Origin of the sequence: Faecalibacterium sp. Marseille-Q4164, assembly GCF_017377545.1 — a bacterium.
In the GTDB taxonomy this organism is placed as follows: Bacteria; Bacillota; Clostridia; order Oscillospirales; family Ruminococcaceae; genus Faecalibacterium; species Faecalibacterium duncaniae.
The window spans coordinates 171,204-286,546 of sequence record NZ_JAFREJ010000001.1; the positions used below are offsets into that span (position 1 = coordinate 171,204).

At 59.6% G+C, this 115,343-nt stretch carries 96 protein-coding genes and 2 tRNA genes (2 of these 98 cut by a window edge); 77 read left to right on the forward strand and 21 right to left on the reverse strand.

Annotated features, from left to right (window positions below; genetic code table 11):
• The 7 genes from J3352_RS00875 to J3352_RS00905 all read left to right on the forward strand — a co-directional run.
• Positions 1-1,113, forward strand: partial view of an RsmB/NOP family class I SAM-dependent RNA methyltransferase gene (locus tag J3352_RS00875; RefSeq protein ID WP_097772283.1) — the 3' portion only. Its footprint begins 432 nt before the window's first position; the window shows 1,113 of its 1,545 coding nt (coding positions 433-1,545); its start codon lies off the left edge, out of view; it ends in the stop codon at positions 1,111-1,113.
• 178 nt (positions 1,114-1,291) lie between these two features.
• On the forward strand, positions 1,292-2,029 hold the full coding sequence (locus J3352_RS00880; protein ID WP_005933929.1) for a YebC/PmpR family DNA-binding transcriptional regulator: 738 nt from the start codon (positions 1,292-1,294) through the stop codon (positions 2,027-2,029).
• A 216-nt stretch (positions 2,030-2,245) separates the two neighbouring features.
• Complete coding sequence (locus tag J3352_RS00885; RefSeq protein WP_154276333.1) at positions 2,246-2,512, forward strand: hypothetical protein; 267 nt, start codon at positions 2,246-2,248, stop codon at positions 2,510-2,512.
• Positions 2,505-2,783, forward strand: a complete 279-nt coding sequence (locus tag J3352_RS00890; protein WP_156066177.1) for a DUF4160 domain-containing protein — start codon at positions 2,505-2,507, stop codon at positions 2,781-2,783. Before J3352_RS00885 ends, J3352_RS00890 begins: the two co-directional genes overlap by 8 nt.
• Before the next feature lie 134 nt (positions 2,784-2,917).
• Entirely contained in the window at positions 2,918-4,642 is a 1,725-nt protein-coding gene (locus J3352_RS00895; protein WP_097772282.1) for a PASTA domain-containing protein, read from the forward strand.
• 108 nt (positions 4,643-4,750) lie between these two features.
• The gene (locus J3352_RS00900; protein ID WP_005933918.1) at positions 4,751-5,017 is read left to right on the forward strand and encodes a type II toxin-antitoxin system Phd/YefM family antitoxin; all 267 of its coding nucleotides are present in this window, start codon (positions 4,751-4,753) and stop codon (positions 5,015-5,017) included.
• Entirely contained in the window at positions 5,010-5,345 is a 336-nt protein-coding gene (locus J3352_RS00905) for a type II toxin-antitoxin system RelE/ParE family toxin (protein WP_005933915.1), read from the forward strand. The genes J3352_RS00900 and J3352_RS00905 overlap by 8 nt, the downstream gene beginning before the upstream one ends.
• A gap of 154 nt (positions 5,346-5,499) precedes the next feature.
• On the opposite strand, the gene J3352_RS00910 is transcribed toward J3352_RS00905, so the two are convergent.
• The 6 genes from J3352_RS00910 to J3352_RS00935 all read right to left on the reverse strand — a co-directional run bounded on the left by J3352_RS00910 (position 5,500) and on the right by J3352_RS00935 (position 16,194).
• Entirely contained in the window at positions 5,500-6,978 is a 1,479-nt protein-coding gene (locus tag J3352_RS00910; protein WP_097786419.1) for a glutamate synthase subunit beta, read from the reverse strand.
• Positions 6,979-6,991: 13 nt separating this feature from the next.
• A complete protein-coding gene (gltB, locus tag J3352_RS00915) occupies positions 6,992-11,527 on the reverse strand; it encodes a glutamate synthase large subunit (protein WP_156061380.1) in 4,536 nt (1,511 codons plus the stop codon).
• A gap of 237 nt (positions 11,528-11,764) precedes the next feature.
• Entirely contained in the window at positions 11,765-13,336 is a 1,572-nt protein-coding gene (hcp, locus tag J3352_RS00920) for a hydroxylamine reductase (protein WP_005933900.1), read from the reverse strand.
• A 190-nt stretch (positions 13,337-13,526) separates the two neighbouring features.
• On the reverse strand, positions 13,527-14,879 hold the full coding sequence (gene gdhA / locus J3352_RS00925; protein ID WP_005933898.1) for an NADP-specific glutamate dehydrogenase: 1,353 nt from the start codon (positions 14,877-14,879) through the stop codon (positions 13,527-13,529).
• A 152-nt stretch (positions 14,880-15,031) separates the two neighbouring features.
• Entirely contained in the window at positions 15,032-15,283 is a 252-nt protein-coding gene (locus J3352_RS00930) for a DUF1653 domain-containing protein (RefSeq protein ID WP_005933896.1), read from the reverse strand.
• A 77-nt stretch (positions 15,284-15,360) separates the two neighbouring features.
• Positions 15,361-16,194, reverse strand: coding sequence for an Mrp/NBP35 family ATP-binding protein (locus J3352_RS00935; protein WP_154276326.1), 834 nt, complete (start codon positions 16,192-16,194; stop codon positions 15,361-15,363).
• 177 nt (positions 16,195-16,371) lie between these two features.
• Here J3352_RS00935 and J3352_RS00940 point away from each other — a divergent pair, with 177 nt between their 5' ends.
• The 16 genes from J3352_RS00940 (at position 16,372) to J3352_RS01015 (ending at position 34,698) form a co-directional block, all read left to right on the forward strand.
• Positions 16,372-17,982: a polysaccharide biosynthesis C-terminal domain-containing protein gene (locus tag J3352_RS00940; protein ID WP_156066173.1), complete on the forward strand. Its 1,611-nt coding sequence runs from the start codon at positions 16,372-16,374 to the stop codon at positions 17,980-17,982.
• Between the two features lie 117 nt (positions 17,983-18,099).
• Complete coding sequence (locus tag J3352_RS00945; protein ID WP_005933885.1) at positions 18,100-19,998, forward strand: nucleoside-diphosphate sugar epimerase/dehydratase; 1,899 nt, start codon at positions 18,100-18,102, stop codon at positions 19,996-19,998.
• A 174-nt stretch (positions 19,999-20,172) separates the two neighbouring features.
• On the forward strand, positions 20,173-21,468 hold the full coding sequence (locus tag J3352_RS00950) for a diaminopimelate decarboxylase (protein WP_035394396.1): 1,296 nt from the start codon (positions 20,173-20,175) through the stop codon (positions 21,466-21,468).
• Between the two features lie 28 nt (positions 21,469-21,496).
• Positions 21,497-21,895 carry a hypothetical protein gene (locus tag J3352_RS00955; RefSeq protein ID WP_156064843.1) on the forward strand — a complete coding sequence of 133 codons (399 nt, stop codon included), beginning with the start codon at positions 21,497-21,499 and terminating at the stop codon, positions 21,893-21,895.
• 146 nt (positions 21,896-22,041) lie between these two features.
• Positions 22,042-22,383, forward strand: coding sequence for a hypothetical protein (locus tag J3352_RS00960; protein ID WP_005933882.1), 342 nt, complete (start codon positions 22,042-22,044; stop codon positions 22,381-22,383).
• Positions 22,384-22,435: 52 nt separating this feature from the next.
• Positions 22,436-22,510: transfer RNA gene (locus tag J3352_RS00965), tRNA-Gly, on the forward strand.
• Between the two features lie 138 nt (positions 22,511-22,648).
• Positions 22,649-23,008: a type II toxin-antitoxin system RelE/ParE family toxin gene (locus J3352_RS00970; protein WP_156057749.1), complete on the forward strand. Its 360-nt coding sequence runs from the start codon at positions 22,649-22,651 to the stop codon at positions 23,006-23,008.
• Entirely contained in the window at positions 23,005-23,286 is a 282-nt protein-coding gene (locus tag J3352_RS00975; protein ID WP_035394514.1) for a helix-turn-helix domain-containing protein, read from the forward strand. The genes J3352_RS00970 and J3352_RS00975 overlap by 4 nt, the downstream gene beginning before the upstream one ends.
• Positions 23,287-23,452: 166 nt before the next feature.
• Complete coding sequence (gene pyrH, locus J3352_RS00980) at positions 23,453-24,163, forward strand: UMP kinase (protein ID WP_005933880.1); 711 nt, start codon at positions 23,453-23,455, stop codon at positions 24,161-24,163.
• 87 nt (positions 24,164-24,250) lie between these two features.
• A complete protein-coding gene (gene frr, locus J3352_RS00985) occupies positions 24,251-24,805 on the forward strand; it encodes a ribosome recycling factor (RefSeq protein WP_005933879.1) in 555 nt (184 codons plus the stop codon).
• 112 nt (positions 24,806-24,917) lie between these two features.
• A complete protein-coding gene (gene uppS, locus J3352_RS00990) occupies positions 24,918-25,631 on the forward strand; it encodes a polyprenyl diphosphate synthase (protein WP_035394393.1) in 714 nt (237 codons plus the stop codon).
• Between the two features lie 30 nt (positions 25,632-25,661).
• On the forward strand, positions 25,662-26,522 hold the full coding sequence (locus J3352_RS00995) for a phosphatidate cytidylyltransferase (protein ID WP_156066171.1): 861 nt from the start codon (positions 25,662-25,664) through the stop codon (positions 26,520-26,522).
• A 16-nt stretch (positions 26,523-26,538) separates the two neighbouring features.
• A complete protein-coding gene (gene dxr / locus J3352_RS01000; RefSeq protein WP_156066169.1) occupies positions 26,539-27,690 on the forward strand; it encodes a 1-deoxy-D-xylulose-5-phosphate reductoisomerase in 1,152 nt (383 codons plus the stop codon).
• Positions 27,691-27,699: 9 nt separating this feature from the next.
• The gene (locus J3352_RS01005; RefSeq protein WP_156066167.1) at positions 27,700-28,848 is read left to right on the forward strand and encodes an RIP metalloprotease; all 1,149 of its coding nucleotides are present in this window, start codon (positions 27,700-27,702) and stop codon (positions 28,846-28,848) included.
• A 19-nt stretch (positions 28,849-28,867) separates the two neighbouring features.
• On the forward strand, positions 28,868-29,914 hold the full coding sequence (ispG, locus tag J3352_RS01010) for a flavodoxin-dependent (E)-4-hydroxy-3-methylbut-2-enyl-diphosphate synthase (protein WP_005933865.1): 1,047 nt from the start codon (positions 28,868-28,870) through the stop codon (positions 29,912-29,914).
• Positions 29,915-30,444: 530 nt separating this feature from the next.
• On the forward strand, positions 30,445-34,698 hold the full coding sequence (locus J3352_RS01015; RefSeq protein ID WP_156066283.1) for a PolC-type DNA polymerase III: 4,254 nt from the start codon (positions 30,445-30,447) through the stop codon (positions 34,696-34,698).
• Positions 34,699-35,146: 448 nt separating this feature from the next.
• Here J3352_RS01015 and J3352_RS01020 read toward each other — a convergent pair whose 3' ends face one another.
• Both J3352_RS01020 and J3352_RS14375 read right to left on the reverse strand, forming a co-directional pair.
• Complete coding sequence (locus J3352_RS01020; protein ID WP_156066165.1) at positions 35,147-36,931, reverse strand: Na/Pi cotransporter family protein; 1,785 nt, start codon at positions 36,929-36,931, stop codon at positions 35,147-35,149.
• A gap of 268 nt (positions 36,932-37,199) precedes the next feature.
• Positions 37,200-37,322, reverse strand: coding sequence for a hypothetical protein (locus J3352_RS14375; protein ID WP_255536694.1), 123 nt, complete (start codon positions 37,320-37,322; stop codon positions 37,200-37,202).
• Positions 37,323-37,505: 183 nt separating this feature from the next.
• Here J3352_RS14375 and J3352_RS01025 point away from each other — a divergent pair, with 183 nt between their 5' ends.
• From J3352_RS01025 to J3352_RS01035, 3 genes are all read left to right on the forward strand, one after another.
• Positions 37,506-37,763, forward strand: coding sequence for a type II toxin-antitoxin system HicA family toxin (locus tag J3352_RS01025; protein ID WP_097770738.1), 258 nt, complete (start codon positions 37,506-37,508; stop codon positions 37,761-37,763).
• Positions 37,747-38,109, forward strand: coding sequence for a type II toxin-antitoxin system HicB family antitoxin (locus J3352_RS01030; protein ID WP_035394391.1), 363 nt, complete (start codon positions 37,747-37,749; stop codon positions 38,107-38,109). The genes J3352_RS01025 and J3352_RS01030 overlap by 17 nt, the downstream gene beginning before the upstream one ends.
• Positions 38,110-38,288: 179 nt before the next feature.
• Positions 38,289-39,764, forward strand: a complete 1,476-nt coding sequence (locus J3352_RS01035) for an AAA family ATPase (protein ID WP_156066163.1) — start codon at positions 38,289-38,291, stop codon at positions 39,762-39,764.
• A gap of 574 nt (positions 39,765-40,338) precedes the next feature.
• On the opposite strand, the gene J3352_RS01040 is transcribed toward J3352_RS01035, so the two are convergent.
• Entirely contained in the window at positions 40,339-40,806 is a 468-nt protein-coding gene (locus tag J3352_RS01040) for a CBS domain-containing protein (protein ID WP_156066161.1), read from the reverse strand.
• Positions 40,807-41,178: 372 nt separating this feature from the next.
• On the opposite strand from J3352_RS01040, the gene J3352_RS01045 reads away from it, so the two are divergent.
• The 3 genes from J3352_RS01045 (at position 41,179) to J3352_RS01055 (ending at position 43,661) form a co-directional block, all read left to right on the forward strand.
• Positions 41,179-41,529, forward strand: coding sequence for an Asp23/Gls24 family envelope stress response protein (locus J3352_RS01045; protein WP_005933848.1), 351 nt, complete (start codon positions 41,179-41,181; stop codon positions 41,527-41,529).
• A 28-nt stretch (positions 41,530-41,557) separates the two neighbouring features.
• A complete protein-coding gene (locus J3352_RS01050; protein ID WP_005933847.1) occupies positions 41,558-43,252 on the forward strand; it encodes a DAK2 domain-containing protein in 1,695 nt (564 codons plus the stop codon).
• 271 nt (positions 43,253-43,523) lie between these two features.
• Complete coding sequence (locus tag J3352_RS01055; protein WP_005933846.1) at positions 43,524-43,661, forward strand: hypothetical protein; 138 nt, start codon at positions 43,524-43,526, stop codon at positions 43,659-43,661.
• A gap of 158 nt (positions 43,662-43,819) precedes the next feature.
• Here the strand turns inward: J3352_RS01055 and J3352_RS01060 are convergent, their stop codons facing one another.
• Positions 43,820-44,209, reverse strand: coding sequence for a hypothetical protein (locus J3352_RS01060; protein WP_156066159.1), 390 nt, complete (start codon positions 44,207-44,209; stop codon positions 43,820-43,822).
• A gap of 658 nt (positions 44,210-44,867) precedes the next feature.
• Here J3352_RS01060 and J3352_RS01065 point away from each other — a divergent pair.
• The 15 genes from J3352_RS01065 to J3352_RS01135 all read left to right on the forward strand — a co-directional run bounded on the left by J3352_RS01065 (position 44,868) and on the right by J3352_RS01135 (position 65,528).
• Complete coding sequence (locus tag J3352_RS01065) at positions 44,868-47,318, forward strand: transglycosylase domain-containing protein (RefSeq protein ID WP_156066157.1); 2,451 nt, start codon at positions 44,868-44,870, stop codon at positions 47,316-47,318.
• A gap of 593 nt (positions 47,319-47,911) precedes the next feature.
• The gene (locus J3352_RS01070; protein ID WP_035394385.1) at positions 47,912-48,352 is read left to right on the forward strand and encodes an ACT domain-containing protein; all 441 of its coding nucleotides are present in this window, start codon (positions 47,912-47,914) and stop codon (positions 48,350-48,352) included.
• Between the two features lie 41 nt (positions 48,353-48,393).
• The gene (locus J3352_RS01075; RefSeq protein ID WP_097772263.1) at positions 48,394-49,629 is read left to right on the forward strand and encodes a homoserine dehydrogenase; all 1,236 of its coding nucleotides are present in this window, start codon (positions 48,394-48,396) and stop codon (positions 49,627-49,629) included.
• Between the two features lie 16 nt (positions 49,630-49,645).
• Positions 49,646-50,551, forward strand: coding sequence for a homoserine kinase (gene thrB, locus J3352_RS01080; protein ID WP_156066155.1), 906 nt, complete (start codon positions 49,646-49,648; stop codon positions 50,549-50,551).
• A 36-nt stretch (positions 50,552-50,587) separates the two neighbouring features.
• Positions 50,588-51,787, forward strand: coding sequence for an aspartate kinase (locus J3352_RS01085; protein WP_156057782.1), 1,200 nt, complete (start codon positions 50,588-50,590; stop codon positions 51,785-51,787).
• Positions 51,788-52,000: 213 nt separating this feature from the next.
• Positions 52,001-54,277 carry a hydratase gene (locus tag J3352_RS01090; RefSeq protein ID WP_156066153.1) on the forward strand — a complete coding sequence of 759 codons (2,277 nt, stop codon included), beginning with the start codon at positions 52,001-52,003 and terminating at the stop codon, positions 54,275-54,277.
• Between the two features lie 270 nt (positions 54,278-54,547).
• The gene (locus J3352_RS01095) at positions 54,548-55,396 is read left to right on the forward strand and encodes a PHP domain-containing protein (protein WP_097770749.1); all 849 of its coding nucleotides are present in this window, start codon (positions 54,548-54,550) and stop codon (positions 55,394-55,396) included.
• 245 nt (positions 55,397-55,641) lie between these two features.
• Positions 55,642-55,902 carry a TIGR03905 family TSCPD domain-containing protein gene (locus J3352_RS01100; protein ID WP_035394508.1) on the forward strand — a complete coding sequence of 87 codons (261 nt, stop codon included), beginning with the start codon at positions 55,642-55,644 and terminating at the stop codon, positions 55,900-55,902.
• A 278-nt stretch (positions 55,903-56,180) separates the two neighbouring features.
• On the forward strand, positions 56,181-58,487 hold the full coding sequence (locus J3352_RS01105; RefSeq protein ID WP_156066151.1) for an ATP-dependent Clp protease ATP-binding subunit: 2,307 nt from the start codon (positions 56,181-56,183) through the stop codon (positions 58,485-58,487).
• 388 nt (positions 58,488-58,875) lie between these two features.
• Positions 58,876-59,865, forward strand: a complete 990-nt coding sequence (locus J3352_RS01110) for a diacylglycerol kinase family protein (protein WP_156066149.1) — start codon at positions 58,876-58,878, stop codon at positions 59,863-59,865.
• Between the two features lie 256 nt (positions 59,866-60,121).
• Positions 60,122-60,406, forward strand: a complete 285-nt coding sequence (groES, locus tag J3352_RS01115) for a co-chaperone GroES (protein ID WP_005932536.1) — start codon at positions 60,122-60,124, stop codon at positions 60,404-60,406.
• 48 nt (positions 60,407-60,454) lie between these two features.
• Complete coding sequence (groL, locus tag J3352_RS01120) at positions 60,455-62,095, forward strand: chaperonin GroEL (protein WP_098922586.1); 1,641 nt, start codon at positions 60,455-60,457, stop codon at positions 62,093-62,095.
• 311 nt (positions 62,096-62,406) lie between these two features.
• A complete protein-coding gene (locus J3352_RS01125; protein ID WP_005932542.1) occupies positions 62,407-62,793 on the forward strand; it encodes a hypothetical protein in 387 nt (128 codons plus the stop codon).
• Between the two features lie 27 nt (positions 62,794-62,820).
• Complete coding sequence (locus J3352_RS01130; protein WP_035394022.1) at positions 62,821-63,816, forward strand: type II toxin-antitoxin system antitoxin SocA domain-containing protein; 996 nt, start codon at positions 62,821-62,823, stop codon at positions 63,814-63,816.
• Between the two features lie 395 nt (positions 63,817-64,211).
• The gene (locus J3352_RS01135) at positions 64,212-65,528 is read left to right on the forward strand and encodes a reverse transcriptase/maturase family protein (RefSeq protein WP_005932547.1); all 1,317 of its coding nucleotides are present in this window, start codon (positions 64,212-64,214) and stop codon (positions 65,526-65,528) included.
• A gap of 58 nt (positions 65,529-65,586) precedes the next feature.
• Here J3352_RS01135 and J3352_RS01140 read toward each other — a convergent pair whose 3' ends face one another.
• On the reverse strand, positions 65,587-65,889 hold the full coding sequence (locus tag J3352_RS01140; RefSeq protein ID WP_005932550.1) for a helix-turn-helix domain-containing protein: 303 nt from the start codon (positions 65,887-65,889) through the stop codon (positions 65,587-65,589).
• Positions 65,890-66,062: 173 nt separating this feature from the next.
• On the opposite strand from J3352_RS01140, the gene J3352_RS14220 reads away from it, so the two are divergent.
• The 15 genes from J3352_RS14220 (at position 66,063) to J3352_RS01215 (ending at position 91,440) form a co-directional block, all read left to right on the forward strand.
• Entirely contained in the window at positions 66,063-68,099 is a 2,037-nt protein-coding gene (locus J3352_RS14220) for an Eco57I restriction-modification methylase domain-containing protein (protein ID WP_242699832.1), read from the forward strand.
• On the forward strand, positions 68,099-71,407 hold the full coding sequence (locus tag J3352_RS01150) for a DEAD/DEAH box helicase family protein (RefSeq protein WP_097772257.1): 3,309 nt from the start codon (positions 68,099-68,101) through the stop codon (positions 71,405-71,407). Before J3352_RS14220 ends, J3352_RS01150 begins: the two co-directional genes overlap by 1 nt.
• A 919-nt stretch (positions 71,408-72,326) precedes the next feature.
• Positions 72,327-73,556 (forward strand): hypothetical protein, encoded by a 1,230-nt coding sequence (locus J3352_RS01155; protein WP_050762784.1) that lies wholly within the window; start codon positions 72,327-72,329, stop codon positions 73,554-73,556.
• Between the two features lie 76 nt (positions 73,557-73,632).
• On the forward strand, positions 73,633-74,925 hold the full coding sequence (locus J3352_RS01160; RefSeq protein WP_156066281.1) for a virulence-associated E family protein: 1,293 nt from the start codon (positions 73,633-73,635) through the stop codon (positions 74,923-74,925).
• A 211-nt stretch (positions 74,926-75,136) separates the two neighbouring features.
• Complete coding sequence (locus tag J3352_RS01165) at positions 75,137-75,424, forward strand: excisionase (protein ID WP_097772255.1); 288 nt, start codon at positions 75,137-75,139, stop codon at positions 75,422-75,424.
• Positions 75,425-75,551: 127 nt separating this feature from the next.
• Positions 75,552-76,706: a site-specific integrase gene (locus J3352_RS01170; protein WP_097772254.1), complete on the forward strand. Its 1,155-nt coding sequence runs from the start codon at positions 75,552-75,554 to the stop codon at positions 76,704-76,706.
• 352 nt (positions 76,707-77,058) lie between these two features.
• Positions 77,059-78,006 (forward strand): MoxR family ATPase, encoded by a 948-nt coding sequence (locus J3352_RS01175; RefSeq protein WP_156066147.1) that lies wholly within the window; start codon positions 77,059-77,061, stop codon positions 78,004-78,006.
• On the forward strand, positions 78,003-79,118 hold the full coding sequence (locus tag J3352_RS01180) for a DUF58 domain-containing protein (protein ID WP_156066145.1): 1,116 nt from the start codon (positions 78,003-78,005) through the stop codon (positions 79,116-79,118). The genes J3352_RS01175 and J3352_RS01180 overlap by 4 nt, the downstream gene beginning before the upstream one ends.
• Entirely contained in the window at positions 79,115-80,323 is a 1,209-nt protein-coding gene (locus J3352_RS01185) for a hypothetical protein (protein ID WP_156066143.1), read from the forward strand. The genes J3352_RS01180 and J3352_RS01185 overlap by 4 nt, the downstream gene beginning before the upstream one ends.
• Positions 80,324-80,375: 52 nt before the next feature.
• Positions 80,376-81,968, forward strand: coding sequence for a penicillin-binding protein 2 (locus tag J3352_RS01190; RefSeq protein ID WP_156066141.1), 1,593 nt, complete (start codon positions 80,376-80,378; stop codon positions 81,966-81,968).
• A 99-nt stretch (positions 81,969-82,067) separates the two neighbouring features.
• Positions 82,068-82,316, forward strand: coding sequence for a preprotein translocase subunit SecG (secG, locus tag J3352_RS01195; protein ID WP_005932601.1), 249 nt, complete (start codon positions 82,068-82,070; stop codon positions 82,314-82,316).
• Positions 82,317-82,432: 116 nt separating this feature from the next.
• On the forward strand, positions 82,433-84,550 hold the full coding sequence (gene rnr, locus J3352_RS01200) for a ribonuclease R (RefSeq protein ID WP_156066139.1): 2,118 nt from the start codon (positions 82,433-82,435) through the stop codon (positions 84,548-84,550).
• A gap of 390 nt (positions 84,551-84,940) precedes the next feature.
• Complete coding sequence (locus tag J3352_RS01205) at positions 84,941-86,713, forward strand: oleate hydratase (protein WP_156066137.1); 1,773 nt, start codon at positions 84,941-84,943, stop codon at positions 86,711-86,713.
• Between the two features lie 327 nt (positions 86,714-87,040).
• The gene (locus J3352_RS01210; RefSeq protein ID WP_156066135.1) at positions 87,041-88,816 is read left to right on the forward strand and encodes a bifunctional UDP-sugar hydrolase/5'-nucleotidase; all 1,776 of its coding nucleotides are present in this window, start codon (positions 87,041-87,043) and stop codon (positions 88,814-88,816) included.
• Positions 88,817-89,085: 269 nt separating this feature from the next.
• On the forward strand, positions 89,086-91,440 hold the full coding sequence (locus J3352_RS01215) for a glycoside hydrolase family 3 protein (RefSeq protein ID WP_156066133.1): 2,355 nt from the start codon (positions 89,086-89,088) through the stop codon (positions 91,438-91,440).
• Between the two features lie 53 nt (positions 91,441-91,493).
• Here J3352_RS01215 and J3352_RS01220 read toward each other — a convergent pair whose 3' ends face one another.
• On the reverse strand, positions 91,494-92,603 hold the full coding sequence (locus J3352_RS01220) for an aldo/keto reductase (RefSeq protein ID WP_005932619.1): 1,110 nt from the start codon (positions 92,601-92,603) through the stop codon (positions 91,494-91,496).
• Between the two features lie 90 nt (positions 92,604-92,693).
• A tRNA-Gln gene (locus J3352_RS01225) sits at positions 92,694-92,767 on the reverse strand.
• A 223-nt stretch (positions 92,768-92,990) separates the two neighbouring features.
• On the opposite strand from J3352_RS01225, the gene J3352_RS01230 reads away from it, so the two are divergent.
• The 5 genes from J3352_RS01230 to J3352_RS01250 all read left to right on the forward strand — a co-directional run bounded on the left by J3352_RS01230 (position 92,991) and on the right by J3352_RS01250 (position 97,955).
• Entirely contained in the window at positions 92,991-93,272 is a 282-nt protein-coding gene (locus tag J3352_RS01230) for a DUF2508 family protein (RefSeq protein WP_005932624.1), read from the forward strand.
• A gap of 285 nt (positions 93,273-93,557) precedes the next feature.
• Complete coding sequence (gene scfA, locus J3352_RS01235) at positions 93,558-93,704, forward strand: six-cysteine ranthipeptide SCIFF (RefSeq protein WP_015563834.1); 147 nt, start codon at positions 93,558-93,560, stop codon at positions 93,702-93,704.
• A gap of 68 nt (positions 93,705-93,772) precedes the next feature.
• Positions 93,773-95,224, forward strand: a complete 1,452-nt coding sequence (gene scfB, locus J3352_RS01240; RefSeq protein WP_035394028.1) for a thioether cross-link-forming SCIFF peptide maturase — start codon at positions 93,773-93,775, stop codon at positions 95,222-95,224.
• Positions 95,225-96,652, forward strand: a complete 1,428-nt coding sequence (locus J3352_RS01245; RefSeq protein WP_005932630.1) for an Orn/Lys/Arg decarboxylase — start codon at positions 95,225-95,227, stop codon at positions 96,650-96,652.
• A 100-nt stretch (positions 96,653-96,752) separates the two neighbouring features.
• A complete protein-coding gene (locus tag J3352_RS01250) occupies positions 96,753-97,955 on the forward strand; it encodes a glycosyltransferase family 4 protein (RefSeq protein ID WP_156066131.1) in 1,203 nt (400 codons plus the stop codon).
• Positions 97,956-98,038: 83 nt separating this feature from the next.
• Here J3352_RS01250 and J3352_RS01255 read toward each other — a convergent pair whose 3' ends face one another.
• The 6 genes from J3352_RS01255 to rpmB all read right to left on the reverse strand — a co-directional run bounded on the left by J3352_RS01255 (position 98,039) and on the right by rpmB (position 103,261).
• On the reverse strand, positions 98,039-100,609 hold the full coding sequence (locus tag J3352_RS01255) for a heavy metal translocating P-type ATPase (protein ID WP_156066129.1): 2,571 nt from the start codon (positions 100,607-100,609) through the stop codon (positions 98,039-98,041).
• Positions 100,610-100,644: 35 nt separating this feature from the next.
• The gene (locus J3352_RS01260; RefSeq protein WP_097770768.1) at positions 100,645-101,025 is read right to left on the reverse strand and encodes a metal-sensing transcriptional repressor; all 381 of its coding nucleotides are present in this window, start codon (positions 101,023-101,025) and stop codon (positions 100,645-100,647) included.
• A 183-nt stretch (positions 101,026-101,208) separates the two neighbouring features.
• Entirely contained in the window at positions 101,209-102,045 is an 837-nt protein-coding gene (locus J3352_RS01265) for a sugar phosphate isomerase/epimerase (protein ID WP_005932640.1), read from the reverse strand.
• A 12-nt stretch (positions 102,046-102,057) separates the two neighbouring features.
• Positions 102,058-102,810, reverse strand: coding sequence for an esterase family protein (locus J3352_RS01270; protein ID WP_005932642.1), 753 nt, complete (start codon positions 102,808-102,810; stop codon positions 102,058-102,060).
• An 18-nt stretch (positions 102,811-102,828) separates the two neighbouring features.
• Positions 102,829-103,005, reverse strand: coding sequence for a DUF4250 domain-containing protein (locus J3352_RS01275; protein WP_005932644.1), 177 nt, complete (start codon positions 103,003-103,005; stop codon positions 102,829-102,831).
• A gap of 67 nt (positions 103,006-103,072) precedes the next feature.
• Positions 103,073-103,261, reverse strand: a complete 189-nt coding sequence (gene rpmB / locus J3352_RS01280; protein WP_005932647.1) for a 50S ribosomal protein L28 — start codon at positions 103,259-103,261, stop codon at positions 103,073-103,075.
• Between the two features lie 187 nt (positions 103,262-103,448).
• Between rpmB and J3352_RS01285 the strand changes: the two genes are divergently transcribed.
• From J3352_RS01285 to J3352_RS01325, 9 genes are all read left to right on the forward strand, one after another.
• Entirely contained in the window at positions 103,449-104,123 is a 675-nt protein-coding gene (locus J3352_RS01285) for a site-2 protease family protein (protein WP_005932654.1), read from the forward strand.
• Entirely contained in the window at positions 104,124-104,849 is a 726-nt protein-coding gene (locus J3352_RS01290) for a ScpA family protein (protein ID WP_156066127.1), read from the forward strand.
• Entirely contained in the window at positions 104,846-105,376 is a 531-nt protein-coding gene (gene scpB, locus J3352_RS01295) for an SMC-Scp complex subunit ScpB (protein WP_005932660.1), read from the forward strand. The genes J3352_RS01290 and scpB overlap by 4 nt, the downstream gene beginning before the upstream one ends.
• Positions 105,373-106,038 (forward strand): DUF2953 domain-containing protein, encoded by a 666-nt coding sequence (locus J3352_RS01300; protein WP_197036495.1) that lies wholly within the window; start codon positions 105,373-105,375, stop codon positions 106,036-106,038. Before scpB ends, J3352_RS01300 begins: the two co-directional genes overlap by 4 nt.
• Positions 106,039-106,153: 115 nt before the next feature.
• Positions 106,154-106,552 carry a GerW family sporulation protein gene (ytfJ, locus tag J3352_RS01305; RefSeq protein WP_005932665.1) on the forward strand — a complete coding sequence of 133 codons (399 nt, stop codon included), beginning with the start codon at positions 106,154-106,156 and terminating at the stop codon, positions 106,550-106,552.
• 220 nt (positions 106,553-106,772) lie between these two features.
• Entirely contained in the window at positions 106,773-107,606 is an 834-nt protein-coding gene (locus tag J3352_RS01310; RefSeq protein ID WP_156066125.1) for a pseudouridine synthase, read from the forward strand.
• 174 nt (positions 107,607-107,780) lie between these two features.
• On the forward strand, positions 107,781-109,100 hold the full coding sequence (locus J3352_RS01315; RefSeq protein ID WP_097770776.1) for a carboxyl transferase domain-containing protein: 1,320 nt from the start codon (positions 107,781-107,783) through the stop codon (positions 109,098-109,100).
• Between the two features lie 64 nt (positions 109,101-109,164).
• Positions 109,165-109,545 carry a biotin/lipoyl-containing protein gene (locus tag J3352_RS01320; RefSeq protein WP_005932671.1) on the forward strand — a complete coding sequence of 127 codons (381 nt, stop codon included), beginning with the start codon at positions 109,165-109,167 and terminating at the stop codon, positions 109,543-109,545.
• 23 nt (positions 109,546-109,568) lie between these two features.
• Positions 109,569-110,972 (forward strand): oxaloacetate decarboxylase subunit alpha, encoded by a 1,404-nt coding sequence (locus J3352_RS01325; protein WP_005932672.1) that lies wholly within the window; start codon positions 109,569-109,571, stop codon positions 110,970-110,972.
• An 80-nt stretch (positions 110,973-111,052) separates the two neighbouring features.
• Here the strand turns inward: J3352_RS01325 and J3352_RS01330 are convergent, their stop codons facing one another.
• Together J3352_RS01330 and J3352_RS01335 are read right to left on the reverse strand one after the other, a co-directional pair.
• Positions 111,053-111,727, reverse strand: a complete 675-nt coding sequence (locus tag J3352_RS01330) for a hypothetical protein (RefSeq protein WP_005932674.1) — start codon at positions 111,725-111,727, stop codon at positions 111,053-111,055.
• A 195-nt stretch (positions 111,728-111,922) separates the two neighbouring features.
• Positions 111,923-112,477 carry a TetR/AcrR family transcriptional regulator gene (locus tag J3352_RS01335; RefSeq protein ID WP_005932677.1) on the reverse strand — a complete coding sequence of 185 codons (555 nt, stop codon included), beginning with the start codon at positions 112,475-112,477 and terminating at the stop codon, positions 111,923-111,925.
• Between the two features lie 237 nt (positions 112,478-112,714).
• Here J3352_RS01335 and J3352_RS01340 point away from each other — a divergent pair, with 237 nt between their 5' ends.
• The 4 genes in view from J3352_RS01340 to priA are tightly spaced (at most 31 nt apart) and all read left to right on the forward strand, a layout consistent with a single transcriptional unit that may run on beyond the window.
• The gene (locus tag J3352_RS01340) at positions 112,715-113,593 is read left to right on the forward strand and encodes a YicC/YloC family endoribonuclease (protein WP_035394227.1); all 879 of its coding nucleotides are present in this window, start codon (positions 112,715-112,717) and stop codon (positions 113,591-113,593) included.
• A gap of 31 nt (positions 113,594-113,624) precedes the next feature.
• On the forward strand, positions 113,625-113,894 hold the full coding sequence (locus J3352_RS01345) for a DUF370 domain-containing protein (protein WP_005932684.1): 270 nt from the start codon (positions 113,625-113,627) through the stop codon (positions 113,892-113,894).
• Between the two features lie 4 nt (positions 113,895-113,898).
• Entirely contained in the window at positions 113,899-114,471 is a 573-nt protein-coding gene (gene gmk, locus J3352_RS01350; protein ID WP_005932687.1) for a guanylate kinase, read from the forward strand.
• A 23-nt stretch (positions 114,472-114,494) separates the two neighbouring features.
• A protein-coding gene (gene priA / locus J3352_RS01355; RefSeq protein WP_154276289.1) for a primosomal protein N' crosses the window boundary here: on the forward strand, positions 114,495-115,343 show its 5' portion. The gene runs 1,413 nt beyond the window's last position; 849 of the gene's 2,262 nt are visible here — the first part of the coding sequence; it begins with the start codon at positions 114,495-114,497; its stop codon lies beyond the right edge, outside the window.

The following is a 115,343-nucleotide window of genomic DNA, read 5'->3' on the forward strand; positions in this document are numbered from 1 at the left end:
AATCTGGAGCGGATGGGCGTGCCCAACGCCGTGGTGCTGAACGAGGACACCGGCCGCATTGCCGCTGCTCTGCCGGAGTTTTTTGACCGTGTTCTCGTGGATGCGCCCTGCTCCGGCGAGGGGATGTTCCGCAAGGAAGCCGTGGCTGTGACCCAGCATTGTGAAGCGCTGGTAAAGCAGTGCGCCGCACTGGGGGCACAGATCCTGGACAACGCAGCGGCCTGCCTGGCCCCCGGCGGCGAGATGATCTACTCCACCTGCACCTTTGCCCCGGAAGAGGACGAGGGACAGGTGGCGGCGTTTTTGCAGCGCCACCCGGAGTTCACGCTGGCCGATGTGTTCGGCAATGTGGATTACAGCTTTGGCAGCCCGGGTGAGGCAAACCGCACCGGCGGCCTGCCGCTGGATGTGAGCAAGGTGCGCCGGATCTGGCCCTGTCAGGGCGGCGAGGGGCATTTTATTGCCCGTCTGGTCAAGGCTGGCACGCCGCGGGCGCTGCCTGCCCCCGGAACCTATACGGCAGAGGAAGAGCTCTGGCTGGCTGCTGCCGCAGAGCAGAGCAAAAAGCAGAAGGGAAGCAAGGGCGGCAAGCCTGCCAAGGCCCCGGATGCCCGCAGTGCCCGCCGGGAGAGCAGCCGTGCCCTGCGGGAGGCGGTGCAGGGCCGCAGCGCCCGCAGCCGGGATGCCGGGACAGGGGAGGCCACCCCGGCCCAGAGCCTTGCTGCATGGCAGGAGTTTGCCCGGCAGTATTTCCCGGCGCTGGCGGACCGCCCTGCCGTGGTGCATGGCGGCAGCGTTCTGCTGCCCGTGCCCTTCCCGCAGACGGGACTGCATGTCCTGCGGGCGGGGGTGTTCGTGGGCAGCGTGCAGAAGGGCCGTTTTGTGCCGGAGCACCACCTGTTCACGGCATTCGGCGCGCTCTGCACCAACCGTGAAGCACTGACTCTTGCCGACCCGCGGGTAACGGAGTACCTTTCCGGCCGTGAGATCGCCGCGGACACTGCCGCCGATGGCTGGTGCTGCGTGACCGTGGATGGCTGCCCCATGGGCGGCGGCAAGGTGTCGGGCGGACGGGTCAAAAACCATTACCCCAAGGCCCTGCGGTTGCTGTAAACCGGCCTGAAAAGCCGGTTTTCCAACACGAACAAGCGAAAAACACGCCCGGAGCCCTTGAATGGGATTCGTGATTGTGCTACAATAATAGAGTTAGATTTTGTGTGCTGCCACAAGCGGGCGACCACAGCCCGTCTGCCCGCAGGCGGAGATTTCGATAAAACTTTAGGAGGTTCCCATGTCTGGACATAGCAAATGGAACAACATTAAGCGCAAGAAGGAAAAGACCGATGGCGCAAGAGCAAAGGTCTTTACCAAGATCGGCCGCGAGATCAGCGTTGCCGTCCGTGACGGCGGCCCCAACCCGGCTTCCAACAGCAAGCTGGCAGACCTGATCGCCAAGGCAAAGCGCATGAGCGTGCCCAACGATAATATCCAGCGCATCATCAAGAAGGCTGAGGGCGGCGACAAGACCGAGTTCGAGGCCATCACCTACGAGGGCTACGGCCCCGGCGGCGTTGCTGTCATGGTGGAGACCCTGACCGACAACCGCAACCGTACCGCTGCCGACCTGCGCCACTACTTCGACAAGAACGGCGGCAACCTGGGCGCTATGGGCTGTGTGGCCTTCCTGTTCAGCCAGAAGGGTGTCATTGACATCTCTCTGGAGGATAAGGATGCCGACGAGGCTATGATGGACGCTCTGGATGCCGGTGCTGAGGACTTTGATGCAGGCGAAGAGGCTGCTGAGATCACCACCGATCCCGAGAACTACTCCGCTGTGGTCAAGGCCATGGAAGAGAAGGGCTACGAGATCCTGAGCGACGACCTGGCCATGGTCCCCATGACCACTACCCGCCTGACCGACCCCGATCAGCTCAAGGCAATGGGCAAGCTGCTGGATGCCCTGGAGGACAACGACGATGTCCAGAACGTCTGGCACAGCCTCGAGAACGAAGAGGACCTGCCGGAATAATGCTCCGCAGGCCTGAATAAGGAACGTAATGAAGCCGCTTTTTGTGTTGTGATGCACAAAGAGCGGCTTTTTACATGGCGGAAAAGCATCAGCAGGCAACCACGATCATCTCCTCCGCCCTTAAGTGTTTAGAACCAGCCTCGGCGATGATATTTATCGATAATTGAAACTTTCTGGATTTCATGGTATACTTCTTTTAAGAAAGAGGGTGTTCGGATGCTTTATCCTTTTATGACCTTGAATGATGGGACGGAAATCGTTTATTCCTCGCCAATTCAGAATGGCAATCAGGAGCAGGTAAAGGTACAGATTGAAACACCTGTAGAAAACGGCTTTAAGTCGGCGACCTGTATTCTGCCGGGGTATTTGTGGACCAATAATGGCTATTCTGAAATGGAGATGGCGAGCCTGAAAGAGCTGGTCAAATCAACGGCACATCTTCTGATCCGCTTCTCGCATGAGGGGGGGATCGAAAGTGCCTAGTCTGTTCCGGCTGTTCGGTTATGTGATTTTCTTCTGGAGCAATGAAGGTGCACCGCTGGAACCGGTTCATGTCCATGTTGCAAAGGGTGTTCCGAATGCCAGTGCAACAAAGATCTGGATTACGGAAGCGGGAGGTTGTATTGTGGCCAACAATAACTCGAAGATTCCTGCCAGAACGTTGAACGCAATTGTAGATGTTCTGGAAAGCCGTTCAAGCTACATTGTGGCACAGTGGAATGATGTGTTTGGTGAATCGAAGTTCTACTGCTGATATTGGTGCGAATTGAGCGCTGCCCCCTGTGAAAAAACTCAGAGGGCGGCGCTTTTTTGCTTTGCCGATTGCGCGGCGGGGGCAAATATGGTACAATGATCTGAAACAGACCACGAAGAAACGAGGTGGCGCACATGGAAGCAAAACGCATCTGCCCGTACTGCATGGGTGAGCTGGAGAGCCGGGTGTCGGTGTGCCCGCACTGCGGCGGGGTACTGGCCGGGCGCAACCCGGCGGGCAGCCTGCCGGTGGGCACGCTGTTGGCCGGACGGTATACCGTGGGCGAGATGCAGAGCATCGACGGCGAGGGCATCCTGTACCGGGGCGTGGAGAACGTCGGGCGGTTCCGGGTGACCATCAAGGAGTATATGCCCCTGACGCTGTCGGCGGAGCGGGGCACGGACGCGCTGCTCCGGCCCAAGCTGGGCAGCGAGGTGCTGTTCAAGACCACCCGGATGGACTTTGCCGATCTCTACCGCTCCATCCAGCGCATCACCCCCGCAAACGGTCTGGAGGCTGTACTGGACGTGTTCGAGGAGAACAACACCGTCTACGCTGTGATGGAAAACCCCGGCGGCATCCCGCTGCAGCAGTGGCTGGATGAGCGCCCTAGCCCGGTTTCAGCGGAGACGGCCCGCAATATGCTGCAGCCTGTGTTTGACGGCGTGGCGGCCATGCATCAGGTGGGGCTGGTGCACCGGGGCATCTGCCCGGAAAACATCCGGGTGCTGGAAAACGGCCGGGCACGCCTGACGGGCTACGCCACCGTGGGGCTGCGCACGGCGGGCAGCGGCCTGCACGAGCAGCTGTACGAGGGCTACTCGGCACCGGAGCAGTATTCCACCACCGAATTCGAGGGCCGTTACACCGACGAATACAGCCTTGCCGCCGTGGTCTACCGGATGGTCTGCGGGCAGAGCCCTGTTCCTGCGGCACAGAGGCTGGTGTCGGACTCCAACCCCCGCGCCCGCACGCTGGAACGGGCGGTGCCGGAGTATGTTTCGGATGTGCTTTGGATGGGCTTGCAGCTCAGTCCTGCCGAGCGCATCCAGACTGTGCCCCAGCTGTTCCGGGCACTGAGCAGCCAGGAGTATACCACGGAGCTTACCCAGACTCTGCAGCAGGCCGCGCCGCGCCCTCAGTCCACCGAGGAGGAGGAACGGAAAAAGCATATCCTCAGCCTGCGCAACCTGCTGGCGGCCATCCTGATCCTGCTGGCCATCCTGACATTGCTCATCGTGTGGGGGCTGGTGAATCAGGGGCTGCACACCGCAAAGCCTGCTGAATCCACTCCGGCCTCCGAACCGGCCAGCTCGCTGGTGACAGAGCCGGTGAATCTGGCCCCTGACTTTGTGGGGATGGACTACGATTCGCAGGTGCGCAACAACAACAGCTATGCCGGGGATTACCTGTTCTATGTGACCATGGAATACAGTGATACTGTGGAAAAGGGCAAGATCATCCGTCAGACCCCCGAAGCCGGGGAGGTCATCGAAGAGGGCAGCACCATCGATCTGGTGGTCAGCCGCGGCCCGCAGATGGTGGAGATGCCCAACGTGGCAGGCTTTACCCGGGATGGCGCGGAGCAGCAGCTGGCGCAGGTGGGGCTGAATGCGAGCTTCTATCCCATTTATAACGATGGCTCCTATGTTTCGGGCTGTGTGGCCTATTGCAGTGAGGAGCCCGGTGCCATGGTGGAGGTCGGCTCGACCATCATCGTCTATATGGCGGCAGAGGTCGAGGCCGAGGTGCCCGCCACCCCGCCCGAGACCACGACTCCTTCTGCCGGTACCACACCGTCTGCCGCGCAGACGGAGCCGCCGACCGGTGGGGCCGGTACCGAATACGATACGGATTGACGCAAAGCGGCCTGCCGGAGAGGGCGGGCCGCTTTTTGATGAGAACGCTTGAAGAAAATGAATGATTCTGATAGAATTATATTAGAATCATTCAGGGGGGTGCGCACTATGATTATTAAGTCGTCTACGGCGCTTCGCAATGACTACGGTTCCATTTCAAATCTGGCGCACGGAGCGGGCGAGCCAATCTACATTACAAAAAATGGAGAGGGTGACCTTGTTGTGATGAGCATTGAAGCATTTGAACAGCGGGAAGAGGCGTTGAAACTCCGGGCAAAGCTGGAAGCAGCGGAACAGGGAAGGCTTGCTGGTGCTCCGGCTTACACGCTGGAGGATTCCAGAAAACGGCTGGAGGAGATCTATCGTCGTGGCTAAGATCGAAATTCTGGAGTCGGCACAGCGGGAACTGGAAGCAATCGCAGAGCTTCACATGAATCTGGTAGGGCCGAATTCTGCCCGAAAAATCACGGATCGAATCTTGGATTCTCTTTCGCGGTTGGAACGTTTCCCGCTGTCGGGTTCGCTTCCAAGAGATGCCGAACTGCTGAAAAGCGGCTATCGCTATGTGATCGCCGGGCAGTATCTCTGCGTCTATCGGCTGATTGTGGATACTGTGTTCGTCTACCATATCGTGCATGGTGCAAGTAATTACCCGGTTTTGTTCAAACGGCTGCTGCAAGAAGAATTGAAGAGAGAAGATTGAACGCAAAGCGGCCTGCCCTCTTCGGCAGGCCGCTTTTTTGATGCAGGTCGATATCCACAGGAAAAGCCAGAGCGGAAGCCCCATGGAGGAAGCTTCCGCTCTGGCTTGTTTAGGATAGGAAAGAGAATGGTTCAGTAATGGCCGGGATGCGGGCTTACAGGTTGGTGTAGCCCATGAGGTAGCGGTCTACCTCGGCGGCGCAGTCGCGGCCCTCGCGCAGGCCCCAGACGACAAGGCTCTGGCCCCGGCGCATATCGCCGCAGGCAAACACCTTGTCCACGTTGGTGCGGAAGTGGTCGGTGTCCACACAGCCGCGGCCGGTCAGGCTGACACCGAAGGCATCGGCCACATAGCTCTCACAGCCCACGAAACCGGCGGCAATGAAGGCCAGCTCACAGTTGTAGGTGAACTCCTCGCCGGTGGGCACCATGTTGGTGCGGCCGGTCTCGGGGTCACGCTCGGGCTTGAGGTAGGAGATGACGGCAGCGGTCAGGTTGCCTGCATCGTCCTTGAGGAATTCTTTGACCGTGGTCTGGTAGACACGGGGGTCCTTGCCGAACTTTGCCATGCACTCGGTCTGGCCGTAGTCCACCTTGAGCACCCGGGGCCACTCGGGCCAGGGGTTGCTGGCGGCACGCTCCTTGGGAGGCTGCGGCATCATTTCCAGAGCCACCAGATCAGTGCAGCCCTGCCGCAGGGCCGTGCCCTGGCAGTCGTTGCCGGTGTCGCCGCCGCCGATGACCAGAACGTTCTTGCCCTTGGCATCAATGGCCCTGCCGTCGGCAAATTTGCTGTCCAGCAGGCTCTTTGTCACGCTGGTGAGGTAATCCACGGCAAAATGCACGCCGTTGGCATCCCGGCCCGGAACGTTCAGGTCACGGGCCTTTTTGGCACCGCAGCAGAGCACCACGGCATCGTAGCTGTTCAGGATGCTCTCGGCATCCACGGCACCGCCCACATCCATGCTGGTGCGGAACTCCACGCCCTCGGCCTGCATGATCTTGATGCGGCGCTCGATGACGGATTTGTCCAGCTTCATGTTGGGGATGCCGTACATCAGCAGGCCGCCCACGCGGTCGGCGCGCTCAAACACGGTGACGGCGTGGCCCCGGATGTTCAGGTACTCGGCCACCGAAAGACCGGCCGGGCCGCTGCCGATGACGGCCACGCTCTTGCCGGTGCGGGCCGGGGGAGGGGCGGCGTGGAGCCAGCCCTTGGCGTAGCCCGTTTCCACGATGGCGTGCTCGTTCTCACGCACGGTCACGCTGCTGCCGGTCACATCACCGCAGGTGCAGGCGGCCTCGCACAGGGCGGGGCAGACCCGGCTGGTGAACTCCGGGAAGCGGTTAGTGGCGCGCAGGCGGTGGAGCGCCAGCTCCCACTTGCCCTGATAGACCAGGTCGTTCCACTCGGGGATCAGGTTGTTCAGCGGGCAGCCCGATGCCATGCCGCCGATCATCATGCCGGCCTGGCAGAAGGGCACGCCGCAGTCCATGCAGCGGGCGGCCTGGGTCTGCTGCTCCTCGCGGGAGAGCCAGACGTGAAACTCGTTGAAATTTTCAATGCGCTCCAGCGGCGGGACATCCGTGCTGGTCTTGCGCGTGTAATCCATAAATCCAGTGATCTTGCCCATGATCCAGCCCTCCTTACTTCTTCTTCTGCACAGCGTAGAATGCTTCGATCTGTGCCTGTTCGCCGTCCAGGCCGCGCTCCTCCATGGAAGCGATGACCCGGAGCATCCGGTCGTAATCGTAGGGGAGGACTTTCTTGAACTTGGGCAGGTACTCGCTGAAGTTGTCCAGGATCTCCTTGCCGCGGGGGGAGCCGGTGGCTTCCACATGCTCGCGGATGAGCTCCTTCAGGGCAGCAACATCGTACTTGTGCTCCACAGGCTCCAGGCTCACGGTCTCCTTGTTGACCCGCTGGTAGAAATCCCAGTTCTCGTCCAGAACGTAGGCCACGCCGCCGGTCATGCCGGCTGCGAAGTTCTTGCCGGTCTGGCCCAGAACCACGACAGTGCCGCCGGTCATGTACTCACAGCCGTGGTCTCCCACGCCCTCGACAACGGCGGTCGCGCCGCTGTTGCGGACGCAGAAGCGCTCACCGGCCACGCCGGAGACGAAGGCCTTGCCGCTGGTGGCACCGTAAAGGGCCACGTTGCCGGTGATGATGTTTTCCTCGGGCTTGTAGCCGATGCCCTCGGGCGGGCGGACGATGATCTTGCCGCCGGACAGGCCCTTGCCCATGTAGTCGTTGCAGTCGCCGGTCAGGCTGAGGGTCAGGCCCTTGGGGATGAACGCGCCAAAGCTCTGGCCGCCTGCGCCGATGCACTCGGCGGTGTAGACATCGTCGGGCAGGGAGCTGCCGTACTTGCGGGTGATCTCGCTGCCAAAGATGGCACCCAGGGCGCGGTCGGTGTTGGAGACCTCCAGCCGGACACTCTGGGGTGCCTTGCTGCCCAGCTTGAACTTCTTCATCAGCACCTTCATGTCGAGGGTGTTCTCAAGGTGGAAGTCATAGGTGTCGGCAGGCACAAAGTGGACATTGCTGTTTGCAATGGCCGGGTTGTGCAGGATGCAGTCCAGATTCATCTTGGCGGCACGGCTGCCGGCAGCACTGGGCTTGACATGGAGCAGGTCGGTGCGGCCCACCAGCTCATCGATGGTACGCACGCCCAGCTTGGCCATGTACTCCCGCAGCTCCTGAGCCACAAAGGTCAGGTAGTTGATGATATACTCGGGCTTGCCCTTGAACCGCTTGCGCAGCTCGGGGTTCTGGGTGCAGATGCCCATGGGGCAGGTGTCCAGGTTGCAGACACGCATCATCACGCAGCCCTCGCACATCAGCAGGGAGGTGCCGAAGCCGAACTCCTCAGCGCCCAGCATACAGCTGATGGCAACATCGCGGCCGGAGAGCAGCTTGGAATCGCTCTCAATGCGGACGCGGCTGCGCAGGCCGTTCAGGATCAGGGTCTGGTGGGTCTCGGCGATGCCCAGCTCCCAGGGCAGGCCTGCATTCTTGATGGAGGTGCGGGGGGCTGCACCGGTGCCGCCGTCGTAACCGGAGACAAGGATGACCTGTGCGCCGCCCTTGGCAACACCGGCGGCAATGGTGCCGACACCGGCCTCGCTGACCAGCTTTACGTTGATGTTGGCGTGGCGGTTGGCGTTCTTCAGGTCATAGATCAGCTCGGCCAGATCCTCGATGGAGTAGATGTCGTGGTGGGGCGGGGGAGAGATCAGGCCCACGCCGGTGGTACTGTGGCGGGTCTTGGCGATCCAGGGGTAGACCTTGGCACCGGGCAGGTTGCCGCCCTCGCCGGGCTTTGCACCCTGTGCCAGCTTGATCTGGATCTCTTCGGCGGAGACCAGATACTTGCTGGTCACACCAAAGCGGGCTGAGGCCACCTGCTTGATCTTGGAGTTGCTCTCGCTCTGGTAGCGCTCCTCGGGCTCACCGCCCTCACCGGTGTTGCTCCGGCCGCCCAGACGATTCAGGGCGATGGCGATGGTCTCGTGGGCCTCGCTGCTCAGGGCACCGTAGCTCATGGCAGCGGCTTTGAACCGCTTGACGATGGAGCTGACGGGCTCCACCTCCTCAAGGGGGATGCCGCCGTTGGGATCATAGCTGAAGTCCAGCAGACTGCGCAGGTGCATGCCCTCGGCACCCATGTTGTCCACGGTGCGGGTGAAGTCTTTGAAGGCCTTGTAGTCGCCCGTGAAGCAGGCTTTCTGGAACAGATGGATGGTCTGCGGGGTGAAGAGGTGTTCTTCCTTGCCGCTGCGGAACTTGTGGGCACCGCCGTCGGCCAGCTCCATGTTGATATCCAAACCCAGCGGGTCAAAGGCGGCGTTGTGGGCAGCTTCCACATCCGCCTGAATGTCCTCCAGACCGATGCCGCCCACACGGCTGACCGTGCCGGTGAAGTACTTGTCGATGACATCCTTGGAGATGCCGACCGCCTCAAAGATCTGGCTGCTCTGGTAGCTCTGGATGGTGGAGATGCCCATTTTGGAGGCGATCTTCACGATGCCGTTCAGCACAGCCTTGTTGTAGTCATCCACGGCGGCGTAGTAATCCTTGTCCAGCAGACCCTCGTCGATGAGCTGGGCAATGGTGTCGTGGGCCAGATAGGGGTTGACGGCGCAGGCACCGTAGCCCAGCAGGGTGGCAAAGTGGTGCACCTCGTGGGGCTCGGCGCTCTCAAGGATGAGGGCCATGGCCGTGCTCTTCTTGGTGCGGATGAGGTACTGGGACACGGCAGAAACGGCCAGCAGGCTGGGGATGGAAACATGGTACTCGTCGATGTCGCGGTCAGAGAGGATGATGATGTTGGCACCGTCCTTGTAGGCGCGGTCCACCTCCAGAAATACGCGGTCGATGGCTTTTTCCAGGCTGGTGTTCTTATAGTAATTGATGGACACCGTGGCGGTCTTGAAGCCGGGCACGTTCATGTGCTTGATCTTGAGCAGATCGGTGCTGGTCAGGATGGGGTTCTGCACCTTGAGCACCTTGCAGTTCTCGGGCTTGTCCTCCAGCAGGTTGCCGTGGGCACCCACATAGACGCTGGTGGAGGTGACCACCTTCTCACGGATGGCATCGATGGGCGGGTTGGTGACCTGTGCGAACCGCTGCTTGAAGTAGTTGAACAGCGGGGGGTGCTGGTCACTCAGGACAGCCAGCGGGGTGTCGGTGCCCATGGCTCCGGAAGGCTCGGCACCGGCCCGGGCCATGGGCAGGATCAGCTCCTTGATTTCCTCGTATTTGTAGCCAAAGACCTTCTGCAGGCGGGTCAGCTCCTCGCCGGTGTAGCTGGGGACTTTGATGTTGGGAATCTTCAGGTCCTTCAGCCGGACCAGATTCCGGTCGATCCACTCGCCGTAGGGCTCACGGCTGGCGTAGTATTCCTTCAGCTTCTCGTCATCCACGACCTCGCCCTTGACGGTATCCACCAGCAGCATTTTGCCGGGGCGCAGGCGGTCTTTCATCAGGATGTTGTCCGGGGCGCAGGGCAGCACGCCCACCTCGGAGGACAGGATCATCCGGCCATCCTTGGTGATATAGTAGCGGCTGGGGCGCAGACCGTTGCGGTCCAGCACCGCGCCCACCACGTCGCCGTCGGAGAAGAGGATGGCGGCGGGGCCGTCCCAGGGCTCCAGCATGGTGGCGTAATACTGGTAGAAATCGCGCTTTTTCTGGCTGATGTTCTTGTTGTTTTCCCAGGGCTCGGGGATGGTGATCATCACAGCCAGAGGCAGATCCATGCCGTTCATCACCATGAACTCCAGCGCGTTGTCCAGCATGGCGGAGTCCGAGCCGGAGGTGTTGATGATGGGCAGGATCTTGTTCATGTCGTCCTGCAGGATGGGGCTCTCGATGCTCTCCTCACGGGCCAGCATGGCATCGGTGTTGCCCTTGATGGTGTTGATCTCGCCGTTGTGCAGGATGAACCGGTTGGGGTGGGCACGCATCCAGCTGGGGTTGGTGTTGGTAGAAAAGCGGCTGTGCACCATGCCAATGGCGGACTCATAATCCTCGTCCTGCAGGTCAAGGTAGAACAGGCGCAGATCGTGCACCAGGAACATGCCCTTGTAGACGATGGTGCGGCTGGACAGGCTGGGCACATAGGTGCCGTTGCTGGCCTGCTCGAACACCCGGCGGATGATGTAGAGCCTGCGGTCAAAATCAATGCCCTTGCTCACACGGGCAGGCTTTTTGATGAAGCACTGCCAGATGGAGGGCATACAGTCCCGGGCTTTCTGGCCCACGGCATCGGGGTCTACCGGCACCCTGCGCCATGCCAGAAACTCAAGCCCCTCCTTGCGGGTGACCAGCTCAAACAGCTTCATGGCCTGTGCCCGCAGGTGCTCGTTCTGGGGGAAGAAGAACATGCCGACACCGTATTCCCGCTCGTTGCCCAGGCTGATGTTCAGCTCATCGGCCACCTTGGAGAAGAACTTGTGGCTGATCTGCAGCATGATGCCCACGCCGTCGCCGGTCTTGCCCTCGGCATCCTTACCGGCGCGGTGCTCCAGACGCTCCACGATGCTCAGGGCATCGCTGACCGTCTGATGGCTCTTGCGGCCCTTGATGTCCACCACAGCGCCGATGCCGCAGGCATCGTGCTCGAACTGAGGGTCATACAGGCCAAGAGGCGTGGCGTTTTCCGTAAATTGATCCATTGCCTTTCCCATCCTTATCTCTCAAAATATCCTCTGGGCCGCGGCACGATCCGCAGCCTCTTGCACAGAAAACAAAAAAAGCGCCCCAGAAGGGTAGACTTCACCCTTCTGGAACGCCTTTGTTCCGGTACCTATAATTATACTGAACGCTGAAAATTTTTCAAGCGACAGTTGCACCAAACGTGAAAGCACAATCGCAGCGCATCTTGTGCGGTTTGATGATGAGATGAAACGGATTCATCCTTCGCCCAAAATCGCTTTCAGGTCCTGCTCCGGTGTCGTGACGGCCATCAGATTGTACTTTTCCTGCAAAACGCGCACCACGCCCGGCGAGAGGAAGGCGGGCAGGGTAGGGCCGAGCCGGATGTTCTGGATGCCCAGCGCCAGCAGTGCGATGAGGATGCAGACGGCCTTCTGCTCGAACCAGCAGAGCACCAGCGAGAGCGGCAGGTCGTTGACGCCGCACTGGAACGCATCGGCCAGCGCCAGCGCAATCTGAATGGCGCTGTATGCGTCGTTGCACTGGCCCACATCGAGGATGCGGGGCAGGCCCGCCACGGTTCCGAGATCCAGGTCGTTCAGGCGGAATTTGCCGCAGGCCAGCGTCAGGATCACGGTGTCGGGCGGGGTGAGCTTGGCGAACTCGGTGTAGTAGCGGCGGGAAGGCCGGGTGCCGTCACAGCCGCCCACCAGGAAGAAATGGCGGATCTGCCCGCTTTTCACGGCCGCAACGATCTCATTGGCGTGGGAGAGCACAGCGCTCCGCGCAAAGCCGGTCACGACGCTGCGCCCGCCGTTGATGCCGGGCATGGCGGTGTCTTCCGGGTAGCCCCCTAGTTCCAGTGCTTTGGCAATGACGGGGGAGAAATCCCGCTCTGGCCCGATGTGCGGGACACCGGGATAGGACACCACCGAGGTGGTGAACACCCGGTCGGCGTAGCTCTCCCGCAGGGGCATGATGCAGTTGGTGGTGAAGAGGATCGGGGCCGGGATGTCCTCAAACTCCCGCTGCTGGTTCTGCCAGGCTGTACCGAAGTTGCCCTTCAGATGCGGGTACTTCTGCTTCAGCTCCGGGTAGCCGTGGGCGGGGAGCATTTCCGAGTGGGTGTAGACGTGGATGCCTTTGCCCGCCGTCTGCTCCAGCAGGCACTTCATGTCGTAGAGGTCGTGGCCGGAAATGACGATGAACGGCCCTTTCTCGATGACGAGCGGCACCTCCACCGGCTCCGGCTGGCCGAAGGCCCCGGTGTTAGCGGCGTCCAGCAGCTCCATGCAGCGGTAGCTGGCCTTGCCGGTCTTCTGTACCAGTGCCCAGAGGGCGTCGATGGAGCATTCGCTGCCAACGGCCTGCAATGCTTCGCAGAAGAAGCGGTCCAGCTCCGGGTCGATGCGGCCCAGCACCCGCGCATGGTAATTGTACGCTGCCATGCCGCGCAGGCTGAACAGGACGAACGATTTCAGACTGCGGATGTCCTCGTCCGGCTCGTGCCAGAGGTTTGCCATGTCGTAGTCGAACCCGATGCCGGGGCAGGCCGCATGGATGCTCTCGGTCAGCTGGTCCACGGTCTGCGGGTCGAAGTTCACGTTGGTGATGGTGGTGAACAGCCCTTCCATCAGCAGAAGTGCCTGTTCCGGGGCGGGGGCCCGCCCCTCGCCGATGAGCTGGCTGGCGTAGGAGATGAGTGCACCGGTCAGGCGGTCCTGCGCCGCTGCCGTGTCCGCGCTTTTGCCGCAGACACCGGCCTTACCGGTACAGGCAGTGCAGTGCGCCGCCTGCTCGCATTGAAAACAAAACATCTGTTCGTCCATTTCAGAACCCTCTCTTCGCTTGATGTGGTCAGTATGGACGGGTTGGCGGGGCTTTATACAGGCCGCACGAGGGGCAGTCATGGAATGTCCGTTGACCCGCCGGGAAAAGCTCCCGGAGATGCGGCCAGCGAATAGATACAAAAAGAGCCGCGCTCTTGCGAACGCAGCTCTTGAAAATGCTTTGGAACAATTAGTAGGTGATGCCCTGTGCCATCATGGCGGTGGCCACCTTCAGGAAACCGGCGCAGTTTGCACCGACCATCAGGTTGCCCTCGGAACCGGCGGCAACGGAAGCGTCATAGGAAGCGTGGAAGATGCCCTCCATGATGCCCTTCAGCTTGGCATCCACTTCCTCAAAGCTCCAGCTCAGACGCTCGGAGTTCTGGCTCATCTCCAGGCCGGAGGTGGCCACGCCGCCGGCGTTGGCAGCCTTTGCGGGTCCGTACAGGACACCGTTGGACAGGTAGACCTCGATGGCCTCGGGCGTGCTGGGCATGTTTGCGCCCTCGCAGACAACGGTGCAGCCGTTCTTGACCAGAGCCTCAGCGGACTCCTTGTTGATCTCGTTCTGGGTCGCGCAGGGCAGGGCGATGTCGCAGGGGACAGTCCAGACCTTGGAGCAGTCGGCAACGTAGGTTACACCGGCGTGGGTCTCGGCATACTCCTTGATGCGGCCGCGGCGGACTTCCTTCAGCTCCTTGACGTAAGCCAGATCAATGCCGTTGGGGTCGTAGACGTAGCCGTTGGAATCGGACATGGTAACGACCTTTGCGCCCAGAGACTGAGCCTTCTGGCAGGCATAGATGGCAACATTGCCGGAACCGGAGATGACCACGGTCTTGCCCTCAAAGCTGTCGTTGCGCATACACTTCAGAGCCTCGGCGGTGAAGTAGCACAGGCCGTAGCCGGTGGCCTCGGTACGGGCCAGAGAGCCGCCGAAGGTCAGGCCCTTGCCGGTGAGCATACCGCCCTGGAAGCTGTTGGTCAGGCGCTTGTACTGGCCGAACATGTAGCCAACCTCGCGGCCGCCGACACCGATATCACCGGCGGGGCAGTCCACGAACTGGCCGATGTGGCGGTACAGCTCGGTCATAAAGCTCTGGCAGAAACGCATGACTTCCATGTCGCTCTTGCCATGGGGGTCAAAGTCAGAGCCGCCCTTGCCGCCGCCCATGGGCAGGGTGGTCAGGCTGTTCTTGAAGGTCTGCTCAAAGCCCAGGAACTTCAGGATGCCCTGGTTGACAGAGGGATGGAAGCGCAGACCGCCCTTGTAGGGGCCGATGGCGCTGTTGAACTGGACGCGGTAGCCGCGGTTCACCTGGACCTTGCCCTGATCATCGACCCAGGGCACACGGAAGGTGATGATGCGCTCGGGCTCGACCAGACGCTCGATCAGGCCGGCCTTCTCGTACTCGGGATGCTTCTCCACCACGGGCTGGATGCTCTCCAGCACCTCGCGGACAGCCTGCAGGAACTCAGGCTCATTGGCATTGCGCTGTGCAAGGCCATCGTAAACGCGCTTCAGGTATTCATTCGTCAGCATAATAGAATACTCCTTTTCCCATAATTTACACTCGCTCTGCCCACTATCACAGAGCGCTTTATCATTATAAAGCTTTGTGCAGCGATTTACAATAGAGGAAATCGGAAAATGTTTCAGTGAAGCCAAAATAAAAATGAATCCGCTTCACAGCGTCAGTGCCCGGCGGCGCTGGGGATCTCCTGCAATTCAAAGCGATATTCCTGCGCGGCATCGGGGTATTTTGCCCTGTCCACGGGGCTGAGGAACATGGCAAGGGGCCGCAGCCAGAGCCCGCCGTCCCCGTAGAGCTTACGGTAGACCACAAAAGGCTCCCCCGTTTCGGAATCGTTGGCAACGGCCTCCACCAGATAAAAGTCGCCCTTGAAGTGCCGGTACACCCGGCCGATCTTGAGTTCGTTCGGCATTTGCGTTCTCCTTTCTGCAGGAATATTCAAAAAATCCCCCGCAGGCGGCTGGCGCTGGCGGGGGACAGGTACATGATTTACTTCTTCAGCAGCTTCTCGCAGGCATCGGCGGCACCCTCAAGGTACTGGCCGGGGTAGGCCTCGATCATGCCGGCATCGGAGCAGGCAGCCAGCTGGGGATCGATGGGGCACTTGGCCAGCACGGGCAGGCCGTGCTTTGCGGCCACCTCATCCACATGGCTCTCGCCGAACACGCTGATCTTCTTGCCGCAGTCGGGGCAGACGATGTAGCTCATGTTTTCCACGATGCCCAGCATGGGCACCTTCATCATCTCGGCCATGTTCACGGCCTTGGCCACGATCATGCTGACCAGCTCCTGGGGGCTGGCAACGACCACGATGCCGTCCACGGGCAGGCTCTGGAACACGGTCAGGGGCACGTCGCCGGTTCCCGGAGGCATGTCCACGAACAGGAAGTCCACGTCCTTCCAGACCACATCGGTCCAGAACTGCTTGACCGCACCGGCGATCACGGGGCCGCGCCACACAACGGGGTCCTCCTCGTTCTCGACCAGCAGGTTGATGCTCATCACATCAATGCCCATCCGGCTCTGGATGGGCCAGCAGCCTTTTTCATCGGCCATGGCACGGCCATGGATGCCGAACAGCTTGGGGATGGACGGGCCGGTGATGTCGGCATCCAGGATGCCGCAGTGGTAGCCACGGCGGGCCATGGCGCAGGCCAGCAGGGCACTGGTCATGCTCTTGCCGACACCGCCTTTGCCCGAAACAACGCCGATGACCTTTTTCACGCTGCTGTTGGGGTTGGGGGCATCGTGTTCAGGTGCGGCGGTGCGGGAAGAACATGCTGCCCCGCAGGTGGAACAGTCATGGGTACATTCTTCGCTCATACTCTAACCTTTTCTCCTTTATCTTAATTAGACAGATCGTCTTGACCAACCCATATCATACCATAAAACCGGGTGGGAAACAACCCACAGGGGCGCTCATCTTCACAAGAGTGCATATTGCTCGGGAAAGACCGCATACACTGAACCGAACGCCTGTGCGGGGGAAGGAGGAATACCATGGGGCAGAGCTACCTGAAAAACGCCGCCCTCCTGACCGGGGCGGATGTCCTGCTGCGGCTGGCCGGGATGGGCCTGCGCATCTATCTGGCCAACGCCCTGGGCGGCGAGGGGATGGGGCTGTACCAGCTGGTGCTGGCGGTCTACGCGCTCTTTGTCACGCTGGCAACGGCGGGGGTCTCGGTGGCGGCCACCCGGCTGATGGCTGAGGAACTGGCCCGGGGCCGGGCACAGGCGCGGGGGATGCTGGTGCGTCTGGCGGGCACGGGGCTGCTGCTGGGCGCGGCGGCCATGGCGGCGCAGTACGGGCTGGCCGGGGCCGCTGCCCGGTGGTGGCTGGGAGATGTGCGGGCGGCGGGCGCACTGCGGGTATCGGCCTTCGGGATGCCATGGATGGCCCTCTCGGCTGTGCTGCGGGGGTTCTTTATCGCCCGGCGGCGGGTGGAGCCCAACGTGCTGAGCCAGCTGGTGGAGCAGAGCGTGCGCATCGGGATCATCTGGTACGCGCTGGAATGGGGGAACGCGCCGGACGTGAGCGCCCGCTGCACGGCGGTGCTGGCCGCTACGGCGGTGAGCGAAGCGGTGTCGGCCTGCATCCTGCTGCTGTTTTACCGTGGGGAGGCGGTGCGTGCGTTCGGCGCAGAAAAGGCCCGACGGCCTGCCGACCCTGCCCGGCGGCTCTGGGAGATCCTGTGGCCGGTGGAGGGCGGGCGGTGCCTTGCCAGCGCCCTGCACACGGCGGAGAACATGCTGGTGCCCGCCTGCCTGACGGTCTGCCTGCTGGATGCCGGGGGCCGCAGTGCCGCGGTGGCCCAGTACGGCAGCCTGAAGGGGATGGCCCTGCCTCTGCTCACCTTTCCCTTCGGGCTGCTGGGGAGCCTTTCAGTGCTGCTGATGCCTGAGATCACCCAGGCCCACATCCGGGGCGAGCGCGCCCGGCTGGACTGCCTGCTGGACCGGATGCTCCGGCTGACGGGTTGCTTCTCGGCGCTGGCGGGGGCGCTGTTCTGGGTGTGGGGCGAGCCGCTGGCCCTGCTGCTCTACCACAGCCAGGAGGCCGGGTTCTATCTGCGGGTGCTGGGCCCGGCCATGCCGCTGATGTATCTGGAAAGCATGGTGGACGGTGCTATGAAGGGGATGGGGGAGCAGAAGGCCGTGTTCCGGTACAGCCTGTGGGACGCGGTGCTCCGCATTGCGGGGGTGCTGCTCCTCCTGCCCAGATGGGGGATGAAGGGCTTTTTGTGGGTGATCCTGCTGTCCAGCGCCTATACCTGCCAGATGAATACAGCCCGTCTGCTACACGTCAGCGGGCTGAAGCCCAGGCTCTGGCGGTGGCTGGGGGCTCCGGCGCTGGCGGCACTGGTCTCAGCGGGGGCGGGCGAGGGCCTGCGCACTCTGCTGGCGGGGTGGCTGGGCAGCGGGAGCACGCCCACCCGGCTGGCGGCGCTCTGCGTTGGCGGCTTTGGCATGGCGGCAGTCTGCCTTGCCGTGCAGTGGCCGCTGGGGCTGGGCGAAGAGGTGCAGGCTATCCTGCGGACAGAAAAATCCCGCAGGGAGCGGCAGAAAAGCCCGGAGAATCGGAATTGTTCTGGACACAGGGGGGAGAATTGAGTATAATACAATGGATATTATGGCGGAACAGGCGCATGGGGCTTTGGCCCCTGTGGCCGGCAACGCCGGGAAAAACGGGTGCGGACAGATCCCACCCCGATGTAAAAGAGGATTTTTGTGAAGAAAACAAAGAAGCTTGTGCCGCAGGTGCTGCTGCGCCGGATGATCCTGGTGCTGCTGGACGCGGCCATCGTGATATTCAGCTTTTACTTTGCCCTGCTGCTCCGGGCCGACGGCGCGGTGGAGGCCAGCTGGTGGCCCCACAACCGTGCCCTGCTCTACCAGAACCTGCCCTGGATCGTGGCGCTCTACCTGCTCAGCTTTCTGGCGGGCGGGCTGTACCATGTGCTCTGGAAGTATGCCGGGGAGCGTGACCTCATCCGTCTGGGCGGCATGATCGCCGTGCCCACGGGGGTGGTCTATTTCGTGAACCATTTCTGCGTCCACGGCGTGCTGTTCGATTCTGCCAACGCCATGGCCGCTGTCCTCATCTTCCTGCTGGTGGGGGGCAGCCGTCTGGCATGGCGGCTCTTCCTGAACCATCCCATCGGCGAACGGCTGCGTGGCGTGCCCAACAAGGACCCCAACCGCCCTGTGATGATCGTGGGCGCGGGCGAGGCCGGTGCCTGGGCCATCAATGTCTGCAAATCCAACAGCAGCTACGGCCACCCCGTTGTGGCGGTGGACGATGACCTGGTCAAGCAGGGGCAGACCATCCACGGCGTGCCGGTCAAGGGCACGCTGGAGCAGATCCCCCAGCTCTGCACCCAGTACAACATCCACAACATCATCATTGCCATCCCCACCCTGCGGGGCAGCAGGCTGAACCATGTCATCGACCTCTGCGTTTCCACCCACTGCCCGGTGCAGATCCTGAGCGACCCCCAGCTGGTGGGCAGCAACGGCCCCCAGCAGGGTGCGTTCCGTGAGCTGAACACCGCCGATTTCCTCTCCCGTGACGAGGTCACGCTGGACAACGAGAAGATCTCCGGCTACCTCACCGGCAAGACCGTGCTGGTGACGGGCGGCGGCGGCTCCATTGGCAGCGAGCTCTGCCGCCAGGTGATGCGCTTCCGGCCCGGCAAGCTGCTGATCTTTGATATCTACGAGAACTGCGCCTACGAGCTGCTGATGGAGCTGCAGCAGAAGTACGGCCGCGACATCCCCGTGACCGTGCTGATCGGTTCCATCCGGGATAAAAAGCGGCTGGACGAGGTATTTGAGACCTACCACCCCACTGTGGTGTTCCATGCAGCGGCCCATAAGCATGTGCCGCTGATGGAGATCAGCCCCGCCGAGGCCGTGAAGAACAATGTGCTGGGTACCAAGAACCTGCTCACCAGCGCCAGCGAGCACGACGTGGAGCGGTTCGTTCAGCTTTCCACCGACAAGGCGGTCAATCCCACCAGCGTGATGGGCTGCACCAAGCGGATCTGTGAGATGCTCATCCAGACCTTTGCGGGCAACACCGACATGAAGTGCGTGGCGGTCCGCTTTGGCAACGTGCTGGGCAGCCACGGCAGCGTGATCCCGCTGTTCGAGGCTCAGATCAAGAAGGGCGGCCCTGTCACCCTCACCGACCCCAACATCGAGCGCTACTTTATGACCATTCCCGAGGCGGCCCAGCTGGTGCTGCAGGCGGGCGCGCTGGCCGAGGGCGGCAGCATCTATGTGCTGGACATGGGCGAGCCGGTCAAGATCATGGATCTGGCCAAGCAGCTCATCCGCTTTTACGGCTACGAGCCGGGCGTGAATATGGAGATCAAGATCGTGGGCCTGCGCCCGGGCGAGAAGCTCTACGAGGAGCTGATGATGGACGAGGAGCAGGGCAAGATGCGCCGCACCGAGCACAACAAGATCTTTGTGGCATCGCCCCGGGATATCGACCTGGCCGTGTTCTACCAGCAGCTGCAGGATCTTGCCGCTGCCGCCCAGCACAACGACGAGGGCGTGGTGGATCAGCTGGAAAAAATGATCCCCACCTTTACCCCCACCCGGAAAAATCTAAAGGTGTAAACTCCTTCCGTCATCGCTGGCGCGATGCCACCTCCCTCAGGGAGGGAGGCTTTGCCGTGCGGTCAGGCTCCCTCTCCGAGGGAGCTGTCTGCGAAGCAGACTGAGGGAGTAAACTACGTTCGCAACTGCGGCTCCAAAGCCGTATGCGCTATAAAAACGAGAGGGAAGTATATTATGGAAAAGAGACCGTTTCTGACCGAAGAGCAGGCCCAGGAGATCATCCAGGACGTGCCCACCCCGTTCCACGTCTACGACGAAAAGGGCATCCGTGAGAACGCCCGCCGCATCAACAAGGCCTTCAGCTGGAACAAGGGCTTCCGGGAGTATTTTGCCGTCAAGGCGCTGCCCAACCCCATCATCCTGCAGATCCTGAAGGAAGAGGGCTGCGGCGTGGACTGCTCCTCCCTGACCGAGCTGATGCTGAGCGAGGCCTGCGGCTTTACCGGCAGCGATATCATGTTCTCTTCCAACCAGACCCCCGTGGAGGACATGAAGAAGGCATACGAGCTGGGCGCATACATCAACCTGGACGATGCCACCATGGTAGACTTCCTGGACCGTGTGGCCGGGATCCCCGAGAACATCTTCTGCCGCTACAACCCGGGCGGGACCTTCCAGCTGGGCGAGAGCGAGGAAGGCTTCCAGGTCATGGACAAGCCCGGCGATGCCAAGTACGGCATGACCGAGGAGCAGATGATCGACAGCTACAAGAAGCTGATGGCAAAGGGTGCAAAGAACTTTGGCATCCATGCCTTCCTGGCCTCCAACACCATCTCCGATGCCTATTACCCTGAGCTGGCAGGCATCCTGTTCCAGCTGGCGGTCCGTGTGCAGAAGGCCACCGGTGCCCACATTGGTTACATCAACCTGTCCGGCGGCGTGGGCATCCCCTACCGCCCCGACCAGACCGAGAACGACATTATGGCCATCGGTGAGGGCGTGCGCCGGAAGTTTGAGGAGATCCTTGTGCCCGCAGGGATGGGCGATGTGGCCATCTTCACCGAGATGGGCCGCTTTACCACCGGCCCCTACGGTGCGCTGGTGGCAACTGCCATCCACGAAAAGCACATCTACAAGGAGTACATCGGTCTGGATGCCTGTGCTGCCAACCTGATGCGCCCCGCCATGTACGGCGCTTACCACCACATCACCGTGCTGGGCAAGGAGAACGCCCCCTGTGACCACAAGTACGATGTGGTCGGCGGCCTGTGCGAGAACAACGACAAGTTCGCCATTGACCGGATGCTGCCCAAGATCGACATCGGCGACCTGATCTACATCCACGACACCGGCGCGCACGGCTCCGCCATGGGCTACAACTACAACGGCAAGCTCCGCAGCGCCGAGGTCCTGCTCTGCGAGGACGGCTCTCACCGCCTCATCCGCCGCGCCGAGACCCCCCGCGACTACTTTGCAACGCTGGACTTCCTGCCTGCCATGAAGCCCCTGTTCGAGGGCTACGACGACTGAGTCTCCCTGAAAACCTGCGAGGTGTGAGATGTTTTTTGGATTCCAGCTTACCTGCGGCCTGATGATGGTCTTTTACGGCTACTCGGTGATGAAGAATCCCCGTGTGTGGGGAGACCAGGGCCGTCAGGCAGTCAAGGCGGAGAATTTCCCGGAATACTGCCGCCAGAACGGCCTGTTCTTCCTGAAGGCGGGCCTGATCATGGCGCTCATCGGCGCGCTGGACGCACTGGTGAGCCTTTCCGGCGCGCTCTACGTCCTGCTGTATCTGTTCGGGCTGGCGTTCTCGTTCTATCCGCTGGTCAAATGGTGCCGCGAGAACGAGGGCTTCTCCTGGCCCTGGCCCCATGTGGAAAGCGAGAAGAAGCGGATCAAAAAGCTGCGCAGGGAGCAGGAACAGGAGCAGCAGGGCGGCTCTGAGAAAAAATAAGAAAGAACCGGAACGCGGCGCTCTCCCTGAAGAAGGGAGGGCGCTGCTTTTGTCTGCTGAAGTTTCGACCCTTGACAGCCGGAGCCGCAGAACCTATAATGAAACCACGATGACCCCTCTTGAAACACATTTGGAGGTACAAAACCATGATCAACTATCCCAAGAATTATGCTCCTCTGGCTGAAGAGGAAATGGAGTACACCAGCGGCGGTCTGTCCATCAACTGGATGGCACTGGGCTCCACCGTTATGGGCCTGGCCACCAGCATGCTGGCCTACCTGAATGTCTCCAACATTGCCGGTGTGGCGGTCCAGCTGCAGAAGAAGGACCCTGAGAAGTACCCTGAGCCGGAAGGCACTATCAACGGCAACCTCATCATTGATTCCACCCTGACCTATTTCTCCAGCGTGGCTGGCATCGGCATGGGCCTGCTGAACATCGCTGCGGGCGTGGGCACCGTCTACCTGGGCATGAAGTCTGGTTCTTAAAAATTAGCACTGGACATTTGAGCCAAAACGTGGTATAATTCATCCTGCATTCGCGGGCATCGTACATCGGCTAGTATATCAGCCTTCCAAGCTGAGGAGGTGGGTTCGATTCCCATTGCCCGCTCCATGCAGAAAAGGCGCTGATTCGTTCAGAATCGGCGCTTTTTGTTTTGCCTGTAACCCACTTTGTAACCCACTTGACAATGGCAGCCTGATCCGCTATACTGAATATAGGATAAAACCACTATTTAATGGAGGCGGCGGCGTGCAGGAATACGAGATCGAATTTTATGACAAAGCCGATGGCTCCGAACCGGCGAAAGAGTTTATTCTGGCTCTGGATGCGAAAATGCGGGCCAAGGTCGTGCGCACGGTCGGGCTTCTCCGGGAGGAAGGGCCTTCACTGCGGGAGCCGTACTCCAAGCATCTGGAGGATGGCATTTTTGAGATCCGCACCAAGTTCGGCTCCGACATTACCCGTGTGCTGTACTTTTTTGTGATCGGCAGAAGGATCATCCTTACGAACGGCTTTGTCAAAAAGACGCAGAAGACACCTGCTTCCGAGATCGCACTTGCAAAGCAGTACCGTGCCGATTATCTCAGCCGAAAGGAGTGCTCCAAATGACCAATTTCAATGATTTTCTCAACGAACAGATGAAAGACCCTGAGTTCAAGGCAGAGTGGGATGCCCTTGACCCCGAATTTGCTGTGATCGAGGCGATCCTTGCCGCCCGGAAGGAAAGCGGACTGACCCAGCAGCAGCTTTCCGAGCGCACCGGCATTGCCCAGACAGACATCAGCAAGCTGGAGCGCGGCAACGGAAATCCTTCGCTTCGCACCCTGCAGCGGCTGGCTGCCGGTATGGGGATGCGGGTCAAGATCGAATTTGTTCCGGCAAAGTAAACCTCCAAGCAGATGGCCTGCGGGCTGTCTGCTTTTTTGATGGGGAGAGGTCATTCACACTTTACCTGTTTACTTTGAAGCGATTTTATAGTAAAATAAGATGAATAAATCAGGGGCAGGGGAAACTCCGGCCTGATGAGAGAAATGATTTAGGTGGTGTATTGATATGGCATTGAAATATCAGCGGATCCTTCTGAAGATCAGCGGCGAGGCCCTGGGCGGCGAAAAGGGCACCGGCTTTGACGAGCCGACCATGGACGCGATCTGCGGCGGCGTGAAAAAGGCCCACGACCTGGGCGTGCAGATCGGCATCGTGGTGGGCGGCGGCAACTTCTGGCGCGGCCGTTCCAGCGGTAAGATGGAGCGCACCCTGGCCGACAAGATCGGAATGCTGGCGACCGTGATGAACGCGCTGGCCGTCTCCGACAAGCTGGAGCAGCTGGGCGTGGAGACCGAGGTGTTCACCTCCATTACCATGCCGCAGGTGGCCCCCGCCTTTACCCGCAAGGATGCCCTGAAGGCCATGGCAGACGGCAAGATTGCTATCTTCGGCGGCGGCACCGGCAACCCCTTCTTCTCCACCGATACCACCACGGCCCTGCGTGCTGTTGAGGTGAGTGCGGACATCATGTTCAAGGCCACCATGGTGGACGGCGTGTACGACAAGGACCCCCACAAGTACCCCGATGCCAAAAAGTACGACACCCTGACCTTTACCAAGGTGCTGGAGGATCGTCTGGCTGTGATGGACGGCACTGCCGCCACCCTCTGCCGCGACAACAAGCTCCCCATCCTGGTCTTTGACCTGGCCGACCCGGACAACATTGCAAAGGCCGTGCAGGGCGAGAACGTGGGCACCCTGGTCTACGAGGGCTGAGCATAGCCCGCATCCCCGTACCATAGAATGGAACAGGCAGCAATTACAGCGCCTGTGCAGAACAATATATAACAGGAGAAAAGGACAATGAGCAGCAACACCAAGGCATTTGAAGAAAAGATGAAGAGCTCTGTGGAGCATCTGGACCGCGAGCTGGCCGCTGTGCGTGCAGGCCGCGCCAACCCCGCCGTTCTGGACAAGGTGAGCGTGGACTACTACGGTGCCCCCACTCCCATCCAGCAGGTGGCCTCTGTGGCCGTGAGCGAGGCCCGCACCCTGACCATTACCCCCTGGGACCGCACCCTGCTGCGCGCCATCAGCAAGGCCATCATGGCCAGCGACGTGGGCATCACCCCCATTGATGACGGCTCCACCATCCGCCTGAACTTCCCGGCCCCCACCGAGGAGCGCCGCAAGCAGCTGGCAAAGGAAGTTGCCAAGCTGGGCGAAGAGGCCAAGGTGGCCGTGCGCAATGTCCGCCGCGACGCTATGGACAAGGCCAAGGCCATGAAGAAGGCCGGTGAGCTGACCGAGGACACCCAGAAGACCATGGAAGAAGAGGTCCAGAAGCTGACCGACAAGTATATCAAGAACATCGACGCAGCCGTTGAGGAAAAGCAGAAGGAGATCATGTCCGTCTGATCGCCGCGGCGAAACGAAACGTGTGAGGTGCCGTGCGCTGGAACGAGTGCGCGGCACTTTTTGCCGAAACCGGGGCAGGGAACCCCCGCCCCGCAAACGCAGGAGAATGATTATGAACCATCCCAAAGAATTTGCCGAGGGCCTTTCCATCGGCATCATCATGGACGGCAACGGCCGCTGGGCCAAGCAGCGGGGCCTGCCCCGCACCGCGGGCCACAAAAAGGGTGCCGCCGTGTTTCAGGATATCGCCAACTACTGCGAGGAGCTGGGCGTTTCGTCCGTGACCTTCTACGCCTTCTCCACCGAGAACTGGAAGCGCCCGCTGGAAGAGGTCTCCGCCATTATGAAGCTGTTCGGCGAGTATCTGCTCAAGGGCTTCAACTATAAGGACCGCAACATCCGCATCAAGTTCCTGGGCGACCGGGCCGCGCTGGATGCAAAGCTCCAGAAGCTGATGAACGAGCTGGAGGAGGACTCTGCCGCCAAGACCGGCATGACCCTGAACATTGCCGTGAACTACGGCGGCCGCCCCGAGATCGTGCGGGCCGCCCGGCAGCTGGCCCAGCAGGTGGCAGAGGGCACCCTCAAGCCCGAGGACATCACCGAAGAGATGATGAGCGACCACATGTATACCGCCGGCCAGAAGGACCCGGATTTCATCCTGCGTCCCTCGGGCGAGAAGCGCCTTTCCAACTTCATGCTCTGGCAGGCCGCTTACGCCGAACTGGTAGAGATGGATGTGCTCTGGCCTGATTTCACCCGCGATGACCTGGATGCCGCCATCACGGAGTTCAACAAGCGCTCCCGCCGGTTTGGCGGCATCTGACCCTTGCAATTCCCAAAAGGAGAAATTTGAATGAAAACTCGTATCATAACCGCAATTGTGGGCATCCTCGTCCTGATCGGGGTGCTGTTCACCTTTGACACGCTGGTGTTCAATTTTGTCATTGCCGCCATCACCCTGATCGCCATCCACGAGATCTTCAAGGCCCTGGGCTTTGGCAGAAAGGAATGGCCCATGTACGCCGTGTTCGTGCCCTACACCCTGCTGATCATGCTGTCCAGCTATCAGGTGTGGCGGCGGCTGGTCATGCCGGCCTCCTTTTTGATGGTGCTGTTCTTCGGTATCTATCTGGTGGTGCGCAACGCACAGGTGGATTTTGCAAAAGCCAGCGGTCTGGTGATGTTTTCCGGCATCGTGATCTTCTGCTTCTACTCCTTTATCCGTTTGAAGGAGCTGCTGCCGGTGGAGACCTACGGCTATGACGCGATGTTCTTTATTCTGCTCATCCTCTGCTTTGCCTGGGGCGGCGATACCTGCGCCTACTTTGCAGGCAGAGCCTTTGGCAAGCACAAACTCTGCCCCGTGGTCAGCCCCAAAAAGACCGTGGAGGGAGCCATTGGCGGCGTGCTGGGCACCATGGTGTTCGGCGTGATCGCCACCGTCATCTACTCCATTGCGGCCAACCGGATGGAGGCGTTCACCCGCACCAACATCGGCGTTTCGATGTACGTGATCATTGCCCTGCTGGCCTGCGTGGCCGCTGTGCTGGGCATCTACGGCGACCTGTTCGCCAGCGTGGTCAAGCGCCAGTGCGGCATCAAGGATTATGGCACCATCTTCCCGGGCCACGGCGGCATTCTGGACCGCTTCGACAGCGTCATGTTCATTGCGCCGTTCGTCACCATGGTGGTCATCGCTGTTTTCTATCACTGAATGCAGGAGGTAGCTTATGTCTAAAAAAATCACGCTGCTGGGTTCTACCGGTTCCATCGGCACCCAGAGCCTGGATGTCATCCGTGCCCAGGGGTATGAGGTGTTCGGCCTTTCCGCCCACAGCCATGTGGAGAAGATCCTGGAGCAGATCGAGGAGTTCCACCCCCGGTATGTCTGCATGACCAACCCCGATGCCGCCGCCCGGCTGGACGCGGCTCTGGCGGGCCGTGCCAACGCCCCCCGGCTGCTGACCGGCCCCGAGGGCCTGAAGGAGCTGGCCGCCATGGACGGCCCCGATGTGGTGCTGAACAGTGTGGTGGGCATCGCCGGTCTGGGTGCCAGCCTGACCGCCATTGAGAGCGGCCATGATCTGGCCCTTGCCAACAAGGAGAGCCTTGTTACGGGCGGCCACCTGGTGACCCAGGCCGTGGCAAAGCACGGCGTGAAGCTGCTGCCTGTGGACAGCGAGCACTCCGCCATCTTCCAGTGCCTGCAGGACAAGGAGAGTGCCAAGAGCCTGACCAAGATCCTGCTCACGGCCTCCGGCGGCCCCTTCTTCGGCATGAAGACCGAGGAGCTGCGGGGCAAGACCAAGGCCGATGCCCTCAAGCATCCCAACTGGAACATGGGTGCCAAGATCACCATCGACTCCGCCACCCTGATGAACAAGGGCCTGGAGCTGATCGAGGCGGTCTGGCTGTTCGGCCTGCCCCCCGAGAAGATCCAGATCGTGGTGCAGCGCCAGAGCATTGTCCACTCTGCCGTGCAGTACAGCGATAACTCCATCATCGCCCAGCTGGGCGTGCCCGATATGCGCATCCCCATCCAGTACGCCCTGACCTACCCGGCCCGTGTGCCCGGTGTGGTGCCCGAGCTGGACTTTACCACCCTGAAGCTGCTGACCTTCGATGTGGCCGACGAGGAGACCTTCCGCTGCCTGGCTGCCTGCAAAAAGGCCATCAAGAAGGGCGGTCTGGGCCCCTGCGCCGCCAACGGTGCCAACGAGGAGGCAGTCAAGCTCTTCCTCGAGGATAAGATCGGCTTCCTCGATATCGGCCGTCTGGTGGAGGCTGTTGTGGACAGCGACAGCTTTGGCGGCGATTACACCCTGGCCGATGTGTATGAGTGCGACAAGATGGCCCGCGCCTTTGTGAGAGCGCACCTGTAAGGAGAACTGATGTCTTTTATTGTCACCTTTATTGCTGCGGTGTTCGTGTTCAGCGCCGTGATCGCCATCCACGAGTTCGGCCACTTCATGGTGGCAAAGCTCTGCGGTGTGCAGGTCAACGAGTTCTCCATCGGCATGGGGCCGGTGCTGTGCAAGCGGGTGCGCAAGGGCACCCAGTACAGCATCCGCGCCCTGCCCGTGGGCGGCTTTGTGGCGCTGGAAGGGGAGGAAAGCCCCGAGAGCAAGCAGGCGGAGGAACGGTCAAACCCCTCAGCCGCCGATGGCGGCAGCTCCCCTGATAGGGGAGCCCTTGGCATAGCGGAGACTTCCCCCGAGGAGGAAAAGCCTGTTGGTATTCCTCTGAATGAGGCCCCTGTCTGGCAGCGGGCCCTCATCATGCTGGCGGGTGCCGGGATGAACTTTGTGCTGGGCTTTGTGGTCATGGCCATCCTCATCACGGCCCAGAACGAGCCCATCACCAGCAAGGTCCTCTATCAGGTGGAGGAAAACGCCCTCTGCGGCCAGACCGGCCTGCAGGCAGGGGATAAGATCCTTGCGGTGAACGGCCGCCGCTGCTTTGTGGCAAACGATATCCTCTATGAGCTGATGCGCACGGAGGACTACACCGCCGATTTCACCGTTCTGCGGGACGGCAAAAAGGTGGAGCTGCCCGGTGTGCAGTTCGACACCTGGCAGGATGACAAGGGCGAGACCCACATGAGCCTGGGCTTTACAGTCTACGGCATCAAAAAAACACCGCTGAACGTGCTGAAAGAGGCGGGCAACAGCGTGCTCTACTACGGGCGCATCATCTTTGCCTCCCTCTCCGACCTGCTGCGGGGGCGGGAGAGCATCAACGACCTCTCCGGCCCGGTGGGCATCGTAACGGCCATCGGGCAGGCCGCCAGCTACGGCTGGCAGGACCTGCTGGAGATGCTGGCGCTCATCACCGTGAATGTGGGCATCTTCAACCTGCTGCCCATCCCGGCGCTGGACGGCGGCAAAGTGGTGTTCCTGCTCATTGAGGGCGTGACCGGCCATGCCGTGCCCGAAAAGATCCAGAGCGGCCTGACCGTGGCGGCCTTTGCGCTGCTGTTCGGGCTGATGATTTTTGCAACTTACAACGATATCCTCCGGCTCATTACCGGGGCAATGTGATACGGAAAGGAAAACGACCATGCGGCAGCTGAAACGAGAAGTGAAGATCGGCAATGTGACCATTGGCGGCAACAACCCCATTGCGGTGCAGACCATGCTGAATGTCCCCGTGGAGGACATTGAGGGCAACGTTGCCCAGGCAAAGCGCTGTGAGGCGGCGGGCTGCCAGATCCTGCGTGTGACCTGCCCCAGCGCGGCGGATGCCAAGTGCATCGAGGCCGTGAAGAACGCAGTGAACATCCCCATCGTGGCGGATATCCACTTTGACTACAAGGCAGCGCTGGCCTGCGCCGACGTTGGTGTGGACAAGATCCGCATCAACCCCGGCAACATCGGCGACGACGACCGGGTCAAGGCCGTGGTGCAGGCCTGCCAGCAGAAGAACATCCCCATCCGCATCGGCGTGAACGGCGGCAGCCTGGAAAAGCACATCCTGGCAAAGTACGGCGCGCCCGTGCCCGAGGCCATGGTGGAAAGCGCCCTGTACCATGTCCGCCTGCTGGAGAAGTTCGATTTCAACAACATCGTCATCTCCATCAAGAACTCCAACGTGCCCCGCATGATGGAGGCCTACCGCCAGCTGAGCGCCGTGACCGATTACCCCCTGCATGTGGGCGTGACCGAGGCCGGTACTTACCAGATGGGTCTGCTCAAGAGCGGCATGGGCATCGGCGGGATGCTGCTGGAGGGCATCGGCGATACCATCCGCGTCTCGCTGGCCGCCGAGCCTGAGAAGGAAGTGGAAGCAGGCTACAACATCCTGCGCGCCGTGGGCTTCCCCGTGGCTGGCCCCGAGGTCATCACCTGCCCCACCTGCGGCCGCACCCAGTACCCCTGCACTGAGATCGCCAACGAGGTGGAAAAGCGCCTGCAGGGCTATAAGAAATCCATCAAGGTGGCCGTCATGGGCTGCGTGGTCAACGGCCCCGGCGAGGCTCGCGAAGCCGATATCGGCATTGCAGGCGGCAAGGGCGAGGCTGTCCTCTTCATCCACGGCCAGCCCATCAAGAAGCTGACCGGGGATAATATCCTCGACCAGTTCATGGAGGAGATCTATAAGATCTGAGAGACAACCCTCTCAGTCTCGCTGCGCTCGCCAGCTCCCCCAAAGGGGGAGCCAACGCATCTGCAAGGGGAGAGGGTGCTGATGGTTAAACCTCTCAGCCTTCGCTGACGGTTAAACCTCTCCGTCATCTTCGCTAACGCTCGATGCCACCTCCCCTAGTAGGGGAGGCCTTGGCATAGGGCTCATTTTTCGCAATGATCGCCTATCGGCTCCAAAATGCACTCCTGCCGCAAGGATAAGGCTTTGCGCCAGCAGGGCAAACAGGAGCGAAGCGCCAGACCACGAAAACGCGACGGCCTGCCAAGGGCTCCCCTACCAGGGGAGCTGCCGAGCGTCAGCGACGGCTGAGAGGTTTAACCCCGTCAGCACCCCCTGAAGGTCATGCCGCAATCGCCTCTCCCTTTGGGAGAGGTGGCATCCCGCAGGGATGACGGAGAGGGCGCAGGCGAAGCGCCTGAGAGGTTCAGAAATAACATCAAAAGGAGTAACCCATCGTGACACCACTTGTATCTCAGCTATGGCCGCAGTTCATGGCGGACCCGGATTTCGCGGCCAGTTTCGGGCGCGTGATCGTGGAGCATGCCCGGATGCTGCGGCAGGAGCGGCAGGTTGTTTTTACCCTGCGCAGTGCCGCCCCGCTGGACAAGGGGCTGTGCGCCCGGCTGCTGGCCTCCCTGCAGCCGGATTATGAGGGCTTTGAACTGAAGATCGACAACCTCTTTGGCTATGCCACGCTGGACGAAGCCGCCCTGCGGGAGCTGATGGAGGAGATGAAGCGGGACGGCATCCCCATCAACGGCTTTCTGGACCGGTGCCGGATCACCATCACCGGCCAGAACATCACGGTGGGGGTCTGCCACGGCACCAAGTTTTTGCAGGAGATGGAGTTTGAGCGCCTGCTGGCGGACCGCGTTGCCGCCCACACCGGTGTCAGGCCCAAAGTCACCCTGACAAGCGCGGTGGGCGAGGCCGAACAGCGCCAGATGGAGGAAAAGCTGGAGCGCAAGATCGCCCCGCCGGTGGTCAAGTTCGAGAAAAAGAACACCGCCCCCTCCATCAAGGTGGAGGGCCTTGACCTGACCGACAAGCCCGTGACCATTTTCCACGGCAAGATGTTCACCCCCAAGAACCTCACCCCCCTCAAGGACCTGGGCGGCGAGGGCGGCAAGTGCGTGATCTGGGGCGACGTGTTCTTTACCGAGGTCAAGGGCAACTACCGCAAGATCTACACGGTGTCCATTACCGATTACACCGGCTCCATCAACCTGAAGATCCGCGCGCAGGAAGGGGAGGACTGCTCCAAGTGGGAGAACATCCCCAAGGGCACCACCCTGCTGGTGCGCGGTGACTGCACCTACGACAAGTACGAGCACGACTACATCGTCTACCCCTACGATGTCCTGTTCGTGGAGCGGAAAAAGCGGGAGGACAACGCCCCGGAAAAGCGGGTGGAGCTTCACCTGCATACCAAGCTGTCCAGCATGGATGCCTTCTGCGACCCGGGCGGCATCGTCAAGCTGGCCCACCGGATGGGCCACCCTGCCATTGCCATCACCGACCACGGTGTCTGTCAGGGCTACCCGGAGGCCATGCTGGCCACCGACGAGATCCACAAGAGCGACCCGGAGTTCAAGCTGATCTACGGCTGCGAGGCCTACTTTGTGGATGATATGGTGCCCTGCGTCTACGGCGTGAAGGACCAGCCGCTGGACGGCGAGTTCTGCGTGTTCGACACCGAGACCACCGGCCTGGACCCCGGCGTGGAGTACCTGACCGAGATCGGCGCGGTGATCGTGCGGAACGGGGAAGTGGTGGAGGAGTTCGACACCTTTGTCAAGCCGGGCAAGCCCATCACCCCCAAGATCACCGAGCTGACCGGCATCACCAACGAGATGGTGGCTGATGCCCCCGGGGAGAAGGAAGCGCTGGAAGCCTTTCTCCGGTTCGCGGATGGCCGCATCCTGGTGGCCCACAATGCCCATGCGTTCGATATCCGCTTCCTGAAAGCCGCCGCCAAGCGCAGCGGCATTTCCTTTGAGCCGACCTATATCGACACCCTGACCATGGCGCAGGCCATGTACCCGGGCCTGCACAACTACAAGCAGGGGACCATCAACAAGCATCTGGAGCTGCCCAGCTACGAGGCCCACCGCGCCTGCGAGGATTCCGCCGCGCTGGGCCGCATCTTCTGCGTCATGCTCAGTGACCTTGCCGAGAAAGAGGTCACCACCGTGGAGGGCATCAACACCGGTCTGGGCGGCAACCGGGAGGTGCTGAAAAAGAAGTACTTCCACCTCATCATTCTGGTCAAGAACCAGATGGGCCTGAAGAACCTGTACAAGATCGTGAGCGAGGCCCACGTCAACTACTTCTTCAAAAAGCCCCGTGTGCCCCGCAGCCTGCTGAACAAGTACCGCGACGGCCTGATCCTGACCAGCGCCTGCGAGGCGGGCGAGCTTTACCGTGCCGTTGTGGAGGGGCGCTCCTACGAGGAACTGAAGAAGATCGCCTCCTACTACGACGTGCTGGAGATCCAGCCCCTGGGCAACAACGAGTATATGGTGCGGGACGGCAAGGTGGAGAGCGAGGAAGTCATCAAGGACTTCAACCGCACCATCATCCGGCTGGGCGAGGACCTGCACAAACCGGTCATCGCCACCGGCGACGTGCACTTTACCGAGCCGGAGGATGCCATCTACCGCACGGTGCTGCAGGCGGGCAACGGCTTCAAGGATGCGGACACCCAGCCCCCGCTGTTCTACCGCACCACTGAGGATATGCTGAAGCAGTTCAGCTACCTGCCCAAGGAAAAGGCCTACGAGATCGTGGTGACCAACCCCCGCAAGATCGCGGCCACCATCGACAACAACGTGCGGGCCATCCCGCGCGGCACCTACCCGCCCAGCATCGAGGGTGCGGAGCAGCAGCTGCGCGATGCCACCTGGGAACACGCCAAGCGGGATTACGGCGACCCCCTGCCCAAGATCGTGGAGGACCGCCTGAAAAAGGAGCTGGACTCCATCTGCGGCCACGGCTACGCTGTTCTGTACGTCATTGCCGTCAAGCTGGTGGCCTACTCCAACGCGGGCGGCTATCAGGTGGGCAGCCGTGGCTCGGTGGGCTCCTCCGCCGTGGCCCACTTCTCCGGCATTTCGGAGGTCAACAGCCTGCCGCCCCACTACCGCTGCCCCAAGTGCAAGTACAGCGAGTTCATCACCGACGGCAGCGTGGACGACGGCTTTGACCTGCCCGATAAGGACTGCCCCCACTGCGGCACCCGGATGCTGGTGGACGGCCACGACATCCCCTTTGAGACCTTCCTGGGCTTCTACGGCGACAAGGAGCCTGATATCGACCTGAACTTCTCGGGCGAGTATCAGTCCAACGTCCACCGCTACACCGAGGAGCTCTTCGGCAAGGCCAATGTGTTCAAGGCGGGCACGGTGTCTGGCATTCAGGACAAGACCGCCTACGGCTACGTCAAAAAGTATCTGGAAGCCCGCGGCAAAACCGTCAACCACGCTGAGGAGAACCGCCTGACCTTGGGCTGCACCGGTGTCAAGCGCACCACCGGCCAGCACCCCGGCGGCATGGTGGTTGTGCCCGATACCTACGAGATCTACGATTTCTGCCCCATCCAGCACCCGGCGGATGATGTGGCGGGCGGCCTGCTCACGACGCATTTCGAGTTCAAGTACCTCCACGACACCCTGCTCAAGCTGGACGAGCTGGGCCACGATATGCCCACCTTCTACAAGTATTTTGAGGAGTACACCGGCATCCCTGTGGACAGCATCCCCATGAACGACCCCCGGGTGTACAGCCTGCTCACCAGCCCGGAGGAGCTGGGCGTGACCCCGGAGCAGATCGACAGCCAGACCGGCACCTTCGGCATCCCGGAAATGGGCACCAACTTCGTGCGCGGAATGCTGGTGGAGGCCCGGCCCCGAAACTTTTCGGAGCTGATCCAGATCTCGGGCCTGTCCCACGGCACCGATGTCTGGACCGGAAACGCCGACGAGCTGATCCGCAGCGGCACCTGCACCATCGCGGAGGTCATCGGCTGCCGTGACAGCATCATGCTCTACCTGCTGCGCAAGGGGCTGGAGCCCAAGATGGCCTTTGATATCATGGAGGCGGTCCGTAAGGGCAAGGTGGCCAAGGGCGGCTTCAAGCCCGGCTGGGAAGAAGCCATGCGGGAGCACGAGGTGCCGGACTGGTACATCGAGTCCTGCCGCAAGATCAAGTATATGTTCCCCAAGGCCCACGCTGTGGCCTACCTGATGAGCGCCATCCGGCTGATGTGGTTCAAGCTCTACCGCCCGGCAGAGTTCTACGCTGTTTACTTCACCGTGCGCGGCGATGATATCGACTATGAGGCCGCTGTGGGCGGTGCGGCTGTGGCCCGCGCCCACATGGAGGCGGTGAAGCGCCGCCTGAAAGAGGAGAAGAACGCCAAGGACGAGGACGTGCTGGTCAGCCTGCAGCTGGTCAACGAGATGCTGTCCCGCGGGTATGCGTTCCTGCCCATCGAGCTGGGCAAGAGCCGCGGCAACAAGTATATCGTGGAGGATGGCAAGGTGCGCCTGCCCTTCTGTGCCCTGAAAGGCGTGGGCGGCACTGCCGCCGCCTCGCTGGAGCGGGCCACCATCGACGGGCAGGAGTATATCTCCGTGGAGGAGCTCCAGCAGGCCACCGGCGTGACCAGCGCCGTGCTGGAAAGCCTGCGCACCGCCGGTGTGCTGGCAGACCTGCCCGAAAGCAGCCAGGTGAGCTTCTTCTGACCCCTTGACTTTTGGGGGAAGGCGGCATATAATAAAGATGTGAATGAGAATGTGAACTCTTCACGGGTTCACCAAATGCAACAAGAAGCCCCTCCGGTATCCCTCAATACCGAAGGGGCTTCTTTTATAGTTAAGCTTCGTCTTTGGATAATCTCTCACCCACTGGCGGTTAAACCTCTCCGTCATCATCGCTTCGCTCGATGCCACCTCCCCTAGTAGGGGAGGCCTTGGCATAAGGTTCATTTTTCGCAATGATCGCTGACGCTCCAAAACCAGCATCTGCCGCAAGGATAAGACTTTGCGCCAGCAGGGCAAACAGGAGCGAAGCGTCAGACCACGAAAACGCGACGGCCTGCCAAGGGCTCCCCTACTAGGGGAGCTGGCGCGGAGCGCCTGAGAGGTTTAGCTGCAAGCAGCACCGCTTTCCTTGCAGATGCAATGGCCCCCTTTACGCTTCCTTTTCCATAGCGGCCAGCGGGGTCAGGTACTCCTTGCAGCACTCCTCGTACATGAGGGAGTATTCCTTGCTGGGGTTGTGGTGCATCAGGCTCTTGAGGGTGTGGGAATCGTAGTCATCGCCCTCGCTGGTGCCCACCAGACGGGCCGCCACGTTGGAGCAGTGGTCGGAGATGCGCTCCACATTGTTCAGCACATCCAGGAACACCACGCCGGTATCAATGGAGCAGATGCCATCCTTCAGGCGCTTGATGTGGCCGTCGCGGAGCTTCTCCACCAGAATGTCGATGACCTCTTCCAGCGGCTCCACCTGACGGGCCAGCGCGATGTCATCGTTCTCAAAGGCATCGTTGGTACGGGTCAGGATCTGCTCCAGCGCGGAATCCAGCAGCTTCAGCTCGTTCTTGGCAATGTCGCTGAAGGAGGCCTCTTTCTCGTAGAGCTCCACGGCCTTTTCCTGAATGTTCACGGCGTAGTCGCCGATGCGCTCGAACTCGGTGACAAAGTTCAGCAGCTCGGTCACGGCGTGGCTCTCGTCGTCGCCCAGCTCCTGGTCAGTCATCTTGATGAGGTAGTTGGAGATCTCCACCTCCATCCGGTCGATAAGGTTCTCCCGCACATTGATGGCGCTCACCACGTCCTCATCCATCTTGAGCAGCAGGGGAGTGGAGAGGCTGACGTTGCGGGCGGCACGGCGGGACATCCTGACCACGGCGCTCTTGGCCTGCTGCAGGGCCACGGCCGGGCTCTTGAACAGACGCTCATCCAGCACGGGCATACTCATCTCCTGTGCTTCCTCGGCACTGTTGGGCACGGTGAGCATGGCCAGCTTGGAAAGCACACTGCTGAAAGGCAGGAACAGCAGCATGGCCGCCACACTGGAAAGGGTGTGGATGTTTGCAATGGTGCTCTTGTTCATCACGTCGCCCCACACCGGGATGCCGATGGTGTACCGCACGGCGTAAATGGCACCCAGCAGCACAAAGCTGCCGATGATGTTGAAATACAGGTGGATCAGGGCGGCGCGCTTGCCGTCCTTGGAGGAGCCGCCGATGGTCAGCAGCGGGGTAAAGGCGGTGCCGATGTGGGCACCCAGAATGATGGGGATGGCGCTGCCAAAGGTGACAAGGCCGGTGCTGGACAAGGCCTGCAGGATACCCACCGAGGCCGAGGAGGACTGGATGATGACGGTGACGACCATGCCCACCAGCACGCCCAGCACGGGGTTGGTCATGCTGACGAACAGCTCCTGAAAGGCTGCGCTCTCCCGCAGGGGGGACACGCCGGTGTCCATCAGGCTCATGCCCGTGAACAGGATGCCGAAGCCCAGCATGATCTGGCCGACGTTCTTCTTTTTGGCGTTGCGCAGGAACACATAAAAAATGCAGCCGACAAATGCCACCACCGGCGCAAACGTCTTGGGCTGGATGAGGGTCAGCAGAAGGCTTTCACCCGAGATATCCGCCATGCGGATGAGCTGACCGGTGACCGTGGTACCAATGTTTGCACCCATGATGACACCCACCGACTGCGTCAGGGTCATAATGCCAGAGTTGACAAGGCCGACACAGATGACGACTGTGCCTGCGGAGGACTGGATCACGCCGGTGATGAGGGTGCCGAAAATGACACCCTTGATGGTGGAGGAGGTCAGCTTTTGCAGCACGCCCTGCATCTTGCCGCCCGCCAGCTTTTCCAGGCCGGCACCCATGATCGACATACCATAGAGGAACAGCGCAATACCGCCCAACAATGAGGTGATGTGTGTGATATCCATCTCGATACTCCTAAAAACTTCCTTTTGCTCTTAAAACAAACCAAGGACGGCCGCCCGAGGCTTCCTGCCCTGAACGCCGTCCTTTTTATTATAGCATTGAACTCCCCCGGACAACAAGCGTTATTTTACATGTTTTTTGCATTTTTACTGCATTTCCGCGCCGTTTTGTCCTTTTGTCAACTGTTCTTTTCTTATATTTTACAGGTATTTTACATTTGAGCTTTCCCCGCGCGCTCCTGACATGCTTCCGGGAACTGCCGGGAATATGTCATGCGGCCTCGTCCAGCTCCTCCATGGCCTCCCGCACCGTGTCCGCCGAGAAGAGGAACACCCCGCCCCGGGTATAAACCTCCACATGGCCGCCTACAGATCGGATCTCGTACTCACTCATGGTGTTCCCTCCTGTTCCTGCGGCCCGCCTCCGGGCCGCTCCTGTTTTGTTCGACAAGAGGAGTATACCAGATGATAGGTACGATAAGGGGGACTTTCAAGCGGTTCGCTTGACTTTTTTCATAAGCCAGCATATAATGAAGATGACACCACATACGACACCACAAAGACGAGGAAATAAAAGATGTCTCAATGGGATAAGCTGCTGGCACGCATTTGTGCGCTTTCCAAAGACCTGCGGTTTGATGAGCTGCGCAAGGTGCTGGAAAGCTACGGCTATCAGATGACTGCCCCCCGGAGCGGGAGCAGCCACTATACCTTCCGCAAAGCGGGCTGTATGCCCATTACGATACCCAAGCACGAACCGATCAAGAAAGTATATGTGGAAATGGTGCGTCAAATCGTAGAGAGTGAGGCGAAAAACGATGAAAACGCTGAATGAATATCTGGCTCTTCCGTATCGGATGGAGATTGTAGAGGACAGGGAAGAGGGCGGCTATGTTGTCTCCTATCCCGATCTGCCGGGGTGCCTGACCTGCGGCGAGACCATTGAAAGCGCTGTGGAGAATGCTCGGGATGCTAAGAGGGTCTGGCTGGAGGCCGCACTGGAAGAGGGCGTATCCATTCCGATGCCGGACAGTCTGGAGGATTACTCCGGGCAGTTCAAGCTCCGCCTGCCCCGCAGCCTGCACCGCGCTCTGGCGGAGCACTCCCAGCGGGAAGGCATCAGCATGAATCAGTACTGCGTTTACCTGCTGGCAAAAAATGATGCCCTGCACGCAGGGTAAAAGGAAAGCTTTCCGGCCCTTCGCTCTGATGAGCGGGGGCTTTTCTTATTTTCTCCCTCTTTTTTCGCATTTTTCGCGCGAAAAATCGCCGGAACATACTCGTTGACGATACAACCAAAAGGTGTTACACTTTGGGTAACGAAACAACGCCATGTAATGCGAAAGAAAGAGGTGTTTCCATGAACGAAATGAAGGAAGCAGTGGGGAACTGGCGGGAGGCAAAGCAGTTCAGCCCGGCGGACGAGAACGATTTCCTGCGATGGCTGGACAAGGCCGACACCGAGGAAAAGCTCTTTTCCCGGCTGACCTTCTGGTTTACCTTCCGGGGCCTGCCTGCGGACCAGAACCAGCGGTATCATCTGGTGCAGGAGCGGGCCCGGGAACTGCGGCTCTGGAACGGGCTGGAGCTCAAGCTCCGGCGCTGGCAGGACCGTGTGGCCGACGAGTACGAGCAGATCGGAAAGGAGGCGTTCGCGGCCCGCATCGGCGAGGATTACGCCGATTACATCAACAGCCTGACCGATCCGGAGGCCGCCCCGCAGCAGGCCGCCCCGGAGCCGGAGACCGCAAAGCCTGCCGGGGTGCAGGCGTGGTCGGCGCGGGAGCTGTCTGAGATGGTGCTGCCGCCCATCCGTCATGTGGTGGAGGGCCTGCTGCCCATGGGCATGGGGGTGCTGGTGGCAAAGCCCAAGCTGGGCAAGAGCTGGATGGTGCTGGACCTCTGCCTTGCCGTGGCACAGGGAGAGCCGTTTCTGGGGTTCCCCACCCGGCAGCACGGCACGCTCTACCTCGCCCTGGAGGACGGCAAGAGCCGGATGCAGACCCGCCTGCGCCGCTTGCTGGAGGGCAGGCCCGCCCCGGCCAACATGCACGTTATGTTTCAGGCCCAGCGGCTGGGCGAGGGCCTGCTGGAAATGCTGGGGGAGTATCTGGATGCCAACCCGGACATCCATCTGGTCTGCATCGATACCTTATCCAAGATCAAGCCCAAGGCAAAGCCCTTTGAAAATGCCTACGATGCCGACTACGACTACATGGGCAGGCTGAAGGCCTTTGCCGACAGCCGGGGCATCTGCGTGCTGCTGGTGCACCACACCCGCAAGAGCAAGAACCCAGAGGACAGCTTCGACAACATCAACGGCTCCACCGGCATCCTGGGTGCGGCGGATTTCACCATCGTGCTGGACAAGCAGAGCCGGATGGACGATGAAGCAGGCTTTCTGCTCACCGGTCGCGACATCGAGCAGTGCGAGCGGGTCATCCGCTTTGATAAGGCCCGCTGCCGCTGGGTCATGCAGGGCACGGCGGCCCAGCTGGCCGCGCAGCGCCGGGTGGCCGAGTATGAGGCAGAGCCCATCGTCAAGACCCTGCGGGTGCTCCTGCAGCAGGGGGATGGAACATGGAGCGGCAATGCGCAAGCATTGATGCAGATGGGAGAGCGCTATACAAATGAAGCGCTTGCTTCCAGCACACGAGCATTGGCAGGACGAATCAAAGAGCTACAACCAATGCTCTGGGAAAGAGATGCAATCAAGTGCTGGGATAAACAGAATGGAACAGGCGGAAAACGATACTGCTTTAAGATGAATCGGATTGATAATACTGTGCCTGTTATGGATTCTACACAACTGTCGTTAAGACATAATTATCGTTGATATCGTTGCTATCGTTGATAAAACCGCATTCTCTGCAACGATTGCAACGAATGCAACGATAGAAATGAGTATAACGAGAACCCCCTCCGGTATGGTGTGTACCGAAGGGGGTTCGTTGGGGTTTGATGGCGTGCCCTCTCAGTCTCGCTGCGCTCGACAGCTCTCCCGAAGGGAGAGCCAACGCATCTGCAAGGGGAGAGGGTGCTGAAGGTTAAACCTCTCCGTCATCATCGCTTCGCTCGATGCCACCTCCCCTAGTAGGGGAGGCCTTGGCATAGGGTTCATTTTTCGCAATGATCGCCTATTGGCTCCAAAATGCACTCCTGCCGCAAGGGTAAGACTTTGCGCCAGCAGGGCAAATAGGAGCGAAGCGTCAGACCACGAAAACGCAACGGCCTGCCAAGGGCTCCCCTACTAGGGGAGCTGCCGAGCGTCAGCGACGGCTGAGAGGTTTAATACCGTCAGCACCTCCTAAAGGCCGGGCCGCAATTGCCTCTCCCTTTGGGAGAGGTGGCATCCCGCAGGGATGACGGAGAGGGCGCAGGTGCAAGAGAGGGCGTAGGCCCGGAGAGGTTCAACCTCCCGCCGCAAGGCTGCTCTTGGGGCAGGCATCCGGGGCGCTCTGGGCCTTCCGGGCCTCGGTGCGGGCCTTGTCGTAGCAGTAGCGGATGATGGCCTGCCGCCGCACGATGCCGATAAAGATGCCCCGGTCGTCCACCACGGGCACAAAGTTCTGGTTCATGGCCGCTTCGATCAGCTGGTCCATGCTGGTGGTGACAGTCACGGCCTTGTAATCCCGCTTGTGGGCAAAGCTCGAGATGGGCACATCCTCGGCGGCTTCAATGTCCAGCCCGTGCTGCTGTTTCAGCCCCCAGAGGATATCCCCCTCGGTCAGGGTGCCCACATACTCGCCCTTGCGGTTGAGCACCGGGATGGATGCGTAGCGGTTGTTCTCCCATTTTTCCAGCGTCTGCCGCAGGGTGAAGTCATCGTAGACATACATCAGGTCCTGCTTGGGGGAAAGGAAAAACAAAATGTTCATCAAACAGCTCTCCAATCGTTATCCTATCGTAAACAGTGGTTCTGCCGTAAGGGCGCAGCTCCCGTTCCTCTGCTTTGATTTTAGCACTTTTCCACAGGCGGATAAAGTCAAAAATCATACTTTTTAGAATTTATTCACAGTCGCACCCGGCCTTTTTGCAAAACATGCAGGAAAACCGTGCACAGGGCAGGGTTTTGTGGTATAATAGGAACACGAATCGGCTCACATTGCCCGCCCTTTGGAAATTGTGCTGTACACAGGGCGTGGGAAGTTGTATAATAAGGATACCGATTCCTTTCCCGGTATGCGGCGGGTTTGCCGCGGCAAGCCGGGCCACCCCAACAAGATTTCAAATAAAGGAGCAGAGCGACTATGATCACTTCCCGTTTCCCGCTGGGAGATGTCAGCTTTTCCGCCGAGTACTTCTCTACGCTGGTAGGCGAAGCAACCAAACAATGCTACGGCGTGGCCGCAATGACCCCCCGCGACCTGACCGACGTGGTCAAGAGCGTGGTGCGCGGCAACGATTACTCTGAAAAGGGCGTTCGTGTCACACAGGAAGAGGGCCGTCTCGTGATCGAGCTGCACATTGCCGTCAGCTACGGGCTCAACATCTCCACCGCCGCGCGCAGCATCTCGCACCGCGTCAAGGACGAAGTGGAGCAGGCCACCGGCCTGAAGGTTGCCCGCGTGATCGTGTCGGTGGACGATGTGATCGCCTGATGGAACTGTATATTAAGGAGTAAGGACAATGATTTCTGGTAAGATCCTGCGCGACGCGATCATCTCCGGCGCGAACAACATCAACAACCAGCGCTCCCGTGTGGACGAGCTGAACGTTTTCCCCGTGCCCGATGGCGACACCGGCACCAACATGGGCATGACGGTGGGGGCCTCCGTGGCAGAGCTGAATGCGCTGGACGACGGCTGCACCGTGGGTGAGGCCGCCAAGACCGCTGCCTCTGCCATGCTGCGCGGTGCGCGCGGCAACTCCGGCGTGATCACCAGCCTGCTGTTCCGCGGCTTCTCCAAGGCGCTGGAAGGCAAGAAGGAAGCCGACACCGCCGACATCATCGCCGCCCTGAAAAAGGGTGTGGAGGGTGCCTACAAGGCCGTGATGAAGCCCACCGAGGGCACCATCCTGACCGTTGCCCGGGTGGCCAGCGAGGAAGCTGCCGCCTGCGGTGCCGAGGAGATCCCCGCCCTGTGGGATGTGGTGATGACCGCAGGCCAGAAGGCGCTGGAGGATACCCCCAACCTGCTGCCCGTGCTGAAAAAGGCCGGCGTTGTGGACGCAGGCGGCCAGGGCATTATGATCATCTTTGAGGGCATGGGCAAGGTGTTCCACGGCGAACCCATGGTGGCCGGCGGCGAGGGTACCCCCAACAAGGCCAAGCTCTCCACCGAGAACGCAGGCAAGGGCGTGTTCACCGACGACCTGATGAAGGTGGAGGACATCAAGAACGGCTACTGCACCCAGTTCCTCATCAACAAGTACGAGGGCGCAAGCGCCGCAAAGATGCGCGCCTTTGCCGAATCCAACGGCGACAGCGTGGTCTGCATCGAGGATGACGATGTCATCAACCTGCATGTCCACACCGCTGACCCCGGCAAGATCCTGAGCGAGGCCATCAAGTACGGCTACCTGACCAACTTCAAGATCGAGAACATGCACGAGCAGTTCCTGGCCCGCCAGAAGCAGGGCAAGAGCCTGGAAAAGCAGGCCTCCGCTGAAAAGGCTCCCGCACAGGCCAGCGAGTTCGTTTACGCCGCAGTGGACCCCAGCCGTGACTACGGCTTTGTGGCCGTTGCCGCCGGTGAGGGCCTGAAGGCTGTGTTCACCGACCTGGCTGCGGACGCTGTTGTTTCCGGCGGCCAGACCATGAACCCCGCCACCGAGGACATCCTTGCCGCCATCCAGAGCGTGCCCGCCAAGACCGTGTTCGTGCTGCCCAACAACAAGAATATCATCATGGCAGCGGAGCAGGCCCAGAAGCTGGCTGACCGTCAGGTGATCGTTCTGCCCACCCGCACCGTGCCCATGGGCATCACCGCGCTGCTCAACTTCGACCCCTCCGCCAACGCTGAGACCAACACCATCAACATGATGGCCGCCGCCGACAAGGTCAGCACCGGCCTCATCACCTACGCCGCCCGCGACAGCGAGTTTGACGGCAAGCGGATCCGGAAGGGCGAGATCATGGCTCTGGAGAACGGCAAGATCGTTGCCACCTCCACCGACCTGACCAAGGCCACCTACCGCCTGGCCCGCAGTATGTGCAAGAAGGACTCCAGCTTTGTCACCATCATCTCCGGCTGCGATGTCTCCGACGAGGAGGCCGAGAAGCTGACCGAGATCGTCAAGGCAAAGTGCCCCAACCACGTTGAGGTCAGCCACATCCGCGGCGGCCAGCCCGTATACTATTATATGATCAGCGTGGAGTAAAATTGCACTCCGGCTGAAACAGAACCGCAAAACAAACCCCCTGTGCCAGACCATGGCACAGGGGGTTTGTTGATTGCACATTGTCGGTTTCTATGCTATACTGTAGCTAATGCTGGAAACAGCAGGAGAAAAGCGCTGTCTGCAATGCAGGTGGTCAACTTCGCGCTCCCGAATGCCTATTTTCCGGAAGGAAGCCAGGCGGATGGGAACGGAACTTTTTTGAATTGGATCTTTTCCCGGAGCCGCCTGTCGGCGAAGGGAGGGATGTCGGATGACTCTGACAGAAGTTTGCGCGGTACTGACGGTAGCAATTGCTCTTTTGAGCCTGCTCGTCTCAGTTGCGAAAGCGGCATTTGATGCTGGCTGGAAAATTTCTCACGAGAAGAACGATAAAAGCAAAAAAGATTGACCGCCCCCAGTCTCACAAACTCGGCGGTCAATCTTTTTGACTTAAAAGGGAACGTGGAGCTGGCCATATTGCGGTCAGCGCTCTTTCTGTTCATAGTATAGTTGATTTGCGATGGTTTGTCAAGTTCAAGCTGGGGGCTGCAGCCCGGACGGAGCGGTTCACCCGCCCAGGTCCTCCAGCACCTCCTGCAGGGCGGCATCTCCCGTCACTGTCATGCCTTGCTTGACACGCAGTGCGTCATTTTCTGGCAGGAGGTTGACGTAAATATCCGTCTGCCGGGCAAGGCGGGTGGGGGAGCCGTCCGGCCCGCAGGTGTAGACGGCCACCATGCCGCCCTCGTCCCGGAGCAGGTATTGGGTGGGCTGGCCGGTGTCGGGCAGAGTCTGGGCCGCAAGGCTCGGCTCGGAGGGCACCGGCGTTTCGGCGGCGTTGTCCGCTCCCGGTGCAGGGGAGGAAAGCGCCAGCCGGGGCAGGGCCATCCAGAACAGGCTGAAGGCGATGGCAAAGGCGCACAGGGCGTAAAACAGGCAGAGAACTACTTTCCGCATGGAGAAAATCACTCCTTTCCAGCGGGTCTTTCCAGCGGTAGTATGCGCAAAAATGCCGCCCCTGAGACAGAAGTGCACAATTTTCACACCGGAATGCTGTACTTTACGGGGGGAAGTGTGCTATACTAGCAGTATCTGATTAGAAATAGGGGCGGCAGGCCCACGGCAAGGCCTGCCTTTGTCCAACCTTTCAGCTGTAAGCAGCCGATAACGGGGTTAAACCTCTCAGCCGTCGCTGACGCTCGGCAGCTCCCCTAGTAGGGGAGCCCTTGGCAGGCCGTTGCGTTTTCGTGGTCTGACGCTTCGCTCCTATTTGCCCTGCTGGCGCAAAGTCTTACCCTTGCGGCAGGAGTGCGTTTTGGAGCCGATAGGCGATCATTGCGAAAAATGAACCCTATGCCAAGGCCTCCCCTACTAGGGGAGGTGGCATCGAGCGAAGCGAAGATGACGGAGAGGTTTAACCGTCAGCGAAGGCTGAGAGGTTGTACCAAGGCGAGGCCTGACCCCGAAGCGATAACGGCAAAGAGGCTATGCGGGACAGTGTCCCGCTCCATAAGCGATACCACCACGTCAGGAGGCGATCCTTATCTCAAACGAATCGAGAAAGATCCACCGCGGCGCTGCACGCACGGACGTGCAGCCCACGGGGGGACGTAAAGTGAATGTGAGCAACAGCCGCAGGGAAGAGCCGCCCAAGCGCGGGCGTGCCCCCAGGGAGCCAAAGGAGCCCCGGGAAAAGGCGAAGCACCCCATCCTCAGGGCGCTGGGCCGCACGCTGGCTACCCTCATCTGCCTGGGCATCATGGTGTGCAGCCTGGCGGCAGTGGCGGCGGTGTACTACGCCGTGCAGGCCACGGCCAACGACGGCAACCTGCTGGACCTGGACAACATCGAGCTGAGCCAGTCCAGCACCGTGGTGGCCACCGACCCCGACACCGGCGCGCAGGTGGAGTATGCCACCCTGCGCTCCTCCAACAGCCACCGGGTCTGGGCAGACCTGGAACAGATCCCCACCAACCTGCAGTATGCGTTCATCTGCACCGAGGACAAGGACTTCTACAACGAGCCGGGCGTGAACTTCAAGCGCACCATCGGTGCCATGGTCAACGAGTATCTGCTGCCCATCTACAGCTCCAAGCAGGGCGCTTCCACGCTGGAGCAGCAGCTCATCAAGAACCTGACCAGCGACAAGAGCGCCAGCGGCGTGGAGGGTGCGCTGCGCAAGCTGCGCGAGATCTACCGCGCCCTCTGCCTGAGCCGCGCTTACTCCAAGGAGACCATTCTGGAGGCCTACCTGAACACCATCAGCTTCACCGGCACCATTCAGGGCGTTCAGACAGCGGCCAACGAGTATTTCAACAAGGACGTGAGCCAGCTCACCCTCTGGGAGTGCGCCACCATCGCGTCCATCACCAAGAACCCCACCAACTACAACCCCTACACCAACCCCGAGAACCTGATCCACCGCCGCAACTTCATCATGTATAATATGTGGCAGCAGGGCATCATCTCGGAGGAGGATTACCGCAACGGCGCGGCCCAGCCCCTTGTGCTGGCCGAGGAGGACACCAACAAGAAGACCTCCTCCGTGACCAGCTACTTCACCGATGCCCTCTTCACCGAGGTGGTCCACGACATCATGGACAAGGAGGGCGTGGACGAATCCACGGCCCAGTCCATGCTTTACACCGGCGGCTATACCATCGAGGCCACCGTCAACCCCAAGATGCAGACGGCCATGGAGAACCTGATGCTTAACGAGGGCGACGCTTACTTCCCGGCCGGCTGGCATGAGGAAGAGGTGACCAGCATCTCGGACGATGACGTGCAGGTGATGAACGCCGATGGCACCCCCAAGACCCGCACCGGCGACGACGGCACCGTGTACTACTACCGCAATGTCCGCACCCAGGCGGCCATGGTCACGCTGGACTATGACGGCAACGTGCTGGCCATGGTGGGCGGTCTGGGCGAAAAGACCAAGAGCCTTTCCCTGAACCGTGCTTACAGTGTGACCCGGCAGACCGGCTCCACCATCAAGCCCATCGGCGCGTACGCGCTGGGCGTGGAGTACGGGCTGGTGAACTGGTCCACCATGCTCAACAACTCGCCCCTGTACCAGAAGCAGGACATGGTCATCCGGGATGAGGACTACTGCCGCAAAAACGGCCTGATGGGCCTTTCCGACAGTCAGCTCAAGGCCTACCCCAACGCATGGCGCAGCTGGCCCCGCAACTACGGCGGCAATTATGGTGACGGCAGCGACCTGCCCCTGTGGAACGGTCTGGCCCGCTCCCTGAACACCATCGCCATCCGGGTGGGCGACCTGGTGGGCGCAAGCAACATCTTCAACTTTGTCTACAACACCCTGCAGCTGACCACCCTGGACCCCGCCAACGACGTGGGCCTTGCCCAGCTGGTCATGGGCAGCCAGACCCACGGCGTGACCCCCACGGCGCTGGCCGCTGCCTTCCAGATCTTCTATGACGGCGAGTACACCACCCCGCACCTGTACACCCGTGTGCTGGACCGGGACGGCAACATCTACCTGGAGAACAACGCCACCAGCTATCAGGCCCTGACCCCGCAGACAGCCTATATTATGAACCGTCTGCTCAAGAACGTGCTCTACTCCAACGTGGGCACCGCCAGCGGCCGCTACCCCAACTCCAACGGCATGGAGTCCTTTGGTAAGACCGGTACCGCCAGCGACGAAAAAGATCTGTGGTTCGTGGGCGGCACGCCCTACTACGTCACCGCTGTCTGGTGGGGCTACGACGCGCCTTACGATATGACCAACACCCTGGGCAAGAATCAGGCCAAGACCCGCACCTGTGTCACGGCGTGGAAGGCCTATATGGAGCAGGTGCAGGCAAACCTGCCCTATAAGGCATTCCCCACCAGCGACGGCGTGGTGGAGCGCGCCTACTGCACCCAGAGCGGCCTGCTGGCCGGGGCCAACTGCCCCAGCCGCGCCACCGGCTACTACCGTGCCGATGACCTGCCCGATACCTGCAACTACTCCCACAGCAGCGGCGTGGCCGCAGCACAGAGCGCGGACACCGCCCCCGTTGTGGGTCAGGATACCACCGGGCTGGATACGGATTGAACCTTTTAGGCGGCCCTTCTAGACGGCCCTCTCAGTCTCGCTGCGCTCGACAGCTCTCCCAAAGGGAGAGCCAACGCATCTGCAAGGGGAGAGGGTGCTGAAGGCTAAACCTCTCAGCCGTCGCTATCGCTCGGCAGCTCCCCTAATAGGGGAGCCCTTGGCAGGCCGTTGCGATTTCGTGGGTTGACGCTTTGCTCCTGTTTGCCCTGCTGGCGTAAAGCCTAATCCTTGCGGCAGGAGTGCGTTTTGGAGCGTCAGCGATCATTGCGAAAAATGAACCTTATGCCAAGGCCTCCCCTACTAGGGGAGGTGGCAAAACCGACAGGTTTTGACGGAGAGGTTTAATACCGTCAGCACCCCCTAAAGGCCGGGCCACAATAGCCTCTCCCTTTGGGAGAGGTGGCATCCCGCAGGGATGACGGAGAGGGCACAAGGCCAGCCTCTGTTAAAAGTCACACTTTCTCAATTCCGGTGCGACAGCTTGCCACTTCACGCTCCAAAACTGGATAATCTGACAAAAAAGCATCCGGTCTCTTGCAATGCAGGGGGCCGGATGCTATTATATTCCCTGTAAGAACACTTGTGTTTGTGAGGTGAACAAGTTGGAACGCCGTTTTTATCTGGTGGACGCGGAGGTCCTGCCCGAGGTCTTCCTGAAAGTGGTCAAGGCCAAGGAGCTTCTGGCAAGCGGGGAAGTGCGCAGCATCTCGGCTGCGACCCGCAGCGTGGATCTTTCGCGCAGTGCTTTTTATAAATATAAGGACTGCATCTTTGATTCTGAAAATGGCCGCGAGGTCGTGACCGTAATGGCAACGCTCCGGGATGAAACAGGCGCGCTGCAAAGCCTGCTGGCGGGTATCAGCGCCGCCGGGGCAAGCATTGTTACCATCAACCAGTCCACGCCGGAAAACGGCGCAGCGCTGGTTGCCGTTACCATCCGCACCGATACCATGCAGATGACCCCTGAGGAGCTGACGGAGCGGTTGAGCCGCCAGCGCATGGTGGTGGGCGTGCACTGCGGGTATAACCTGTAAGAGCACCAGAACAGTCAGGAAATAGGAACGAGGGTTGAACTATGGCAAAGATCGCGATTTTAGGCTTTGGCACGGTGGGCAGCGGCGTGTACGAGGTGCTGTGCCGCAACGCCGCCGGTGTTTCCCGCCGGGCCGGTGAGCCGGTGGAGGTCAAGTACATCCTTGACCCCAAGGATTTCTCCGCTCATCCGGCGGCAAACCTCTTCATCAAGAACTTCGATACCATTCTGGAAGACCCGGAGATCCGGGTGGTGGTGGAGACCATCGGCGGCACCCGCTTTGCATACCCCTACGTCAAGGCCTGCCTCGAGAGCGGCCGCAGCGTGTGCACCTCCAACAAGGAGATGGTGGCCACCTACGGCGCGGAGCTGCTGGCGCTGGCCAAGGCACACAACTGTGCCTTCCTGTTCGAGGCCTCCGTGGGCGGCGGCACCCCCATCATCACCCCCATGCACCAGTGCCTGGCCGCCAACGTCATCACCGAGGTGGAGGGCATCGTGAACGGCACCACCAACTTCATGCTGACCAAGATGGTGCGGGAGAACCTGGGCTTTGACGAGGCCCTGAAGATCGCGCAGGAGCTGGGCTATGCCGAGACCAAGGACCCCGGCGACGATGTGGACGGCCGGGATGCCTGCCGCAAGATCGCCATCCTGTCCTCGCTGGTCTGCGGCCACCAGATCTACCCCCAGAACATCCCCACCCGGGGCATCCGGGACATCACCGTGGCCGATGTGGCTGCGGCGGAGCGGCTGAACTGTGTCATCAAGCTCATCGCATGGATGAAGCGGGGCGGCGACGGCAGCGTGGCCGCCGGTGTGGAGCCCTGTCTGGTGCCCAGGAGCCACCAGCTGGCCGGTGTGGACGATGTGTTCAACGCCGTGCTGGTCAAGGGTGATATGCTGGGCGACGTGGTGTTCTACGGCAAGGGCGCGGGCAAGCTGCCCACCGCCAGCGCTGTGGTGGCCGATGTGGTGGATGCCCTCAAGAACGGCTCCAAGGTCCACGACAGCCTGTTCTGGCAGCCTGCGGAGCCGGTGGAGGGGATGCTCACCGACCCGGCTCCCGCCGCATATTATGTGCGTGCAGCGGGCGTTGCTCCCGCCGTGGTGGAAGCCATCTATGGTAAGGGCCGTGTGGTGGATGAGCACTTTGACGGCTGCTCCTATCTGGTGGAGCAGGCCGACGCAAAGGCCATGGCCGAGGCAGCCCGCAAGGTGGAGACCGTGGGCGGCAGCGTGAAGCTGGTGCTGAAAAAGCTGCCCGAGGAAGCATGAGAAAAGGGGACGGACGATGAAGATCAAAGTTTCTGTTCCGGCCACCAGCGCCAACGTAGGCTCCGGCTTCGACGCGCTGGGTCTGGCCGTGACCCTGTACAACACCGTGACCTTTGAGGAGAGCGATAAGCTGGACATCTCGGCGGCGGACGGCACCCGCATCCCCCGCAACGAGAGCAATCTGGTGTACCGCTCGGCCAAGGGTCTGTTCGACAAGGTGGGCAAGAAGATCCCGCCCCTGAAGATCGTGCAGACCAACCCCATCCCCATGGCCCGGGGCCTGGGTTCCTCCTCGGCCTGCATCATCGCGGGCCTGCTGGGCGCGAACCGGATGCTGGGCGATGTGCTCAACACCCAGGAGCTGCTGACGCTGGCCACGGCCATTGAGGGCCACCCCGACAACGTGGCCCCGGCCCTGCTGGGCGGTTTGACCAGCAGCGTCTTTGAGGACGGCGTGGTCTACTCCGTCAAGCGGGATGTGGACCAGAGCCTCTGCTTTGCGGCCGTCGTGCCGGACTACAAGCTGCTGACGGAGGCCGCCCGCGCGGCCCTGCCCAAGCAGGTGGCCCACAAGGATGCCGTGTATAACCTGTCCCGGGCCGCGCTGGTGCCTGCCGCCTTCTGTGAGGGCCGGCATGACCTGCTGGGCATTGCCACCGAGGATAAGCTCCACCAGCCCTACCGGATGCCCCTGATGCCCGGTTCCCGGGAGGTGTTCGCGCTGGCAAAGCAGTGCGGGGCAAAGGCCGTGTATGTATCGGGTGCCGGTTCCACCGTGATGGCGGTGGCCGAGCGCGCGGAGGCTGAGCGTTTTTATGCCGGGCTGCGTGCCGGGCTGGAAACGCTGGAAGGCCTGGACGGATGTGAAGCATTTACACTGTTAGAGCTGGATGCAGATAATACCGGCGCAACTGTGGAATGATATAAATTGGGAGAAACTAGAGGAGAGTGACAAACTATGGCGTTGATCGTACAGAAGTTCGGCGGTTCTTCGGTGAAGGACCGGAACCGTATCTTCAACGTGGCCCGCATCGTGGCCAACACCCACAAGGCGGGCAATGACGTGGTGGTGGTGGTGTCTGCACAGGGCGACACCACCGACGACCTGATCGCAAAGGCCGCTGAGATCACCCACAACCCTTCGGCCCGTGAGATGGATATGCTGCTGGCCGCCGGTGAGGAGATCAGCATCGCGCTGCTGGCCATGGCTCTGAACGAGCTGGGCTGCCACGCCACCAGCCTGACGGGCTGGCAGGCGGGCTTCCGCACCGACCGTGCCTACACCAAGGCACGCATCACCCGCATGGAGACCGAGCGCATTTCCTCCGAGCTGGAGCGCAACCGCGTGGTGGTCGTGGCAGGCTTCCAGGGCCTGAACAAGCTGGATGATATCACCACCCTGGGCCGCGGCGGCTCTGATACCAGCGCCGTGGCCATTGCAGCGGCCCTGCACGCGGACCGCTGCCAGATCTACACCGATGTGGAAGGCGTTTACACCGCAGACCCCCGCAAGGTGCGCAACACCCGCAAGCTGGAAGAGATCACCTTTGACGAGATGCTGGAGCTGGCCTCTCTGGGTGCGCAGGTGCTGAACAACCGCAGCGTGGAGCTGGCAAAGAAGTATAATGTGGAGCTGGAAGTGCTGTCCAGCCTGAATCCCGTGCCCGGTACGGTGGTCAAGGAGGTTACAAAAGACATGGAAGGTATGCTGATCAAGGGTGTTGCAAAGGACACCGATGTTGCCGTTATCACGATCCTGAACGTTCCCGATGAGCCGGGCACCAGCTTCAAGATCTTTGGCCTGCTGGCCCAGAAGAACATCAACGTGGATATCATCCTGCAGTCCACCGGCCGCGACGGCAAGAAGGATATCTCCTTCACCTGCGCCGAGGGCGAGGCTGAGACCGCCATGCGCGTGCTCAAGGAGAGCGGCAAGTTCAAGGATGCCACCTGCGACGAGACCTGCGCAAAGGTCTCCATCGTGGGTGCCGGTATGCAGAGCCACAGCGGCGTTGCCTCCAAGATGTTCGAGGCTCTGTCCAACAACAACATCAACATCAAGATGATCTCCACCAGTGAGATCAAGATCTCCTGCATCATTGCCCGTGACGACGCTGACAAGGCGGTCAGCGCCATCCACGATATGCTGTTTGACTGATTGAAACACTTTGGGGCGGTTCGCCCTCTCCGTCAATGCTGACGCATTGCCACCTCTCCCAAAGGGAGAGGCAATGGCGGCTTCGGGACAGGGCACTGCAAATTTGCAGTTGTCTGCCTGTCAGATGCGTTGGCTCTCCCTTTGGGAGAGCTGTCGAGCAAAGCGAGACTGAGAGGGCCCGCCCCTTTTTTGCAAAAGCGAGGGGAAAGTATTATGTTGGAATCGATCAAATGCAGCACCTCGGGTGCATACTACCTGCGGGGGCAGTGGGTGCCCGCCGACGCGCAGGCTCCTGCGGCACTGGCAGCCGCAGGCGTGACTGCGGAGCAGGCCGGCCAGGCCTACAAGGGCACCATGGCCTACGGCATCCTCACCGCCCACAACACCAGCGGCAGCGACCGGGATCTCCGGATCAAGTTCGATGCCATGGCAAGCCACGACATCACCTTTGTGGGCATCATCCAGACGGCCCGTGCCTCGGGGCTGGAAAAGTTCCCCATCCCCTATGTGCTGACCAACTGCCACAACAGCCTGTGCGCTGTGGGCGGCACCATCAACGAGGATGACCACCGCTTCGGCCTGTCCGCTGCCAAAAAGTACGGCGGCATCTTTGTGCCGCCCCACATGGCGGTCATCCACCAGTACATGCGTGAGCGCTTTGCGGGCTGCGGCAAAATGATCCTTGGCTCCGATTCCCACACCCGCTACGGCGCGCTGGGCACCATGGCCATCGGCGAGGGCGGCGGCGAGCTGGCAAAGCAGCTGCTGGGCCGCACTTACGATGTGGCCCGCCCCGGCGTGGTGGCCATCTGCCTGACCGGAGCTCTGCCCGCAGGCTGCGGCCCCCACGATGTGGCCATTGCACTGGTGGGCGAGCTGTTCAAGAGCGGCTATGTCAAGAACAAGGTCATGGAGTTTGTGGGCCCCGGCATTGCCTCCCTGCGGCAGGATACCCGCAACGCCATTGATGCCATGACCACCGAGACCACCTGCCTTTCCTCCATCTGGGAGACCGATGAAAAGACCCGGCAGTTCCTCACGGTCCATGGCAGGGCAGGGGACTACAAGCCCCTGCACCCGGCAGAGCTGGCCTATTACGACGGCGTGGTGAGCGTGGACCTTTCCAAGATCCGGCCCATGATCGCCCTGCCCATGCACCCCTCCAACGCCTTTCCCATCGAGGAGCTGAACGCCAACCTCAAGGACATCCTCCACGAATGCGAGGAGAACGTCCAGCAGCTGGTGGGCCGCTCCGACGTGAAGCTGGATCTGTGCAGCAAGATCGAAAACGGCAGGCTCCGGGTCGATCAGGGAGTCATCGCAGGCTGCGCGGGCGGCCTGTTTGACAGCATCTACGAGGCCGCTTCCATCCTCAAGGGCCATACCGGCGGCTGCGGGGACTACGCCCTCAGCGTTTACCCCGGCAGCCAGCCCATTATGATGGAGCTGAACCGCACCGGCGTGCTCACCGACCTGATGGCCAGCGGTGCCACCATCCGCACGGCCTTCTGCGGCCCCTGCTTCGGCGCGGGCGATGTGCCTGCCAACGGGGCGCTGTCCATCCGCCACACCACCCGCAACTTCCCCAGCCGCGAGGGCTCCAAGCCCGGCAGCGGCCAGCTGGCAGGCGTGGCCCTGATGGATGCCCGCAGCATTGCCGCCACCACGGCCAACGGCGGCATCCTGACCCCCGCAACGGAGGTGGATTACGACCCCACCGTGCCCGAATATCACTACGATCCCTCCAGCTACGAGGCCCGGGTGTATCAGGGCTTTGGCCACAGCGATTATGATGCCCTGCTCAAGCTGGGCCCCAACATCAAGGACTGGCCCGAGATCGCCCCGCTGGGCGACAACCTGCTGCTGAAGGTGGCCTCCTACATCACCGACCCCGTCACCACCACGGACGAGCTCATCCCCTCGGGTGAGACCTCTTCCTACCGCTCCAACCCCCTGGGTCTGGCTGAGTTCACCCTCAGCCGCAAGGACCCCGCCTATGTGGGGCGCGCCAAGGCCGTGCAGGCCGAGGAAGCCGCCCGCCGGGCCGGGCAGGGGGATGCCGCCCTGCTGACAAAGATCCGTGCCGTGCCCGGCTGTGAGGCCCTGACCTGGGACGATGTACAGCTGGCCTCCACCATTTTTGCCGTCAAGCCCGGCGACGGCTCTGCCCGTGAGCAGGCCGCCAGCTGCCAGCGCGTGCTGGGGGCCGGGGCCAACATCGTCAACGAGTACGCCACCAAGCGTTACCGCTCCAACCTCATCAACTGGGGCATGCTGCCCTTCCAGCTCAACGGTGCGGCTCCCTTCGGCCTGGGGGACTACATCCTCATTCCCCATGTCCGGGAAGCCCTCAAGGGCGATCTGCAGAACATCCCTGCCTATGTGCTGGGTGAGGAAGTGAAGCCCTTCGCCCTCTATATGGCACCGCTGACCTCCGATGAGCGGGAGATTTTGGCAGACGGGTGTTTGATCAATTATTATAAGCATTAAACCTCTCAGCCGTCGCTGACGCTCGGCAGCTCCCCTAGTAGGGGAGCCCTTGGCAGGCCGTCGCGTTTTCGGGGGTTGGCGCTTCGCTCCTGTTTGCCCTGCTGGCGCAAAGTCTTACCCTTGCGGCAGATGCCGGTTTTGGAGCCGACAGGCGATCATTGCGAAAAATGAACCTTATGCCAAGGCCTCCCCTACTAGGGGAGGTGGCATCGAGCGAAGCGATGATGACGGAGAGGTTTAGCCCGTTTTATTCTCAGGAGGTTCCATTCCATGCCCGGCGATCTACACAACCACACCACCTATTCCGACGGCTCCGTGCCCGTGGCCCGGCTGCCCCTGATGGCAGCCCGGGTGGGGCTGGATGCCATGGCCATCTCTGACCACGATACGCTGCGCAGCGTGCAGTATGCCTACGACCACCCGGTGCAGGATGGGGTAAAGCTCATCCCGGCCACCGAGCTCACCGGCTACGATTACGAGCGCCAGCACCGGGTCCACCTGCTGGCCTACTGGCCCGACCCCGAGAGCGAGGCCCTGCGCCGCCACTGCGATATCATGCGCCAGCGCCGCAACGAGTGCTGTTTGCAGAGCGCCCGGGAGCTGGAAGCCATCTTCCCCCAGTTCCGCACCGAGCAGGCGCTGGAATACGCCAGAGACAGCGGCGTGCTCTATAAGAGCGGCATCATGCAGGCGCTGCGGGAGCTGGGCCTTGCCGACAGCATCTACGGCGAGCGCTACCATGAGCTGTTCGGCTGGAACCCGCGGGGCAGGGTGCTCCATTCGCCCGAGTACATCCCGGTGCGGGAGGTGCTGGCCACAGCCAGAGCCGCCGGTGCCGTGGTGGTGTTCGCCCACCCCACCGTGTACAAGAGTATGCCCCTGCTCCGGGAGCTGGTCAGGGAGGGGATGGTGGACGGCATCGAGATCGACCACCCCAGCAACAGCCCCGAGGACAAGGCCGAGTGTGCCGCCCTCTGTGGGCAGTATCACCTCATCCACACCGGCGGCACCGACTTCCACGGGGCCAACCACAAAAAGGTCTATCCCGTGGGCACCTGCACCACCCCCGATGACCAGATCGCGCGGATCGAGGAGCTGGCGAGGAAGAGAAAAAAGTAAACCGATTTGAGCATTCTTATGAGAACTGCCAAGGCCTCGCCCTTCGGGAGAGGTGGCATTGCGTCAGCAATGACGGAGAGGGTGAGTTCGGTAAAGTCCGTGAGCATCCTCACCCTCTCAGTCTCGCTTTGCTCGACAGCTCCCCCGAAGGGGGAGCCCTTGGCAAAGAGGGCAGGTTCCGCCTCTTGCAGGAACGTTGTTTTTGTAGTATACTGTGGGCAAGTCAAAAAGAGAGGATGTTTTCCATGAGCAAATCTTTCAGCTTCCCCAATGTGGGCACCTGTTCCAAGCAGACCAACATCGTGCTGAACGATGACCACACCATCGAGTCCGTTGAGGTCATCGGCGGCTGCAACGGCAACCTCAAGGGCATCAGCCGCCTGCTCAAGGGCATGAAGGCCGAGGATGCCATCGCCCGCATGGAGGGGACCACCTGCGGCCCCCGCCCCACCAGCTGCCCCGACCAGATCGCCAAGAACCTGAAAAAGGCTCTGGCAGAGATGTAACCATCAACGCAGAGAAAGCGTCGTGCATTGCACGGCGCTTTTTTGCTGTGCAGCGCCCTCTCAGTCTCGCTTTGCTCGACAGCTCTTCCAAAGGGAGAGCCAACGCATCGTCTCAATTCAGCAGCCCCTAAAGGCCAGGCCGCAATTGGCTCCCCCCTCGGGGGAGCTGGCAAAGCCGATAGGCTTTGACTGAGAGGGTTGACACAAACCGCTGATTTTTTTCCATTCACCGGGCCTATACTTTGCTGTGTATGAAACAATACAGCAAGGAGCAGAGCATGAGCATTTGGGAAGCATTCGGCATGGGCAGACACAAGGGGTTTTCGCGGGAGGCAGGGCTGCTGCTGGACGAAGCCGTGGAGCTTGCGGGCAGCATGGGCTGTGCCCGGGCGGATACCGGGCACCTGCTGCTTGCCATGCTGCAGACCGACCGCGGCCCGGCGGGGCGGTTTCTGGTGGGCAAGAACATCACCGAGCCCGCCGTGCGCCGTCAGCTGGCCGAGGGCCGCACCAGCCCGGCCCGCCAGCTGGACAGAAAGGCGCTGGCCCCAGACCTGCGCCGGGCTATGGATTATGCCCTCATCGGGGCACAGAACGCCCACCTGCCCAAGGCGGAGCCGGAGCACCTGCTCTGTGCCATGCTGGAGGATACCGACTGCGCGGCGGGGGTGCTGCTGGCCTCCATGGGGGTGCAGCTGGCCGAGGCCGTGCGGGAGTGCCGCCAGATCTCGGGGCAGTTCATCCTGCCCGGCACGCCCCGGGCCAGCGCCATGCCCCGGGGCAGCCGCGCCAGCGATAAGTATTGCCGCGACCTGACCCGCCGCGCGGTGGACGGCGAGCTGGACCCGGTGTTCTGCCGGGATGCGGAGCTGGACCGGATGGTGGAGATTCTGTGCCGCCGCCAGAAGAACAACCCCTGTCTGGTGGGGGAGCCGGGCGTGGGCAAAACGGCCCTTGCCGAGGGCCTTGCCCAGCGCATCGCCAGCCGGAACGTGCCCCGGATGCTGCAGGGGCGGCGGCTGCTGGCGCTGGATATGGCCAGTCTTGTGGCGGGCACCAAGTACCGGGGCGACTTTGAGGAGCGGTTTAAGACCCTTCTGGAGGAGCTTGTGCGGGACGGCAGCGCCATTTTGTTTGTGGACGAGTTCCACACCATCGTGGGAGCCGGCGCGGCAGAGGGTGCCATTGATGCCGCCAGCATCCTGAAGCCCGTGCTGGCCCGGGGGGAACTGCAGCTCATCGGGGCCACCACCGATCAGGAGTTCCGCACCCATATCCAGAAGGATGCCGCGCTGGAGCGCCGCTTTGGCCGGGTGCAGATCGAGGAGCCCACCCCGGCACAGGCTGCGGCGATCCTGGAGGGGCTTGCCCCCCGCTACGAGCGGTACCACAGCGTGCATCTGCCGCCTGAGACACTGCGGGAGGCCGTGGAGCTCTCGGTGCGGTACCTGCCGGGGCGCTTCCTGCCCGATAAGGCCATCGACCTTGTGGACGAGGCCTGTGCCGCTGCCCGCATCCGCGCCGAGCGGGAGGGGAAAGCAGACCCCACCCTCACCCGGGAGGACATTGCCCGGGTGGTGGCGCAGGCCAGCGGTGTGCCCGTGGAGCGGGTGGGGGAGAAGGAGCGGGAACGGCTGGACAAGCTGGAATCCCGCCTCAACGCCGAGATCGTGGGCCAGCAGAAGGCAGTGGCGGCGGTGGCCGGGGCCATCCGGCGCAGCCGCACCGGGCTGGGGGAGCCGGGCCGCCCCATGGGGGCCATGCTCTTTCTGGGGCCCACCGGCGTGGGCAAGACCGCCCTTGCCAAGGCCCTTGCCGCCAGCTGGTTCGGCAGCGAAAAAGCTCTGCTCAAGTTCGATATGTCGGAGTATCAGGAGCAGCACACCACGGCCCGCCTGCTGGGCGCGCCTCCGGGCTACCTTGGCCACGATGAGGGCGGTCAGCTCACCGAAGCCGTCCGCCGCCGCCCGTACAGCGTGGTGCTCTTTGACGAGATCGAAAAGGCCCACCCGGATATCCAGAATATCCTGCTGCAGATCCTGGAGGACGGCCAGCTCACCGATGCCATGGGCCGCAAGGCCGATTTCCGCAATACCATCGTCCTGCTCACCTCCAACTTGGGGGCACGCTTTCTGGCCGGGCAGAGCGCCCCGCTGGGTTTTGCAGCGGGCAGCGAAGCCGTGTTCGAGAAGCAGTCGGCCCAGGCCATTGAGGAAGCCAAGAAGTGGTTCCGGCCCGAGCTGGTGGGGCGGCTGGATGAGCTCATCGTGTTCCGTCCCCTTGCAGAGGACAGCCTGTGTGCCATCGCCGAGAAGCTGCTGGGTCAGCTGGAAGCCCGTGCCGCCCGCAATGGGTATCAGCTGACCCATACGCCCCGGGTGGGAGCAGTGCTGGCCGCAAGGGCGCGCTCGCCCTATGGGGCCCGGGAGCTGCGGCGGCAGGTGGACCGCGCCGTGGAACAGGCCCTCGCCAACCAGATCGCCTCCGGTACGGCCCACACCGGCCAGCACTGGACCGCCGACTGCACGGTGGATGGGGCAATCGTGTTGGAAGAGGGGGAAGTAGTAGAGCAAACCATCGGCTAAACCCCTCAGTCACGCTCCGCGTGCCAGCCCCCCTAATAGTGGGGCCCTTGGCATAAGGTTCATTTTTCGCAATGATCGCCTGTCGGTTCCAAAACCGACATCTGCCGCAAGGATAAGACTTTGCGCCAGCAGGGCCAACAGGAGCGAAGCGCCAGACCTCGAAAACGCGACGGTCTGCCAAGGGCTCCCCTACTAGGGGAGCTGCCGAGCGTCAGCGACGGCTGAGAGGTTTAGCCGTAAGCACCTTCTCCCCTTACAGATGCATTGGCTCCCCCTTCGGGGGAGCTGGCGAGCGAAGCGAGACTGAGAGGGTGAGCACGCTTCCCCCTTGCATCCTCCGGCGTTTTCGTTTATCATAGAGAAAGCGAAATGCCCCAAGGAGGAAACCATGCGCTATTTGTTTTTACTGAATCCCGCTGCGGGCAAGCAGGACTGCACTGCCCAGCTCATCCCGCAGATCAGAGCCGCTGCCGCCCGGGCCGGGTGGAGTGAGGCGGATTATACCATCCACACCACCGAATATGCGGGCCACGCCCGGGAGCTGGCCCGTGCCGCAGCCCAGGAGGCGGCGCAGGCAGGGGACAGCCTGCGCATCTGGACGGCGGGCGGCGACGGCACCTTCATGGAAGCCATGACCGGCGTGCAGGGCTTTGCCAACGCCGCCGTGGGCTGCCTGCCCTACGGCAGCGGCAACGACTTCCTGCGCACCTACGGCACCCGGGCAGAGTTCACAGACCTCGATGCCCAGCTGGCGGGCGGGGAAGTGACCATCGACCTGTTGGAGACCAGTTTGGGCCTGTCCGCCACCATCTGCGCGGCGGGTCTGGACGCACAGGTGGCCTACGGCATCCCCAAGTTCCGGCGGCTCCCCCTGTGCGGCGGCGAGGTGTCCTATCTGCTCTCCATCGTGGAGCAGCTCTGCGGGCACATCGGCCGCAGGGTCACCTTTACCATCGACGACGAGGAGCTGACCGTGGACTGCCTGATGTGCGCTATCTGCAATGGCCGGGCCTATGGCGGCGGTTTCCTTGCCGCCCCCGAGGCCGACCCCGCCGACGGCTGGCTGGACGTGATGATCGTCCGCAGGGTGGGGCGGCTGACCATTGCCAAGCTGCTGGGGATGTACAAGAGCGGCCGGCACTTTGTGAACGGCCAGCTCACCGAGGAGGCAAAGCCCTACTTCCTCTACCGCCGTGCCCGGCGGGTGGCGCTGCGCCCCGCCGATGGCCGCGGCCCCATCGTTGCCACCGCCGACGGCGAGTGCGCCCCCTGTGATGCGGTGGAGGCTGTTCTGCGCCCCCTGAGCGGCCGCATCCTCCTGCCTGCCCCGGCGTATGAGCGGTTTGTGGCGAAAAGGAGCAGAGCGGACGTAAAATAAGAAGATGTTTGGATGAAAAAGAGCAGTCTCTCCGGAAAAGAGAACTGCTCTTTTTTCGATGTAAGGATACTTTTTCGGGTGGTCACAAATTGTTCAAAAAGAAAAATCAAAAAGGTCTTGATTTTTCAGTTCAAGATGAGTACAATACACTTAGCACTCAGAGAAAAGGAGTGCTAAACAACCAAAGGCCCGGCAGAAACGGGCCGAAGGTGCCAAAAAAGTTTTCATTATATTTTATTATAGGAGGGCAAGAACTATGAAGATCATTCCTCTTGCAGACCGTGTTGTTATCAAGGCCGTTGAAGTCGAGGAGACCACCAAGGGCGGCCTCATCCTGACCGGCAGCGCCAAGGAGAAGCCCCAGGTGGCTGAGGTCGTGGCTGTTGGCCCCGGCGGCATCGTGGACGGCAACGAAGTCAAGATGACCGTGAAGGTTGGCGATAAGGTCCTGACCAGCAAGTACTCCGGTACTGAGGTCAAGGTGGACGGCGAGGAGTGCACCATCGTGCGTCAGGGCGATATCCTGGCCATCGTGGAGTAAGTTTCCCCTCTGAAATTGAAATTTGAGCTTTGAAGGAGCGATTTGATTATGGCAAAACAGATCAAGCAGGGCGAGGATGCCCGCAAGGCACTGTGTGCCGGTATTGATACCCTGGCAAATACCGTGAAGATCACCCTGGGCCCCAAGGGCCGCAATGTGGTGCTGGGCAAGAAGTTCGGCGCACCTGTCATCACCAATGACGGCGTGACCATTGCCAAGGAGATCGAGCTGAAGGACGAGTTCGAGAACATGGGCGCACAGCTGGTGCGTGAGGTCGCAACCAAGACCAACGATGCTGCAGGCGACGGCACCACCACCGCAACCGTTCTGGCACAGGCCATGGTCACCGAGGGCATGAAGAACGTTACCGCCGGTGCCAACCCCATGGATATCCGCCGCGGCATGAGCAAGGCTGTTGCCAAGGCCGTTGAGACCATCAAGGCCCACAGCCAGAAGGTCAAGGACAGCAACGATATCGCCCGCGTTGGCACCATTTCTGCCGGTGACCCCGAGATCGGCCGCCTGATCGCCGAGGCCATGGAGAAGGTCACCTCCGACGGTGTCATCACCATCGAGGAGAACAAGACCACCGCCGAGACCTACAACGAGATCGTGGAAGGTATGCAGTTTGACCGCGGCTACCTGACCCCCTATATGGTCACCGATACCGACAAGATGGAGGCTGTTCTGGACAACGCCGCCATCCTGATCACCGATAAGAAGATCAGCGTCATCCAGGATCTGGTCCCCCTGCTGGAGCAGGTCATGCAGAACGGCATGAAGCTGCTGGTCGTGGCTGAGGACATCGAGGGCGAGGCTCTGTCCACCCTGATCGTCAACCGCCTGCGCGGCACCCTGAACGTCTGCGCTGTCAAGGCTCCCGGCTTTGGCGACCGCCGCAAGGAGATGTTGCAGGATATCGCTATCCTGACCGGCGGCACCGTTGTGTCCGCTGATCTGGGCTATGAGCTGAAGGACGCTACCGTCCAGATGCTGGGCCATGCCCGTCAGGTCAAGGTCACCAAGGAGAACACCACCATCGTGGGCGGCGCAGGCGATAAGGATGCCATTGCAGCCCGCATTGCACAGATCCGCAACCAGATTGAGGCTTCCACCAGCGATTTCGACCGTGAGAAGCTGCAGGAGCGCCTGGCAAAGCTGGCCGGCGGCGTTGCAGTCATCAAGGTCGGTGCTGCTACCGAGGTCGAGATGAAGGATAAGAAGCTGCGCATCGAGGACGCTCTGAACGCAACCAAGGCTGCTGTTCAGGAAGGCGTTGTCGCTGGCGGCGGCACCGCTCCCATCAACGCCATCCCCGCTGTGCGCGCCCTGTGCGACACACTGGAAGGCGACGAGCGCACCGGTGCCAAGATCGTCCTGAAGGCTCTGGAGGCACCTCTGCGCCAGATCGCCAAGAACGCCGGTCTGGAAGGCAGCGTCATCATCGACAAGATCGTCTCTGCCAACAAGCCCAACTATGGCTTCGACGCTCAGAACGAGGTCTTTGTTGAGGATATGATCGCCGCCGGTATCGTTGACCCCACCAAGGTCACCCGTTCCGCTTTGGAGAACGCAGCATCCGTCGCTGAGATGGTGCTGACCACCGAGAGCCTGGTCGCTGACCTGCCCGAACCCCCTGCTGCTCCCGCAGCCGGTGGTGACATGGGCGGCATGGGCGGCATGTACTAATAACTGCCTAAAAACCGCATGAATCCTTGATTTTTGGAGCGCGCAAAAGCGGATTTACGCCAAACTTACGCCACTTACGCCAAAAATCAAAGCGCATGATAGGGTAACAAAATCGACACTCGCTGAAAAGCGGGTGCCGATTTTTTTGTCTAGGGGATTTGAAGAAAGAGCGATTCGCTGGTGGACTCTGTGCCGGGCAGAGCGTCAGCGAATTTTTCTGCGTGATGGCATATTGACAAAATTCAATCACGCGAGTATAATGATGATGGAAGAATGCAAAAATACCATCATGTTCAAAAGGAGTGAACTGAATGAACCTGAGCGTGTCCGATGTTGAGAACTATCTTGAAGCCGTGAAATGTGCGGTGAAAGCACACCGCTACAGGCTGGATATGAATGCTAAACGCCCGGATAATCGAAAACTCTTTGATACGTATCTGCTTACCATGAGGGATGCAGAAAACATCATTCTGAATCTGAACGTAATGGACTTCTCAGACGCAGTTCCGAATGAACACGCTGGCTTTGAACATGAGACACTCTATATCTTTGGAAAAGAAGTTCTGTTGATCGAACGATACGGAACAGCGGAAAAGCTGGTGCCGCTTTACATCAAGTTCAACAAGCTGGACAACGAATTCGTCATCGTGATCTCATTCCACGAGCAACGCCATCCGCTGACTTACTACTTCAAATAAATGAGCACAAAAGAAGGAGAGGACACTATGCGCGAACGAAAGGACTTCTGCACAGAATGCCGCAGAGAAACGAGCTACACCCTGAGGAAAATCAAAATCAACCAGACTATCCGGGAAAAGGAATATACTTTTGAAATCACGGCTGCTTTCTGCAACGAATGCGGCGGCGAAATGGGGATTCCCGGCCTGATGGACTACAACGTAAAGGAAATGGATGAGCAGTACCGCAAAGCGGAGGAGATCATCACGGTGGAGGACATCGAACGCCTGATGAAACTCTACAACATCGGCAAAGCACCGTTGTCGTTGGCACTGGGCTTTGGGGAAGTGACCATCACCCGTTATCTTGCCGGGCAGGTGCCGTCCAAAGAGTACTCGGATATCATGTTGCACGCATTGGCATCGGCTTCCTATATGAAGGAACTGCTGGACCAAAACCGTGAGAAGATCGGAGAGACCGCCTACAAAAAGGCCTACACGGCTGCAACGCAACTGGAAAACCTCTATGTGGCTGTCCCGGTGGAACTGCTGGCGGTGATCGCCTATATCTTCTCAGCGCTGCATGAGGTGACACCGCTGACCCTGCAAAAGCTTTTGTATTATATTCAGGGCAACTATGCGGCGATTTATGACAAACCGCTGTTTGATGCTCCTTGTGAAGCGTGGGTGCATGGCCCGGTGTATCGCAATGTCTATAATCTGTTCCGAGATTTTAAGTACAACCCCATTGATGATGACCGCTTTGTTCCGTTGAAGGAGAGTGCGCTGCCGCTCACCCCGGAGGCCAAAGAGGTGGTAGACCGGGTGCTGGATACCTTTGGTATGTACAGCGGAAAGGTTCTGGAAAGCATCACCCACAAAGAAGCCCCTTGGCTGGATGCCCGGAGGGGTTTTCTGCCGGACGAAACTTCTCATGCGGAGATTTCGCTGGATGCGATGAAGGCGTACTTCAAAAAGGTGGATGAGAAGTATAATATTCGGACAGAGGATGGACTGCGGAAGTATATCGGCAAAATGTTATAATAAGTCGGACTATGCACAACGGCAGGTTAATTTATTATGAACAGCATTGATTACTTGGTAAAAAGTGCTATAATTAAAGTGCCCCATACGAAAGGTATGGGGGAAGGAGATTGTTGTCAACTCTCCTGCTAGAATATTCTCGAGAATATTTAGCAGCACAGTTGACACGGTTGTTGATGCTGATGTAGCAAATGCTAGAATCAGACTGATTGATGAAATCACGACAATCGCCTCCCAGTCAATTATACCATAATTGATGATTGCGCTAACAGAATAGCTGGGAACTCTGAAAATCCTTTATGGTAATAGGGGTAACCACGTCAAACGTATATCCATCGGCTTAGAGACGCTATTCCTCGTGCCGATGGATATTGCATTTTAGGGGTATTAAAGCAATGGATGCTTGGTTAAGTGATAAGAAGACAATTCAAAGAAGCAAGCGATATTATGCACATTTTGATGTGCGAACAGATATCGGTCGCATGAAAGATTATGTTTCAAATCCAAAAGCAGTTGCAGCGCATGGATTTTATCCATTTATCCATTATGAGATGGATATGAGCAAGTTTAAAAGAGGAAAAGGAGTAGTTCCTAAAAAACGTGATATTTGCTATGCAGCACATATTGATCGGTGCATTTATCAGTATTACAGTCACATTTTGAATGAGAAATATAACGAGCGAACGACTTGTGATGGGATTTCTAATGTTGCGGTTGCCTATCGAACAAATTTAAGAAAGAGCAATATTCAATTTTCCAAAGCGGCCTACGATTTTATCCGTAAGACAGAAAACTGCTATGTGATGATTGGCGATTTTACGCATTTCTTTGATAACTTAGACCATGCTTATTTGAAGAAGCAATGGTGCTCGTTATTGGAATGCGAAAGATTACCAAAGGATCATTATAATGTGTTTAAGAATATCACGTCATTTAGTCAATGGGAACTGACGGACTTGTTGGCTATAAATGAACTGAAAGACAACAAAGCAGGTCATCGCGCACTCAATAAACAATCAAGAGTATTAACAGCGGAACAATATAAAAACAATCGTTCTCACATACAGCCAAATATGAACCATTACGGGATACCACAAGGATCACCTATTAGTGGAATGTTGGCGAACCTCTATATGCTGGAAGTTGATAAGCAAATCCATGATCTAGTTGAACAATATCACGGATTTTATATGCGGTATAGTGATGATTTTATTGTGATAGTGCCGGATGAACCTAACAATAATGCGCTGAATGTCTTCTCTGAAGTGAGAGCATTTATTGCAAGTGCTCCTAGATTAAAATTGGAGCCGAGCAAAACCCAATATTTTCATTATAAGGAAGAGAAGGTTGAGAATATTGGAAAAGCGATAGACAAAGGTGCAGACGATAGTAAAAAATTTATCAATTTTTTAGGATTTTCGTTTAATGGAACGAAAGTGTTTATCCGCTCTAAAACGACGGCCAAATACTATTACCGGATGCACAGAAAGGCAAAAAATATTGCAAAAACAGGAGGGTATACCAGAAAAGGAAATCATATCAATCTTTCTGGTCTGTATACGCTTTATTCTGAACATGGTGCAAAGAGCAAACGAGGAAATTATTTTACCTATATTGAGCATGCTGAAGAAGAGTATGGACAAGATGAAGAAATTCGACATGATTTGAAAAATAATATGGGAAAAATAAGAAAAGTTCTAAAAGGTATTTAATTAGAACTTTTGTATGATAAAACAGCCGCCCAGCGACCTTACGGTCTCGCTGGGCGGCTTATTTTTTGCGTTTCCACAACAGATATTCTTCGTAGCGGTGCATCTCGTTTTGTTCTTCTTCGGTCAGGCGCTGGCGCTGTTTGCGAGCCTCGTCCGAGGGATCGATGTCGGTCAGACCCAGCAGGTAGTCGGCGGAGGTGCCGTAGAGCTTGCAGATGGCAAGCAGCACATTGCTGAAGGGGTAGCTTTTTCCCTGTTCCCACGCACGGATAGACCAAACGGAGATACCAAGCTTGTCCGCAAGGGTCTGCTGTGTGTCATCATTCAGTTTGCGGAGTTCTGCCAATCGTTCCCCAAGCATAGCTTGACCACCTTTCCTTACTACTAGTATATGAATCACTCCTACTTTTGACGAAAAGTGGCTGTACAATACTAGACAAGGCAAAAAGTAGCTGTATAATACTAGTATAAGGCGGAACTAGTACAAAAATGCTACTTCCGCCGCAACGCTAAGGCAAAGCGAGGGAATCCCCGTTGGAACAACTGATCGACTTTCACGCACCGGAAGTGCAGGCGGTGCTGGATACGCTACTAAAAGATAAATCCACCGGTAAAAACATCATCTGGGCCACCGACCCGCCGGAGGAGCTGCAAACGGTAATGTACGAACCGGTGACGGATAGATCTCAGATTACCACCCAGCAGCTCGGGCTGACCCACTACGAGGTGGTGCTGCCCCGGATGATGAAGCAGACCGACACCCAGCAGCAGCGCACCCGCAAAAAGGGCGAAGTGTTCAGCCCCGCATGGGTCTGCAACAAGATGAACAACGCACTGGACGCCGACTGGTTCCGTGGGCTGGGGGCAGAGGAGAGCGCCGGGCAGTTCACGGTGGAGCTGCTCCAAGGCTGGCAGACGGTGGAAACGCCGGTGCAGTTTCCGGTTTGCAAGGGCAGGACTCCGGCATGGGTGCAGTATGTGCAGAGCCGCCGCTTGGAGGTGACCTGCGGCGAAGCCCCCTTTCTGGCGTCCCGGTACGATGCCGCCACCGGCGAGATGATCCCGGTCGCCCGGCGCATTGGCATTCTGGACCGCAAGCTGCGTGTGGTAAGCGAGAACGCTGCCACAGAGGACGAGTGGCACAAATATGCCACCCATGCGGTGCAGTCCACCTACGGCTATGAGTATCAGGGAGATAATCTTTTGCTGGCGCGGGTCAACCTGCTGCTGACCTATGCAGAGCATCTGCAAGCCCGGTGGCAGCGCAAACCCACAAAAGAGGAACTGCAACCCATCGCCAACATCATCAGCTGGAACCTGTGGCAAATGGACGGCTTGCACCTGTCTGTGCCCGGCGGCAAGCCCCAGCCGGAGACAGAACAGCTTGACCTCTTTTCCATGTTCGGGGCGGCAGAGCCGCAGCCGCCCGCGGTATCCTGTAAAGTGAAAAATTGGCGCAAGGGCAGCCATGGAACCGCCCAGAACTTTGAAACCATTCAGGAAGGGAGTACCAGCATGAAGTTTGATTATGTTATCGGAAACCCACCGTATCAGGATGAGATGGAGGGAACGTCGGATAACCCTGTTTATAACTTGTTTATGGATGCCACATATCCTATGGCATCAGTGGTAGAACTTATTACACCCGCCCGATTTTTATTCAACGCTGGTAAAACTCCAAAAACTTGGAATGAAAAAATGTTGAATGACGAACATTTGAAAGTTCTGTACTATGAACAGAATAGCGCAAAGATTTTCAATAACACTGACATAAAGGGCGGCGTAGTTATTACATACCATGACAGAGAAAAAGAATGCGGTGCAATACAAATCTTTACGGCATATCCGCTTTTGAATACAATCATTCAAAAGGTGAAAAAGCAAATAAAGAGTTCTCTTAGTGATATTGTATTTGCTCCAGAAAGCTATAAATTTACTAAACAAATGTATGTAGATCATCCTGAAATCCTGTCAATGACAATGATTTCAAAGGGAAAAGAAGTACCATTGATAAGCAAAGGACACGACTACGATTTGACATCTAACATATTTGATAAGCTATATAATATCGTGTTTTTTGAAACAAAACAAGGCGCAGATGAATGTGTTGAGATATTCGGCAGAAAATCAAATGAACGTGTATGCTTATACGTTAATAGGAAATACATTGCAAAACACCCGAATCTTGATAAATATAAGCTATTCTTCCCTAAAGCTAATGGCTCTGGACGATTTGGTGAAGTTATGACAGATTCAGATATTGGAGAAAAAGGCGTTGGACATACGCAAACGTTTATTAGTATTGGAGCCTTTGATACGAGAGAAGAAGCTAAAAATCTTCAGAAGTATCTAAAGTGTAAACTTGCGCGCGCGTTGCTATATGTTCTAAAAGTAACCCAAGATAACAAAAAGTCTGTTTGGAAATACGTTCCCCTTCAAGATTTTACCGCCCATTCCGACATTGATTGGAGCAAGTCGGTGGCGGAAATCGACCAGCAGCTTTACCGCAAGTATGACCTGACCGCGGACGAGATCGAATTTATCGAGACCCATGTAAAGGAGATGGCATAATGGCTGGCATAACCCTGCGCACTGCCCGGCAGGTGGTGCCCATGATCTACGCCTATACCACCCCGGAAATTGCCCGGCACAACGGCTGGACGAAGATCGGCTACACCGAGCAGTCGGTGGACAAACGCCTGAAACAGCAGACCCACACCGCCGATGTGCTGTTCCACGAGGAGTGGCGGGGCAATGCCGTCTACGATGACGGCAGCGGCGAGGTGTTCACCGACCACGATTTCCACGCCTACCTCCGCAAGCTGAACGTGGAGAACGACCGCAAAAACGAGTGGTTCCATCTGGATGGGCAGCAGTCCCGGCGGTATTTTCAGGATTTCCGCATGAACCGGGGCCGGGTGCAGCTGGATGCAGCCATCGCCTACACCCTGCGGGAGGAGCAGGCAAGGGCTGTCCGCGACACCAAAACCTATTACCAGAGCCACCCCGGCGGGGAATACCTCTGGAACGCCAAGCCCCGCTTTGGCAAAACGCTTTCCGTCTACGATTTCTGCAAGCAGGTCGATGCACAGACGGTGCTCATCGTCACCAACCGTCCTGCCATCGCCAACAGCTGGTACAGCGACTATGTGAGCTTTCTGGGCAGGGAGTCCGGCTATCTGTTCGTCAGCCATGTGGATGCTTTTGCCGGGCAGCCCCATGTGCTGGACGAGCAGGGCTATCTGGATGCCGCCGCACAGGGCGAGGAACTGTATAAGCGCATTGAGTTCGTCAGCCTGCAGGACATGAAAGGCTCCAAGTATTTCGGCGGCGAGTACGACAAGCTGCGCCACCTGACCGAGTTGAACTGGGATGTGCTGGTCATCGACGAAGCCCACGAGGGCGTGGACACCTACAAGACCGACCTTGCCTTTGACCGTATTCGCCGCAAGTTCACGCTGCACCTGTCCGGCACGCCTTTCAAGGCGCTGGCGAACGACAAGTTTGCCGGGGATGCTATCTTCAACTGGACCTACGCGGACGAGCAGGCCGCCAAGCGGAACTGGCAGGGCGCACCGGGGCAGCAGAACCCCTACGCAAACCTCCCCATGCTCAACCTCTACACCTACCAGATGTCCGAGATCATCCGGGACGAAATTCAGCAGGGCGTGGAGATCGACGGCGAAACGCAGGAATTTGCCTTTGACCTGAACGAGTTCTTCAAGGTGAAGTCGGGCGGCAGCTTTGAGCACGAAGCTGAGGTGGACCGCTTTCTGGATGCCATGACCACCCAGAACAAATTTCCGTTTTCCACCCCGGAACTGCGTGCCGAGCTGAAGCACACCTTCTGGCTGCTGAACCGGGTGGACAGCGCCAGAGCGCTGGCGAAAAAGCTGCAGGCGCACCCGGTGTTCCGGGACTATGAGGTGATCCTTGCCGCCGGTGACGGCAAGCTGGACGACACGGACGAGAACCAGAAGAGTTTTGACCGGGTAAAAGCTGCCATCGCCCACCACGAAAAGACCATCACCCTGTCGGTGGGGCAGCTGACCACCGGTGTCACCATCCCGGAGTGGTCGGCGGTGCTGATGCTCTCCAACCTGAAAAGCCCGGCGCTGTATATGCAGGCGGCATTCCGTGCCCAGAACCCCTGCCTTTTCCACGAAAACGGCACCTTCCGCCGCAAAGAGAACGCCTATGTGTTCGATTTTGACCCCGCCCGCACTCTGCTGATCTACGAGCAGTTCGCCAACGATCTTTCACAGGACACCGCCAGCGGCAAGGGCGACACCGAGGAGCGCAAGGCGCACATCCAGAATCTGCTCAACTTTTTCCCGGTCATCGGCGAGGACGAGGAAGGGGAGATGATCCCGCTGGATGCAGAAAAAGTCCTCAGCATCCCCCGGAAGATCAAATCCAAAGAAGTGGTGCGGATGGGCTTCCAGAGCAATTTTTTGTTCCAGAACATTTCCAACGTGTTCAGTGCGCCGCAGGAGGTGCTGGACATTCTGCAAAACTTCCAGCCCATCAGCGAAGCAAAGGCAAAGCCCATCCAGATCACCCCGGACACCGGCGCAGACCTCTCCCTGAACGACAAGGGCGAGGTGGATTTGGACGAGGGCTACGTCATCGGCAAGGCAGCGGATGTATTTGGGGCGAAAATTTACGAGAGCACCCCGGCACTGGACACCGCCCTGCAAGACCTGACCGATGCCCCGGCTCCTGCCAAAGAAGAGCATCTGGAACCCCTGAAAAAGAGCATCACCAAGGAGATCATCGCTCCTATGGTGGAGCAGGCAAAGCAGGAGTATGGGCGGGACCTGAAGCTGTCCGACCAGAAGCGGTTTGAGAGCACCGCCAAAGCCAAGATGGACGTGGCGGTGAACAAGGTGGTGGACAACTACCGCATCGACCAGAGCCAGCTGGAGACCCAGCGCACCCAGCAGCTGCAAAGCTGCACCACCGCCCAGCAGCGCCAGCAGGTGAACCGGGAGTTTGACGCAAAGCAGCAGCAGAGCACCGCCGCCCTGATGGAGACGCTGCAATCCACCATCCAGCAGACGGCGCAGGAGATGCAGCAGACCATCGTGCGCACCGTGGAGACCAACCAGAAGGAGCAGGAGAAAAAGGGCTACGAGGACACCGTCCGTGACCATCTCCGGGGCTTCTCCCGCACCATCCCGTCCTTCCTCATGGCCTACGGCGACGAGACCGTGACACTGGCAAACTTTGACCGGATCATCCCGGACAAGGTCTTTCAGGAGGTAACCAGCATCACGCTGGAGCAGTTCCGCTTTTTGCGGGACGGCGGGCCGTACATCAACCAAGCCACCGGACAGGAGGAACACTTTGCAGGCCACCTGTTCGACCCGGTGGTGTTTGACGATTCGGTGAAGGAATTCCTGAACCTGAAGGTCAAACTGGCGGATTACTTTGACGAGAGTCGCACCGAGGATATCTTCGACTACATCCCACCCCAGAAAACCAACCAGATCTTTACCCCCAAGTGGGTGGTGAAAAAGATGGTGGACTTGCTGGAACAGGAAAATCCCGGCTGCTTCGATGACCCCGGCAAGACCTTCCTGGACCCCTACATGAAGTCCGGCCTGTACATTACGGAAATCGTCAAGCGCCTTTACCGCAGCGAGAAGATGCGGCAAGCCTTCCCGGACGATAACGCCCGGCTGGAACACATTTTTGCCAAGCAGGTCTATGGGCTTGCGCCGACCGAGATCATCTACCGCATTGCCATCAGCTACATTCTGGGCTTTGCAAAGGGTCACGGCATCACCGCCCACCATATCCGTCAGGCGGATACGCTGGAATTTGCCAAGGCGGGCACCATGGAAAGGGAACTGGATAAGATCTTCAGAGATTGACCAATAGAATACAGCATAAAACCAAAGGCGGCTGTCTGCATGGGTGCAGATGGCCGCCTTTTTGTGCTATACGATTACGAAAACGGACGAATTTGTCAGTTCTCGTTACATCGGAGCCGGACGAGCTGTCCATTCCAGGACAGCTTGCCCGGAGCAAGAGTGCAGAGAGGTGCGGGTCGCCTGTGGCGACCTCAAAAGGCCACTGGCCTTTTGAAGCACCGACCGAGCCGACAGGCGAGACCGCAGCCCTTTGAAGGGAGTCAAGGGGGAACGCCTTGCCCAGTGATATGACGCTGTGCGTCATATCCTACTGGGTATTATCTGGCGCAAAACGGCGGCAGATCCAGCAGCTCCGCTGCTGCGCACTCTCCCGGCAAGCTGTTGAAATGAAAGAAGCCCCCGCTAAACCTTATACTAAAATCAGGAAAAAGTAACCAAAACAGGTTCACTTGGGGAGCCAATAATAGGCCTACGAGGCCCACGACTTTAGTGATTTCAGGTGCTATAATAATTGCAGAGATGCAGCATCTTAGTGATTTTTCGCAAAGAAAGAATAGCGATGCAACAAGAAATGGGAACGATGTTTCCTACTTTCACCGAAAATTAGGAACTCACAGTTCCTGTTCGAGTATGAGTTTCTCTGTTATACTTTTCTTGCAGAGCAGAAGCAAACTCTTCTAAGCAGAAAGCGACAAACGCCATGATCTCCCACTGAGGGAAGGAGCGATAGGCCACTTTCTTTGCAGTAGAACAAACACATAAATCCTTTTCCGAAAGGATTACCTTTCGATTCTGAGAGAAGATTTCAAGACACGGTCTTGAAATGCGAGACCCGTTGCTTAGAAGAATTGTATCACTCCTGTGATTTGATCGCACGAGTGGCCATACACAAAAAATACAGGAAAAGAGGGATGTCTATCTGAAATTAACACGACACAACGGACGAGCCGGAACCCACGGCACTTACAACCCCAAGCACAACGACCGCAGTTTCAACCTTGCCAACAGTGAGCACATCGACCCGGAACGAGCCAAGGGCAACATCTACTGGGACTGCTTCCACGGATTTCGTTCGGCTCTTGACCCACAAGACCCGGATGATTTGGCGGCAACCTTCTCGGACGTAGAACGGCAGTTCTACGAAACCCACTACACGGCCTTTATCGAAGGTCAGAACGGGCGCAACGCCAAGATCCGGCACACGGAGCGCAACCGCTCCATTCCCGACCTGTTGTCCAGCCGCAAGACCTGCCCGGAAGAAACCATCTATCAGCTGGGAACGCTGGATGAACACGCCTCGGCAGAGGACTTGCTGAACATCGTCACCGAGTTCATTGAGGAGTTCAAGGCCAAGTTTGGCGAACACGTTCATGTGCTGGACTGGGCATTGCATCTGGACGAAAGCACACCCCACATCCATGAGCGTCATGTGTTCGACTGCGAGAACAAGTACGGCGAGGTGGCACCCCAGCAAGAAAAGGCATTGGAAGCACTGGGCTTCGACCTGCCTGACCCGGACAAGCCCCTCAGCCGCCGCAACAACCGCAAGATCACCTTTGATGCCGCCTGCCGGAAGATGCTGTTTGAGGTTGCAAAACGTCATGGGTTGGATTTGGAGGAAGAGGCGGAGTACGGCAACCGCAAATATCTGGAAAAGCAGGACTTCATCCTTGCCAAGCAGAAGGAGCAGCTTGCCGCCCAGCAGAGCAAGCTGGACGAATTGACCCTCAAGGTCAACGACATGGAAACGCTGATCGATGAAGTTTCGGCAGCAGCCTACGACAAGGCGGTGGAGGTCGTGACCGACGTGGTACGCACCGAGACCCGCAAGGAAGATATGCGGATGATCGAGGACACGAAGAAGTGGGTGCTGTCCCCGGAGCGCAAGGCTCCGCAGGCCACGAGGGAATATGCCGCCCACCGTTTGGACACCGTGCTGGACAAGTTCCTCAAGACCATGCAGACTACCGCCGCACGTCTGCAGGAGAAGCTGCTGAAGCCGGAAGTCCGGCAGAAAGGCAAGGAGCAGGTCAAGGAGAAAGCACGGGATTCCGTTCTGCAACTGTTGAACCGCTTGCAGGCAGAACAGGCGCAGCGGAATCCATCTGCACTTTCAACTGCGGAAAAGTCAGAAAATCGTTTTCAATAATAGTACGAGGTGATGTTTATTGAGCAAAGAAGTCAACGAAGAACGCACTCCCCGAACCGTTGAGGATGTGAAGGAGATGCTGTCCAAACATTCCAATGGCGAAATCCAGCGGACAATCCAGAACTGCATCACGATTTTGCAGAACGACCATGTGCTTGCCGATGCCATTCGGCTGAATCTGTTGAGCGAGCGCATCGACATTGTGAAGCCCGTGGGTTGGCCCCGCTCCGGCAAGACCCTGAACGACACTGACATGAAGTATATCCTGCGCCGGATGGAGAAATACGGCATTTCCAGCGAGAAGAAAATTGAATCCGCTATCCGCATCGTTGCCAACGAGAACCGTTACCACCCCATCCGGGACTACCTGAACGGCCTGAAATGGGATGGAACAGAGCGGATAGCCCACGTCCTGCACCACTTCCTCGGTGCTGCGGAGGACGAGTACACTTGCGAAGCTATGAAAATCTTCCTGCTGGGAGCCATCAAACGGGTGTTCCAGCCGGGATGTAAATTTGAAACCATGCTCTGTCTGGTGGGCGGGCAAGGTGCGGGGAAGTCCACCTTTTTTCGACTGCTGGCAGTCAAGGATGAGTGGTTCTCGGATGACCTGCGGCGGCTGGACGATGACAACGTGTACCGCAAGCTGCAAGGTCACTGGATTATCGAAATGTCGGAGATGATTGCCACCGCCAATGCCAAGAGTATCGAGGAGATCAAAAGTTTTCTCAGTAAACAGAAGGAAACCTATAAAGTCCCCTACGAGACCCATCCTGCCGACCGTCTGCGCCAGTGTGTTTTTGCTGGCACGACCAACCGGCAGGATTTTTTGCCCCGTGACCGCACGGGCAACCGCCGCTTCATCCCCATCCCGGTGGATGCGGAACTGGCCGAAGTTCACATTCTGGACAATGAGGAGGAATCTCGCACCTATATCGACCAGCTCTGGGCAGAAGCCATGACGATTTACAACAGCGGTAATTACAAGCTGGCGTTCAGCCCCGCCATGCAGGAAACGCTGCAAGTCCATCAGCAGGACTTCATGCAGGAGGATGCGCAGGCGGGCATGATCTATGCCTTTCTGGAGGACTACACGGGTGACCGGGTGTGTTCCAAGCAGCTCTATGCGGAGGCACTGGGCAACACCAACATCCCGGCAGAGCGGGAGACCCGCGCTATCTGCGAGATCATGAACACCGGCATTTCGCGCGGCGATATCCAAGGCTGGCAGGCGCACAAGACCGCCAAGCGTTACCCGAAGTACGGGGTTCAGAAAGGCTGGGAGCGCGTAACCAGCCCCGAAACCGGGGCTGAAGATTTCTCCGAAATAACGGATGCGGAAGCCCAGCAACTGGGCTTTCCCTTCTGACGGACACCGGTTACACGTCTGGTTACAAATTCGGTTACGCTGCAGTTACACCGAAAAATCCGCATGACTGCTACGTCTTCTTCTTTCTGTAACCATGTAACCTTAAAAAGAGAAGAAAAAGTATAAAGCCCACCGGATGCCCTGTGTGCAGAAAAGAGAGTTTTCCTGCCCGGTTACAGGCGTTCGGTTACAAGGAATTGGAGGTCTGCCTATGAAGGAAGTTCGCGTTTGCGAAGCAATGAAGTCCCCGGTGGAGACTTCAAGCGACGGAACGGTCTTGCATCAGCAAGATGGAGGGACCAAGTCCCGACAAGTTCCGATTTGGGAAAAGAGCAATCTGACGCTGGAAGAAGCTGCGGCTTACTCCGGCATTGGCATCAACAAGCTGCGTGAAATCACGAATGAGGATAAATGCAAATTCGTCCTCTGGGTGGGAAACAAGCGTCTGATCAAACGTCGCCTGTTCGATTGCTTTGTCGAGCAAGCATATTCTATTTAAGAGGTTGCCAAAGGCTGCAAATGTGAAACCGTCCTTTTCTCATTCGCTGCGGGTGGAAATCGCATGGTTGATGTGTTATACTGACACTAACCTTATAGATGCGCTTTTCACAGAAAGGAGCTTCTAAATGCCTGAAAAGCGCAAGGATAGCAAGGGCCGTGTTTTGAAAGATGGCGAAAGCCAGAGAGCAAACGGCACCTACGACTATCGTTATACCGATATCCACAAGAAACGGCGTTGTATTTACGCTAAATCCCTGACAGAGCTGCGGAAAAAAGAGGAAGAACTGTGGCGCGATTTGGCAGACGGCATCGACTACGCCGCCGGAGAGATGACGGTGGCTGATCTGGTTGACCGCTATATGAACCTGAAACGTGGGTTGAAACCCAATTCACTTCGGTCGTACAACACAGCGGTCAAGCGGATTCATGCGGACCCTTTCGGGCAAAAAGCCATCAAAACGGTAAAATTGTCCGATGCGAAAGGCTGGTTCGTGTTTCTGCATGACAGCGGTTTCAAGCAAAACACCATAGGAATCCTGCAAAGCGTTGTCAGACCGGCATTCGAGATGGCGGTGGAGGATGACATTATCCGCAAGAATCCGTTCAAGTTCAAACTGTCCGATGTTGTGCCAAAGGACGCTTATGTGCGTGATGCTCTGACCAGAGAGCAGCAGATGAAATATCTGCAATTCGTTCAAGACTATGGCGGCAACTATTATGATGATATCGTCGTTCTTATGGGAACCGGCTTGCGTGTGAGTGAGTTGTATGGCCTGACACGAGCAGATATCGACTTTGAGCGGCACTGCATCCATGTCCGGCGGCAGCTTTGCCGGACGGCTGAAAAGCCCTACTTTGTCACACCGCCGAAAACAAAAAGCGGTATCCGCAATGTTCCCATGACAGATACCGTTTGTGCAGCGTTGCGGCGTGTAGTAAAAGCCAGAGCGTCCACGAAAGTGGAAGCGCTGGTGGATGGTTGCAGCGGATTCTTCTTTCTGGACAAGTCCGGGATGCCGAAGGTGGCAATGCATTTGGAAAACTATATGCGTGGCGTGCAGGGAAAGTTTGAGAAGGCGTACGGCAAACCTGTTCCGCGCATTACACCTCATGTGCTGCGACACACCTTCTGCACCAATGTTCAGCAGGCCGGGCTGGATGTAAAAAGCCTGCAATACCTGATGGGACACTCCAATGCCAGTGTGACGTTGGATGTCTACACGCACAGCAGCTTTGAATCGGTTGAAAGAGCCTTTGAACAGATCGCCGGCAACCTGTGATTTTCGACGCATGAAGCGGAATTGCTTACGCCAAAACTTACGCCAATCACCCGGTAAGTGGCGTAGATTTGCGTAGAAAAGCGTGAATCGTGCAAAAACTGAGAATCTGGAAAAATCGGCTTGTGGCCTTGATAATTCTACAAAAGTCTACGTTTCCCGATATTCGTGATTCGGCTCCAAAAGTGTGGTTTGGAAGGGCGGCATGTACTAAGCCGCACCGGCTCCCCGTACCAATTCAATACGCCGCAGAAGGCAGAACTTCCCACCCGGGAGGCTCTGCCTTCTTTTTTGTTGACACCCTTTCCAAACAAGAGTACACTTAGAAAAATTGTTTTTGGGAAAGGAAACACCAATGAACACTGCCGCTTTTACCGCCTACCGCGAAAAAGTTGTGTCCAATTGTGCCCGTGTCATTGTGGGCAAGGAGGATGCTACCGAGAAAATTCTGGTCAGCTTCCTCTGCGGAGGCCATGTATTGCTGGAGGATAAGCCCGGCACCGGCAAAACCATGCTCCTGCGTGCATTTGCGCGCACGGTGGGCGGAGGCTTCAAACGGGTGCAGTTCACGCCCGACCTGCTGCCCTCCGATCTGACCGGCATCAATTTCTACAACCAGAAGTCCGGTGAGTTCGAGTTCCGGCCTGGCCCGCTCTTCACCAACTTTGTGTTGGCGGACGAGATCAACCGTGCCACGCCCCGTACCCAGTCGGCCCTGCTGGAAGCCATGGAGGAAAGGCAGATTACCGTGGACGGCGTGACCAGCCGCCTGGCTGAGCCCTTTATGGTGCTGGCCACCCAGAATCCGCTGGAATCCTTTGGCACCTTCCCGTTGCCAGATGCCCAGATGGACCGCTTTTTCATGCGGCTGTCGCTGGGCTATATGACCCGGGAGCAGGAGCTGGAGGTGCTCTCCCGCCCCTCGGCCCAGACCGTGCTGAACGAGCTGCAGGCCGTCGTCACTCCCGAGGAGACCGCATACGTCCGCACGGCTTACCGGGAGGTCAAGGTCTCCGAGGAGGTCAAGCACTACCTTATGGACATCGTGGAAGCTACCCGCACACAGAGCGGCTTTGTCAGCGGTGTGTCTACCCGCGGTGCGCTGGCGCTCTATCAGGCTGCGCAGGCGTATGCCGCCTTGCAGGGCAGGGAATACGTCATCCCCGAGGACATCAAAGGGCTGGCCCCGGCGGTGCTTTCTCACCGCATTTCTCTGGGCAGCAGCATGAACGCCGAAGCCGCCGCTCTGCGGATGCGCAAGCTGTTGGCCGAGATCACCGTGCCGCTGGAGAGTGCGGAATGAGCGCCGTCATCTTCGCGCTGCTATTGGTGGCCACAGCCCTTGGGCTGGAGCGTTACAGCACAGTCCACAGCCTGGACGATGTGCAGGGGCGGCTGGAAGTGGAGGATCATCTTGTGGAAGCCGGGGAGCCCGCCGTGATCCACCTTGTTGTCCGGAACAGCGGCCCCCGTTGGAAGATGTTCCTGGCGGCAAAGCTCCACCTGAACAAGGAGTTTCTTCCCTGCACGGAGCACCACATTACGCAGGATCAGACAGGTTGGGGCCACACGGTGCGGTTCACCACCTGGCTGCGCCCGGGGCAGGAGGCGGATTTCTCCACCGCCCTCAGGCTGGAACGCCGGGGCCGCTATGTGCTGGAACCGATGCAGGTCATCGGCGGCGATTTTCTGGGTCTTGTGGAACAGTCCCGCACCGAGCGGGGCTTCCACGAGCTCATTGTTCCGCCCAGGGAGTGCGCTCTGCCGGAACTGGAAGAGATGCTGGGCGGTTTTCTGGGTGAGCTTTCGGTGAACCGCTATCTCTACGAGGATCCTATTCTCACGGCGGGTTACCGCCCCTACACCAGCGGTGACCCCATGCGCTCCATCGCCTGGAAGCAGAGCGTCCGGGGGCAGGGACTTATGGTCAAAAAGTGGGATTACACCACTGAGCCCCGGGCGGTGGTGCTAGTCCATGCGGATACCAAGGATTACGACCACCCGGAACCGGCGGAGCTCTGCTACTCCATGGCCCGCACAATCTGCCGGAGGCTGGAAGAAAAGGCGGTGTCCTACCGCTTTGCGGCAAACGCTGCCTTTGACCTGCTGCTCAATGCGGCCCTCTCCGGTGAGGAGTGGAGAAAGCCGCTGGAAACCCCGCAGGGCTACGGCCCCGAACACTACCGCAGGGTGTTGGAAATTCTGGGCCGCGCCACCGGGCAGACCGCCCTTTCCTGCGCGCGGTTCTGCGCCGAATACTACCACCCGCAGGAGCAGGTCGGCTGCATCGTGGTGACAACGGAGCCGGAAGAAGCTGTGCGTGCTGCCGTGCAGCCCCTGCCTGGCATTCCGCTGCTGGTGCTCACTCCGGAAATGGCCATAGAGACGGCCCAGACAGGGGAGGCGGGCGCATGATGTTCTTACATACCCTGCGCCTGGCAGGTGATCTGAGCTTTTACTATGCCTTTGCGGGCTTTTTTGCCGCCAGCTTCGGTGGGACACCCATGCCGCTGGTGCTGGTCTGGCCTGCCCTCTGCTTTGGTCTGGCCTCCTGCTTTGAGGGCAGCCGTCCCCTCCGCACCACTCTTGCGGCCCTGAGCGCGGCGGCGCTGCTCTTCCTGCCTACAGGGGCGGACAAGCTCTGCTACTTCCCGGCGGCAGTCTACCCGGTGCTGCTGGCCTACACCGGCGATTTTGCCCTTTCGCCGGTGCGGCAGGCCGAGCGCCTGCGCTGGCTCTGCCGGGGATGGCCCTTCTTTGCAGTAGCAATGCTGCTGTGGAACGCCAACGCGGTGCTTTCGGCGGCCCTGCCCTTTGCGACGGCGGCAGCGGTGCTTCTGGTGGGGTTCAACCGCACCACCCGGCAGGACCCGGAGATCTCCACCCGGCCGGGCTATCTGCTGCTTTCCGGCGGCGTGCTGGCGGCGGTGTGCGCAGGGCCGTTTCTGCTCAGCCGCAGTGTTGTGGTTGCCGGTGCAAAGGCGGCTGCATCTGCCGTTTACTTTGGCGGGATCGTGCCGGTGCTGCAGCTGTTTTTGAACAACATTGTGGTGCAGGGTGTGACTTGGCTGTTCCACGGCATCCTGCAGTTCATCCACTGGCTCTTCACCCTCTTTCCGCCCAAACCGTTGGAGCGCACCGAGATCGTTTCTACCGATGAGGTCATCGCCAACGCCCAAAAGGCCGCCGAGGACGCAGAACCGCTCATCAACGGGATGTCGATGCTGACTGTGCTCGGTATCCTGCTGGCGGTCCTCTGTGCGGTGCTGGTGGTGCGGCATTTCCTGCGCCAGAAGTTCCGGCACACGGACACTGCCTGCACGGACACCACGGTCCGGCATAGCACCCACAAGCGTGCCCGCCGCTGGCCCGGACTCTTCCTCAGCCCGGTGGATAAAGTGCGGCGGGAGTATGCCATCTATCTGGACCACTGCCAGCGCCACGGTGTGACCATCCTGCGGGGCGATACCAGCCTTGACCTGACCGGCCGCGCTTTCGGTATGGACTTTGCCGCCGAGGCCGAGCTGCGCCAGATCTACCTCAAAGCCCGCTACAACGGCACCGCCACGACCGAGGATGCCGCCCGCGCCGCTGAGCTCGTCCGAAAAATCTGCTCCTGAACGCATCAATGCCCCCTTTCTGCACATCCTAAGCGGGAGAGGGGGCGTTTTCATGTCCGGCAAACGGGTGCTGGTCCTGTATGGAACCCTGCTGTTCTGCTTTGCGGCGGTGGTCTGCCGCCTGTACTGGCTCTGCTCCGACACGGCCTATGGGGCCCGGGCGGCGGCGCAGAGCGTGGTCACCCTCCACCTGCCCGCCCGGCGGGGAAATTTTTATGATCACAGGGGGCAGCTCCTCACGGGGCAGACCACCCGCTGGATGGCCCTCTGCGTGCCCGGGGAGGGCAGCTATGCCCGCCTGTTTGCCTACACCGATGCCGCCGGGCAGGCGGCGCTCTACCAGAAGCGGAACGCCGCGTCCCCGTTCTTGCTGGAGGTGAACCGGGACGTTTCCGCGCTGGGCGTTTCCTGCTGGCCGGCGGCGCGGCGAAGCTCTGCCGCCCCGCTGGCAGTGCAGCTGCTGGGGTATCTCGATGGCGAGGGCCATGGTGCTGCCGGGCTGGAAGCCGCCTTTGATGATCTGCTCACCGGCAGCGGGGCGGGGGATACCCTGCTCTGCACCGTCAACGCCCAGGGAAAGCTGCGGGCCGAGCCCGTCCTCACCCCCGCCGACAGCGGGGCCGTGGGGGTGCAGCTGACCCTTTCCCGGGAGATCCAGCAGACCGCCGAAGCCGTGGCCAACGAGACGATGCAGAGCGGCTGCATCCTGGTGCTGGACACCGCCAACGCCAAGGTGCGGGCCTGCGTCAGCCGCCCCGGCTATGACCCGGAGAATATTTCGGCCAGCCTGAACGCCCCGGACAGCCCCCTGCTGGAGCGGGCGTTTCAGTGCTATGCCGTGGGCTCGGTGTTCAAGCCGGTGGTGGCGGCAGCGGCGCTGGAGGCAGGGGAGAGCGGCTTTGTCTACACCTGCCCCGGCTGGTGCGCGGTGGATGGCCGAATCTTCCGCTGTGCGGGCGGCATTCCCCATGGTGAGGTGGATCTGGCCGGCGCGCTGGAAAAGAGCTGCAACGGCTACTTCATCCGGCTGGGGCAGGCGCTGGGGGCCGATGCTGTCCGCGCCATGGCAGAGCAGCTGGGCTTCGGGCAGGCGATCCCGCTCACCGATGCCCTGCACACGGCGGCTGGGGTCCTGCCGGAGCGGGAGGCTCTTGCGTCCAGCGGGGCCTACGCCAATTTCTGCTTTGGGCAGGGGGAGCTGCTGGCATCCCCCCTCCAGGTCGCCGCCATGATGAACACCATTGCCTGCGGGGGGATCTGCCGCACCCCGCTGCTGCTGGAGACCACTCTGGACGAGACCACCGGCGCGCCCCTCACGGCGCTTTCCCATGTCCGGAGCAGGCGGGTGCTTACAAAGCGCACCGCCGCCGCCCTGCAGGCCCTGCTGGCGGGTGTGGTGGCCGGGGGCACCGGCCATGAGGCTGCCCTGCCCGGCCAGACCGCGGCAGGCAAGACCGGCACGGCCCAGACCGGCCAGTTTTCCGGCGGCACAGAGCTGAAAAATTACTGGTTTGCGGGCTTTGTCCCGGCAGAGCAGCCCCGCTATACCATCGTGGTGCTGCAGGACACGCAGGCTGAGCCTGCCTTTTCCAGCGCGGCCATCTTTGCCCGGGTGGCGGCAGGGCTGGAAATTCTGGCCCCATAGCCCACGGTTTTTCTTGCATTTCCCGGGCTTTTGTGCTATCATACACTTGTATTTGTATGCAGTCTCTATGAAACTAAAGATAAAAGGAGCGTTCCATCCATGTCTGTCATTGAAATCGTCGGCGGTGCCATCCTACTGGTCGTCTCGGCCGTCATCATCCTCCTCACCCTGATGCAGCACACCCACGGTCAGGGTCTGGCCGGTGCCATCAACGGTGGTGTGGGCGGTGCCAACAATGCACGCCTGACCCCTGCGGATCAGATGCTGGCCAAGGTGACCCGCATTGCAGGCATCGTGTTCTTTGTGGTGGCTATCCTGGCCTGTGTGTTCGCCAGCCGTCTGGCCTGAGCACCCGTGTACAGCCCCGTGTAAGGCGGGGCTGTTTTTCTGTCTGCAACCTTTAGTGGGAAAGATGTCGTCCGGGTTCCGTTGGAGAATGCCGGAAAAGTGTTAAGGAGAAAAATATGTCATTACGCGATAAAATTGAACATGCCATCCAGAACCAGCCCTGCATGGTCAAGGACCTCAAGGCAAAGTTCGGCGGCGACCGTTCCGCTGACCGCAAGGTGATGGAGGCTCTGGACGAGCTGGTGCACGACGCTGTGGTCTGCCAGAAGTCCGGCGTGTTCTTCACTGCCCGCTCCGGCCGTGCCGAAAAGGCCCTGCTCTGCAAGGTGGTCAAGTTGGGCAAGAACTTTGCCTTTGTGATGCTGGAGGATGAATCCGGCGATATCTTCATCCCGGGCCGCTTCACCCGCGGTGCCATGCCCGGCGACTCCGTTCTGGTGGAAAAGTTTGCCCACCCCCGGGTGGAGGGCAGCGATGAGGGCGAGATCCTTGCCGTGCTCGAGCAGAAGAACGACATGGTGGGCACTGTCCGCCGCATCGAGGGCCGCCTGAAGTTCGTGCCCGATGACTGCCCGGCCATCTCCATGACCATCCAGCGCGACTGCGAGGGCGGCGCGAAGGACGGCGACAAGGTGGCTGTGGAGATCCTGCAGCGCGGGACCCGGCAGGAGGATCACCGCGTGGGCGTTTCCATGCGCTTTGGCAGCTGCGAGGAGGCCAAGCGCTGCGCCAAGGCCCTGCTCTATGCCAAGGACATCCACACCCGTTTCCCCGAGAAGGTGCGGGACGAGGCCAAGAAGTTCGAGGACATGACCGTGTCTGAGGAGGACTGCAAGGGCCGCATGGATCTGCGCGCTCTGCCCATCTTCACCATCGACAGCGCCGAGACCAAGGATATCGACGATGCCGTCAGCCTGACCCGGCTCCCCGGTGGCGGCTATGAGCTGGGCGTTCACATCGCCGATGTCTCCCACTACGTCAAGCCCGGCAGTGAGCTGAACGAGGAAGCCTTCAACCGCGCCACTTCGGTCTACTATGCGGATCAGGTCGTGCCCATGCTGCCCAAGAGCCTTTCCAACGGCATCTGCTCCCTGAACGAGAAGGAGCTGCGCCTGGCGTTCTCCTGCCTGATGCGTCTGGATCAGGACGGCAACCTGACCGACTACAAGTTCGTCAAGTCCATCATCTGCAGCCGGGTCAAGGGCGTGTATTCTGAGATCAACGCCCTGCTGGCCGGCACTGCCGATGCCGAGACGCAGGCCAAGTACGCCGAGGTGCTGGATCAGCTGCCCGCCATGAAGGAGCTGTACGCCCACCGCGCCCGCCTGCGCAAGGAGCGCGGCTGCATCGATTTCGAGAGCGGGGAAGTCAAGCTCATTCTGGATGAGAACGGCCACTGCATCGATGTGAAAAAGCGCACCTCCGGCGAGAGCGAGGCCATGATCGAGGAGTTCATGCTGCTGGCCAACCAGTGCGCCGCCCACTTTGCCCGGGTCAAGCAGATCCCCTTTGTCTACCGTGTCCACGAGGAGCCCAACGGCGAGAAGCTGGAGCGCCTGCACAGCCTGCTGCAGGCCTGCGGCATCAACGACCACTTTGCCAAGGAAGTGCCCACCCCCAAGGAGCTGAGCGCCATTCTGGAAGGTGTGCGCGGCACCCCGTTTGAGCAGATCGTCAACACCGGAATGCTCCGCTGCATGTCCAAGGCCTGCTATGAGGAAAAGCCCAAGGGCCACTATGGTCTGGTGCTCAAGGATTACGCCCACTTCACCAGCCCCATCCGCCGCTACCCGGATCTGGCCATCCACCGCATGATGACCGACCTGCTCAGCGGCACCGACAAGGAGACCATGATCGTCCGCTACACCGATTTCGCGGAGAAGGCCTCCAAGCAGTCCAGCGAGCGGGAAGTGCTGGCCGTTCAGATCGAGCGCAAGGCCGAGGATTACTACAAGGCCGAGTACGCCCGCCGCCATCTGGGTGAGTGCTACGAGGGCATCATCTCCGGCGTGACCCAGCGCGGCATCTTCGTGGAGCTGGAGAACGGCGTGGAGGGCTTTGTGCCTGCTTCCAGCCTGACCGCCACCGGCACCACCCTCACCGAGGGCATCCGCCTTTCTGACCCCGCCTCCGGCAAGACCTGGAGCCTGGGCGACAGCATGATGATCACCATCGTCCGCGCCGATATCAACCTTGGCAAGGTCGATTTTGAGGTGGCACCCGAAACAAAATAACTGATAAAGAAACGCAAGCGTTCACCTTCCCTGGAGGGTGAGCGCTTTTTTTGTTGGACTAAACCCCTCAGGCGCTTTGCGCCAGCTCCCCTAGTAGGGGAGCCCTTGGCATAATGGTGCAGTCTGTGCGGAAAGGGGGACTTGCAAAGCTTTATGCAATGCCAAAGGCCCCCCTATTAGCGGGGGCTGTCACCGCAGGTGACTGGGGGGTTATACACAGTTTCGCCATATTTCCGACAATGGTTGTGTTTTGTATAAATTTTATACACTGTTCAGGATTTGTTTGTTGTTCTGAAAAAACCACTGGGGTATACTAGGCACAACGAAAGGGAAGACGACACAGAACCATGAACGCGGTCTTCCCAATACGATTTACAGGAGGTTCCCAGTATGTATTATTCCAGTGGCAACTACGAAGCATTTGCACACCCCAAAAAGCCTGAGGGCGTTGACAATAAATCTGCTTACCTCATCGGCTCCGGTCTGGCGGCCCTGACTGCCGCCTGCTACCTGGTCCGTGACGGCCAGATGCAGGGCGACCACATCCATGTGTTTGAGAAGGACCCGCTGCCCGGCGGTGCCTGCGACGGCTACAAGTACGATATCGGCTATGTCATGCGCGGCGGCCGTGAGATGGACAACCATTTCGAAGTCATGTGGGATCTGCTCCGCTCCATCCCCTCGCTGGAGACCGAGGGAGCCAGCGTGCTGGACGAGTATTACTGGCTGAACAAGGAGGACCCCAACAAGTCCCTCTGCCGTGCCACCGTCAACCGCGGCCAGGATGCCCACACCGACGGCAAGTTCGCCATCTCCGATCAGGGTGCCATGGAGATCATGAAGCTCTTCTTCACCCCGGATGAGCAGCTGCAGGACAAAAAGATCACCGATATCTTCGACGATGAGGTGTTCTCCTCCAACTTCTGGATGTACTGGCGCACCATGTTCGCCTTTGAGAACTGGCACAGCGCGCTGGAGATGAAGCTTTACCTCAAGCGCTATATCCACCACATCGGCGGTCTGCCCGATTTCACCGCCCTGCGCTTTACCCGCTACAACCAGTACGAGTCCATCATCCTGCCCATGGTCACCTACCTGAAGGATCACGGCGTGGACTTCCAGTACGAGACCAAGGTCACCGATGTCCAGTTCCGGATCGAGGGCGGCAAAAAGCAGGCCAGCAGCGTGACCGTGGATCACAAGGGTGAGAGCAGGACCATCGACCTCACCGAGAACGACCTGCTCTTCATCACCAACGGCGGCTGCGTGGAGAGCTGCACCATCGGCTCTCAGGACAAGGCCGCAGGCTTTGATCCCACCATCAGGCCGGGCAACGGCTGGGATCTGTGGAAGAAGATCGCTGCACAGGATCCCTCCTTCGGCCATCCCGAAAAGTTCTGCTCTCAGCCGGAGCTGTCCAACTGGGAAAGCGCCACCATCACCACCCTGGACGACAAGATCCCCCAGTATATCAAGAAGATCTGCAAGCGTGACCCCTTCAGCGGCCACACCGTCACCGGCGGCATCGTCACGGTCAAGGATTCCAGCTGGCTGCTCAGCTGGACCCTGAACCGCCAGCAGCAGTTCCGTGACCAGCCCAAGAACCAGCTCTGCGTCTGGGTCTACGGCCTGTTCAGCGACAAGCCCGGCGATTACGTCAAGAAGCCCATGCGCGACTGCACCGGCCGCGAGATCTGCATGGAGTGGCTGTACCACATCGGCGTGCCCGAGGAGGACATTGCCGAGCTGGCTGAGCACAGCGCCAACACCGTGCCTGTGATGATGCCCTATATCGATGCCTTCTTCATGCCCCGTGCCTTCGGCGACCGCCCCGACATCGTGCCCCAGGGCGCTGTCAACTTCGCCTTCCTGGGCCAGTTTGCCGAGACCGGCCGTGACACCATCTTTACCACCGAGTACTCCATGCGCACCGGTATGGAAGCGGTTTACACCCTGCTCAACATCGACCGCGGCGTGCCCGAGGTCTGGGGCAGCACCTATGATGTCCGCAGCCTGATCGATGCAACGGTCAAACTGCGTGACGGCAAGAAGATCACCGATATGGATCTGCCCTTCATCCAGCGGGTGGCCCTCAAGGAAGTGCTCAAGAAGATCGAGGGCACCGACCTTGAGAAGTTCCTCAAGGAATACCATGCCATTTGATGCTGTCTGAGAATCGTCCCCCGATCCTCTGACCCTCTTTTCTGAATGCGGCAAAGCCCTGCACCCTTTCCATGGGATGCGGGGCTTTGCCCTTTTTCTCGGAATTTTCAAACGTTTTACCAAAACAGTATGACTATGGTGGGATTTCTTGACACGAATTTTACAAAAATCCCTTGCGGAAACTGGGGTTCTATGTTAAGATTTAGGTAACAAACAGCCCTCTCGGTCTTGCTGAAGCCCGCCAGTTCCCCAAAAGGGAAAACGACGCTGCACAGCATTGACGAAGAGGGCTGAAAGAGCGTATTGAATCAAAGGAGGTCTTTCCCTGTGAAACAGTTCATTACCCGCCGCAGCTTTATCAAGGCTGCCGGTGCTGCCACGGCACTGACCGCAGTTTCTGTCGGTGCACCCGCCGCCTTTGCGGAGGAGACCAATTGCTTCTTTGGTGACAAAGCGGATGTGACCATCCTCTACACCAACGATGTCCACACCTATATCGACAACAAGTCCCCCAAGCCCACCTATGCCGCCATTGCCGCCCTGAAAAAGAGCATCGAGGACACCGGCCGGGATGTGCTGCTGGTGGATGCAGGCGACCATATCCAGGGCACCGCTTACGGCTCCATGGATGACGGCGCTACCATCATCGAGCTGATGAACGAGGCCGGTTACGATCTGGCCACCCCCGGCAACCACGAGTTCGACTACGGCATGGCTCGCGCCAAGGCTGTGCTCCAGGAAGCCGACTTCCCCTATGTCTCCTGCAACTGGGTCGATCTGCGTACCGGCTTCAACGTTCTGCCCAGCGTCAAGTTCTTCTTTGTGGGCGGCCGCAAGATCGCCTTTGTGGGCGTGACCACCCCCGAGACCTTCACCAAGTCCACCCCGGCCTACTTTATGAACGATGCCCAGACCAAGTACATCTACGACATTCTGGGCGGCGAGGATGGCCAGAAGCTCTACGATGCCGTTCAGGAAGCCATCGACAAGGCTGAGTTCTGGGGCGCTGACACCATCATCGGTCTGGGCCATCTGGGCGTTGACCCCTCCTCCTCTCCCTGGACCAGCGAGGAAGTCATTGCACACACCCACGGCTTCACCGCCTTCATCGACGGCCACTCCCACACCGTGATGGCCAATAAGCAGGTCACCGATGCTTCCGGCAAGGCAGTCACCCTGACCCAGACCGGTTCTTACTTCAAGAACATCGGCAAGATGACCGTGGGCGCAGACGGCACCATCACCACTGAGCTCATCGACACCTACGAGGGTCTGGATGCTGCCGTGGCCGCCACCGCCTCCAACTGGATCAGCGCAGTGGACGATATGCTGGGCGAGGAGATCGCAGTGGGCGATACCAAATTCTACATCAACGATCCTGCCACCGGCAAGCGCCGCATCCGCTCCGGCGAGACCAACCTGGGCGACTTCGTGGCCGACGGCATCTACACCTACTTCAACGAGATCGAGGAGCTCCACTGTGATGTCGCCATTATGAACGGCGGCGGCATCCGCACCGATGTGGAGGCTGGCCCCTGGAGCTTCAAGACCTGCAAGACCGTCAGCCCCTTTGGCAACGTGGCCTGCCTGATGTCCGTGACCGGCCAGCAGATCCAGGACGCTCTGGAGTTTGGTGCCCGCTTTGCCGGTGCTGAGGGCAAGGAGAACGGCGGCTTCCTGCAGGTGGCAGGTGCCAGGTACACGATCCACCCCATGATCCCCAACACCGTTCAGACCAACGACAAGAATGTCTGGACCGGCAGCGCCGCCACCCCGCGTGTCAGCAATGTGGAGATCTACGACAAGACCACCGGTACTTATCAGCCCCTTGACCCGAACGCCACCTACGCTCTGGCCGGCATGAACTACACCCTGCGCAATCTGGGCGATGGCTTTGCCATGTTCGATGGCGCGACCCTTATCAAGGACTATGTCTCTGAGGACTACCTCGTCATGTCCAGCTACGCAGCCATGTTCGGCGGCGTGGATGCCAACGGTCTGCCGCATCTGGCAAGCGCCAACAGCCCGCTGGCCGATTACCCCGGCTACCTGCTCAACTACGAGGACCCGTACGGCGCAGGCCGCATCCAGATGATCTGGTAAATTAAGGATACGACCCTCTCCGTCAACGCCGCAGGCTTTGACGGAGAGGGTTATTTTTATGCAGCATTGTCAGCAGGAAACGAACCCGGTTTGTGGATCAGGATAGGGGAAAGTTGCACAAATCCGGCAGAGCATCCTTGTATACTACGCCAAAGTTTGTAACTTTTTTTATTTGTTTGCTTGCGAACGATCTGCGCTGGAAGTATAATAAACAGGCAAGTAATATATCAGCTGTGCTGTGGCAGGCACAGAGACAAAGGAGAAACATTATGCAGACACGGTATACCAGCGCCGACCAGTGGGCAGAGGCCAAGGACGGCGTGATCCCTGCACCCTACGCTCTGGAAGAGGGCGAGCAGATCATTGACCAGTATCTTGAGCCGGTCATCTTCCACAACGTCAACGGCCCCGACATCGGTGTGACCACCTGCGGCGTGATCGTCAAGGACGGCCTGTACTTTAAGGATCTGGACAACAGCGGCGAGCTGGCCCCCTACAAGGATTGGCGGCTGAGCCCTGAGCAGCGCGCTGAGGATATGGTCAAGCATCTGCGGCTGGATCAGCAGGCAGGCCTTGTGCTGAACACCCTGTTCAACAGCCCTGTGGTGCCCACCCGTGCCGAGGCCACCAACGCCGAAGGCAAGCTGGAGCTGGGCAAAATCTACAAGCACCACAACCCCGGTGAAAAGCCCATGCCCGGCCCTCTGCCCGGCATGACCGTCAGCATTGATGACAGCCACGTTCTGGAAAAGCACATTGCCGCCGGTGTTTACCGCGGTGACATGCGCTGCGAGGCCGGCATGGTGGCTCTGTACCACAACGCCGGCACCCAGATGCTGGAATACGAGGCCTGCAAGGGCGGCGTGGCCATTCCGTACTCTCTCCACACCAACCCCATCAACATCGGTTACCCGGACTCTCTGGGCATCGGCGCGGCTGTCATTGGCGACGGCAACACCGACATGGTCTATGAGATGGCCCAGACCGACCGCAAGATGATGAAGGCCGAGGGCCTGAACATCATGTACGGCCCTCAGGTCGATGTGACCTCTGACCCCCGCTGGCCCCGTACCTCCGGTACTTACGGCGAGCGTCCCGATGTCACCAGCGATATTGCCGAGGCTCTGGTCAAGGGCTATCAGGATGGCGACAACGGCCTGAACGAGGGTTCTGTTGTTCTGACCATCAAGCACTTCCCCGGCGATGCCCCCTCTGAGAATGGCTTTGAGCCCCATGTGCCCATCGGCCAGTGGCGCATCTACCGTACCCCCGGCTCTATGGAAAAGTATCATCTGCCCCCGTTCCAGCGCGCCTTTGACCACAAGGTCTCTTCCATCATGCCGGACTACTCCCGTATTGCCACCGATGGCCGTGCCGTGCCCCAGACCTACCGGGGCGAGATCACCAGCACCGAGGAAGTGCCCAGCGCTTACAGCAAGGAGCTGATCACCGATCTGGCCCGGAACAAGATGGGCTTTGACGGTTATGTCAACTCCGACTCCGGCATCACCACCGTTCAGATCTACGGCGTGGAGAACCTCACCGAGCCTGAGCGCTACGCCAAGGCCATTTCTGCCGGTACCGATGTCATCGGCGGCAACACCGACCCCGAGAACATCGTCAAGGCTGTGGAGGACGGTCTGCTGCCCAAGGCAGATCTGGACCGCGCCAGCTACAATCGTCTGCTGAGCCTGTTCCGCACCAAGCGGGTGGATAACCCCTACCTCGACCCCGACAAGGCCGATCAGGCCCGCGTGGATAACTTCGATGGTGCCAAGAAGAAGGCTTACGAGGCCAACCAGAAGGCTGTTGTTCTGGTCAAGAACCACGAGAAGCTCCTGCCTCTGGCCAAGAGCCAGAAGGTCTGCATCGTCACCTTCAAGGGTGTGGACTCCGGCTTTGCACAGATGGCACAGGCCATGGGTGCCGGTCTGGGCAACACGGACGAGGATGCCGCTCTGCGCAAGACCCTGACGGAAGCCTTTGAGAAGAAGGGCTACACCGTGGTGGCCGCCCCGGAGGAAGCCGATGTGCTCTACCTGCACGTCTGGCCCATCAGCAACGGTCTGGTGTTCAACCAGTACGCAATGCCTGTCATCGAGATGGGCGAGATCGTCACTGACGAGCGCGAGCGCAACAAGAGCCAGAAAAAGACCGGCAACAAGGTCACTGTTGTCACCCTGAAGGACGTGGAGAAGATCAAGGAACTGGCCGATGCCATCCATGCCCGCGGCGGCAAGGTGGTTGGCACCTGCGTGGTCTGCAACCCCTGGCTGCTGGACAAGCTGGAGCCCTACTGCGACGCACTGACCATCCAGTACACCGTCAGCGCCGTTGCCCTGAACAACGCCCTGAACGCTCAGGTCGATGTCATCAGCGGCGACTTTGCCCCCACCGGCAAGCTGAGCCTGACCATGGTCTCTGACCCCGCCGTCATTGCCATCACCGAGCAGGAGATCGACGGTGTGGTGCGCGAGATCTGCGCCTCTCCCAACGACGTGCCCGGCTACGATAAGGATCAGTACATCGATCCCGCCATCCTCGCCAACGTCAAGGGCGGCAGCTACGCCTACTGCGATGCCGACGGCAACTACTACCGCAGCGGCTTCGGTCTGAATTACTAATTCCCGTTAACGAAAAAAGAGCGATACAGCGTTTGCTGTATCGCTCTTTTTATTTACTGCTTGTCAAATTCCGCGGCGATCTCAGTCAGCAGTCTGCGGATGGGCAGGTGCTGAGGGCAGGCCTTTTCGCACCTGCCGCACTGGATGCAGTCAGATGCCCGGCGGCCTGCGCCGGTATAAACATTATTATAGTAAAAGTCGGCGTTCCAGTCGTGATAGATCTGCTTGGTGTTCATCACGGCGAACAGGTCGGGGATGGCGATCTGCCTGGGGCAGCCGTCGGTGCAGTAGCGGCAGGCGGTGCAGGGGATCAGGTTCATGCCGCAGAAGATCGACTGCACCTTCTTCACGGCTTCCAGCTCAGTCTCGTTCAGGGGCTGGAAGTCCTTCATGTAGCTGAGGTTATCCTTCATCTGCTCCATGCTGCTCATGCCGGAGAGCACCATCATCATGCCGGGGAAGCCCGCCGCAAAGCGGATGGCGTAGCTGGCTGGGCTGCCGCCGTGCAGCTCGTCCAGCACCTTCCGGGCCTCTTCGGGCAGGTTGACCAGGTTGCCGCCCTTCACAGGCTCCATGACCAGCACGGGCTTGCCGTGCCTGCGGCAGACTTCATAGCACTTGCGGCTCTGCACGGCGGGGTCGTCGTAGTCCACATAGTTGAACTGGATCTGCACCACCTCGATCTCCGGGTAGTCAGTCAGGATCTGCTCCAGTACCTCGGCATGATCGTGGAAGGAGATGCCCACATGCTTGATTTTGCCCTCGGCCTTCAGCGCAAAAGCGGTCTCATAGGCCCGGCATTTTTTGAAATGCTGGTAAAACGTTGCACTCTGGGCGTGCATCAGGTAGAAATCAAAATAGTCCACACCGCAGGCTTCCAGCTGGCTCTGGAAAAAGGGACGGATGTCAGCCTCAGTTTTGAAGAAAGTGCCGGTCAGCTTGTTGGTCAGGATGTAGCTGTCGCGGGGGTGGCGGCTGGTCAGGCAGGTCTTCAGCGCCGTCTCGCTCCGGCCCTGAAGGTAGCCGTGGGCCGTGTCGAAGTAGTTGAAGCCCTGCTCCAGAAAATAATCGACCATCCGGCTGGTTTCGGCCAGATCGATCTCACCATCCTTCATGGGCAGGCGCATACAGCCAAAACCGAAGTTTTTCTTGATGTTTTCCATGTCCAATACTCCTCTCGTGTGCAAGGGCGGAGTGCACTCCATAACCCGGATACGACAAAAAAAGACATCCGGAGTGTTCGGATGTCTTTTTGGTTGGGGATGAGAGAATCGAACTCCCACAAGTAGAGTCAGAGTCTACCGCACTACCACTATGCAAATCCCCATCAGCTTGGGTCTGTCTTGCGGGGTGAGCCGCTCAACGTGTGCTATTATACGGAAAAAGCGCCGCTTTGTCAAGCGCTTTTTTGAAATTTTTTGCAGAAATCAGAAAAAAGACGCACTTTCGCAGGAGTTCTTGCGGGCTGCTTGATTCCGTCATCCTTCTCATGTTCTTTGCATATACTGGAAATCAGAAGAAGCAAAGACGCACAAAGAGGAGGAACTGCCATGACCCAGACCACGCAAAAGGAAAAGACCCTGCTTTCGCCCCGCATTCCGCGGGACACCGAACACGAGCGCTACCACCCGGAGCTGGAGGAGGAGCTGAAAGAGTGCCTGTTCTGCCTGCACCGGAACGAGATGATGTTCGACCTTGAGGTGGACACCGACCTCATCGAACAGCATATCTATGAGCGGCAGGCCCTTCTGGCCCGCTACCGGTACTTATTGGGCAAGGCCCGGGAATTAGGACTGCATACGATATTGGAAAAGTATCAGCCGGTGGGGTAAGGCCTCGTCTTTGTACAACCTCTCAGTCTCACTTCGTTCGACAGCTCCCCTAGTAGGGGAGCCTCTGGCGAAGAGACAAAGCTTTATGCCATGCCAAGGCCTCCCCTACTAGGGGAGGTGGCATCGAGCGTCAGCGATGATGACGGAGAGGTTTTATAGCAGGGCGTTGCAGAAGATGCGACAAAAATCTTGACAGAATCCCTGAACCGTGCTATCCTATATCAAGATAACAATGCGCAGGTGGTTCTGCGTATCAACTATTTGGAGCTAGAGAGGTTTTTAATTATGGAACGTATTAAGACGATCGCTACTCGTGACCTGACCAAGAGCGTTGTGACCGGTGGCTGCGGCGAGTGCCAGACTTCCTGCCAGTCTGCCTGCAAGACTTCCTGCGGTGTGGCTAACCAGAAGTGCGAGAACAGCAACAAGTAATTTCTGCAAATCGGATGCCGCCTTTGCCGGGCGGCATTTTTTTATGTTACAATGGAATGGAGAATAAAATGGTACATCAGTATCAATTGAACGGCTATAACATCGTGCTGGATACCTGCAGCGGCTCGGTGCATGTGGTGGATGAGGTGGCGTATGATGTCATTGCCATGTACCCCGACCACACCGCCGACGAGATCGTTGCCGCCATGATGGCAAAGTACGGCGACCGTGATGACGTGACCGAGGCCGACCTGCGCCAGTGCATCGATGATGTGGCAAGCCTGAAGGAATCCGGCAAGCTGTGGAGCCCCGATACCTATGAGGATCTCGCGTTCGATTTCAAGAACCGCAACACCGTGGTCAAGGCCCTCTGCCTGCATGTGGCCCACACCTGCAACCTGAACTGCTCCTACTGCTTCGCCTCGCAGGGCCGCTATCAGGGCGAGCGTGCCCTGATGAGCTTTGAGGTGGGCAAGCGGGCAATGGATTTCCTCATTGAGAATTCCGGCAGCCGCCGCAACCTCGAGGTGGACTTCTTCGGCGGCGAGCCTCTGATGAACTTTGATATGGTCAAGAAGCTGGTGGCCTACTGCCGTGAGCAGGAGAAGATCCACAATAAGAACTTCCGCTTCACCATGACCACCAACGGCATGCTCATTGACGATGATGTCATCGACTTCTGCAACAAGGAGTGCCACAACGTGGTCCTGAGCCTGGATGGCCGCAAGGAAGTCCACGACCGCTTCCGCAAGGACTACGCCGGCCATGGCAGCTACGATACCATTGTGCCCAAGTTCCAGGAGTTCGTGAAGAAGCGCGGTGATAAGGGCTATTACATGCGCGGCACCTTTACCCACTACAACACCGACTTCACCAACGATATCTTCCACATGGCAGATCTGGGCTTTACCGAGCTGAGCATGGAGCCCGTGGTCTGCGACCCCAGTGACCCCAGCGCTCTGACCGAGGCAGATCTGCCCATCCTGAAGGAGCAGTATGAGATCCTGGCCAAGGAGATGATCAAGCGGAACCGTGAGGGCCGCGGCTTCACCTTCTACCACTACATGATCGACCTGACCGGCGGCCCCTGCATCTACAAGCGCATTTCGGGCTGCGGCTCCGGCACCGAGTACATGGCTGTGACCCCCTGGGGCGATCTGTATCCCTGCCATCAGTTCGTGGGCGATCCCAAGTACCTGATGGGCGATATCTGGAAGGGTGTCACCAACACGGCAGTCCGGGACGAGTTCAAGCACTGCAACGCCTACGCCCGCAAGGAGTGCCAGGACTGCTGGGCAAAGCTCTACTGCTCCGGCGGCTGTGCAGCCAACTCCTACCACGCAACCGGCAGCATTACCGGCGTGTACGAGTACGGCTGTGAGCTGTTCCGCAAGCGGATGGAGTGCGCCATTATGATCCAGGTGGCTCAGAATCAGGAGCTGGCTGCACAGGGCATCGAAGTGCCCATCCAGCTGGGCTCCACCTGCAATGCCTGCGCCGACGGCGAGGCCTGCGAATAAATGACCACCCCCATTGTCGATTTTGTGCGGCGGTACGCCCAGTCCGGCACCGCCCGGCTCCACATGCCGGGGCATAAGGGGCAGAGCCTGCTGGGCTGTGAGCCGTGGGATATCACCGAGATCCGGGGTGCCGATGAGCTCTACGAGGCCGAGGGTATCATCGCGCAGAGCGAGGCCAACGCCACCCGGCTGTTCGGCACGATCCACACCTATTACAGCACCGAGGGTTCTTCCCAGTGCATCCGGGCCATGCTCTGCCTTGCTTTGCAGGGTGCGCCCCGCACCGGCAAGCGTCCGGTGCTTCTGGCGGCCCGCAATGCCCACAAAGCCCTGCTCTATGCAGCGGCTCTGCTGGACTTCGACATCCAGTGGCTCTGGACTGCACCGGAGGATACCGGCGCGCTGTGCAGCTGCCCGGTAACGGTGCAGGCCCTTTCCGCCGCCCTTGAGGAGCTGGCCGGGCAGGGGAGAACACCCTTCGGCGTTTACCTGACCAGCCCGGATTACCTGGGAGGGATGCAGGACATCGCGGCCCTCTCTGCCGTCTGCGATGCTCACGGCGTGCCCCTGCTGGTGGATAACGCCCACGGGGCCTACCTGCGCTTTCTGCCCGGCGGGAGCCGCCACCCCATTGACCTGGGCGCGGCGGCCTGCTGTGACTCTGGCCACAAGACCCTGCCGGTGCTCACCGGGGGAGCCTACCTGCATCTGGGCCCCAAGGCCCCCGTGCAGGAGGAAAGCACTGTGCGCAACGCACTGGCGCTGTTCGGCTCCACCAGCCCGTCTTATCTGATCCTGCAGTCTCTCGATACCTGCAACCGGCTGCTTTCCACCGATTACCCGGCACGCCTGCAGGAATGCTGTGACCGGCTGGCTGCTCTGCGTGCCCGCCTGAACGCGCTGGCTGCTGCACAGGGCACGGCCCTGCCGCTGGCACTGGACGGTCCCGCCCGGGAACCCATGAAGCTGACGCTGGACGCGGCGGCGCTGGGCCTGACCGGGCAGGCACTGGCCGACCATCTGCGGCAAAGCGGGATGGAATGCGAATATGCCGACCCCCGCTACCTTGTGCTGATGTTCACCCCGGAAAACCCGGCGGAGGACTTTGCCCGGCTGGAAGCGGCTCTGGCAGAACTCTGTGCACGGGGCATCCCCCCGGTAGAACCCCCTGCCGAGCACCGGGAAGCATTCTGTGCGCTGGCCCGGCAGGCGGAGCCGCGCCTGACCGTGCGGCAGGCCGTGTTTGCCCCGCAGGAGACCATCCCGGCAGGGTCTGCGCTGGGCAGGGTCTGCGCTCTGCCCACTGTGTCCTGCCCGCCCGCCATTCCCATCGTGGTCAGCGGCGAGGTGATCGGCCCGGCGGCGCTGGAGCTTTTCGCAGCCTACGGCGTGGAGACGGTCTCGGTGGTGAAACCGGAAAAATTTTGAAAAATCAGGGCGGATCTGCAAGATTCTGCGGCTCTGAAACGTATTAAAGATAGAACAGAGAACATAACCCCTATTCTATGCGGTAATCTGAGGTGTTCCAATGAAAATTCTTCTTGCATCAGATACATGGTCCCCAATGGTCAACGGTGTGGTGCGCTCGGTGGAGCTGCTGTACCACCAGCTGCTGGCACTGGGCCATGACGTGCGGGTGGTGACCCTTGCCCAGAATGGCTATTCCCATGAGGAAAACGGCATCCTGTATGTGGGCAGCATCAGCGCGGAGCGGGTCTACCCGGGCGTGCGGATCAGTGCGGCGGGCGCTCTGCCCATCTCCCACTGGCTGGACGAGCTGGAAGCCTGGGGCCCGGAGGTCATCCATACGCAAAGCGAATTTTCTACCTTTATGCTGGCACAGCGGGTGGCCCGTCGGTGCCGCTGCCCGGTGGTACATACCTACCATACTGTCTACGAGGATTATACCCAGTACCTTTTCTTCAGTGAGCGTCTGGGCCGGATGACCGCCGAAAAGGCCACCCGCATCCTCTCGGGCTATTGCTCCCTCATGCTGGCCCCCACCGAAAAGGTGCGCGCCATGCTCAACCGCTACGGGGTCAGCTGCCCGGTGGTCACAGTGCCCACCGGCATTGACCTGACCGCCTTTGGCCCGGCGCAGGACAACGGCGAGAAAAAGGCCCGGATGCGGGCAGAGCTGGGCATCCCGGAAGGGGATACCGTCCTGCTCTCGCTGGGCCGTCTGGCTGCCGAGAAGAACCACGCCCAGCTGGTGCGTCTGCTGGCCGCGCAGCCGGAGGAGAACCGCCCGTGGCTGGTGTTTGTGGGCGACGGCCCCGCCCGGCCTGACCTGGAAGCGCTGACAAAAGAGCTGAAGCTGACCGACCGTGTCCGCTTTGTGGGCATGGTCAAGCCCGATGAGGTGCCCCGGTGGTACCGCGTGGGCGATATCTTCGTCAGCGCCTCCCAGAGCGAGACCCAGGGCCTGACCTACTTCGAGGGCATGGCCTGTGGTCTGCCTGTGCTCTGCCGTGCGGACCCCTGCCTGGATGGCGTGGTGGAAAACGGCTTCAACGGCTGGCAGTGGAAGGACGAAGCCGAGTTTGCATCGGCACTGAACACCATCATCTCGGACCCCGCCCTGCGCGGGCAGCTGCACCAGAACGCTCTGGCCACCGCGGCCCGCTACTCGGCAGAGCATTTCGCTCAGCAGGTGCTGGATGCTTACCAGCAGGCCATTGCGCTGAAGCAGTACGAGTCTGAACACAAAAGCATCCTCAGCTGGGTGTGATCCCAATCCCCAAAAAATCCAGAAAAAGCAGCAGCGCCCTGTCTCCCGCAATGGGAAACAGGGCGCTGTTTTTTGCGCATCCGTTATTCGATGCCGGTCACCTTGTAATCCTGATCCTCAACAGCTTTCTTCAGGTCTGCGTCGGAAACTTCGGCGTTCAGGGTGACGATGGCGGTACCGGCCTCGTGGCTGACCACGGCCTCGTCCACGGCGGGCAGGGCTTCCAGCGCCTTTTTCACGCGGGCTTCGCAGTGGCAGCACATCATACCTTCAACATGCAGGGTCTTTTTCATGGCATTGTCCTCCTTGACAACGGGAGCCGAAACGGGTTCGGCAGTATTTTCAGCCGCTGCAGGCTGCACGGGGGCAGCGGGCAGGGCGGCAGACTTGGGTTTGCGGTCGTGTTTGGTGCTGTGCAGGTCGAACAGGTTCAGCCGCAGGGCATTGCTCACGACACAGAAGCTGGAAAGGCTCATGGCCGCAGCCCCGAACATGGGGTTCAGGGTCAGGCCGAAGGGGATGAACACACCGGCGGCCAGCGGGATGCCGATGATGTTGTAGATGAACGCCCAGAACAGGTTTTCGTGGATGTTGCGCAGGGTGGCGCGGCTCAGCCGGATGGCGGCGGGCACATCGGAGAGCCGGGAGTTCATCAGGACCACATCGGCTGCGTCAATGGCAACATCGGTACCGGCACCGATGGCGATGCCGGTGTCCGCGCGGGTCAGGGCGGGGGCATCGTTGATGCCGTCGCCCACCATGGCCACCTTGCCGCTCTCCTGCAGCCTGCGGATCACGGCCTCCTTGCCGTCGGGCAGAACGCCTGCAATGACCTCGTCCACGCCCGCCTGTCGGCCAATGGCATCGGCGGTGCGCTGGTTGTCACCGGTCAGCATGACCACCCGGATGCCCATGTTCTGCAGCTCCCGGATGGCACGGGGGCTGTCCTCCTTGAGGGTGTCCGCCACAGCGATCACGCCCATCAGGCGGCCTGCACCGCCAAAGAAGAGGGGCGTTTTGCCCTCAGCGGCCAGCCGGGCGGCTTCGGCCCGGAGTTCGGCGGGTACGGATGCCTTGGTGGCGATGAACTCCGCATTGCCGCCGTAGATCTCCATGCCGTCCAGCCGTGCGGAAAGGCCATTGCCGGGCAGGGCGGCAAAATCGGTCACATCGGGGCAGGCGATGGTCTCGGTCTCGGCATAGGCCAGCACTGCCTTGGCCAGCGGGTGCTCGCTCTTCTGCTCCAGCGAGGCCGCCAGCGTCAGCAGCTCGCTCTCGGAAACGCCCCCCGCGGGCAGGATGTCAGTGACCCGGGGCTCGCCGCTGGTGATGGTGCCGGTTTTGTCCAGCGCCACGATCTGGGTACGGCCTGCGGCTTCCAGCGAGGCGGCAGTTTTGAACAGGATGCCGTTCCTGGCCCCCAGACCGTTGCCCACCATGATGGCCACAGGCGTTGCCAGACCCAGCGCACAGGGGCAGCTGATGACCAGCACCGAGATGCCCCGGGCCAGCGCATAGCCGAACTCCCGGCCCAGCAGCAGCCAGACAAGGGTGGTCAGCACCGAAATGGAGATGACTGCGGGCACGAAGAAGCCGGAAACGGTATCGGCGATCTTGGCAATGGGGGCCTTGGTGGCGGCGGCATCGCTGACCATCCGGATGATCTGGGCCAGCGTGGTATCCTCGCCCACACGGGTGGCTTCGCACTTCAGGAAACCGGACTGGTTGGTGGTGGCGGCACTGACCTTGTCTCCCGCAGTCTTGTCCACCGGGATGCTCTCGCCGGTCAGGGCGCTCTCATTCACGGCGCTGGAACCTTCCAGCACAAGGCCGTCCACCGGGATGTTCTCACCGGGGCGCACCACAAAGAGGTCGCCCTTTTTCACCTGTGCAATGGGCACAGTCACTTCGGCCCCTTCCCGCAGCAGGGTGGCGGTCTGGGGGGCCAGCTTCATCAGGCTCTTGAGCGCGTCGGTGGTCTTGCCCTTGGAGCGGGCCTCCAGCATTTTGCCCACGGTGATCAGGGTCAGGATCATGGCGGCAGATTCAAAGTAGAGCTCCATCATGTAGTGCATGACGAGCACGTCGTTGCCGTCTACCTGAGCGCGGGTCATGGCGAACAGGGCGTAGGTGCTCCAGAGAAAGCTGGCCGAGGAACCCAGCGCCACCAGTGTATCCATGTTGGGGGCACGGTGGAGCAGGCCCTTGAAGCCGCTGATGAAGAACTTCTGGTTGATGACCATTACGATGCCCGCCAGCAGCAGCTGGACCAGACCCATGGCGACGTGGTTGCCGTCGAACCAGTGGGGGAGCGGCCAGCCCCACATCATGTGGCCCATCGAAAAATACATCAGCACCGCCAGAAAGACCAGTGATGCGATGAGCCGTTTCTTCAGTCTGGGTGTTTCGTGGTCAGCCAGTGCATCCAGCTCGGCGCTGGGGGTCTCGGCGGCAGCATCCTTGGGGCTTGCGCCGTAGCCTGCCTCCTGCACTGCCTTGACGATGGCTGATGCGCTGGCGGTGCCCTCCACTCCCATGGAGTTGGTCAGCAGGCTCACCGAGCAGCTGGTCACGCCGGGCACAGCTTTTACGGCCTTCTCCACCCGGGCAGAGCAGGCCGCGCAGCTCATGCCCGTAACAGTATACTGTTCCATTGTTTCCCTCCGATAAAAACGCTGCGTGAATGGGATCAAACGAGCTTGTTCAGGATCCACAAAAACTCCTGCAGCTTCTCTTCACCGCCGTTTTTCAGGTCCTCAGCCACGCAGGTGCTCAGGTGCTGGTCGATCAGCTCCCGGGTAAAACCGTTCAGGGCGCTTCTGGCGGCAGCGGCCTGCACCAGAATATCCGTGCAGTACACGTCCTTTTCTACCATGCTCCGGATGCCCCGGATCTGGCCCTCGATGCGGTTCAGCCGGGTGATGAGGTGCTTGTACTCCTCCTCGGTGCGCTGCTTGTGGCGGCAGCCGCAGCCGGTGCTTCCCTCAGCCGGGGCACAGCAGGGTGCTTCTGCCGGGGCGGGGGAGCAGTGGGGGCAGCTGCCCTCCGGGATCTTGTTCACATCGCTCATGTCTATTCTCCTTTCGTTACCCCTTGGGGGTATCTTGTACCATAGCTGCATTATAGCACGGCGGTCCTGTTTCTGCAAGTAGGGCTGGGGGGTATTATTGTGAATTTTTTATGAACGCAGAAGATAAAACAAAAGGCCCTGCGCCCCAAACGGGGAACAGAGCCTTTGAAGCATCCGGAACGATCAGTAGGCGAATCTGCGCATAAAGGCAAGGTCGCTTGCGGCGCGGGCGGGCACAGCTTCCTCCCGCAGCACGGGCAGGGAAGCCTGCGGCATCTGCCGCAGCATCTCAAAGCCGCCGGCGTAGTCCACGCAGGAATCCTCCAGGCTGGTGGAATAGAGCGTTCCATCCGGCTGGAAGTTCTGGCCCTTGAAATGGACCGCCGTGATCTTGTCGCCATACCAGCTGCCCACCTTATCCCAGATGCGGCGTTGTGCATCCACAGACGCGGCCTCCGGGCCCACATAGTTGGCAAAATCGCAGATGACGCGCAGGTTGGGGCTTGCCATGGTGTCCAGCACCATCCGCACTGCCTCGGGGGTATTCATGGCGTGGTAGTAGACGCACTCCACGGCAAAGAGCACTCCCTGCTCTTCGCAGGCAGGCAGGATCTCGCCCAGACTGCGCAGGAGCGCTTCCTGTGCCTCCTTCCGGGTCACACCGGGCTGTTTGGCCATGTTGGTGGTCTCGCTGCCCATGCAGCCTGCACCCAGCGCCTTGGCAACAGGGATCTGGCTCAGCACCTTTGCCACCTCGGCACGGCGCTTGTCCTCGTCGACATAGCTCAGCTCCACATAGGTGCCGTCCACGGCAATGCCCACGCCGGATGCTGCCGCAGCCGCTCTTGCCCGCTCCACCAGCGCAGGAGTCACATCGTCATAGCTCTTTACGCCCTCCACCGCCTTGGGAAAGGCCAGCTGGGTGCAGGCAAAGCCTGCCTGCCCGATGGAGGAAAAGAGGGTCTCGGGGTCATGGCGGCCAAAATCGTGGCCGCGCGCACCAAGAATGAATTCAGGCATCCTCCACCTCCATCAGCCGAACACACGGGCGGCAAAGAGATTCAGCTCTTTGCCCCACCAGTACCAGTCGTGGGAGACATCGCTGCCCCACACTTCCAGATGCACGGGCAGGCCGCAGTCGGTCAGTGCATCGGCCATGGCCTGGGTGTCCACCAGCGCGTCGCCCTCGTAGCTGCCCTGACCGGCACAGAGGAGAAGGGAATTCTCCTCAGCCTTTGCCAGCAGCTTCTTGTCCACAAGGCCCTCCTCTGCCAGATAGGCCAGGGGGGCATTGCGCAGGACCAGGTCATCTGCTGCATTGCCCAGGAAACGGCTCACATCGTACAGGCCGGAAAGGCCGATGGCACCCGCGAACACCTCGGGGCGGCGCAGGCGGCAGTTCACTGCCTGATACGCACCGGTGTCCACGCCCACCGCCCAGAGCAGGGTGTCCTTTTTGGCACCGTTCAGGGTCAGGATGCGGGGAGCCAGCTCGCTTGTCAGGTAATTGAAATACTTTTCCTGCATCTCGGCCCGGCGGCGGGGAGCTGTGTCCCCGGCCAGCAGACTCTCGGCATCGATGCTGTCGGCGCAGAACAGCTGCACCTTGCCCTCATTCAGCAGCGGGGCAATGGCATCGGGCATCCCGTTGTTTTCCCAGTCGTAAAAGCGGCCGCCCCGCGCGGGCAGAGCCAGCACCGGCGTACCGGCATGGCCGTAGACCTTGAACTCCATGTCGCGGCCCAGCATCCGGCTCCATTCCTTATAATACGTCCCTTGGATCATGGCAGCATCCTCCTGTTGTCACACAAATTGATTGCGCTGGGGGTCATAGGCGTACCCCACAGCGGAAAGCCTGGCACACAGCGCGGCCTTGTCCTCATCCAGATCCTCGCACAGCGCGTCCAGAGTGGGGTAGAAGTCCCGCAGCTTCAGGTTGATCATGCTCAGCAGCATGATCGGGTCATTTGGCAGAGCCATCGTCGATCCCTCCAGAAGATAACAAAAAAGCCGGCCACTCGACAAAGTGACCGGCAGATGCAGCTACTTAGACAGCGCGGGTAACCTTGCCAGCGCGCAGGCAGCGAGAGCATGCGTAGATATACTTGGGAGAGCCTTCCACGACCGCCTTGACACGACGGACATTCGGCTTCCAGGTACGGTTGGAACGGCGATGAGAGTGGGAAACCTTGATACCAAAGGTAACACCCTTGCCGCAGCATTCACACTTAGCCATGGTACTTGCACCTCCTACAGTGAAGTATGGAATTCAAAATAATCAGCTTGACTATTTTACCAGAGATGCGGAGAAAAAGCAAGAGCAAATTTGATTTTTCCGCAACTTTTTTCTTGCAGGGCCAAACCCTTGCCCCAAAAGCGAAAAAATAGTACAATAGGATAAAATCCAACTGAGGGAGAAACGAATGACCGCACAAGGAATGTATTATCTCATCCGGGCACTGGTGACCCTGATTGCCATCCCGTTCCATGAGGCGGGCCACGCGCTGGCCGCCTGGCTGCTGGGCGACCCCACCGCAAAGCGGGAGGGCCGCATCAGCCTGAACCCGTTCCGCCACTTTGACCTCGTGGGCACCCTCTGCATGATCTTTGCCGGGGTGGGCTGGGCAAAGCCTGTTTCCACCGACCCCCGCAATTTCAAAAACCCCAAGTGGGGCATGGCCCTCACCGCGCTGGCAGGCCCGGCGGCCAATCTGCTGCTGGCCTACCTCGGCATGGTGGCGTGGAAGATCCTGTATTATTGGGCCCCCACCACCATGATCACGATTTTCGCGGCCCGCTTCCTCCAATACTTAGTGATGATGGATGTGGGCCTTGCGGTGTTCAACCTCATTCCCATCCCGCCGCTGGACGGCAGCCGCATCCTGCTGGTGGTGCTGCCCCAGCGCATCTACTTCCAGATCATGCGGTACGAGCGCGTCATTTTCGTCATCCTGCTGGCGGCTGTCTGGGCCGGTGTGCTGGATGGCGTGCTGGGCACCTTCAATGATGTGGTCTGGGATCTGCTGGATCTCGGCACCGGCTACATCGACCAGATCGCCTATTCTGCGTATTATGCAACCATCGGGACGGTGATCTGAGTGGCAGAAGAACTGACCTTCCGTCTGGAGGATTTTGAGGGCCCGCTGGAGCTGCTGCTCACGCTGGTGCAGAAGCACAAGATGGACCTGCACAACATCCCCATTCTGAAGCTTATCGACCAGTACACCCGCGCGGTGGAATCGGCCGAGAGCACCGACCCTGAAATTTCCAGCGCTTTTATCGAGATGGCCGCCCACCTGGTGGAGATGAAGAGCTATTTGCTGCTGCCCCGCAGTGAAGAGGGCGAGCGGATGAAGCAGGAGCTCACCGGCCAGCTCATTGAATATGACCAGTGCCGCCGGATGGCCGCCCGTCTGCGGGAGCGGGGAGAGGGATATACCGTGTTCGTGCGCACCCCGGCCCGGCTGGAATGGGACAACACCTATGATCTCTTCCATTCGCCGCAGGTGCTGGCAGACTGCTGGCAGGCCCTGATGGGGCGCACCACTGTCCGCAAAATGCCCACCCAGCAGCAGTTCGAGCCGCTGGTGTCGGCCCCGCAGGTCTCGGTGAGCAGCCGGGTGGTCTACATCCTGCGCCAGCTCATTGCAGGCGGTGCAAAAAAGATGGACCAGCTGTTTTCCCGCCGCCAGACCCGGGGGGCCAACGTGGCCACCTTTCTGGCGCTGCTGGAGCTGGTGCGCGGCGGCCGTGTGACGCTTGGCCCGGAGGGCGAACTGAAGATGCGCCGGGGCCGCATTGACCGCACAAAGGAGGAGCAATGAATCAGAAACAAATTCGTGCCGCAGTGGAAGCAATGCTCTTTGCCTACGCGGAGCCCATCGGGGCCGATAAGCTGGCCCAGGCGCTGCAGCTGCCCACCGCCAGCGTGGAATCTGCGCTGGAAGCACTGCACGAGCGCTGCCAGAAAGAGGACAGCGGCCTGTGCCTGCTCCACCTGAACACCCATTGGCAGCTGGCCACCAAAACGGAATTTGCGGAGTGCGTCCGCCGTGTGCTGGACACCCGCCGCTCCATCCCGCTGGGCCCTGCGGCCATGGAGACCCTGACCGTCATCGCCTACAACCAGCCTGTCTCCCGCGCCTTCATCGAGCAGGTGCGCGGCGTGGATTCCTCTTCCAGCGTGTCGGGCCTGCTGGAAAAGGGGCTCATTGAAGAAGCGGGCCGTCTCGACCTGCCCGGCAGACCGGTGGCTTTCCGCACCACGGACGTGTTCCTGCGGTGCTTTGGCCTGTCCAGTCTGGAAGATCTGCCCCCGGTGCGGGGCACGGAAAGTGAGGCGGCCCAATGAGCGTCCTGTGGAGTGTTCTCGCTGGTATCGGCACGGTGCTGCTGTTCCTCTTAAAAGGGGTGGGCATCCTGCTGCTGGTGGTGCTGGTGTTGGGTCTGCTGCTCATGTTCTGCCCCTTCTGCGCCGATGTGCAGTGGGCGGAGGGCATCTTTCAGGTAAAGGCCGGTGCACTGGGCATTACCTTCCCGGTGTTCCGGTATCCCGCGCCGGAAAAGCCTGAGAAAAAAGAAAAAAAGAAGAAAGCGTCCGGCGCACAGAAGCCCCAAAAGGAAGCCCCGCCCCGCCAGAAGGCAAAGCTGACCCTGCAGATCGTCTGCACCATCTTAAAAGGGGCGGGAAAGCTTACCCGGGCCATCATCGGCTCCCTGCGCTTCACCCGGATCGACGTTGTCCTCGGTGTCCGGGGCGAAGACCCTGCCGAGGCTGCCCGCAGCTATGGCAGGCTGAACGCCTGGCTCTACCCGACGCTGGGTTTCCTGGACCGGTTCGTCTATCTGGACTTTGAGCAGCTCCGGCTCCTGCCGGATTTCGGCAGCGCCGAGCCCACCATAAAGGATCACGTCTCCTTCCGGGTCACGGCCCGGGCCTACGCCATCGTTTTCACGCTTCTGCGCGTTCTGTATGCGTTCTGGCGCGAAAAGGTACTGGACGTTTTTATCTAGCTCGGGTATAATAATTTTGTATGGTGCGTCCGCGTCCCGGCCTGTACAGGGCAGGGAAGTGGTTCCGTGGGAGCGGCGTTCCGCTCCCCGATATAGAAGTAAGGAGGCCGAATTTATGGCTGAGCATCCCATTCAAAACCTGATGAACGTTACGATGGACAAGATCCGTCAGATGGTGGATTCCAACACCATCGTCGGCAAGCCCATCACCACCGATGACGGCACCACCATCCTGCCGGTGTCCAAGGTGAGCTTCGGCTTTGCCTCTGCCGGCACCGATTTCGACGGCAAGAACGCCGCCAACAAGGATCTGTTCGGCGGCGGCTCCGGCGCGGGTGTCAACATCCAGCCCGTGGCATTCTTGGTGGTTAAGGACGGCTGCGTCCGCACCATCCAGCTCTCTGACGGCAACAACACCGTGGACCGTGCCCTGACCATGATCCCCGAACTGGTGGAAAAGGTCAGCGCACTCATTAAAAAGGACGAGCCTGCTGCTCCTAAAAGTGAGCAGTAAAGGCCAGCGGGCAGCTTTCCCTCGCAAGTGAAACGGGCCATTCCATCGCCCGCCCTACTGCCTGCGGCAGCAGGGTCCCACCCCAGCGGACACTTGCTCAGGAAACTGCCCGCCGACCCTCAACACATCGCCGTAACTGCAAGCCTCCAACTTGCAGTTTTTTCAGCGCATGCTCCGGCGTGCGCTTTTGAGCGCCGGGAGGCGCACAAGGAGTTTTATTATGGCAGAAGAACGTATTCAGAAGATCATGGCCGAGCAGGGCTTGTGCTCCCGCCGCGCGGCCGAGCAGATCATTGCCGAGGGCCGCGTCAAGGTCAACGGCCACCCCGTCAAGGTGGGCGACAAGATGGACCCCAACCGGGATGTGCTGCATGTGGATGACGAGCGCATCTACATCCAGAAGAACCAGCAGCTCTACTATCTGGCCCTGTACAAGCCCCGCGGCTATGTGACCACCGCCAGCGATGAGCTGGGCCGCAAGACCGTTATGGAGCTGGTCAGTGATATCCCCGCCCGCCTGTACCCGGTGGGCCGCCTGGATAAGGACAGCGAGGGCCTGCTGCTGATGACCAACGACGGTGCCTTTGCGCAGGCTGTCACCCATCCGTCGGGCGGCATCTCCAAGCTGTACCGCGTCACCGTGCAGCCCCGGGCCGATGAGAGCCAGATCCTGAAGATGAGCTCCGGCGTTGTGCTGGACGATGGCACCAAGACCATGCCCTGCGCCATCAACATCGTCACCGACGAGCCCGGCCGCACCGTGATGGAGATGACCCTGAAAGAGGGCAAGAACCGCGAGATCCGCCGCATGTGCGAGGCCGTTGGTCTGGAGGTCGTCCGCCTGAAGCGCAACGCCGAGGGCGTGGTCAAGCTGGGAATGCTCAAGCCCGGCACCTACCGTGAACTGACCAAGGCAGAGGTCAGCGGTCTGCGTGCCGCCGCCGCCAAGGGCCGCGCCCAGACCCGCAGCGCATCGCTGCAGTCCAAGGCTGCCGCCCGCCGCCCCAAGGGCCCTGTGGGCAGCGGCAATGCCCCCGCAAAACGGAGAAAGTGATCGTTTTTTCAGCTTTCACGGCGCAAAAACCGTCTGATCCTGGAAAAGATTGTGAAATTTTTCCGCAAAATGGGCCTTTCAGCCCTTGTGAACGCTCTCAAAATAAGGTATAATGATACTAATTTTGAAAGCTCAAAATAAAAAGCTCAAAATAGAAAAGCAGGAGGTCTTACCATGGCTTCAAAGAGTAACAAAGGAGAAATCCTCGCCAAGTTTTTCGATGACGGGGAGTATACCGCACTGTTTGCGGACGGCGCAGTGAGTGCTGCCTGCGGCTATGCGGCTGGTCAGCAGGCTTATGCTGTTTACCAGAACGGCGAGGCTGTCTCTGTCAAGGACGTTGAGAAGAACATCAAGGTCCTGGAGATGGCTGCTCAGACCGGCTGCCCGGTGGTCACGTTCTACAACTCTGTCGGCGCTAAGCTGGCTGAGGGTCTGGACGTTCTGACCGCCAGCGCCAAGCTGAACGCCACCATCGCCAAGGTTTCCGGTGTCATCCCCCAGATCGCAGTCGTCACCGGCGTGTGCGGCGGCACCAGCGCACTGAGCGCTGCCAATGCTGACGTGTGCGTCATGGCTGAGGATGCAGAGCTGTTCTTCACCGCTCCGTTCACCTCCGCCGCCAAGGGCGACAAGGTCCCCGGCGCAGGCACTGCCGAGGCTGCTGCCAAGGCTGGTGTGGCTGCCATCGTGGCTGCCAACGCTGAGGAAGCTGCCGAGAAGGCTGCCCACATCGTGGGTCTGCTGCCCGCCAACAACCTGACCGGCCCCGCCATCTTCGAGTTCGAGCAGCCCACCAGCGTTCTGAGCGCCGGTGCTGCTCCCGAGAAGGCTGCCGCTGCCCTGATCGACAAGGACAGCGCTGTGGAGCTGTACGCAGGCTTCGGCAAGCACGTCTACACCGCATTCGCAACCATCGGCGGCAACGCTGTGGGTATTGTGGCCACCGGCGAGACCCTGTGCCACAACTGCGTGGCCAAGGCTTCCCGCTTTGTCCGCCTGTGCGATGCTTTCAGCGTGCCCGTGCTGACCATCGTCAACACCAACGGCTTTGTACCCAGCGCCACCGATGACATCGCAGGCGGCATCCGTGAGGCTGCCCGTCTGGCTGCCACCTATGCCGATGCTACCACCGCCAAGGTGGCTCTGCTGTCCGGCAAGGCTGTGGGCCCTGTCTACACCGCTCTGGCCAACGCTGACCTGAAGATCGCCGTCAACGGCTGCACCGTCAGCGCTCTGGAGCCCAACGCTGCCGTCTCCGTCCTGTACAAGGCCGAGATCGACGCTTCCGACAACATCATTGCCGCCACCAACGCCAAGGCTGCCCAGTACACCGCTGAGGTGTGCAGCGCTGCCAACGCCGTTGCCGCCGGTGCCGCTGATATGACCTGCGACGCTGCCAACGCCCGTGCAAGCGTGGTTGCCGCCTTTGAGCTGCTGAGCACCAAGCGTGCCGCCCGCCTGCCCAAGAAGCACGGCAACATGGCTCTGTAAGCGGTTCCGGAACGTAAACCGTACATCGAATCCATACATTGATTTTGTTCAGGAGGATCCTTCCATGAAGTACTACAATATTACCGTCAATGGCGTTGCTTACAGCGTTTCCGTTGAGGAGACCGCCGCAGGCGCTGCTCCTGTTGCAGCTCCCGCTGCTCCCGCCGCACCCAAGGCTCCGGCTGCTCCTGCTGCCGCTCCCAAGGCTGCTGCTCCCGCCGGTGCTGCCGGTGCCGTCACCGTCAAGGCTCCCATGCCCGGCAACATCCTGGATGTCAAGGTCGCAGCCGGTGCTTCCGTCAAGGCTGGTGACGTGCTGGTCATCCTCGAGGCCATGAAGATGGAGAACGAGATCGTTGCTCCTCAGGATGGCACTGTGGCCTCCGTCAACGTCAACAAGGGCGACACCGTCAACTCCGGTGACGTTCTGGTTTCCATGAACTGAGAACTGAGGAAGAGGTGACAACCATGGCCAAAAAGCCGATCAAGATTACGGAAGTCGTCCTGCGTGATGCTCACCAGTCTCTGCTGGCCACCCGTATGACGATGGATGAGATGCGTCCCATCCTGCCCGAAATGGATAAGATCCCTTACTTCTCTGTCGAGTGCTGGGGCGGCGCTACCTTTGATAGCTGCATCCGCTTCCTCGATGAGGACCCCTGGGAGCGTCTGCGCATCCTGCGCAAGGAGCTGCCCCACCAGAAGCTGCAGATGCTGTTCCGCGGCCAGAACATGCTGGGCTACCGCCCCTACGCCGATGATGCTGTCGAGTACTTTGTACAGAAGTCTGTTGCAAACGGCATCGATGTCATCCGCATCTTCGACGCACTGAACGATCCCCGCAACCTGCAGACCGCCATCAAGTCTGCCAACAAGGAAGGCGCACATGTTCAGGGCTGCATCAGCTACACCCTGAGCCCCGTGCACAACAACGAGTACTACGTCAAGTATGCCAAGACCCTGGAGGAGATGGGCGCAAACTCCATCTGCATCAAGGACATGGCTGGCCTGCTGACTCCCTACACCTGCTATGATCTGGTCAAGGAGCTGAAGAACACCCTGTCCATCCCGGTCGATATCCACAGCCACTACACTGCCGGTCTGGCTTCCATGTCCCTGCTGAAGGGCATTGAGGCAGGTGCCGACATCGTTGATACCGCCATGAGCCCCCTGAGCGGCGGCACCAGCCACATGGCCACCGAAAGCCTGGTCGCTGCCCTGCAGGGCACCGATTACGACACCGGTCTGGATCTGAAGCAGCTGAACGTTGTCCGCGCTTACTTTGCAAAGCTGCGCGAGAAGTACATCGCCAACGGCCAGATCAGCCCCAAGAGCCTGGGCGTGGATGCCAACACCCTGCTGTATCAGGTGCCCGGCGGCATGTTCTCCAACATGCTCAAGCAGCTGAAGGATGCAGGCAAGGAAGATAAGCTGGATGAAGTGCTGGCTGAGATCCCCCGCGTTCGTGAGGACGCAGGCTATCCTCCGCTGGTCACCCCCACCAGCCAGATCGTTGGCACGCAGGCTGTGTTCAACGTCATCCTGGGCGAGCGCTACAAGATGGTCACCAAGGAGTTCAAGGGCCTGGTCCACGGCGATTACGGCAAGACTCCCGCTCCCATCAGCCCCGAGTTCACCAAGAAGATCCTGGGCGACGAGCAGCCCATTACCTGCCGCTTTGCCGACACCCTGGCTCCCGAGATGGACAAGCTGAAGGCTGAGGCCGCCAAGTGGGCAACGCAGGAAGAGGATGTTCTGACCTACGCAATGTTCCCGCAGGTCGCACCCAAGTTCTTCGAGAAGCGCAATGCCAAGAAGCAGGGCGTGGACGCTGACCACGCTGATTACACCAATCAGTCTCACCCTGTCTAAATCATAATACCAGAAGGGGCTGCTGCACCGTTTGATGCAGCAGCCCCTTCTTTTTGTTTTTATTTGTACTCCCGCAGGTCTCAATTGTTCTTGCCATTCTCGGCCTTCATGGCGTTGTAGCCAATCAGCACGGTCCAGACATAGGCGCAGGTCTTGGGGATCATCAGCATACCGATCAGGGGGTTGACATCTGCCCACAGCACCACCGGGAGATAGAAACCGAAGCTCAGCACGATGGTCAGCCACATCCAGCGGAAAGCCTGATCCTTGTGTTCCTTGGCACTGTGGTAGAACAGCACGATGATCAGCAGGCCCAGCAGTGCAAAGGGGATGTTGCGCAGGATGCCCCAGGTCAGCGGGGTGTGGTTGGTCAGCCACTGGTTCTGCGGCATCATGCACAGCACGATGCGCACAGCGGAAAGGGCGTACACGGCGATGGTCAGATCCTTCTGGCCCTCGATCTGGTAGCGCTTGCGCCAGACGTAGTACAGCAGTACATAGAACACGGTCATGGTCACGGAGGTGATCCACTTGCCCAGGCCCAGAGGCACAGCGTAGCTCTCCAGGCCGGTGGTGCACAGTGCCAGTGCACGGGGCACCAGATGGAAGGAGTCACCTGCGCCCAGCACCACGGCCATCAGGCCGAACAGGCGGAACTGGGTGTTGTCCTTGCTGCCGCGGATCATGCGGATGCCTACGGTCAGCACGGTGACCAGATAGAAGATGTCGAAAACGGTCTCAATGATTGCTCTCATAAGAATGTTGCTCCTTTACGGTTGGTTTGTTTTGCTGCTCTATCGCGATCCGGTCAGCGATTGCCGGCCGGACTGCATCGTTGTGATGTGCAGGCTGCCGTGGGTGGAATGCTGGGGGAGATGTCCCGCATCACTCAATATGAACATTGTTCACTTTTGGCCGTAAAAAACTCCCACAAGACTGTGGGATGTTTTTTACACTTCATAAATGGCCCTGCGGATGATCTCCAATACCGTTGTGGGGTCAAAATCCTGCTGCACCACGGCAGAAAGCATGAGGGAGAACAGGATGCCCGCAAATTTCTGGCGGGTGAACTCCTCAGTAAATGCGTCTGGCCGGATCTTTTTGTCCCTGGTCAGCACCATGGTCAGCGCATCCAGGATGTGCTGCCAGGTCTGCCGCATCTGCTGCTTGCCATCGGCGGTATCCTGCCGCACAAAGCCAAGCGCGTGGTGGGTGAAGAAGCCGGGGTACTGCTCAGAACCGTACTCCATCTGCCGGTACATCCAGCGGATGCAGGACAGGGTATCCTCAAACACCGCCGGGTCGTCCGGGTGGCGGAAGATATCGCTCCAGATGCTTTCCACCGCCGCGCTCACCAGATCGGTCTTGGAACCGAAGTAGTTGTAGATGCACCCCACGGATACCCCGCAGGCTGCTGCCACTGCACGGATGTTGACCGCTTCCCATCCATTCTGCTGGATGAGGACCCGGCTCGTTTTCAGGATCTCCTCCTTGGACGTTGCCATCGGATTCGTATGACCACCTCCTCAACATGAACGCTGTTCACGATGCGTAGTATAGCGCTGTTCCTGCCCCTTGTCAAGGGGGTAAAATAGATTTTTTTCGCCGCATTGCTTGCAAAAAAAGGGGCGGCAGAGTAAAATATATAGTATATGTATCGTAACATGGGTCTGTGTGCCCCAAAGCGGATACATATACGAAGAATGTCCGCAGAAAACCCTTTGGAATACGAGGAAAAAAGCATGATTTTGAGCATGACCGGTTTTGGCCGGGGAACTGCTGTGCGCAATGGCCGTGAGATCACGGTGGAGCTGCGCAGCGTCAATTCCCGGTACTTTGAGTATTCTTCCCGGATGCCCCGCACCTGCAGCTATCTGGACAGCCGCCTGAAAAAGCAGCTGAACGAGCGGGTGACCCGCGGCAAGGTAGAACTGAGCCTGACGGTGCAGACCGTGGATGCCGCCGATACCGTGGTGGCTGTGAATCAGGAGCTGGCCAGGAGCTACCAGCAGGCCCTGCGGGACCTGTCTGAGACGCTGGAGGTCAAGAACGATGTGACCGCCGGGATGATCGCCCGCTTTCCCGATGTGCTGACCACCCGCCACGCCGATGTGGATGAGGAGCAGCTGTGGGAGGATGTTTCCGCTGTCACTGCCCAGGCGCTGGACCGCTTTGTGGAGATGCGCGCCGCTGAGGGTGCCAAGATGAAGGCTGACGTGGAGAACCGCCTGCGCTTTCTGGAGGAATGCGTGGGCCGGGTGGAGACCCTGAGCGCCGGTCGGGTGGAGAACTACACCAACCGCCTGTACGAAAAGCTCAAGGTCATTCTGGAGGACCGGAACATCGATGATGCCCGTGTCCTGACCGAGGCCGCCATCTTTGGCGACAAGACCGCCGTGGATGAGGAGACCGTCCGCCTGCGCAGCCACATCGCCCAGTACCGTTCCATTTTGGAGCTGGACGAGCCCGTGGGCCGCAAGCTGGATTTCCTGACCCAGGAGCTGAACCGTGAGACCAATACCATCGGTTCCAAGTGTCAGGATCTGGATATCACCCGCATCGTGGTGGATATGAAGGCGGAGATCGAGAAGATCCGTGAGCAGATCCAGAATCTGGAGTAAACCCTGAGATTCAGATGGTTCGGAGGAAAAGATGAAACTGATCAACATCGGCTTTGGCAATCTGGTCAGCGCGGGCCGGGTGGTGGCTGTGGTCAGCCCCGATTCTGCCCCGGTCAAGCGTCTGGTCAAGGAAGCGCGGGAGCGGGGGATGCTCATTGATGCGTCCTATGGCCGCAGCACCCGCGCCGTCCTCATCATGGACTCCGACCACGTTGTCCTTTCAGCTCTTCAGCCCGAAACGGTGGCCAGCCGTGCCGCCGGTCAGGCCGAGGGCAAAACAGTGACAGAAGAGGAGCAGTAAGACCATGGAAAATGAAAAATATCTGTTTGTCGTTTCCGGTGCCGCCGGTACCGGAAAGGACAGTGTGGTCAGCGCTTTGCGCAAGGCCCACCCCGAAATCGAAAAAACGGTTTCTGCCACCACCCGTTCCCCCCGCCCCGGGGAGCAGGAAGGGGTAGACTACTACTACCGCACCAAGGAGCAGTTCCAGCAGCTCATCGATCAGGATGAGGTCGTGGAGCACAACTTCTTCAACGGCAACTACTACGGCACCCTGAAGGAAGAGGTCAACAAGCGGCTGAACGCGGGCAAGCTGGTGGTCATGGTCATCGATGTGCATGGTGCGGCCAATATCCGCCGCATGTATCCCGGTGCCACCACCATCTTCCTGCTGCCCCCCTCCACCCAGGAGCTGGAGCGCCGCCTGCGTGGCCGCGGCACCGAGACCGAGGAGAGCATCCGGGAGCGCCTGGAGATCGCCCGCAATGAGCTGGCCCAGCAGGACAAATTCACCCTCAAGCTGGTCAACGACGAGGTGGATGCCTGCGCCGCCAGACTCTATGATGTTATCTGCCAGCGTGCGGGCCTGACCCGCTAAATCGCTTTGAAGGAGCTGCCTGAATGCCCAAAACGGTAGGCGTTGCAGTGAGCAACGCGACCTTTCATTTCGACAAACTCTATACCTATGCCGTCATGCCCGACCAGCAGGATACCGTCCGGCTGGGCAGCATGGTGCTGGTGCCCTTCGGGCGGGGGAGCCGTGCCCGGATGGGCGTGGTGCTGGCCTGCGATGCCGAACCGGAGAGCGCAAAGCTCAAGTTCCTGTTCGATGTGGCCCCGGCCTCTGCCTGCCTCACCCCGGAGCTGCTGCGGCTGGTGCACTTTTTGAAGGAGCGCACCTTCTGCACCTACTACGAGGCCGTCAAGGCGGTCATCCCCTACGGCGCGCAGTACAAGCCCACCGTGGCGGAGGACGGCGTGACCCCGGTGCTTCAAAAGCAGCTCGTCCGCCACACGGAAAATGCCTACAAGCTGGTGGGCACGCTGCCCCCAAAGCCCAGGCCGACCGCCAAGCAGCTGGCCGCAGTGGCCCTGCTGGCCGGGGGAGAGCGCACCCTGTCTGCATTGGAGGAAAAGGGCATCAGCCGGGCGGTGCTGGACAACCTCTGCGCCAAGGGCGTGCTGGAATGCAGCAAGGTGAACAAATCCATCGACCTGTATTCTTCCATCCCGCTGAAGAACGAGCCCATCCTTCTCACGGAGGAGCAGCAGGCCGCCTATGACGCGCTGCTGCCCGGGCTGGAGGATGCAGCCCCGCACTCGGCCTTGCTCTACGGTGTGACCGGCAGCGGCAAAACGCTGGTGTTCCTGAAGCTCATCGAGCACTGCCTGCAGATGGGCCGCCGGGCGCTGGTGCTGGTGCCGGAGATCAGCCTGACCCCTCAGATGATCCTGCGGCTGAAAAGCCAA

Excerpts from the sequence above, each read along its gene's own strand:
- J3352_RS00880 (WP_005933929.1), top strand. The coding sequence starts at position 1,292 with ATGTCTGGACATAGCAAATGGAACAACATTAAGCGCAAGAAGGAAAAG.
- J3352_RS00885 (WP_154276333.1), top strand. The coding sequence starts at position 2,246 with ATGCTTTATCCTTTTATGACCTTGAATGATGGGACGGAAATCGTTTAT.
- J3352_RS00895 (WP_097772282.1), top strand. The coding sequence starts at position 2,918 with ATGGAAGCAAAACGCATCTGCCCGTACTGCATGGGTGAGCTGGAGAGC.
- J3352_RS00900 (WP_005933918.1), top strand. The coding sequence starts at position 4,751 with ATGATTATTAAGTCGTCTACGGCGCTTCGCAATGACTACGGTTCCATT.
- J3352_RS00910 (WP_097786419.1), bottom strand. The coding sequence starts at position 6,978 with ATGGGCAAGATCACTGGATTTATGGATTACACGCGCAAGACCAGCACG.
- gltB (WP_156061380.1), bottom strand. The coding sequence starts at position 11,527 with ATGGATCAATTTACGGAAAACGCCACGCCTCTTGGCCTGTATGACCCT.
- hcp (WP_005933900.1), bottom strand. The coding sequence starts at position 13,336 with ATGGACGAACAGATGTTTTGTTTTCAATGCGAGCAGGCGGCGCACTGC.
- gdhA (WP_005933898.1), bottom strand. The coding sequence starts at position 14,879 with ATGCTGACGAATGAATACCTGAAGCGCGTTTACGATGGCCTTGCACAG.
- J3352_RS00930 (WP_005933896.1), bottom strand. The coding sequence starts at position 15,283 with ATGCCGAACGAACTCAAGATCGGCCGGGTGTACCGGCACTTCAAGGGC.
- J3352_RS00935 (WP_154276326.1), bottom strand. The coding sequence starts at position 16,194 with ATGAGCGAAGAATGTACCCATGACTGTTCCACCTGCGGGGCAGCATGT.
- J3352_RS00940 (WP_156066173.1), top strand. The coding sequence starts at position 16,372 with ATGGGGCAGAGCTACCTGAAAAACGCCGCCCTCCTGACCGGGGCGGAT.
- J3352_RS00950 (WP_035394396.1), top strand. The coding sequence starts at position 20,173 with ATGGAAAAGAGACCGTTTCTGACCGAAGAGCAGGCCCAGGAGATCATC.
- J3352_RS00955 (WP_156064843.1), top strand. The coding sequence starts at position 21,497 with ATGTTTTTTGGATTCCAGCTTACCTGCGGCCTGATGATGGTCTTTTAC.
- J3352_RS00960 (WP_005933882.1), top strand. The coding sequence starts at position 22,042 with ATGATCAACTATCCCAAGAATTATGCTCCTCTGGCTGAAGAGGAAATG.
- J3352_RS00975 (WP_035394514.1), top strand. The coding sequence starts at position 23,005 with ATGACCAATTTCAATGATTTTCTCAACGAACAGATGAAAGACCCTGAG.
- pyrH (WP_005933880.1), top strand. The coding sequence starts at position 23,453 with ATGGCATTGAAATATCAGCGGATCCTTCTGAAGATCAGCGGCGAGGCC.
- frr (WP_005933879.1), top strand. The coding sequence starts at position 24,251 with ATGAGCAGCAACACCAAGGCATTTGAAGAAAAGATGAAGAGCTCTGTG.
- uppS (WP_035394393.1), top strand. The coding sequence starts at position 24,918 with ATGAACCATCCCAAAGAATTTGCCGAGGGCCTTTCCATCGGCATCATC.
- J3352_RS00995 (WP_156066171.1), top strand. The coding sequence starts at position 25,662 with ATGAAAACTCGTATCATAACCGCAATTGTGGGCATCCTCGTCCTGATC.
- dxr (WP_156066169.1), top strand. The coding sequence starts at position 26,539 with ATGTCTAAAAAAATCACGCTGCTGGGTTCTACCGGTTCCATCGGCACC.
- J3352_RS01005 (WP_156066167.1), top strand. The coding sequence starts at position 27,700 with ATGTCTTTTATTGTCACCTTTATTGCTGCGGTGTTCGTGTTCAGCGCC.
- ispG (WP_005933865.1), top strand. The coding sequence starts at position 28,868 with ATGCGGCAGCTGAAACGAGAAGTGAAGATCGGCAATGTGACCATTGGC.
- J3352_RS01015 (WP_156066283.1), top strand. The coding sequence starts at position 30,445 with ATGGCGGACCCGGATTTCGCGGCCAGTTTCGGGCGCGTGATCGTGGAG.
- J3352_RS01020 (WP_156066165.1), bottom strand. The coding sequence starts at position 36,931 with ATGGATATCACACACATCACCTCATTGTTGGGCGGTATTGCGCTGTTC.
- J3352_RS14375 (WP_255536694.1), bottom strand. The coding sequence starts at position 37,322 with ATGAGTGAGTACGAGATCCGATCTGTAGGCGGCCATGTGGAGGTTTAT.
- J3352_RS01025 (WP_097770738.1), top strand. The coding sequence starts at position 37,506 with ATGTCTCAATGGGATAAGCTGCTGGCACGCATTTGTGCGCTTTCCAAA.
- J3352_RS01030 (WP_035394391.1), top strand. The coding sequence starts at position 37,747 with ATGAAAACGCTGAATGAATATCTGGCTCTTCCGTATCGGATGGAGATT.
- J3352_RS01035 (WP_156066163.1), top strand. The coding sequence starts at position 38,289 with ATGAACGAAATGAAGGAAGCAGTGGGGAACTGGCGGGAGGCAAAGCAG.
- J3352_RS01040 (WP_156066161.1), bottom strand. The coding sequence starts at position 40,806 with ATGAACATTTTGTTTTTCCTTTCCCCCAAGCAGGACCTGATGTATGTC.
- J3352_RS01045 (WP_005933848.1), top strand. The coding sequence starts at position 41,179 with ATGATCACTTCCCGTTTCCCGCTGGGAGATGTCAGCTTTTCCGCCGAG.
- J3352_RS01050 (WP_005933847.1), top strand. The coding sequence starts at position 41,558 with ATGATTTCTGGTAAGATCCTGCGCGACGCGATCATCTCCGGCGCGAAC.
- J3352_RS01055 (WP_005933846.1), top strand. The coding sequence starts at position 43,524 with ATGACTCTGACAGAAGTTTGCGCGGTACTGACGGTAGCAATTGCTCTT.
- J3352_RS01060 (WP_156066159.1), bottom strand. The coding sequence starts at position 44,209 with ATGCGGAAAGTAGTTCTCTGCCTGTTTTACGCCCTGTGCGCCTTTGCC.
- J3352_RS01075 (WP_097772263.1), top strand. The coding sequence starts at position 48,394 with ATGGCAAAGATCGCGATTTTAGGCTTTGGCACGGTGGGCAGCGGCGTG.
- thrB (WP_156066155.1), top strand. The coding sequence starts at position 49,646 with ATGAAGATCAAAGTTTCTGTTCCGGCCACCAGCGCCAACGTAGGCTCC.
- J3352_RS01085 (WP_156057782.1), top strand. The coding sequence starts at position 50,588 with ATGGCGTTGATCGTACAGAAGTTCGGCGGTTCTTCGGTGAAGGACCGG.
- J3352_RS01090 (WP_156066153.1), top strand. The coding sequence starts at position 52,001 with ATGTTGGAATCGATCAAATGCAGCACCTCGGGTGCATACTACCTGCGG.
- J3352_RS01095 (WP_097770749.1), top strand. The coding sequence starts at position 54,548 with ATGCCCGGCGATCTACACAACCACACCACCTATTCCGACGGCTCCGTG.
- J3352_RS01100 (WP_035394508.1), top strand. The coding sequence starts at position 55,642 with ATGAGCAAATCTTTCAGCTTCCCCAATGTGGGCACCTGTTCCAAGCAG.
- J3352_RS01105 (WP_156066151.1), top strand. The coding sequence starts at position 56,181 with ATGAGCATTTGGGAAGCATTCGGCATGGGCAGACACAAGGGGTTTTCG.
- J3352_RS01110 (WP_156066149.1), top strand. The coding sequence starts at position 58,876 with ATGCGCTATTTGTTTTTACTGAATCCCGCTGCGGGCAAGCAGGACTGC.
- groES (WP_005932536.1), top strand. The coding sequence starts at position 60,122 with ATGAAGATCATTCCTCTTGCAGACCGTGTTGTTATCAAGGCCGTTGAA.
- groL (WP_098922586.1), top strand. The coding sequence starts at position 60,455 with ATGGCAAAACAGATCAAGCAGGGCGAGGATGCCCGCAAGGCACTGTGT.
- J3352_RS01125 (WP_005932542.1), top strand. The coding sequence starts at position 62,407 with ATGAACCTGAGCGTGTCCGATGTTGAGAACTATCTTGAAGCCGTGAAA.
- J3352_RS01130 (WP_035394022.1), top strand. The coding sequence starts at position 62,821 with ATGCGCGAACGAAAGGACTTCTGCACAGAATGCCGCAGAGAAACGAGC.
- J3352_RS01135 (WP_005932547.1), top strand. The coding sequence starts at position 64,212 with ATGGATGCTTGGTTAAGTGATAAGAAGACAATTCAAAGAAGCAAGCGA.
- J3352_RS01140 (WP_005932550.1), bottom strand. The coding sequence starts at position 65,889 with ATGCTTGGGGAACGATTGGCAGAACTCCGCAAACTGAATGATGACACA.
- J3352_RS01150 (WP_097772257.1), top strand. The coding sequence starts at position 68,099 with ATGGCTGGCATAACCCTGCGCACTGCCCGGCAGGTGGTGCCCATGATC.
- J3352_RS01160 (WP_156066281.1), top strand. The coding sequence starts at position 73,633 with ATGCTGTCCAAACATTCCAATGGCGAAATCCAGCGGACAATCCAGAAC.
- J3352_RS01165 (WP_097772255.1), top strand. The coding sequence starts at position 75,137 with ATGAAGGAAGTTCGCGTTTGCGAAGCAATGAAGTCCCCGGTGGAGACT.
- J3352_RS01170 (WP_097772254.1), top strand. The coding sequence starts at position 75,552 with ATGCCTGAAAAGCGCAAGGATAGCAAGGGCCGTGTTTTGAAAGATGGC.
- J3352_RS01175 (WP_156066147.1), top strand. The coding sequence starts at position 77,059 with ATGAACACTGCCGCTTTTACCGCCTACCGCGAAAAAGTTGTGTCCAAT.
- J3352_RS01180 (WP_156066145.1), top strand. The coding sequence starts at position 78,003 with ATGAGCGCCGTCATCTTCGCGCTGCTATTGGTGGCCACAGCCCTTGGG.
- J3352_RS01185 (WP_156066143.1), top strand. The coding sequence starts at position 79,115 with ATGATGTTCTTACATACCCTGCGCCTGGCAGGTGATCTGAGCTTTTAC.
- J3352_RS01190 (WP_156066141.1), top strand. The coding sequence starts at position 80,376 with ATGTCCGGCAAACGGGTGCTGGTCCTGTATGGAACCCTGCTGTTCTGC.
- secG (WP_005932601.1), top strand. The coding sequence starts at position 82,068 with ATGTCTGTCATTGAAATCGTCGGCGGTGCCATCCTACTGGTCGTCTCG.
- rnr (WP_156066139.1), top strand. The coding sequence starts at position 82,433 with ATGTCATTACGCGATAAAATTGAACATGCCATCCAGAACCAGCCCTGC.
- J3352_RS01205 (WP_156066137.1), top strand. The coding sequence starts at position 84,941 with ATGTATTATTCCAGTGGCAACTACGAAGCATTTGCACACCCCAAAAAG.
- J3352_RS01215 (WP_156066133.1), top strand. The coding sequence starts at position 89,086 with ATGCAGACACGGTATACCAGCGCCGACCAGTGGGCAGAGGCCAAGGAC.
- J3352_RS01220 (WP_005932619.1), bottom strand. The coding sequence starts at position 92,603 with ATGGAAAACATCAAGAAAAACTTCGGTTTTGGCTGTATGCGCCTGCCC.
- J3352_RS01230 (WP_005932624.1), top strand. The coding sequence starts at position 92,991 with ATGACCCAGACCACGCAAAAGGAAAAGACCCTGCTTTCGCCCCGCATT.
- scfA (WP_015563834.1), top strand. The coding sequence starts at position 93,558 with ATGGAACGTATTAAGACGATCGCTACTCGTGACCTGACCAAGAGCGTT.
- scfB (WP_035394028.1), top strand. The coding sequence starts at position 93,773 with ATGGTACATCAGTATCAATTGAACGGCTATAACATCGTGCTGGATACC.
- J3352_RS01245 (WP_005932630.1), top strand. The coding sequence starts at position 95,225 with ATGACCACCCCCATTGTCGATTTTGTGCGGCGGTACGCCCAGTCCGGC.
- J3352_RS01250 (WP_156066131.1), top strand. The coding sequence starts at position 96,753 with ATGAAAATTCTTCTTGCATCAGATACATGGTCCCCAATGGTCAACGGT.
- J3352_RS01255 (WP_156066129.1), bottom strand. The coding sequence starts at position 100,609 with ATGGAACAGTATACTGTTACGGGCATGAGCTGCGCGGCCTGCTCTGCC.
- J3352_RS01260 (WP_097770768.1), bottom strand. The coding sequence starts at position 101,025 with ATGAGCGATGTGAACAAGATCCCGGAGGGCAGCTGCCCCCACTGCTCC.
- J3352_RS01265 (WP_005932640.1), bottom strand. The coding sequence starts at position 102,045 with ATGCCTGAATTCATTCTTGGTGCGCGCGGCCACGATTTTGGCCGCCAT.
- J3352_RS01270 (WP_005932642.1), bottom strand. The coding sequence starts at position 102,810 with ATGATCCAAGGGACGTATTATAAGGAATGGAGCCGGATGCTGGGCCGC.
- J3352_RS01275 (WP_005932644.1), bottom strand. The coding sequence starts at position 103,005 with ATGGCTCTGCCAAATGACCCGATCATGCTGCTGAGCATGATCAACCTG.
- rpmB (WP_005932647.1), bottom strand. The coding sequence starts at position 103,261 with ATGGCTAAGTGTGAATGCTGCGGCAAGGGTGTTACCTTTGGTATCAAG.
- J3352_RS01285 (WP_005932654.1), top strand. The coding sequence starts at position 103,449 with ATGACCGCACAAGGAATGTATTATCTCATCCGGGCACTGGTGACCCTG.
- scpB (WP_005932660.1), top strand. The coding sequence starts at position 104,846 with ATGAATCAGAAACAAATTCGTGCCGCAGTGGAAGCAATGCTCTTTGCC.
- J3352_RS01300 (WP_197036495.1), top strand. The coding sequence starts at position 105,373 with ATGAGCGTCCTGTGGAGTGTTCTCGCTGGTATCGGCACGGTGCTGCTG.
- ytfJ (WP_005932665.1), top strand. The coding sequence starts at position 106,154 with ATGGCTGAGCATCCCATTCAAAACCTGATGAACGTTACGATGGACAAG.
- J3352_RS01310 (WP_156066125.1), top strand. The coding sequence starts at position 106,773 with ATGGCAGAAGAACGTATTCAGAAGATCATGGCCGAGCAGGGCTTGTGC.
- J3352_RS01315 (WP_097770776.1), top strand. The coding sequence starts at position 107,781 with ATGGCTTCAAAGAGTAACAAAGGAGAAATCCTCGCCAAGTTTTTCGAT.
- J3352_RS01320 (WP_005932671.1), top strand. The coding sequence starts at position 109,165 with ATGAAGTACTACAATATTACCGTCAATGGCGTTGCTTACAGCGTTTCC.
- J3352_RS01325 (WP_005932672.1), top strand. The coding sequence starts at position 109,569 with ATGGCCAAAAAGCCGATCAAGATTACGGAAGTCGTCCTGCGTGATGCT.
- J3352_RS01330 (WP_005932674.1), bottom strand. The coding sequence starts at position 111,727 with ATGAGAGCAATCATTGAGACCGTTTTCGACATCTTCTATCTGGTCACC.
- J3352_RS01335 (WP_005932677.1), bottom strand. The coding sequence starts at position 112,477 with ATGGCAACGTCCAAGGAGGAGATCCTGAAAACGAGCCGGGTCCTCATC.
- J3352_RS01340 (WP_035394227.1), top strand. The coding sequence starts at position 112,715 with ATGATTTTGAGCATGACCGGTTTTGGCCGGGGAACTGCTGTGCGCAAT.
- J3352_RS01345 (WP_005932684.1), top strand. The coding sequence starts at position 113,625 with ATGAAACTGATCAACATCGGCTTTGGCAATCTGGTCAGCGCGGGCCGG.
- gmk (WP_005932687.1), top strand. The coding sequence starts at position 113,899 with ATGGAAAATGAAAAATATCTGTTTGTCGTTTCCGGTGCCGCCGGTACC.